A 112,072-nucleotide genomic window follows, 5' to 3' on the forward strand; every position below is an offset into this window, starting at 1 on the left:
ATGGCCGAAGGATCGCCAGCGCGCGACGCGTGGAACGCTGCAACCGAGCTTTTGCTCGCAGATTCACGTCTTTCGAGCTCCCAAGAGGCCTTTGTCCGCATGGCCCACCCACTCGCCGTCGTCGACGACATCTTCATGATTGCCGTCGGATCCGAATTCGTCCGCAACTGGATTACCGAGCACGTCTCGGCAGTGATGTCGCAGCAACTGTCGGAAATTTTTGGGCGCGAACTCAAGCTCATGATTTCTGTCGATCCGTCTGTCAACGAGGAGCCGGCCGCCGCGCCACCGCAACCGGTGGCACCAACCACCCAGCCGGCGTCGGAAACCGAACGCAATTTGCGCGTCGCCGGAGGCGTTCCAGCAGGTGAGCCGCTCGAGCCGTCCTACGACGTGTACGGGTACACCCCTGAAGCGGAACTCGACGACAACGATCCCTCGGTGCTCGCGCAACAAAGTGCCCTTGTCGAGCAGCAAGAGCGGGCAGGCCTGAACCCGCGCTACACGTTCGACAACTTCGTCATCGGCGAGTCGAATAAGTTTGCGGCCGCTACGGCGCTCGCCGTCTCCGAAGCGCCAGGGACCTCCTACAACCCGCTGTTCCTCTACTCCGATTCGGGAATGGGGAAAACCCACCTCCTTCACGCGATCGGGAACTACACCCTGCAGCTCTCCCCAGATCGCAAGGTGCTCTACGTTTCGGCCGAGCAGTTCACCAACCTCTTTATTAATGCCCTTCGCGACGGTAAACAATCCGCGTTCAAGGACGAGTTCCGTACCGTGGACGTCCTCCTCATCGACGACATCCAGTTCATGAACACGAAAGATCGCACCATTGAGGAGTTCTTCCACACGTTCAACGCGCTGTCGACGGCGAACAAGCAGATCGTCATCACCTCCGACGTCGCCCCCAAGCTCTTGTCCGGTTTCGAGGAGCGAATGATTTCGCGTTTTGCCTCCGGAATCACCACGAATATCGACCTTCCGAACCTCGAGACGCGTATCGCGATCCTGGATAAAAAGGCAGCGAGCGACAACTTGAAGGTTCCGCGCGATGTCATCGAGTTCATCGCCTCCCGGATGACCACCAACGTGCGAGAAATGGAGGGCGCGCTTCGCCGAGTGACGGCGTTTGCCGATCTTTCGCGCGAGCCTGTCTCGCTCGAAATGGCCGAGACCGTACTCAAAGACATGATCTCCGATCCGGGGAACGTCACGATTTCCGCAGCGATGATCATGGCCCAGGTTGCGGGATATTTCGGGATCGCGGCTGCGGACCTCAAATCGCCGGCGCGCACGCGATCGCTGACCATGCCTCGTCACATCGCCATGTATCTGTGCCGCGAGATGACCGATCTTTCGCTGCCGAAGATCGCCGAGGTGTTCAACCGCCGCGATCACACCACGGTACTCAACGCGCTGCGCAAGGTGGAGGCCCTGATGGCCGAACGGCAGGCGGTGTTTAACCAGGTCTCAGAGCTGACTGCGCTGATTAAAAACATGGCGAAGGAACAAAATTCGTAGCTTTCCACAACCCGTGTGAGTAATGCGTCGATAAGTCAGAATTTGCTGTGGAAAACTTCTGTGAATGTGTGGATAAATCGCACTCGAAAGTGTCCCATCCACAGGGGTAGCGAATTTTCCACAGATTTTTCCTCCACATATCCACAGGGTTTTTCCCCAGATCGGCGCCGAAAAATCTATTTTTCCGCATTTTCCACATCCCCTACTACTACTTCTACCTTTGTTAAAGCCGAGTGAAAAATGTGCGGCCACCGACTGATCGGGGGCGGCACCAAGCGCGGCTTTGGCGTAAAGTGTTGGTAGTTATACCTGCACTGTGTGTGCACCGAGCGAAGCGAAAGTAGGTCAGGCGTGAAGATCTCAGTGGATCACGGCATCTTTGCCGAGGCAGTCACTTGGGCTAGCCGTACCATTCCGAACCGTCCGGCAGTGCCGGTCCTCGCTGGAATGAAGCTGGTCGCTAAAGAAGACGGCACAGTCTCGCTGGGCTCACGTGATTCAGACATCACCTCACACGTCGATATTGAGGCAGACGTTCAAGAAGCCGGCGAAGTCCTCGTTCGTGGCCGCCTCTTAGCAGATATCGTTCGCGCTCTGCCCGCTACTAAGCCGATTGAGCTCACGCTGGACGGCACCACGCTGGAAATCGAGTGCGGATCCTCGCGCTTCTCGATGAAGACCATGGCTACTGAGGATTACACCGAGCTTCCTGAGCTGCCTCCGGTGATCGGCAAGGTTGACGGCTCGCTGTGGCAGGAAGCCGTGAGCCAGGTGACCATCGCCGCCTCGAACGACGACACCCTCCCCATGCTCGTGTCCGTGTGTATTGAGATCGAGGGTAACTCGATGTCGCTCATGGCAACGGATCGTTACCGTTTGGCCGTCCGCGATCTTAAGTGGGATGCTACGGATGCCAACCTCTCCACCCGCATCCTCGTTCGCGCATCGCGCCTACTCGATGTGGCGAAGGCGCTCGATTCGGCAGGCCCGATCGAAGTGTCGTTGCGCGAGGAAGCCGGAGTCAGCCTGATCGGCTTCTCGGCCGGCGGCCGCCAGAACACGATCCAGCTCATCGACGGCGAATACCCGCAGGTGCGTTCGCTGTTCCCGTCTGAGGTTTCTGGCCACGCACTGATCAACCGGGTGGAACTGCTTGATGCAATTAAGCGCTCGAAGCTCGTGGTGGAAAAGAATTCGGCCGTGCGCCTCACGCTCACCGATGGCCAGCTCACGCTGGAAGCCGGCGCTGGTGATAAGGCGCAGTTCGCGGACGCGATCGAAGCCACCCTGGTGGGCGAAGAAATCAAGATGGCCTTTAACCCCACTCTGCTCCAGGACGGCGTGAACGTGATGACCGAAGAGCAGGTCCGCCTGAGCTTCACCCAGCCCACGAAGCCCGCGGTTCTCACAGGCGAGAGCGAGAAGGACGGCCCGAACGAGGATTTCCGCCTGCTCTTGATGCCGATCCGCACGTTCGGAACGAACTGAGTGTACGTTTCCAATCTTGCGCTGAACGACTTCCGGTCTTACCGAGAGGTCGTTCTCGCTTTTGAGCCCGGAATCACCGTATTCGTGGGCGAAAACGGGCAGGGCAAGACGAACCTCGTGGAGGCGATCGGCTACCTGTCAACGTTTTCCTCTCATCGGGTTGCTGCGGACGCGGCGCTGGTGCGCCAAGGCGCCTCCGCCGGCGTGGTCCGCGCGAAGGTCGTTCGCGGGGTTTCGCCGGTTACGCTCGAGCTCGAAATCATTGCGGGCAAAGCGAACCGCGCGCGGATCAACAGGGGAAACGCCCGCCCGCGCGATCTGCTCGGGTTGGTACGAACGGTGATGTTCGCACCGGAGGATCTGGAGCTGGTCAAGGGCGATCCGGGCGATCGCCGTGCATTCCTCGACGATTTGATGGTGCAGTTCCGTCCGCGACTCGCAGCCGTGAAAGCCGAGTACGAGAAAGTGCTGCGCCAGCGCGGTGCACTACTCAAGCACCTGCAAAAAGCGAAGCGACGCGGAACCGAACCAGATACGTCCACGCTTTCCGTCTGGGATGCGCAGTTGGTGAAATTCGGTGCCCAGATCGTGGCGGCCCGCGCCGAGATTGTGGCGGGTTTGCGCCCGTTTGTGGCCGATTACTACGAGTTGGTATCGGGTGGGAAGGGCCACGCACGCATCGACTACGAGGCGAATGTGGACAAGCGCACGGGGTATACGCTGCCCGAGCCGCTTCAGCTTGCGGATCCAGCGGTGGCGAACGCCGTCGCCGAGCACGAGGGCGCCCTCGCCGACGTCGGAGCCGTGAGTGAGCTGCTCACCCAGGCGCTCGCCGAGCATCGGAGTGCGGAAATCGAGCGCGGCGTGAATCTGGTGGGTCCCCACCGCGACGATCTGCGCCTCACGCTCGGCACGCTACCCGCGAAAGGTTATGCTTCGCACGGCGAGAGCTGGTCGTACGCGCTCGCGCTCAAGCTCGGCATGTGGCGGCTGCTCCGCACCCACGAGAGCGGCGAGTGGGCGGATTCCGCCGAGCCGATCCTCATCCTCGACGACGTCTTCGCCGAACTCGATTCGCGCCGCCGCGAGCGGCTTGCCGCGATCGTCGCGCACGCGGAGCAGGTTTTCGTCACAGCCGCAGTTGGCGACGACCTCCCGCCCTCGCTCGCAGGCGCGCGCTTCGTCGTCGCCGGAGGAACTGTTACTTCTGCCGACGCCGGTGCGCGAGTTGCGAGCATGCCCGCCGACGTCGCGGGCGCGGCTGGCACCGACGGCGTCGTTTCAGCCGGTGGAAACTTCACTCGCGGGCAAGCCGAGCCTAAGGTCGAAGGTGCTTCCGAATCGGCCGAGGAAGGCGATGGCGATGAGTGACGCTCGGAGTTCGGCGCGTAAAGCCGCGGTGGAAAAATATGGCGACGCGTTGCCTCTGCAGCTTCTTGCCCGCGCTAAGAAAATGATGGCCGAGCGCGGGTATCGCCCCAAGGGGCGCCCCGCGGCGGAAACCGTCAAAGAGCGGCCCGGGCAGCTCGGCGACGACGTTTTCGTGCCGCACCCGGGCCAGGATGTGGGCTCGGGCGCTCACAAATCTTGGCGCGATCCGCACACGCTTGGCGAACTTGCGGCGGCTCTCGTGCGCGAGCGCGGCTGGGGAACGCGGCTCGAGGTCGCCGACGTCGGGGCGAGGTGGCCGCAGATTGTGGGCGAAACTGTGGCGGCAAACGCGATTTTTGAGAGCTTCGAGGGTGGGGTTTTGACGATCCGCGCGCGAACCGTCGGTTGGGAAACTCAGTTGCGGGCGTTGCTTGGGCATCTGGACGCGCGCTTGGCGAAAGAGCTCGGTGAAGGCGTTGTGAAGGAAATCGTGATCGGCTCGCCGCTGGGGCGCCCAAATTGGAATACGGGCGGCTGGAGCGTGAAGGGCCGGGGTGTGCGCGACACGTACGACTAAACCCGCACGTCCCCGACGACGTCAGGGCGCAGGTAACGTGCCGAATCGGGCGCGAGTTGAGCACCGGCGTCGTCGGGAAGGCGCTGGAGCCAGGAAGTGCACATCGCCGCCCAGAAAACGGCTCCAGAATCTCGAAAAGTGCCAAAAAATAGGCTAGAATAAAGTGTCAATTGTGTGTGTAGGGGGGTAGCGCAACGGCCCCCACGGCTCTCACAGGGCGCTTTTCGGCGCTGATGAGAGCTATGACACATCGTCAAGGCTCCGTTGTGCGAGGAGAAATTCGTTCGTGGCAGAGGAAAAGAAGCATCGTCCTGGCGAGGTATCGCCGGAGCATTCGTACGACGCCGGGGATATTACGGTTCTGGAGGGTCTCGAGGCCGTCCGCAAGCGCCCAGGTATGTACATCGGCTCCACCGGTGAGCGCGGCCTGCACCACCTGGTGTACGAGGTCGTGGACAACTCGGTAGACGAGGCGATGGCCGGCTACGCGTCCAACATTGTGGTGACTTTGCTGGAAAATGGCGGTGTGCGCGTGAGCGACGACGGCCGTGGCATCCCGGTGAGCATCCACCCCACCCAGGGCGTTTCCGCAGTTCAGGTTGTGATGACTGTGCTGCACGCCGGCGGTAAGTTCGGCGACGGCGGCTACGCGGTCTCCGGCGGCCTGCACGGCGTGGGTATTTCAGTGGTGAACGCGCTATCCACTCGTATGGATACTGAAGTCCGCCGCGACGGTTACGTGTGGCGCATCAGCTACGAAAACGGCGTGCCGCTCGGCCCTCTCGAGCAGGGCGAAGCGACAGAAGAAACTGGCACAACTCAGACTTTCTGGCCCAACCCGGAGATCTTCGAAACTACCGAATTCGATTTCGAAACCCTACGCCGTCGCTTCCACCAGATGTGTTTCCTCAACAAGGGGCTGCGCATCACCCTCATCGAGGAGCGAACCGGAGCGGTTGCGGAAGGCGACGAAGTAGCTGGCGAAGAGGCCCCGACGTCGGGCCACCGTGAAGTGACCTACCGCTACGACAATGGCCTCCACGACTACGTGAAGTACCTGGTGGAAACCAAAAAATCCACCCCGGTGCACCCGGAGCCGATCTACTACGAAGCTGAAGACAAAGAGCTCAAGATCGCCGTTGAGGTGGCAATGCAGTGGACCGAATCGTATTCGGAAACTCTGCACACGTTCGCGAACACGATCAACACCACCGAGGGCGGTACACACGAGGAAGGTTTCCGCAGCGCGCTCACCTCGGTGATGAACAAGTTTGCCCGCGACAAGGGCCTGCTCAAGGAAAAGGATTCCAACCTCTCTGGTGACGACATCCGCGAAGGCCTCACCGCCGTCATCTCCGTTAAGCTCGGCGAGCCGCAGTTCGAAGGCCAAACGAAGACGAAACTGGGCAACACCGAGGCACGTACGTTCGTGCAGCAGCAAACATACGCCCAGCTCACGGACTGGCTCGATTCTCATCCGAGCGAAGGCAAGGAAATCATCCGCAAGGCAACTCAAGCCTATGCCGCTCGCCAGGCGGCGCGCAAGGCCCGTGAGGCCACGCGCCGTAAGTCGGTGCTCGAGTCTGTGTCCATGCCGGGCAAGCTCAAGGACTGCACCTCACGCAACCCGGAGGATTCCGAGATCTTCATCGTCGAGGGCGATTCGGCAGGCGGCTCGGCCGTGAACGGCCGTGATCCGCAGCACCAGGCGATCATGCCGATCCGCGGCAAGATCCTCAACGTCGAAAAGGCGCGCCTGGATCGTGCGCTGTCCTCGGAGTCGATCCAGTCGCTGATCACCGCGTTCGGCACCGGAGTGGGCGAAGAGTTCGATATCGAGAAGTTGCGCTACCACAAGATCGTGTTCATGGCGGACGCGGACGTGGACGGCGCGCACATCGCCACCCTGCTTCTGACGCTTGTCTACCGCTACATGAAGCCGCTGATCGAACACGGCTACGTGTACCTGGCGATGCCGCCGCTCTACCGCATCAAGTGGTCGAACGCGCCGCACGAGTACGTGTTCTCCGACAAGGAGCGCGACGCCGTGCTGAAGGCCGGTTTGGAAGAGGGGAAGAAGCTCCCCAAGGCTGAGGGCCAGGGCATCCAGCGCTATAAGGGCTTGGGTGAAATGAACGATTCCGAGCTGTGGGACACCACGATGAATCCGGAAACCCGTACGCTCAAGCGCGTCTCGATCGGCGAGGCCGCGGCAACCGACGAGGCGTTCTCGATCCTCATGGGCGAGGACGTGCTCTCGCGGCGCGGGTTCATTCAGCGCAACGCACACGACGTTCGATTCCTGGATATCTGAGGGTAGAAGATAATGAGCGAAACAACTGAGTACAACCACGGACATATCCTGGATGTTGATCTCCAAAAGGAGATGGAGACCTCCTACCTCGACTACGCGATGAGCGTGATCGTGGGCCGCGCGCTACCTGATGTACGCGACGGCATGAAGCCCGTTCATCGCCGCGTGATCTACGCGATGTGGGACGGCGGCTACCGCCCCGATTCGTCGTTCTCGAAGTCGGTGAAGATCGTCGGCGACGTGATGGGTAACTACCACCCCCACGGCGACGCCGCCATTTACGACACCATGGTTCGCCTCGTGCAGCCGTGGGCGATGCGTTACCCGCTGGTGGCCGGCCAGGGTAACTTCGGCACCGCCGGCGATCTCGGCGCGGCAGCTCCTCGATACACCGAGGCCCGCATGGCCCCGCTCGCGGTGGAGATGGTGCGCGACATCAACGAAAACACCGTCGATTTTGAGCCGAACTTCGACGGCTCGGTTCAAGAGCCCGTCGTCCTTCCCTCGCGTTTCCCGAACCTGCTGGTCAACGGTTCCGAGGGCATCGCCGTCGGCATGGCAACCCGTATTCCGCCACACAACCTGCGCGAAGTGGCCGCGGGCGTGCAGTGGTACCTGGAGAACCCAGATGTCACCCGCGAGGAGTTGCTCGCCGCGCTTCTGCTTCGTGTGAAGGGCCCGGATTTCCCCACTGGTGCAACGATTCTCGGCACCAAGGGAATCGAGGAGATGTACCGCACCGGCCACGGCTCGATTACGCAGCGCGCAGTGGTCAAGGTCGAGGAAATCAACAACCGCCAGTGCCTCGTGGTCACCGATCTGCCGTTCCAGGTGAACCCGGATCGCCTGCTGGACAAGATCGTTGAGGGTATCAAGGATGGCCGCCTCGCCGGCATCGCCGATATCCGCGACGAAACCTCCGGCCGCGCCGGCCAGCGCATTGTGATCGTTTTGAAGAAGGATGCCGTGCCGAAGGTGGTGATGAACAACCTCTTCAAGCACACGCAACTCCAGAACAACTTCCCGGCGAATATGCTGGCGCTGGTGGACGGCGTGCCGCGAACGCTCTCGCTCGATGGTTTCGTTCACCACTGGACCATGCACCAGGTGGACGTGATCCGCAGGCGTACCGAGTACCGTCTGAACAAGACCCTCGAGCGTTTGATGATCTTGGAGGGCCTGGTGAAAGCCCTCGATATGCTCGACGAAGTGATCGCGTTGATCCGTCGCTCGCCCACTGTGGATCAGGCGCGTGAGGGTTTGATGGACCTGCTGGGCATCAACGAGATCCAGGCCGATCACATTCTCGCGATGCAGCTTCGCCGCCTGGCCGCCCTCGAGCGCCAGAAGATCATCGACGAGCGCGACGAAAAGCTCGCGTTGGTTGAAGATTACCGCGATATTCTCGCCAAGCCGGAGCGCCAGCGCTCGATCATTTCTGAAGAGCTCGCCGAGATCGTCAACAAGTACGGCGACGATCGCCGCACGGTGATCCTCCCATACGACGGCGAAGTAAGCGTTGAAGATCTGATCACGGAAGAAGACGTGGTCATTACGATCACCCGCTCGGGCTATATCAAGCGCACGAAGGTGAGTGAGTACCGTGCTCAGCACCGCGGCGGCAAGGGCATTAAGGGTGCCACGCTCCGCGAGGACGATGTGGTGACCAACTTCGGCATTGCCTCCACCCATGATTGGCACCTGTTCTTTACGAACATGGGCCGCGTGTACCGCGCGAAGGGCTACGAGATTCCTGAGGGTTCGCGCGAATCGAAGGGCCAGCACATTGCGAATGTGCTGGAGTTCCAGCCGGGTGAAACGATCGCTTCCGCGATTTCGTTGCGTTCGTACGATCAGGCGGAGTATCTGGTGCTCGCGACGAAGTCCGGCATGATTAAGAAGACGAAGCTGTCGGATTACGATTCGCCGCGTTCGGCCGGCCTGATCGCGATCAAGTTGCGCGAGGACGCCGAGGGTAACGTGGATCAGGTGGTCTCGGCGAAGCTTGCGAACGAGGGCGACGATCTGCTCCTCGTTTCGAAGAAGGGGCAGTCGCTGCGTTTCAAGGCGACGAACGAGGCGCTGCGCCCGATGGGTCGCGGCACCTCCGGCGTCACCGGAATGAAGTTCCGCGACGGCGATGAGCTGCTCACGATGGAAGTGGTTCGCGACGATTCTGAGGTGTTCGTTGTGACTGAAGGCGGTTTCGCGAAGCGCACACAGGTGGAGCAGTACCGCCTGCAGGGCCGCGGCGGCCTGGGCATCAAGGTGGCGAACCTGGTGGAGGCTCGCGGCGATCTGGTGGGTGCGCTCATCACACAGCCGGGCGACGAAGTACTCGTGATCATGGAGTCTGGCAAGGTGGTTCGCTCCTCGGTTGACGAAGTGAACCTCACCGGCCGCAACACCCAGGGTGTCACGTTCGCCCGCCCGGACAAGAAAGACCGCGTCATGGCGATTGCGTTGAACCTGGAGGCGGAGGAGGAAACCGACGACGCCGATGACCTTACCGGCGTTGAAGGTGCCGTTACCGATGGCGCAGCTGGCGCACCGGCGTCGGGAGAAAACTCGGAAACGATTACCGACTCGGCCGCGGACATGGCAGAATCTAACGACGAGGCCAAGTAAGGCCAGCGCAAACACGAAGGGTAAAAAATGAGCGAGCAAACCACTCAAACCGCACCCGTGGCGAAGAAGCCCACCACGGTCAATGTGGGCATTCGCCGCGTGAAGATGACGGTGACGAAAGTCGATCCGTGGTCGGCGCTGAAGCTGTCGTTCCTGCTGTCCGTGGCGCTTGGCATCATGATCGTGGTGGCAGCAACTGTATTGTGGCTGGTTCTGGATTCGATGCACGTGTGGAGCCAGGTGACGGACCTGATCGTTACTCTCGGCGAGCCGCGGCTGATTGAGCTGGCGCAATACATGCAGTTCGGGCGCTTTATCCCGTTCGCTGTGGTGGTGGCCGTGATTGAGATCGTGTTGTTCACGGCGCTTGGCGCGGTGATGGCGTTAATCTACAACCTGGTGGCGTCGCTGGTGGGCGGCGTGACTCTCACGGTTTCCGACGAGTAATGTGATTTGTAACGCGCACCCGGTTCTCCGATTTGATTGTGGGGAGCCGGGTGCGCTATTCTTTACGGGTGCCCTTCTTGAGGGGCGCGGTTTTGGGCCTATAGCTCAGTTGGTTAGAGCGCTACACTGATAATGTAGAGGTCGATGGTTCGAGTCCATCTAGGCCCACAGTCCACTGAAGGGGATGCCATGAAGAAAGTTCTCTCAGCTGTTGTTCTAGCGGCGGTAGGATATGGCGTTTTCGTGAAGTGGCTCGAGGTCCGCGAACGCGAGGCCGCGTGGGTGAAGGTGACTGATCCCGAATAATTCAATATGGGGCTATGGCGCAATTGGTAGCGCACCTGCTTTGCAAGCAGGGGGTTAGGGGTTCGAGTCCCCTTAGCTCCACAATGAGAAGCCCGAACGGCGTAGCCGTCCGGGCTTCGCTGTATTTCCGCAGCGCGAGCTTGCTCGCAGCGGAGGATAATGCGGCGAAGCCCGTGCTGATGTGAAACGTCAGTGAGGGCGCCGAAATTGTGTCGGTTGCTTCGCTCCCTCAACCTCTTCCTCTTCGCATGCCTCAAGCGTAAACGCTTGGGCTTGCTCATCGTCGAGGTGCGGAAAACCGCGCAGCGGTTTTCCTAGCACGAGACGAACGCCTGCGCGTGCGCAGAGCGAAGGTAAGTGCGGCCTATTGGACCTGTCGTGTTGTTTTTCTTCGGGTTTTTCGTTGGTGTGCCGGGGTTTCGGGGCTGAAAAGTCGTTTTGACTCGAGTTTTTGGTTGGACATTTCGTGTTGTTTTTACTGGGGGTTTGGCCTGGTATCGCGCGGGAAAGTCGGGCTTTGACTGGGTTGAATTGAGGGATGGGTAATCCTTCATGCAACATCTGTGGACTGGCGATGATCAAGCACGGCACGACAGCGGCCGGACGCCGGCGTTTCCGTTGCACGAATTGCGGGGCGATAGCCTCCAGGGCCAATAATGTCCGCGCCCGATATTTCGCTACTTTCCTCGCGTTTATTGTGGGAAAGGTGGTCTACCGTGACCTGTCTGGATACGGACGTACTGCCAGGCGACGGTTTGAAGAGTTTTGGCGTTTATGGCCAACAGCTCCACTCGTTGACGAGGTCCATCCTGTTGTTTTTGTTGACGGGATTTACCTCGCCCGTAACGTGGTGATGCTGATCGCGTGTACGAAAACCCATGTGATCGGCTGGCATATGGCTCGTAGTGAGCATGCGGGAGCTTGGTCAGCATTGTTTTCACGGATCGCGGCCTCGTGCGTGGTGGTGTGTGATGGCGGGAGCGGGATCATGAAAGCCCTGCGTCAAGAATGGCCAACTACCCGCGTCCAGCGGTGTGTGTTTCACGCGTTTAACGCAGTTAAACGCAAAACCACGACCAGGCCTAGGACGAATGCGGGAGTGGAGTTGTATGCGATCGCGAAAGCCTTACTGAAAGTCAAAACACCCCAGGAAGCTCACGCATGGAGAAGCGAGTTGACCGCGTGGAATGCGTCGTGGGCTGAGTTTCTTACTCAAAAGACCAAGCTTGCGGACGGGAGGATCGTCAATACTCATCGACACCTTGTTGATGCGAAGAACTCGTTAAACGCGTTGATGAAGAGCGGGTTACTGTTTACGTTCCTTGACCCCGATCTGATTGCGAGAGCGGGTGTGGTGATCCCCGCGACGTCGAACCAGATCGAGGGAGGAAGCAATACCCTGTTACGGACTATGCTCCGGACTCATCGAGGAATGTGTCTGCAGCGGCGGATTAAAGCGGTTGCGTGGTGGTGTTACCTCCACACTCCTGACCCTCTACCACCTGCCCAGCTCTTGGCACACACGGTCACGGACGAGCAGATCGTTGCCATGTATCAGCTCGCCCATGATCGCCGCGCCGCGCAAGAAGAACTCAACATGTGGGGAACAGGAGCGGAGTAGAACGAATTCCACACCGCAGTCAAATGGCAATCCAACGACTAAACCAAAACAACACGTTTTGTCCTATAGGCATCAGTTTCCTTGAAATCGTGAAGAAAATATGCAACCGCGGCTTCTTCAGTATCAAACCATTTTTCAGAACTTCGTGATCCACGCTCGTAGTAATAGATGACGAACCGGCCGTGGACTTGTTCGATAATGAGAGCGTCGTTCTTTAGTCCTTCGTCTATGGAATAGGAATCGCGGTATTTCGCGTTCGCGTTGACATATTCTTTCAATTCGTCAATCGTCATAGTTCACCTTTCCTTAGAATTCTGAATTCTGTGCATTCCCGCCCCGCACGGTTAGGGTGTCACACGTTTGTAGTGAATCGGACCTGTCAAGCTGAGATTCCAGCCTTGGCCGACATCAAAGCAACCAATATTGAATTCATTCAATCCTTCAAAGGTTGGATGTTTTGTATGAGATGGATTAGCTTACACATGTGAGACGATTCTATATTCATTATCAGTGCATATAGTAGTTAATCGTTGCACCTACTAATCTTAGTTTGTGTCAATTGCAGGTTTTCACTTTTAATGAAAGATCTTAAAAATCGTTCTACTGCTTCTGACTCGTTGTTATACCAATGTTCGAATGATCGAGATCCTCGTTCGTAGTGATATACGACGAACCGGCCGTGGACTTGTTCGATAATGAGAGCGTCGTTCTTTAGTCCTTCGTCTATGGAATAGGAATCGCGGTATTTCGCGTTCGCGTCGACATATTCCTTCAATTCGTCAATCGTCATGGTGTAACCTCTTTTATGATTCCTCTTTCGATTAGTGTTTCTAGTTTTACAGGAGTTCGATATTGTACTCCGCCGCCTGGTTGATCGAAACATGGGGCGATAGTTGACATCTCGACTTCGAATGGTTTAACGACTTCATAAACGTGATAGTCACTCGTATTTACTCCGTGTGGGAGAGCGCGTTGCCAGTCAGGGGTGCCGACATCAGCCAAATATTTGCCAGTTGGTTTTCCGTAGCGATCGAATTTCTCTCCGGCATATAGGAATACACGTTCCCAGTCTCCTGAGGCTCCATCATTTGGTGGGTAGTAGGGAACGAGTTCAGTCGATGTTGATTGGGGGATGTCTTTGGTTGCTGCGAGCGGGGCGTCGTCCGTGGCTGACATCGAGTGTGCGGCTTGAACGTCGGGTGAGGTGTCGGGTTGGGTGTGTGCGATGTCCATTCGATGGCTGATCTCGCCGCCGATCGTGGAAAAGGCAAGGCCGGTTTCTGCGTTAATCAGGAAGTCGTGGCCAAAGTCTGAGGCGCCGTAGCCGGGGGTTGTCAGTGCTGTGGCAGTGGTATCGATTACCGATCCTGTAAACGCATCAGCAACGTACCCCAGAGCACGGCTCGCGAAGGTTGCTCCGAGCCGGTTTGTCGCCATTGCAGTGACAGCGCGTCCTGCGGCACTGCCGGCGAGGCCGGAGACCGCGCCGATGGCGCCATCAAATAACACTTGTGTTGGGTCAACGGTGCCAGTGGAATATTTTTGGGTGATGGTTGACATTCCGGCAGAGATAAGGAATCCACCCACGATCGCCCCGCCTACCGGGCCCATCAGGACTGTTGCTGCGATGCCACCAACAATGGCTGCTGTGCCAAGGACGTATTCCCATTTCGAGCCGGGAAGCTCGGCTTTGTAAGCGTCAAGATCGGCGTCTGTTGCTGGGCGCATTCCCCACGGGTCAACATAGGCAAGAGGATTGTTATTGGCATACGCGTAGGTGTTTGCTCCCGCCACTTGGTCGCATACCCTGGCGAGTGTATCCATGGACAAGAAGGAGCGGGTGCGGGCGGTGCGCCACGAGATGGTGTCCCCGTCGTGGAAAAGTGCCCCACCGGGTAAAGGAAGCACGGATGCTGTGCCTTCTTGGATTGGCTGGGCGATTGGGGAGGTGGGATCCCACACGATATTCGTCTCATCGATGCGTACCGGATTCCCCACAGCGTCCGTGAGAACACGGTGGGTGACACCATCGGTGCTGGTCACTGCGTGAAGGTATCCTCGTCCGTCCCACTCGTATGTCACCTCACGCCCGGCTGGGCCATGCTCGCTCACGCGATGTCCGGCAGCGTCATAGGTGAAGGAAACAACCGTGTCCCCGTCGGTGATCGACGCGAGTTGACCAAAAGTGTTATACGAATACTCACGGTGGCCGGTGGGGCCAGTTTCGGCCTTTAGTCGGCCTGAATCGTCGTAGGTGAAGTGGGTGGCGCCCTGCCTGCTCGTGATCGATGTTAGCTGGCCGGCGACGTCGTAGCCGTAACTCACTGTGCCCGTTGGAGTAGCGATCGTGCTGATACGGCGAGAGGGGTCGCGCAGGATCGACGTGACCGCGCCTGCCTGACCGTTGATACGGGTATGTCTGGTCACTAGTCCGCGTTCGTAAGACCACTCATGGCGCCCGGAAGGTGTTGTCATCGCTGTCAGTTGGTTCGCAGCATCATAGGTGAAATCCACGTGGCCCAGAGCGCTATGGTCGATCGCGATAAGGTGGCCGACGGCGTCATACACGTAACGCGTGACGTCCCCGTTCGGGGAGATCTGGCGGGCCCGGCGCCCTGAAGGGGTGTACTCCCAGGTTGTTGTTCGCCCATCCACCGAATGCTCGATCAGGCGGCCGCGTCGATCGTAAAGCATCGACTGTGTGATGCCTCGCACATGATCGATCACAGTCCGGTGCCGTCCGTCGCTCGTGACCCGCGTAGTGTAAGCCGGCTCAGAATCCACGCTCGTCACTACCGCGCCGTCAGTCTCACGGAACGACGTGGTGTGCCCAAGCGGATCTGTAGAGCTCACAAGACGGCCAACACCATGACTCGTGATCCCCGACCGAGTTATACATGCGGGTGAATACCACATCACCAATCGCGAGATCTGTTTCAGCCTCCACGAAGTTCCCCGTCGCGGCATTCACCGGATCCGTCACGTAGCCCGTGGTTGGCTCAATACCCGAGATCGAGGCCGGTTGCACGGCAAGATCAGTACGCGAAGACCGCACCCCTGCTGCTGCCAGCGACGCCGTCAACGCAGAATTCGGTGCACTGACCACACCCTCACTACCGAAATGTTCAAAAGCCTGCGCTACCGTGCGAAGCCATGCCACGTCCTCGTCGTTGTCCTTGAGCCACGCCCGCAATGCGCTGACAACACTGCTCGCATCCAACGAGCCAAACTGTCACGACGCGGCAAAATCCTCAAGGGCCCTCTCAAGTTGCGCGGGCTTGCCAGCCACGCTCTCATCCAGGCTAGCTAAACCCTGTGCCGCCGACTTCAGATCCGCCGGGCTCGCCGACGATACGCCCATGTTCGGGCCACCCGATGCTCCAGGAGCCGGCGTTTCGCGTGGCTCGGGCGGAGGGGCCGAGGTGTGAATCGTCGGAGCAGGATTCACTTCGAGCCGCGGCGGGGGTTCTTGCCCGAACAAGTAATCCCACGTTTTCTCCCACCAGTTGTCGTGCTTGGTGACGTACTCGTGTGCGACACGGCGGCGCTCGTTTTCCTCGCGGGCGGCTTGGGCGATATCTTGCGCGCCCTGAGCTACGTCACGCAACGCCGAGGCGATCTCATCCCGATCTGCTTGAGCGCTGGCCATATTCGAGGTGAATAGTTGCGAAAAATATCCACGAAACTGGCCCGACGCCGTCGACTCACACGACGCTCGGCTCGCCGCCTGGCTCTCCAAGGTGGAAGCAACCGCAGTGAAAGTTGAGGCCACGCTCCGCGCTACCGAGAAATCAAAATCCAGATCGTGTGCGTTGGCTCCTAAGCTAACCATGAAACCTCGTATTCGTTGGTGAGTGATGCTTATCGTGTGGTGAAATCACATCGGAATATTCGAATTGTTGAGTTAATCCGCGGGTATCTATGCGGTGGAGAGACGGTCACAGCCCGTGGTGGTGAGAGGTCATCCGCGTGAACCGAAGAAAGCTGTCATATCAAAGCGAGCCCGATCGAATCGGATTTTTCGAACCCGGTCATGATCGCGGTACGTCACTTCTAGGAGCCTCACGCCCTTAAAATAACTATCACCAACGCTGATGATGTTGTGACGGGTCAGTATTTGTGTTCCGCGGAATGGATGAGAAATTGTGATGGAATCGTGGGTGACAGTGAGCGAATACGTTGCATAGAAGTACCCGCCAATTATTGCCCCGACGCCGAGGACGAAGGTGACAACAACCGTTACCCAATGCTTAAGCGCGCCGGCATTGCCGGATCCTTTCAGGGCAAGGAAGACACTTGATGCTAAAACAACGATTCCAAACAATAACATCAAGGCTGTTGTGGTCTTTGAGTAAGTCTGGATACTTCCCGGTGCCTTCGGCTTACGGATTGCGACGGCGACCGCCGCACCAATCGGCACAAGAAGCGACGCCGATATCTAACCGATCGTTGAGGGATTCAGCATAGGACCAACTCATTTCGCTCGAGAATGCAACACTGACGAGGGGAATTCCCTAATCGTCGCTATTTTGTAGGGGAAACGTCAATGATTGTTCATTCTAACCTATCTAGTGATATCTGTGGAGTTCCAATATTCGAAACGTGAAGGTTAGGTAAGACGTGCGTTGGCGATGAGCCAGATGACGAGGGGTGACGTCACGTTTTCAAGGATTGAAGTTTTACCGGCGTCGCTGTTGCCGGCTTAGTCGTGCCCGGTATGGAGTGGAGTCAGCCCGCGTATTCCAATCTTGTGCCAACTCATATTGTGAGAAGCGTTTTTGTCATTTCTGGGAGCGCTGTACGATGTGCTGAAAATCGAATCTATTCGTGATCACTCATCGATATTCATTTTTCACGCGGAGGAAACCATGAAACGCAAGCTCAGCGCTCTCGTTGCTCTGGTCGGCACGCTGATGCTGGCCCTGGCAGCATGTTCAAGCCCGGCCACTACGGGCGGCGCAGCGTCAGGCGGTAGCGCATCGGCAAAGGATTCGTACACGATCGGCGTCGCACAGTATGTTTCGCATCCGTCTCTCGACGCCGCAGTGAAGGGCTTTAAGAAGGCAATCACCGACGCCGGGCTCAACGTCACCTACGATGAGCAGAACGCTCAAGCGGATCAGGGGACGTCGACGTCGATCGCGTCGAAGTTCGCCTCCTCAAAACCGGATCTGATCCTGGCCGTGGCTACCCCGATCGCGCAGGCGGTGGCGCAGAGCGTTACCGATGCGCCAGTGTTGTTCACCGCCGTCACCGATCCGAAATCGGCGCAGCTGGTAGCCTCGAACGATGCGCCGGGAGCAAACGTTACTGGTACCACCGATCTGAATCCGGTGGCCGAGCAGATCGGCCTGGTGAAGAAGGTGCTCCCGAATGCGAAGAGGATCGGCGTGATCTATTCTTCGGGCGAAGTGAACTCTGAGGTTCAGGTGGCTCTTGCCCGCGAAGAGGCGAAGAAGCTCGGCATGGAACTTGTGGAGAAGACGATCACGAACTCGTCGGAGGTTGTGCAGGCCGCTCAAACCCTCGGCGATGTGGACGCGATCTACGTGCCGACCGATAACGCGGTGGTTTCCGCGCTCGAATCCGTGCTGCAGGTTGCGGAGCAGGGGAAGAAACTCGTGGTCTCGGGAGAGGCTGATTCAGTGCAGAAGGGGGCGGCGCTCACCTACGGCCTGGATTACGAGAAGCTCGGTGAGCAGACCGGCAAGATGGCGGTCAAGATCCTCACTGAGGGCGGCGACCCCGCAACAATGCCCGTTGAAGCGCAGGAAAAGCCGCAGCTCGTGGTGAACCCGGCGGCGGCCGAGCGCATGGGCGTGCCGTTGCCGAAGGATCTCGTTGATCAAGCGGACCGAGTGATTAAATGATTGCCGCACTCGACCTCGGTCTGATCTACGCTCTGATGGCCCTGGGCGTGTACCTCACGTTCAGGATCCTTGATTTCGCAGATCTCACGATCGATTCAAGCTTCACGACCGGCGCCGGTACCACCGCTATCGCGCTACTCTCCGGGTGGAACCCGTGGGCGGCGACGGTGGCCGGCGCCCTCGTCGGAATCATCGCCGGACTGATTACCGGTTTGCTCAACACGGTCGGCAAGATTCACCCACTCCTTGCGGGTATCCTCACGCAGATCGGGCTCTACTCGATTAACTTGCGCATCATGGGAAAGGCGAATGTGCCGCTACTGCGTTCGGAAACAGTGTTCACGCCGCTGCGGAACAATCATCTGCTCGGAACGATCACGTCTGTGGGGATCCTGCTCTTCGTCGTCGCCGTTTTTTGTACTGTCCTCATCTGGTTCCTGAACACGCACCTTGGTCTTGCACTTCGGGCCACGGGCGACAACGAGGAGATGGCTCGCGCGCAGGGTATTAACACCGACATGACGAAGCTCGTGGGCCTGGCGCTATCGAACGCGCTGGTGGCGCTCTCGGGTTCGCTGTTCGCGCAGTACCAGGGCTTTGCTGATATCTCGATGGGTATCGGCTTGATCGTTGCCGGGCTCGCGTCGGTGATTATCGGCACCGCAGTGGTTCCGACGTCGCGCGTGTGGGTTGCCGTGATCGCCGTGGTGGGCGGTTCGATCGCGTACCGCCTGATTATTCAGGCTGCGCTGATGATCCCGTGGTTCGATCCGAACGACATGAAGCTCCTCTCGGCGCTGATCGTGGTGGTGGCACTGCTCGCTCCGCGTTCGAAAGCCTTCATGTCGGTGAGGAAGTCCAACCAGCCGAAATCGGAGTTTTCTAGCGTGCAGCCGTGGGATACGGCCGACGCCGAAGAGCTCGACTCTGGTGATACCCGCCCGGCGTCGAAGCAAGTAACGAGCCCCCAGCGGAAGGGAGGGAAGTGATGGCGACACAGCAGGAGAGCGCGAGTAACCCGATGCTCGATATCGTGAGCGTGTCGAAGGCCTTTTTCCCGGGGACGATCAACGAGAAAATCGCGTTACGCGATGTTTCACTTTCCCTGGAGAAGGGGGACTTCGTCACCATCATCGGCTCGAACGGTGCCGGTAAATCTACGCTGCTCAATATTGTCTCTGGCCGCTACCGTGCCGATCTGGGCTCGGTGACGATCGACGGAACACTCACGACTCGGCTCTCGGATTACAAAGTGTCGAAGTATGTGGGCCGGGTGTTCCAAGATCCGATGGCTGGCACGTGCCCGCACATGACGATCGAGGAGAATCTGGCGATCGCGTGGGGCCGAACCCACGGCCACGGCCTCGGGTTGGGAGTGACGAAGGCTCGCAAGGCGCAGTTCCGCCAGGAGCTCAAGGTGCTCGAGCAAGGGCTGGAGGATCGTCTGACGGCGCGAGTGGGGTTGCTTTCCGGTGGGCAACGCCAGGCGTTGAGCCTGGTGATGGCGGTGTTTAACCAGCCGAAGATCCTGCTTCTGGACGAGCACACCGCGGCCTTGGATCCGTCGCGTGCCGAGTTGATTACGCGGCTCACCAAGGAGCTCGTGGCCAAGCATCAGCACACCACGATGATGGTGACACACAATATGGAGCAGGCTCTCTCGCTCGGGAACCGGCTGATCATGATGCACGAGGGCCGCATTTTGTTCGAGCTTTCGGGCGCCGACAAAGAAAACGCGACGGTTGACGATCTGCTTGCCGAGTTCGCAAAGTTCAAGGATCTACAGATGAGCGACCGTTCGATGCTCGCTTAAGAGCAGCTTCGGGCTTCCTTTCACACACAGTGAGGCGTGGTGGCGATTTCGCCACCACGCCTCACTTTTTGCTTACTTCCTCTGTGCGAGGAACGCTGGTACACCAGGGCTGTGCTGGGTTCCGTTGATCGCTGAGGCGATCAGTTCCATTGTGGTTCCGATTCCGACGCCGATTCCGATCAGCGTGAGAACGATGTATTTCCTGGCGTTCATTGTGGTCTCCTTGTGGGCAAAAGTTGGGTAGGTCGAGGCCGCCGATGACGGTGCGATCTTTCGTTGAGAAGGCAAGGATTTCTGCTAAGTCGAGCGCGACGGCGTCGGTGCCGCGCGAACGGCGCTGCGCATGCGGCCAGAAACCCCGCCTAAGCGGTGAGGTGTTTGTCATGAGATACGGGATTGCTGAAAGTCTGATTGATATGAAGGGCGCTCAATCATGAACTAGAGCTGATACCACCAGATCGGTATCATGAAGATATGGACGCTTCTTTGGTTCCGTTTTCGGAGATCGATGGGCCTGAGTTTTTGCGACGTCGACGTCGGGCGCTTGGGTTGACTCAGCGTGAGCTTTCGCGTCGAACGAACGTTCCTCAATCGCATATTAGTGCGTTCGAAAATCGGCGTCGTCCATTGTCCCCGAATGAACGCGATCGCTTGGAAAGCGATGTGATGGTGAAGCCGAGTGTGCTCCTTGATTTGCATCGAGAGGAGTTGCGTCGGGTTTTCAAGGATTCAGGGTTTACTGACGTTGCGGTTTTTGGTTCGGTTGCGCGCGGTATGGACACCTCTGAATCGGATATCGATTTCTTGATCAGCCACGATCGTGCAGTCGGGTTGTTTGCTATTGGGAACCTCAGTCGGAAAATCGAAAATATCCTTGCAGCACCGGTTGACATTGTTGTTAACACTGGCCGCCAAGGGCCGCGACTTGCAAAGGCTCAAGCGGAAGCAGTCGCGCTATGAGTGACGACGACGGAAAGTTTAGCTTTGGCTTCGCACCAGGTTCCGGGCGTTCGACCGAGTCTGAGGCTTATTTCGCGCGACATGGGTTTCGTCGTTCGAGTGTTCCGTTCGATTTACACGTGGCGCTTCGTCGCCTCAGCGAGATGCTTGATGGCTTGGAAGTAGCTCGGGCCATTGTCCATGCTGGCGGTGATTCCTTTTTTATCGACAACATGGATGGGGAGAAGACTCGATACGCCGCGTATTACGCGATTACCCGCGTTGTGGAGGCTAGCCAGCGTTTGCATTCCGATGTGAAGGAGGCACATCCTGAGGTGCCGTGGTCAATCATTCGTCAGATGCGAAACAAGATTGTGCATTTCTATGATGAGATCGACGATCAGGTTGTGTGGGAAACTTTGGCAAGTGATTTCCCGGATCTTGAATTAGCTGTGCGTCAGATTCGTGCGAAGCTCGAATCTGAGCTGTAATAATCAGCGTGAGGCGTGGTGGCGATTTCGCCATCACGCCTCACTTTTTGCTTACTTCCTCTGTGCGAGTTTGGCGTTCATTTCCTTCACTTTGGCGCGATCGAGCAGGTAGGCGACGAGCCAGATCGCGAGGTAGATCCCGATAAAGAACACGGCGAATCCGACGAACTCCCAGCCGAAGGTGAACCATTTAAGGTAGGCACCTATCGCGAGCCCGAACGCGGCGATGATCCCGAAGTGGAGGGTTGAGGTGAGCGCGATCGGGCGGCGCTCGTTTTCGTAGAGCAGCCCGGCGAGCGCACATACCGCTCCGTACAGCCCGTACAGTACGCGTTCCACTGCTACGCCGGCGTTTTCGCTACCGAACTGGGCGAGGAATGCGGGCACACCCGGGCTGTACTCGGTGCCGTTGATCGCTGAGGTGATGAGTTCCATTGTGGTTCCGATTCCGATTCCGACGCCGATTCCGATCAGCGTGAGAACGATGTATTTCCTGGCGTTCATTGTGGTCTCCTTGTGGGCAAAAGTGGGGTAGTTAGGGGCCGGCGACGCCGGTGCGACAAGTTGCGTTCAGGGCGCGAGGTGCGCACCAGCGTCGGGCTAGAGGCCGAGGGCGGCACGGAAGCTTTTCAGGGCGCGGCGGGCCACGAAGTAGCGGCTGCCGTCGCGAAGTTGCACGCTGATGGTGCCGGTTGCGGAAAGGTCGAGGTGCGAGATGGCTCGCAGGCTGACGATCTCGGACTGGGAGATTTGGACGAACTCGGCGGTGGGCAGTTGCTCAGCGAGTTCGCCGATGCGCGTTTTCACGCGCCATTCGCCGCGGCTCGTGTGTGCGACGACGGTGCGATCTTTCGTTGAGAAGGCAAGGATTTCTGCTAAGTCGAGTACGACGGCGTCGGTGCCTCGCGTGCCGACGATCCGGCGTAGCTGGCCTTTGCCGGCGAGCGTCTGGATCGCTCGCACCTCGGCCGTGAGCTCGGGTGCCCGGACGGAAACTTCGGTCTCCGGCGTCGTCGGGTCGATCGTGACTGTGAGCTTCATGCGTCCCTCCTTGTTGATGTCTCTATTACATCGCGCCGGGAGCCAGCCGCGCGAACGGCCCTGCGCATGCGGCCAGAAAACGCGCCGATGCGGCATTAAGATGGGAGCGACAGCCGCCAAGCGATTGCCGAACAGGGAGCCGTCATGACTCGCACCGCATACGCCTTCGTACCTGCCTCCGCGCCCACGAGCACTTTCGCTGGCGGTATGCTGTACCTGCGGCCGGGTGAGAGCGTTCCCACGGACGACGCTGGTGCGCCGCTTGCGCTTTTGATCCAGATCGACCTTGAGGCGATCGAGCCTCGCATCCTCACTTCCGGCGAGCTCGGCACGGTACTTCCGACGTCGGGTTTCCTGCAGGTCTTTCACGCAACGGACGCGTTGATGGGGATGAAGCTGGCCGACGAAAATCCGAATCCGTACGACGGAACTGGCTGTGTCCTGGTTCGCCACGTCACCGACGTCGTTGATACGGGTGAGCCGAGCCCGCTTGCCGCTCCTGGGGAAGCCGAGGTGTACGCACCGGTCGACACGCAAACCCGGCTCTATCTGCAAGGCAACGTGGTGCAGATGCGCCCGTTCCTCGGCACGCTTGAGTTTGATGAGGCGCAACCGGATTTTTGGGATCGCGTGGAGCGCGGGGAAATTGACGAAGAATCCGAACCGACGTTTCCCGAATACCCGTTTTACCTGGGGGATACCCGGCCTTCGTCCAGGGCGATTTCCGCGAGTACGACGTCGATCAGCGCAGCTCGGTTTTGCTCCTCGGGTCTTCCAGCGTTGGCGGAGCCGAGTGGGGCGATATGGGAGTGGCTGGAGTGTGGCTGTCAGATCCCCAGAGTTTCACCGGAGCTTTCCTCTACTGGGATTCGTGATGTGCGCCCCTCCTGTATCGCGGTCCTTATTCCCGACGAAGTCGGTCGATAAAGCCACCAATTTCGTCCACTAGCCCTGGATATGCCTCCGGCAACGTGATCGCCATTGTTAAAGAATCGAGCATCTCCTCGACTAGTGAAGCCGCATGAGGGATCCCCCACCGCTCACCCTCGATCACCAGATCTGCGCCAGACACCAAGGAATGTGGAGTCGAGGCCAAAGTGGTATGCGCCAGCTGGGTCTGGAATCAGGTCAAAGGAACGCCAGTCGCCGCGGAGCGCACCGATCCTGTGACCATACAGTTCGACAACGAGATCACCCACGGTCAGCCTCATCCCGCTCGGCACCGTCGTCGGGAACAGTAATGGTCGCACTCAATTCCATGCCGGTGGCCTGCATTGCGGCAAAAAGCCGGTTCATCATAATCGACGGTTTACCAGCCTCTAACTCCCAAATGTATTTCTGTGTGGTTCCCAGTTGTTTCGCCAAATCACGTTGCGTTAATCCAGCGACAAGACGTGCCTGTTGTAACATCCGGCCGAGCGACTCTGGCCCGGAAACCCTGCCGTGATACTGCATCTCACATCCTTCCTCAGTTCACTCGATAGGCAATATGACTCCAATATGGGAGTCACAGTAGATGACTTCATTATTAACGTCAATAACTGTGACGTCAATATCCACGTACTCTGTAAACTCGCGACTTATCATGAAGTCTTCATTCAAGCGTTTGGGTGAGTTTTCTGCAGATCCTCTACACAACAGATGTGTTGATGGGAATGTGAGCGTTCATGCCGAGCGACACTCGTAACAGAATGCTGAGACACTGAAACTTAGGCAACCCTCATTTGGTAGGTTGGGAGCGTCAGATTTTACACTCTGCGATTTTGGAGATCCCCTATGAAACTCTTCGCTCGCACAGCGGCAACGGTTGCCGCTTGTGCCCTCATCACCACCCCACTCACCGCGTTCGCTGCAGATGCGAACGGAACTCCCGCACCGGCGTCGGCGGGTGGCAACGTTGTCACCCTCGATCTTTACACGCTGACGGATGTTCACGGGCACATCGAACTCGTGGAAAAGAAGGACAAGAAAACCGGCAAGTCGCGCGTGACTGAAGCTGGTTTGGAAAAGATGGGGTGCTTCCTCGACGCTGCTCGAGGTAAGCACCCTGATTCGTCGTTTACCCTACTGGGCGACAACATCGGTGCCTCGCCCTTCACCTCCGGCTCGCTCCTCGATAATCCCACGATTGCTGGCCTGAACGAGCTCAAGCCGGTGGGTTCGACGATCGGTAACCACGAGCTCGATCTCGGCCAGGAAGCGTTCAAGGCGCGCGTGGACGGCTCCCAGCCCGAAAAGTTCCACCAGACCGCCTTCCCCTACCTCGGCTCGAACGTGACCGGCCTGGGTAACTGGACCAACACAGAGGGCAAAACCGTCCCTTACCTCGGCGAATACGCCGTGTGGGAAGCCCCGGAATCGCAAGTGAAGGTGGCGTTCATCGGCGCGATTGCGGAAGATGTTCCCTACAAGCTCAGCCCCGGCACAACTAAGGGCATGACTTTCGGCGACCCCGTGAAGAAGATCAACACGCTCGCTGAGAAGCTCAAGAAGGACGGCACGGCCGACGTCGTTGTGGCGATGCTCGACGACGACGTGAAGAACAACTTCCCGAAGATGGGTGCGCACGTGGACGGCATCATGGGCGGCGACACCCACGTCCCGTACGAGTTCGACGCCGTGAACTCCACAGAAAAGCTCAAGTCAGCGAATCCGCATCTCGCGGGCGTTGCCTCCGGTTCTTACACCGATAACATGGGCCTGATTTCGATCTCGTTCGATACGGCCGCCAAGAAGGTGGTCTCGGCGGATGCGAAGCTGATCCCGGCGTCGGAAGTCGCCAAGTGCGATACTTCCGCTTCGCAGTCGGCTCCGAAAATCAAGGCGATCGTTGACAAAGCCGTTGCTGATTCGAAGGCAAAGGGTGCCGAGCCGATCGTGAAAAACGTGAAGGGCGAGTTCCGCCGTGGCGTGTTCACGACGGCGTCGGGTGCAACCGACCCGGGCTCGAACCGCGGAATCGAATCCTCGCTTGGCGATCTCGTGGCGGATTCGCTTCGCGATCGCGTGATTACGAAGAGCGGCGCAAAAGCCGATATTGGCATCATCAACGCCGGCGGCCTGCGCGCCGACCTCGTCCCCACGAACGGCGTGATCACCTACGCCGATACCTTCGCCGTGATGCCTTTCTCGAACGCGATCGGATACGTGACGATCACGGGCGCTGATTTCGTCAAGGCGCTCGAACAGCAGTGGAAGACGAACCTCAACTCGCAAAACTCACGTCCGATGCTCAAGCTCGGTATTTCCTCGAACGTTTCCTACACGTACGACGTCACCAAGCCGTACGGCAAGCGCATCACCTCGGTGACGGTGAATGGTAAGCCGATCGACCTGAAGAAGAAATACACCGTCGGCTCGGTGACCTTCCTCCTCGCCGGCGGCGACACCTTCGACGCGCTCACGGCCGGTGGTGACTTCGTGACCACCGCGAACCTCGATCGCGACGAGTTCAACACCTACCTCAAGGGGCTCGAGGCGGCGAAGAAACCGATCGTCGAGCGCATGGCGAAAGCGGCGATCGGCGTGAGCCTGGATCGCACCGCAGTGAAGAACGGCGAGAAGGTGAAAGTTGCACTGCGTGGCCTGTCCTTCTCCGAGGGTCCTGCGATCACGAAGGGCGTCAAGGTTTCCCTTGGTGGCGCACCGGTTTCGGCGAAGGTGAACAATTCGCTCGTGGATGCGGATGCCAACTCCGAGAAGGCTGTGATCTCTACCGACGGCGCCGGCCAAGCGACCCTCGAGGTTCCGGTTTCGGCCAAGTGCACGGCCAAGGGTGGCGAGGTGAAGGTGCCGCTCACGGTGGCCACTGACTTTGCCACCGTCGTCGCGCCCGAGGCGGGCCTGTCAGTGAGCGTCGATTGCGGCGCACCTGCCACAGGCGGTCAGGGCGACGCCGGTTCGGCCGGCAAGTCCGGAAAGAACGGCAAGTCGGGCCACGTTGGCAACGCCGACGCCGGTGCTCAGGCGACTCCCAAGGGCAACGGCCCGCTGGCCTACACTGGCGCCAATGTTATCGGCCTGGCGCTCGGCGCACTTGCACTCGCCGCGGTCGGCGCAGGTGCTGTGCGCGCAGCCACGCGCAAGCGCTGATCGAGCATCGCGAATACATGAATGTGCCCCAGGAGGGAGTTCCTCCTGGGGCACATTCATGTGACTTCCAGTATCAGGCCTGGCCGTTTTCCTTCAGATCATCGGCGCGCTCCTGGGCCTTCTCGGCCACGCGGGCAACGCGATCACCGGCGGTCTCAACGCCGTCCTTCACGGCGTCGGCGGCAGCCTGCGCCGTTTCCTTCGCGGTCTCAGTCTCTTCCTCAAGATGATCCTTCAGCGCCTCAGCGCCGTCGTGATCTTCCTTGGTGAGATCCTCCCAGTACGACTCCGCCCACGGATCGTTCACTGGCTTCGAACGTTGAACCAGCACGTACACTGCGCCGGCGGCTGCGCCGAGCAGAGCAACGAAACCGAGCTTCTTGAGAACTCCGCGCTTCTTCTTCGCTGGCTTGGCCAGTTCCTTCTTGGAAACGGCCACAACATCCTTCGCGCGCGAAGCAAGATCGCCCTTGCCGTTGCGTGCCTCCTCGAGGGCGGCCTCTGCCGCACGCTGGGCACGCGGGTAGTAATCCTCGCGAACCTTCGTTGCCGCGACGGCGGCGCGGGCCTGCGCGTCCTCCACGTACGGCTGCGCGGCGGCGCGGGCATCCTTGGCGGCTGCCTGAACCTTGGCCGTGGCATCATCGACGTAAGGCTTGGCATTCTTGGCCGCTTCCTTTGCGGCCGCCTGCACCTTCGCAGCCGCATCATCAACGTACGGCTTAGCGTTCTTCGCGGCGGTCTTCGCCGCTTCCTGGACGCGGGCGGTGGCATCCTCAACGTACGGCTTGGCGGTGTGGACGGCGTCCTTTGCTACCTCCGACACCTTCACCGCCGCCTCCGCGGCCACCGGGACGATCTTTTCGCTGGCGGCCTCGGCCCATGCACGCGCCTTCGTGGCGAGATCGTTCAGGTTGTCGGCGGCGCTGTTCGCTGCGGCAGCGGCCGTATCCTTTGCCTTGTCCTTCGCGGACTTCTTGAAAAGACCCATGATTTTCCCTCCGTTGTGGATCTGGATATGATCCTGCTTCACACCATCTTTCCATCTTGGAGCGCATTCCGCATCAAACTACGCCCGCAACCGCCCCAAATTTCGCCAACAGCAAGCGCCGCGCGCCGGCGTCGTGGAAAATACCGCCCGCGATGTGCGAAAATAGCGGCCATGGAAGCAATTATGCATACGACGAAGGGCGATATTCGCCTCGAGCTGTTCCCGGCCCAGGCGCCGGAAACGGTTGCGAACTTTACTGAACTGGCCACCGGCAAGCGCGAGTGGACCGATCCTGCCACCGGCGAGCGCACCTCGCGTCCGCTGTACGACGGCGTGGTGTTCCACCGCGTGATCGACGGCTTCATGATCCAGGGCGGCGATCCGCTCGGTACCGGCACCGGCGGCCCGGGCTACACGTTCGACGACGAGATCGCTCCCGAGCTCACGTTCAACGAGCCATACGTTCTTGCGATGGCGAACGCCGGCACCCGCATGGGCCACGGCACCAACGGCTCGCAGTTCTTCATCACGGTTGCGCCCACCACCTGGCTTCACGGCAAGCACACGATCTTCGGCACAGTTGTGGATGAGGAGTCGAAGGCCGTTGTGAACGCGATCGCCACCACCCCGGTGGATGGCCGCGATCGCCCGCTGGAGGATGTTGTGATTACCTCCGTTGAGGTTTCCGAGTAATCGTGTCTGATTCGTTCGATGCCGCTCCCCGCTCCGGGGAGCGGCACTTTCATCTCGACGTTCCGCCGGTCACGGGCGCGCTGGCTGCCGCCTGCGTAGTGCTGGCCGGCGTGGATTTCCTGGTGCCGTCTATTGGCTACGAGCTCCTGTTCTATCCGCCGCTTGCACACCTTCAGCCGTACCGTTACGTGACGAGCGCATTCCTGCACGCGGGTTTCGTGCACCTGCTGTTCAACATGTACGCGCTGGTGTTGATGGGGCGGATGCTCGAGCCGCTACTCGGCAAGGTGCGTTTTGGCGTGCTCTATCTGCTCTCGGCGCTCGCGGGTAACGTGGCTGTGGCCGTGTGGGTTGGCACGTACGGCAACCCCGACGTCATCACCGTAGGCGCTTCGGGCGCCGTGTTCGGACTGTTCGGCGCGTACGCGGTGCTGGCTCGCGGTTTCGGCGCGAAGGATAGCGGAATTCTTGGTTTGATTGCGATTAACCTGGTGCTCGGTTTCGTGATCCCTGGGATTTCGTGGGAGTCGCATGTGGGCGGGCTTGTGATCGGCGCGCTGCTTGCGTGGTTGTGGCTCGTTGCCCGACGTCGGAGTGCTTCTGCGACCCGCGTGTGGCATGTTGCGATCGGCGTGGGCGTGTTCGCGGCGCTCGTAGGATTGGCGGCAGTTTTCTGACGACGTCGGGCGTGAGTTGTGTGGAGATATTTCCCTGGCCTTCGGGCTGGGGAAATTTTTTTATCCACATCCTGTGGATAAGTTGTGGATAAAACACAGGTGCGTAATTACATCGATGTAACTCTCGGTGTGATCAGGGAAAACTCGCAGTTCTTCGCCCATGGAAAAGCCCATTATCCACAGTCTGTGGGTAACTTGTGGAAAATGACATGCGTGTAATTCGCAGGAAGGTGGAAATCTCCGCCCTCACAGATACCGGCCTGCTGAATGCCGGGAATGAGGCACAGCCAGTTAACGGACATAAAAAGTGAGGACAGCCGAAGCCGTCCTCACTGAGATTGAAATGGGCGAGCGGTTACTCTCACGATTACGGGGCTGCAGCCAGGTGCCTGTGACCTTGCAGGGAAAGCAACCCAGCTCCTCACGACGCGGGAAATCGCTCGCGGAGGCGCTTACTTCCAGCCCATCGTCATCAAGAAGCCCACCATCATCGCGCCGATGCCGATGAACAAGTTAATGTTGCCGTTCGACAGGCCCGGGATCGGGTACTGGCCTTGGGTCACGTAAGCCGTCACAACAAAAATCAGGCCGACAAACGCGAACACCAGCATTGTGGGAACCCACCAGCGCGGGGAGACGTCCTTCATCTTCGGTTCCTTGTTCGAGCGGCGCGCAGCGGCCTTCTCGTGCTCGATCGTTTCCTTGCGCTTCTTCGACTCCGGCATGGACCGTACCTTTCAGACAAACGTGGATGTGTGGCGCGGGGCGCCGTTACTGCCATCTAGACTACCGGGACGCCCGCCTAAATGCGAAAAGACCGGCGATTTGGCACGAGTTTCGCCAGCGAACGTGTGTGTTGAGCGCGAACCTCACCTCCGACGTCGCCGACGGGAGGCGACCGTCGGCGGAACCCACCGGCGTCGTCTGCGACTCGCGCCGTACGCTCCTAGCGGAGGGCGAGAGCTGGGTCTCTGGAAAATGCGCGCAAGGCGCGACTAATATCAACACATAACGTAAAACAAATGGAGGAAATTCGTGGCACAACGAAAGCATTCCGTGTTCTCCGTGGTGCTCGGCGTCATCGGTGAACTACTCATCACGGCGGGCGTCCTCATCGGCCTGTTCATCGTGTGGCAGGTGTGGTACACCGACATCGCCGCAAACAAGCTCCAAGCCGAAACGGTAGAGAAAACCGTGAAGGAATGGGGAGAACCGCCGGCGTTGAAGATTGGTAAACCGCAATACACGGATCCGCACATCAAGGACGCCAAACCAAAGAAAGGCGAGATCCTCGGAATCATGCGCATCCCCGCCTTTGGTTACGGCTTCGAATACACGATCCGCGAAGGCGTGGACATGGAGTCGATCCTGGATAAGGGTAACTTCGGAAAGTATGCGAACACTGCCATGCCCGGCCAAGTCGGAAACTTCTCCACTGCCGCGCACCGCCAAACGTTCGGTGCGCCCATGCGCAACGTCGCCGAACTGAAAGACGGCGATCCGATCGTGGTAGAAACGAAGGATAAGTACCTCGTTTACCGCGTGACCACTGCGGATCTGATCGTGGATCCGTCGAAGGTGGAAGTGGTGGCACCCGATCCCTACAAGGCGATAGCCGACCACAACCCGAACTCGGAAGGCGCGCTGAACCCCACGCGTCGCCTGCTGACTATCACCACGTGTCATCCGCCGTTCGTCTCCAATGAGCGCTGGATCATTCACGCCGAACTCGACCACTGGGTCGATCGCGCAGACGGCCGTCCTATCGAAATCGTCGACCCGCAAGAAGTGCCGAAGGACTACAAGGGCCCCAAGCCGCTCTCGCCGTCGAACCTCTCCACCCGAACCATCGACGCGCAAGGCGCGCCGCAAAGCAAGGAGTCCTAATGTACGGAGCACTCTGGCGTGCACTGCCCGGCCCGAAGTGGCTAAAAGCAATCGAAATGCTTATCCTCTTCGCAGCGGTCGTCTATCTGCTGTTCGAATTCGTGTTCCCCTGGCTACAAGAGAACTACCTGATCATCGACAACACGGTGGGCTGACATTCAATCAGCGGTGAATGTCTCGCAGGCTCGCCGCAAAATGTCTCGCAGGCTCGCCGCAAAATGTCTCGCAGGCTCGCCGCAAAATGTCTCGCAAGCTCGCCGCTACGAGTGGTGAAAGCACCCTGCGAATAATGGGGGAGGGGCCGGCAGGAATTTTTTCCTGCCGGCCCCTCCCCCATGTATCCCCGCGGGATTACTTCGTTGAGCTCGGTGAAGGCTGCGGCGCCGGCGCATCCGGCGTGCTCGCCTGCGGATCTGGTTCCGGCGTGGACTGCTGCTCAGGCGCCACGGCCACGATCAGCTCCACCGAAACATCGTACGGTTGCTGGCCAGGGCCAGGCGTCATCCCAATCACGGTACCCGGTTCCACCGTCGGATTCGTCTCCTCAACCACCGTGATCTGGCGGATCTTCAGCTCATCACGGAGCACCGCCATCGCCTTATCCTTTGGCAGGTTACGCACATCCGACAGATCCACCTGCCCCGAGGCCACCACGAGATTCACTTCGCTGCCGCGCTTGACCGACGAACCCGCCGCCGGATCGGTTTCCACAACAAGATCACGCGCAACGCCTGGCGTGTTGCGAGCATCGACGCGGTTCACCTTCAGTCCTGCTGCCTCGAGGGTTGCACGGGCTTCGTCCTGAGGCATTGTGCCGCTCGTAACGTCCGGCACCTTCACATCGCCGACGCCGAGCGAGAAAATCACCTCGACTGTGGAGCCCTTTGCCACGTTCTCGCCGATCGCCGGCGACGACGAGACAAACTTTCCAGCCTCCACTTTCTGATCCTCGACAGCCTTGCCGATCGTCATCTTCAGACCCACAGCCTCAAGCGCACGCCGTGCCTCGGTTTGGTCCATATTCGACAGATCCGGGACCGCTACCTGCTGGGCGACCGAGGCCGTCGGCGTCGGCGCGGGATCAGAACCCGATCTCGACACGGCCCACACGATTCCCCCGATCGCCAAAGCAAGCAGAACGACGCCGAGCACGATATATGCAACGGATCGCTTTGAATTGTTTGCCGGTGCAGCAGCGACCGGGGTCGCGGACGTCGTCGTATTCGTCAGCTCCGCCGCCGCCATGGTTTGAGTCGGCGCCGACGTCGGGGCAGGAACCGGAGGCGTACGCTGAGCCCAGGTAGTCACGGCCGGAGCGCCAACCCCCTGGCCGCGGATCGCGGCCAGAAGCTCGGAACGCATCTCGGCCGCGCTCTGGTAACGATCCTCGCGCTTCTTCGCCAAAGACTTCATCACCACGCGATCAAGCACATCCGGAATATCCGGAGCGATCGAGCTCGCTGGCTTCGGCGGCTCCGACACGTGCTGATAGGCCACCGCAACCGCGGAATCGCCCTGGAACGGCGGCTTGCCCGTGAGGAGCTCGTAGAGCACACAGCCTGTGGAATACAGATCCGAGCGGGCATCGACAACCTCGCCGCGCGCCTGCTCCGGGGAAAGATACTGGGCCGTGCCCACCACCGAATTCGTGGAGGTCATTGTGGCCGAGGAATCCGCAACCGCCCGGGCGATCCCGAAGTCCATCACCTTCACCTTGCCCTCCGGCGTGAGCATAATGTTGCCCGGCTTGATATCGCGGTGAATGATACCCTCGCGGTGAGAATACTCGAGCGCGGAAAGCACGCCCACCACGATCTGCACGGCCTCATTGATCGGCAGGGCATCCCCGCCACCCACAAGCTTGGAGACCGTGCGCCCACGCACATACTCCATCACGATGTACGGCAGTGAATACGTGTTGCCGTTCGGGGAAAGGGTCTCTTCCTCGCCGGTGTCGTACACGGCCACGATCGCCGGATGATTCAAGGCAGCAGCACTTTGAGCCTCGCGCCGGAAACGCGCGAGGAACGTGGGATCCGTGGCTAAGTCCGAACGGAGCACCTTGATGGCAACCGTGCGCGAAAGCCGGCGATCCCGCCCGAGATGCACTTCGGCCATGCCGCCACGGCCGATCAACTCACCGACCTCGTAGCGTCCGCCGAGTATCTGAGGAATATCCGTCATAACTCTTTCTCTCCCACTTTGCACAGTCTGCTACTGACCTTATTAGGAAACGCGCGTGCGCACCTAACTTTGCACGTTGCAGTTCGGTTACAAATCATTTCGTCACCGCCCCGATCACAGCCGCGGCGATCGGGCCGGCATTGTATCCGCCGTCGCCGCCGTTCTCGACGAAGGCAGCAACCGCAACCTTCGGGTGATCGGTTGCGTCAAACCCAACGAACCACGAGTGTGGCTCGACGCCCGCCTTGATTTCGGCGGTTCCGGTTTTTCCTGCCACCTGCACCGATTTCAGTGCAGCTCGGCCGCCAGTTCCCTTATTGACGACGTCGATCATCATCTCGCGTAGCGCGCTCGCGGTTTGCGCGGAGAACGGCCGCGAATACTCACTTGGCGAGGTGGTCGAGATTGTTGCCAGGTCGGATGTCATCGTGGATTCCACGAGGTACGGCTTCATCAGCACGCCCTTATTGGCCACAGCCGCCGCCACCATCGCCATCTGGAGTGGGGAAACCTGGATATCGCGCTGGCCGATTGAATCCTGTGCGAGAGCGGCGAGATCCTGCGGCTGCGGGAAGCGGCTCGGGCGCACCTGCAACGGTATGGACAGGCTTTTTCCGAAGCCGAGAGCGTCGGCGATCGTGTTCATTTTTTCGTAGCCGAGATCGTGGCCGGCCTTGGCAAACGTCGTATTACACGACTGCAAGAACGCTTGACGCAACGGAACTTGCCCGGAGCCGTCGCCACAGCGTTCCTCACCTGGATTCGAGATCGCCACCGACGTGCCGTTCGGCGTGTAGTGATCTGGCGCTGCAACTTTACCGTCCGGCGTCGCGCCGTTCTCAAGCATCGCGGCTGCCGTGATGATCTTGAAGCTGGAGCCGGGCGCGTAGAGATCCCCGCCGATCGCTCGGTTGAGGAGCGGTTTGCGTTCGTCTGCGTTCAGTTCCTTCCACGCGTCCTGCGCAGTGGCCTTCTTGTGGGATGCGAGGAGGTTCGGGTCGAAGCTCGGGCGCGAGACGAGTGCGAGGATACGGCCCGTTTCCGGCTCAATCGCGACGACGGCGCCGCGGCGGTTGCCGAGCGTGTCCCAGGCCGCCTTCTGTGCGGCCGGGTTGATTGTGAGTTCGACTCCTCCTCCGGAGGGTTGCTTGCCGGTGATGAGATCCGAAATGCGCTGTGACAGGAGTGAATCGTCAGAACCGCCGAGTACCGAGTTTTGTTGGCGTTCGAGGGCGGTCATCGCATTGAACACTACCGAGAAATAGCCGGTGATTGGCGCGTATAGCGGGCCGTCGGCGTAGGTGCGCAGGAACTTATACGGATCGTCCACACTTTCGGAGCCGGCGATGGGCTTTCCGGCCACGACGATTGGGCCACGATCGGTGCCGTATTCGCGGTAGAGCGTGCGCACGTTACGGGAGTCGGCATTCAGCTCAGGGGCCCGGAAGAATTGGATGTAGCTCGCTGCTGCCATGAGGGTCAGGAACATGAGCAGCACGACCGCTGTGAGTTTGCGAAGCGGCGGGTTCACAGGCGAACCACCTCCGTGAGTTGAGTATTTTGATCGTCGTCGTCGCTAGTGCCTGGCTCGGTTGCGCGGGCCGCGGAATCGGCGGTGTCGTCTTCGCGAAGCTCGGACGGAAGCTGGCCGGTAGAAATCGATGAGAGCGGGGTCGACGACGGGGTGAACGGCCGGCGTGCGGCGTCGGACATGCGCAACAGGAGGCCGGCGATCATCCAGTTTGTGAGGAGCGAGGAGCCGCCGAGCGCGAGGAACGGCAGGGCGAGGCCGGTCAGCGGGATCACGCGGGTGACGCCGCCGACCACCACGAACACCTGCAGAGCGATCACGAAGCCGAGGCCGGTGGCCAGGAGCTTGCCGAAACCGTCGTTGAGGTGGAGGCCCGCATTAAAAGCGCGCGCAACGAACAACAGGTACAGGCACAAGATCACGAGCAGACCCGTGAGACCGAGTTCCTCACCGAACGAGGAGATAATGAAATCGGAGTTCGAGGCGTACACGAGCGTGGGGTAGCCGCGCCCCCAGCCAGTGCCAAACAGACCGCCGCTTGCCATGCCGAACCAGCCGTTAACGATCTGGAATGAGCCGCCTTGGGCATCGTAGAGAGCCGGATCCATTGCGTGGAGCCACACGTTGAAGCGGGCTCGCACGTGCGAGGCGAGCTGCACAATCACCCAGATTCCCCCCGCGGTGAGCAGACCGCCGATCGCCAGCCAGCTCACGCGTTCGGTGGCCACGTACAGCATTGCCACGAACAGGCCGAAGAACAACAGCGCCATGCCGAAGTCTTTTTCCATCGCAAGGAATCCCATGCAGGCGAGCCATCCGATCATGAGCGGAAGGATGTGGCGAAGGCGGGGGAGCTGTAGGCCGAGGAACTTCTTCCCGGCCAGCGAAAGATTATCGCGTTGTGCCACGAGGTAGCCGGCGAAGAATACGGCGAGGAAGATTTTTGCGAGCTCGGCAGGCTGGAAGGAGAAACCGGCGACGCGGATCCAGAGATTTGCGCCGTTGATGGTCACGCCGATCCCGGGCACCATCGGCAACAGCAGGAGAATCATACCGGCGATCAGGGAAAGATACGTGTATCGGCGTAGTTTGCGATGGTCGCGAAGGAGCGCGAGTGTTGCGAGCATGAGTACGGCGCCGACGGCAGTGAGGAGCATCTGCCCTGTGAGCTCGGCTTTCCCTCCGCGGGCAACGAGCGCGAAATCGATTCGGTGGATCATCACGAGGCCGAGTCCGTTGAGGAGCACTGCGATGGGCAGAATCAGCGGATCTGCCCAGGGTGCGAGGAAACGTACCCCGAAATGGAGAACGAGAACTACGACGGCTGCCGCGCCGCTCACGAGTGCGAAGTTGTTGGGCAGGATATGGGAGGCTCCTGCTCCGCCGTTCACTCCCACGTGAACGAGAACCCACGCCATCAGCACTGCGAACAGCGCGAGGATGAGGAGGAAAAGTTCAGTTCCGCGGCCTTTGCGGGTGGTTTTCGCGGTGACGACGCTCATTCTCCGCCTCCGTTCGTTGTGGGTGTGAGGGAAGCCGACGGTGAAGAGCTTGGCGACGCCGGTGTGCCAGCTGGCGACGGCGTCGAGCTGGGTGCCGGGGAAGGGGCGACTTTTTGTTTCTCAAGGTCCTTCACGGCTTGCAGAGCATCTGGGAGAGAAGAGCGAGTGATGGGGCTCTCGAGGAGACGCTGGCGGGCAACTTCAGACAGGTCGCTCATCGACAGTTCGGTGTCCATCTTGAGTGAGGAAAAATCAATCGGTCCCAGATGTTGCGGAATTCCCTGGTAAATCGCCACTTTTCCGTTGTGTTCGGCAACGAAGTACTGCGATTGCGTCCATTTGTAGCCTGCCAGAGCACCCGTGATGACGAGTGCGATAATTCCCAAAGACGCGGACAAGCGAGCCACCCACCGCCGGCGCGGGGGAGCTTGTTCTTCGACGTCGTCGGCGAGTTCTTCGCGCTTCGTGAGTGCTGCGGCTCTGCCAGCGGCGCCACGCCCGAGCCGCGACGGCTTGCGTTTTGCGGCCGCGGAGCCAACGACGACGGGGCCGCGATCGTAGGACTGCCCCGACGACGGCAGCACCTCCGCGATCACGACTGTGACGTTATCCGGTGCCCCGGCAGCCAGCGCCAGGTCGATGAGCTTCGCACCGGCGTCGGCGATTTCTGGGGCACTGAGCACTTCAGCGATTGTTTCATTGGAGACGACGCCGAACAGGCCATCGGAACAGAGCAACCAGCGATCGCCGACCACAGCTTCGCGGATCGATTCGTCGAGCTCAAGAGGCTCCGGAGAATCGCCAATATTACGCATGATGACGTTGCGTTTGGGGTGATGGGCGGCCTCTTCAGGCGTGAGTTCACCGTGATCGACCAGGTATTGCACCAGCGTGTGATCGCGGGTGACTTGTGTGAGTTTGCCGTCGCGAAGAAGGTAGGCACGCGAATCGCCGATATGGACCATCGCGAGCTTATTCGAGGTTCGAAGAACCGCAATGCAGGTGGTTCCCAGGCCGGCGAGTTCTTTCTTTTCCCGCGCCCGCTCGATCAGTTCCTCGTGGGCCTCCGCAAGGGTGCGGCGTAGTAACGGGAGGAGATCGTCAGCCTGATGTGTATCGTCGATAGTAGCCAGGTGTGCGATCGTCACCGATGAAGCGATATCGCCGCCCGCAGCGCCGCCCATACCGTCGGCCAACACCAGAAGGTTCGTCGAAGCGTAACCGGCGTCCTGGTTCGATTTACGAACCAGCCCGACGTCGGAAAACGCAACGTATTTGAACTGAACGCTCATTGAGCCAGCTCCATCGTGGTCTTCCCGATCGTCACTCGCGAACCCGGGTGCAACGGAACTGGCGCGTAGATACGCTCCGAACCGAGCCACGTGCCGTTCGTTGAGTTCAGATCCTCAATCCACCACTGGCCGCCCTCGTTGTAGAAGCGGGCGTGGCGAGAAGATGCGAAACCGTCGTCGAGAACGAGGGCCGAATCGGGCGAACGGCCAACCGTGATCGACGCCGTGCCGAGCGGAAGCGTGGTGCCCGTGAGCGGGCCAGCCACAACAACGAGCCGTGGCCGCGCGGGGGTGTGGCCGGCCGGCGTCGTTGGCGTTTCTCGGCGCTGTGCGCGCCGCGCCAACGCCGCCGCCTTCCGCTCGGAGGCCGAGCCGCGCTGGCCGCGATCGGCGACGCGCGTGCCGAAAACATCGCCTCGGATCGTTTGTAGCACGAGCAAAACGAACAGCCACAGCAGTGCGAGGAAGCCGAAGCGTAAAACAGTAAACAGGATCGCGCTCATAGGGCCTCCGGGGAGGTCCAGAACATGATTTTCGTGCGGCCGATCGTGATCGTGTTGCCGTCCACCAGTGTTGCGGCCGTGATTCGGTGGCCTTCGACGAACGAGCCGTTCGTCGTGTTCAAATCTGTGGCGATTACGCCGCCCGGGGTGATTTTGAGCTCGAGGTGACGGCGAGAGACCCCCGAATCGTTCACGACGATATCTGCGCTCGAGCCGCGCCCGAGTACCGTGACCTGGCCCGTGAGGACGTAACGCTCGCCGGCGACGTCGATCACTGGGTTTTCAGGGGAGGCGTCCGTCGTCGTCGCGGGGGCGGCCGCGCCACGACGTGACGAGCCGTGTACGGAAATCTTGCCTTTAACCAACTCCGCAGAGGACGCGAACTTTACGCGAACCGGGCCGAGGAACGTGTAGCGCTGGTCGCGCGCGTAGGCGACGGCGGCGCTCGCGAGCTCGGCTCGCAGTGAATCTTCGCCCCAATCCGCGAGTTTTTCCGAATCCTCCGAGGAGAGGGTCACGATGAAATCGTTCGGGGCGATCACACGATCGCGGCTCATTGCGGCGGCGCGATCATCCATGCACTTCTTAATGCCGCTGACCAGTTCCACCGGCTTGAGCTCAGTGTGGAACGCGCGCGAAAAAACGTTGTCGACAGCGCTTTCAACTTTGCGCTCGAGCCTTTCAAATGCGCCCATGAACCGCTCCTCTATGTCCTGAAAACAAAAATTGTCCACTACAACAGTACTTGTTTCCAGGCCCGGGGTCACTCACCTCACGGGCGGAAAGCGCGGTTTTTCGCTCTCGGCCGCGGGTCGGGTGCTGGGAGAAGGTCAGCGCCGGAGGCGTGTTCGTGTGTGACAGCTCACCGGTACCGGCGAAGTGTGTGGTTTGCGCCGGTGGCCGGTGCGTGGGTAATATGTGTGTTTGTTGCTCATGCTCGAGTGGCGGAATTGGTAGACGCGCACGGTTCAGGTCCGTGTGGTGGCAACACTGTGGGGGTTCAAGTCCCCCCTCGAGCACCAGATAAGATCCCCAGTCGTTTGGCTGGGGATCTTTTTGTTCCAATTTTTTCTGACACTTGTGACGTGATCGGGGTGGTGTGTGGTGTGAATGGGTATAAAGTCGTGGAATATATGCGCGGGGCTGTACATTTAAAACGGTGCAATGTGGCGCGTGTCATCCTGTAGTAGGACGCAGGTCCTAGCCAAAGGTCCTGGAAGCGATTTTTGTGACGACACATGCTTCGAAACTAGTCGCCAACTGTTTCCTTCCCCCGGACGCTCGGTGTACCGTCTACGTGAAAGCGCGCACCGGCGTCGTCGGAGCGCAACGGAACCGCCAACGCGGATCCGCACAAACATTCAAGAAAGGGGCTACGTTTCGTGGCTACTCAGGTTTACAAGACCCTGTCGAAGATCGTCGGCATCGTGCTGCTGCTCGTCGGCATCGGCGCACTCATCGGCGGAATGTTCGCCAACTCGTTCATCAAGTCGCAGCTCGAGGACCAGCACATCATGTTCCCGCCGGCTGAGGCGATCAATGCCCAGGTTGAGAAGGGTGCCATCTCCAAGGAAGACGGCGAAGCAATGATGCAGTACGCTGGCGAGACCCTCGTGACCGGTGACCAGGCCAAGGTCTGGGCCGACAACTTCGTTGGCGCTCACATGCGTGGCGCCGCTAAGCGCGCCGGCCTCGAAGGCGACAAGGCCAACTACTCCGCCATCGGCCAGGCTGCCGACAAGGCAAAGGAAGAGCTCACGGCTGCGATCAAGGCTGCCAACCCGAACGATGACGAGAAGGTTCTCGCCGCCAAGACCAAGGCTGAGATGATGAATCCGCTCTCGAAGTACCCGGAGGCTCAGAAGGCGTCGCAGCTTCAGTCGCTGCGCATCGACACCTTCCTCAACGGCAACACCATCCGCGGCATGCTACTCAATGCTTATGGCTGGGGTCTCGTTGGAAAGATCGCCAACATCGCGGGCATCGGCCTGATCATCGTGGGTATTCTCCTTGCTGCGTGGGGCTTCGTCCCGTCCAAGAAGAAGAACGCCTGAATGCAGCGTTAGCGCTCGCGCGAGCGCGAAAAGTGCCGGGGTTGCGGCGAAGCAACCCCGGCACTTTTTGCATGCGCGGTTTCCCGACGCCGGGTTACGGCCAGCGGACCGGCATGCGCCGGACAATCGCCCACGAGGCAGCGACAGCACTAGCCGATCCTGCGAGGAGCACGAGCGTCCACGGACCTGGTCCGGTCAGCCCAGCGGCTGTGAAGGTTGCACTGATATCCCACATCGCCTCGCCGGTGGCGAGGTATCGAACGAGGATCATGACGGCGATCGCCAGGGTAGTTGCGAGCGTAGCGACCACGAGCCCCGCCGTCGTCCGCAGCCACCCCCAGCGCAGGAACGCGTAGCCGAGGGTGATACCAACCAGCCACAAGAACGCGACCAAGGCGACGTTGAACGCGAGCGTTGAAGGGCTCACGCCGTCAAGCCGCAGATGATCAAAGTGCGCTGCTGCGGCCCACAGTGCCCCGACGGCGGCGGTCACAATAGCAAGCGTCAGGGCGGCAATGGTGACCACGCAACGGAAGCTCTCCTTACGTGTGGCGCCGGCGGCGAAGTGCGCGCGGGTCATGTACGTATACTGGCCGGCCCAGATCGCCCCCATATATCCGCCGATAATAATCAGGCGTGTCGATCCGAAAAAGAGCAGTGAGGGCGCCGGGCTTTCTTGTGTGATCCACGGGATGGAGTCCGGCGAGTAATCATCGAGTGACCACATGAGGAGGACCGCGAGCACGAAACCGACTATGAGGGCAACGATCCAAAGTAGCCACTTTTTCGTGTGGAGTCGGATGAGTTTCATGACGTTACTTCCTTCCTGTGGGCATCCGGCGAATGATGAACCAGGCGATCGCGGCCGGCACGAGCACCCAGAACGCGGCGGTTTGGTTCATGGCGATGGCGGGGTCGGCGGAGAAGGCTACGCGCCACAGCCGCGCGCCGACGTCGAAGAGCTTCCTACCCCACTCGTACTCGACAACACTGAATCCGAATGAGTACCTAGCGACGGAGACGGACCATAGGCCGAAGAGAGTCCACAGCAGCTTGCCGAGCCCGTAGCGTTCGTAGAACACTCCCAGCGCGAAGGTGACGGCGAAGAACGCCAAGTTCACGAGTGGCACGTAGATGTACATCCACGGCGTAGCACCGAGGACGGCGCGAGGATCGAGCGCGTTTCCTGCCTGCAGGAACGCAAACGTGAGCACCGTGTTGATCGCGGCAAGCGCGACGGCGACGGTGGCGGCTGCCTTCGCGATCTCGCGGCGCGGCACACCGGCGCCGAGGCGCGGATTGACGCGGTCGGCCACCATCGCAGCGAAGGCCAGCGAGACAATGAAGAGGATGTAGCCCATCCCCGCGGCGAGGTTCCACGGCCCTCCAATGTTGACCAGGGGGATCGCAAGCGTTGGGTCGGAGAGGTCTGCCCCGGGCGGGAAGAGGCTCGGATCCGGCATTTCATTTGGATAAGCGTTCAAGGTGCCGAACGTTTCGGAGCCGACCACGATGGACACGGACTGCCCGAACGACCCGTTGAGCAGGCGATACAGCCCGAGCCCGAGCACAAAGAGAGCGATCACTGCGGGCGCGACCCAGCGCAGCGGGCGCAGGTCGCGTTTGGCAAGAGTGGCGAGCATGTCACGCCTCCTCGCCGGTGTTAGTTGGAGTTCCATCGACGCCGGTGGCGCCGTTTGCGTCGATACGCTTGAGTACATTCGTTCCCGAGATTCGCTGGGTGATGTGGGCAAGGATCGAGGTGAGATCAGGAACCCCGGCTTCGCGAGACACCGCAACGCCAGCGAAAGACGCGCGAACGTCGTCGGCGGTGCCGGAGGCCGCAAGCTGGCCGTTCTCGATGATCCACACGTCCTCGATGAGATGCTCAATCTCCTCGACGTTATGCGAGGAAATAACAATCGCGCGCGGGTGAGCGATGAAATCCTGCAGGAGCACGTCGTAGAAATCGCGGCGGAGCACGGCGTCCATGCCGAGGTGGACCTCGTCGAAGATCGTCAGCGGCGCGCGCGAGGCGATGCCGAGAGCTGCCGATACCGCCGACTGCTGGCCGCGCGAAAGCTGATTCGGCCGCTTGTCTGTGGGGATTTCCCACGCCTCGAGCAGGCCGTCGGCGAGCTGGCGGTTAAACGTAGGGCGCACATCCTCCCACAGATCCAGGGAGGTGGAGACTTTCGCGCTCGAGAAGAGCGGAGTAGCGTCCGAAACCAGCGCGACCTGCGGCATGACTTGCGGGTTCTCCCAGATCTGCTCAGCGCCGAGCGTGATCTCGCCCGTGAACGGATGCTGCGCGGCGATTGCGCGCGCCAGCGTTGACTTACCCGAGCCGTTGCGGCCGAGCAGGCCCGTGATCACGCCCGGGCGCAGGTTTGCGCTGATACCGCGGATTGCCTCGAACCTCCCGTAGCGCACGTGGACGTCCCTGAGTGCGACGCCAGCCGATCGGTTCGCGCTCGGGGCCGGCGCCGACGTCGTCGGGCTGGAAAGTGCGGAATCGTTGCCGGAGTTGGGGGTGAGCCCGTCAAAGTTGCTGTTCATTGTTCCTCCAGGATTTTCTGGGTGAGGGTGACGATTTCTTTTGGCGTGAAGCCGTAGGCGAGGCCGGCGCGGACAGCCGGTGCGAGGAGCTCGGCCCGGTAGGTTTCGCGGCCGGCCGCTCGCAAGATGGTGGGTGCTTCGTCGGTCACAAACATGCCGATCCCGCGCTGCTTGTACACCAGGCCCTCGGCAGTGAGGGCCGCGAATGCCTTGTTCGCGGTTGCCGGGTTGATCCGGTACGTGGTGGCGTATTGGGTGGTGGACATGAGCTGATCGCCGGGTTTGAGCTCACCGGAAACGATGCGGCGGCGGATGTCGTCTGCGATCTGCACGTAGATCGGCGACGACGAATCGAAGGTCAGCATGCGCACCTCCTTCCCTTATGGGTTAGTTACATAACTAATTAACCCACAAACGTGCCGAGCCGTCAAGTGCACTGGTTGTGGCGTGTGCACAACTCTGTCAATCGGGCCAGGCATGGAAATAATTACCATGCCTGGCCCGATTGACAGAGTTGTGCACATGTTTTGTGCACTGGGTGGGCGGGTTGCGGCCGGAGCTGATGGGCTGGAGGGGGTGCCGCTTCAGAGCGTAAAGGGGGAGGCTCCGCGCCGAAAGGCGTGGAGTGGCCCTCCCAGGAGCTCAGAAGTGGCACCCCCGGAAGCGCACGTCTTACGAGTCTTTGTCGCGCAGGATGCGGTCCGCATCCGGATTTGCCGCGGTGCCACGGTGCCGCCTGATCCGGCGCGCCCGCTCCATCGACTTCACGCGCAAAGCTTTGAGCTTCTCTGAGCGCAATCGAGCACTGAGGTCCATCGCCTTAATCGGTAGCATCCAATGGAAGCGCCGCGCGAGCAACCCAAATACAACGCAAATGGCGATCGCGAGGCCCATGCCCAGCTCGTACATTCCGTGGCTCTGGAACACCACCATCAGCCCCGCCGCGATCACAGAAAACGTGGCATAAAGCGGGTTAGAACCGAAAACAGCGGGCCGTCGGCCAATCATCACGTCGCGGTAGATTCCGCCCATCACGGCCGTGATCGTGCCCAGGAAGATCGACGGCACCGGGTTCAGCCCCGCCATCATGCCCTTCGCGGCACCGGTAGCAGACCAGCAGCCCAGCGCCCCGACGTCGGCCATCGCGAGCAGCCGGCGCGCCCAGCGCCCATCGAGCGGCACGAGATACGCGAACACGGCCGCGCCGATCGCGCCCCACAGGTACCACGGGTCCGTGAGCGCCACCGGGAAACCGATGCCGAGCAGTGCGTCGCGGGTCATTCCGCCGCCGAGCGCGGTGACGATCCCCAGCGCGAGGAAGCCAAACATGTCGAATGCGAGCGAGCGCGCGAGGGTCGCGCCGATCAAGCCGTTTGCGATCACACCCGCCACATCCACGATCCTGAACAGGGTCTCCGGATCCACGCTCGCCTCCTTCGGATAGTTCTTTCCCGACGCCGGTGTGCCCGGCTCGCGCACAAACCGGGCTGAGTTGCGTGGCCAGGAGCCCCGACGTCGGCGCCGGAGTACAGCCTAGTAGATAAAGAAAATGGCCGGCAACGAGCCGGCCACTTTCGAAAAGCTGAATGCTTAAGGATCAGTCCTCAACCCAGCGATCCAGGGCGTACTGGTAGGCCTCCGAATCGTGATCGCCGCGGACGATCAGGGCCACGAGCTCGACCTTGCCGTTGTGCTCGTCGAACCAGTCGTCAACAGCCTTGAGCGCGATCTGAGCCGACTCCTCGAGCGAGAAGCCGCCGATGCCAGTGCCGATCGCAGGGAACGCGACCGACTTCACGTCGGCAACCTGGGCTGCGAGGTTCAGGCACGCAATGTACGTATCGTAAAGCTCCTTGAGGCGATCCTCGTGGTTGCCGCCGGAAGCCTTGGGCGACACGGCGTGGATCACGTACTTCGCCGGGAGACGGTAGCCACGCGTGATCACGGCCTCGCCGAGCGGAAGCTCCTCGATGCCTTCAATTTCCTTGATTTTCTTCAGATCCGACTTGATCCACGGACCACCCTGGGTGTGGATCTCGGAATCGATGCAGTGATCGAAGGGCATCGGGCAACCGGACAGATCCGGCATCGCGGAAGTCACCATGGCGTCCACCACGAGCTGCTCGGAATCGCCGCGGTAGAGCACCACGGAGCCGGCGTGCGTGTAATCGGATCCCGGATCGAGATCGATCACGCGGCGCAGGCTGTTGACCTCGATGCGGCCATGGCGGCCCATGCGGCGCCACAGGAGCGTGTCGATTGCGCGGGAGGTGATCGGGTCGAGATCGCCTGCCGGGCGCTCCGCCAGTTCCGTCTTGAGCCACAGATCAAGGCCCGCATCGGTGGAGAGGTTCGCCGACATTCCGCCGGTGTGCTTCTTGTCCTTCAGGCCGGCGAGGGCCGTGAGGAGAAGATCGTGGGTGGCGCGGTCGTCGTTTTCGGCCGCAGGTACCGGCGTATCGAGCTTGATCGCTTCGCGGTAATCGTTCAGTTTCAGCATTCTTTCCCTTTCACAGAGCTACACCTAGATTACCCAACTGGTGCCGTAGTCTAAAGCCATGGCACCTGGTTTTGACATTGATGAGTTTCTCTTCGGCACGCCTTCCGCAAAGAACGGCACCGAAGTTCCGACTAACGTCCCCTCTTCAGCAGTTTCCGACGACGCCGGTTCAGCAGTTTCCGACGACGCCGGCGCGCCGCCCGCAAGCGCAGCGCGGCTCGACGTTCCGGTCACGTCGCGTCTGGACCGGCCGTTCGACGTCGGCGAGGATGAGAAAGCTGGTGGTTCGGGCGCGGCTGGCGCACCGGCGTCGGGAACGGTGGTCCCCGCGGAAACTGGGCGCGCGGGCGCGCCGGTGGGCAAGCCGAAGCCCGGGTTTGACCTGGTGATCGCCACGGACGGTTCCTGCTCGGGGAATCCTGGGCCGGGCGGCTGGGCGTTCGCCGAGCAGAAAACTGGGCAGTGGGCGAGCGGCGGCTCCCGCAAAACCACGAACAACGTGATGGAGCTGACGGCGCTCGTCGCCGCGCTCGAGTTCGCTGGGCCGGAGTCGAGTCTGCTGTTGCGTATCGACTCGCAGTACGTGATCAACTCGGTCACCAAATGGGCGAAAGGCTGGCGCAAAAAAGGCTGGAAGAAAGCCGACGGAAAGCCCGTAGCTAACCGCGAACTTATCGAACGCGCCCTCGAACTCTACGAGGCGCGCACCGGAAAAACCGAGGTGGAGTGGGTGCGCGGGCACGCCGGCGACGCCGGTAACGAGCTCGTCGATTCGCTTGCGGTTGCGCAAACCGAGGCGCATTCGCGCTAGGACACCCCCAAGGAGGATAGTTCTTCCGTACGCAGTGCAATACGCTTAGGGAAGCGAAAAACGTATTGAGAGGAATGCGAATGAAGAAGATCTCTGCGGCGATCGCCGCGCTGATGGTTGCCGGGTCGCTCGCGGCCTGCGGTTCGTCGAATCCGGCGTCGAGCGCAAGCCCAAGTGTGAGCGCGACTTCCACTCCGGCGTCGGCGCCGAGCGTGAAGCCCGAAAAGATGCCGGACGAAAAGGCGTACGTGGAGGGGCTGACGGCGCTTGTGGAGGCGCAGTCGAAGAAGAAGATCGCGGATCTGACCGCGCAAGAGCGCGATGCGTTCGACAAACTCGCCGCCTGCACGTACAAGGCGATGGCCGATAAGCAGGACGGCGCTTTGGCGAACGTGATCGCGAAGAAGGATGCCAAGGCCGCGCTTACCGCTGATTTCAACAAGAAATTCCAGGCCTACGGCAAACCGTGCGTGGAGCAGGTGGCAAAGACGCTGGCCACGCCGTCGGCGCCGGCCACGCCGGAAGCCAGCCCGAGCCAAGGGAACTGAGCCGGATATAGATGAGCCTGGTTCTCACGTCGTTTACACTGGGGGAATGACTAATTCAGCACCACGGGCCGAAAAGCGCCCGATTGAACGGACCTTCCACGGCGATACGGTTGTGGACAACTACGAGTGGCTCCGCGGCGACGAAACCGCAGCGCGCGAGCTGGTCGACGCCGAGAATGCGTGGTTTGCGCAGCGCACCTCGCACCTGGGCGATCTTGAGAAGAAAATCGTGGGCGAGATCGCGGCTCGCACGAAGGAAGCCGACGTCACTGTTCCCGTGCGCAAGGGCGGTTACTGGTACTGGACCCGCACCTTCGAGGGGAAGTCGTACCCGGCGTTCTCCCGCACGCGCGATACGGGCGTGCGCCCGGATCCGGAAACCATTGGCGACGCCGAGCAGGTGATTTACGACGCGAACGAGCTCGCCGAGGGAAAGGAATTCTTCTCTATCGGCGGCCAGGCTGTTTCCCCGAACGGCGAACTGATTGCGCTCGCGGTGGACAACGCCGGCAACGAGGAATTCGACCTCACGATCACCCGCATCGACACGGGCGAAGTGGTGGATTCCGCGCTTTCGAAGATCGTGTACGGCCTCGTGTTTTCGCCTGATTCGCAGCGCATCTACTACACGCGCGCGGACGCCGCGTGGCGCTCCTACCAGATCTGGGAGCATGTGATCGGCTCCGATCCGGCCACCGACCGCCTCCTCTACCAGGAAGACGACGAAAAGTTCTCCGCCTGGATGTGGGGATCGCGCGACGGCCAGTGGCTCATCATCCACTCCGCTTCCACGATGACCTCCGAGGTGCGCCTGCTCAACCTCGCCGACGCCGGAGCGGAACCTTTCGTGGTCTGCGAGCGTCGCGCTGGGCTCGATTACACGGTTGAGGTTGCCGGCGATCAGCTCCTGCTGTGGCACAACCTCACGAATGTTGGTTTCGAGGTGGCCAGCGCGCCGATCGGCGCATCCGCCCCCGAAAGCTGGACCTCCGTGATGCCGGCCGCCACAGGCGAGCGCATTATGGAAGTGGCCGCATTCGCCGATTTTGCTGTGGTTCTCCTGCGCGCGGAAGGCTCCACCACCCTGCGCGTTCTGCGCCGTGAGGAAGCCGCGGGTGCGGGCGAAAACGGCGCACCGGCGTCGGGCTGGAGCGCTCCGGAAGCGATCGACGCTCCCGAGCTTTCCTCGATCGAGCTGGGGGAAAACCCGCAGTGGGACGCGGAGTCGGTACTGTTCGTCACCGAGTCGCTGCTCGATCCGGTCACCACGAACGAGTGGACCGCAGCCACCGGCGAGGTGCGCGCGCTCAAGGTGCTCGACGTGCCCGGCTACGATCGCTCCAAGTACGTGCAGGTTCGCGAGTGGGCCACCGCCGAGGATGGCACCCAAATCCCGATGACGGTGGTCTACCGCGCCGATCTTGAGCGCGACGGCTCCAACCCGGGCTTCCTCTACGGCTACGGCTCGTACGAGATTTCGATCGATCCGTTCTTCGCGGCGAACCGCCTGCCGATCTTCGACCGCGGCATCGTCTACGCCATCGCGCACATCCGCGGCGGCGGCGAAATGGGCCGCGAATGGTACGAGGATGGCAAGTTCGACAAGAAGAAGTACACGTTCAGCGATTTTGTTGCGGCCGCACACCACCTGTTTGATACCGGCCTCGTCGATCCCGCGCGGCTCGCGGCCGAGGGCCGCAGCGCCGGCGGCTTGCTCATGGGTGCAATCACGAATCTCGCACCTGAAACGTTCCGCGTGGTTCATGCCGGTGTGCCATTCGTGGACGCCCTCAACACGATCCTCAAGCCCGAGCTTCCGCTCACCGTTGGCGAGTGGGAAGAGTGGGGTAACCCGATCGAATCCGAGCACATCTACCGCTACATGAAGGAATACTCGCCGTACGAGAACGTCCGTGAGGGCGCGCTCTACCCGGCGATCCTCGCAACGACGTCGCTCAACGACGTGCGCGTTTCGTACCTCGAGCCCACCAAGTGGGTACAGGTGCTTCGCGACAACGTGGTTAACGACGAGGTTGAGCGGCCAATCGTGCAGCTCACCGAGACGGTTGCCGGGCATGGCGGCGGCTCGGGGCGCTACAAGAAGTGGGAGGATCGCGCCCGCGAACTGGCGTTCATCTTCGACCAGCTCGGGATTACCGAGTAGGCGCTGGAGAGCGTGAGGCCGGGGAGCAGTTGGGCTGCTCCCCGTCTTTTTCTCTCGATAGAAGTTTCATAGATATCGATAGAACCGTTTATAGACAGAGATAGACGGTTCTATCGATAAAAATCCGCATTCTATCGTGCTCTATCGATGAATTGATGAGATAGAAGAGTTGTGACAGGCCATCTCTGCGGTTTTTTGACTGAATAATCCCTCAGCGAGCTGGGTATCTGGGCAAAAATAACGGTTTGACAAAAACCATTGACACGTTTTGTTGAAAGTTTTACTATCTAAAACATGAAGAACGAAACTTTCACCGTGGCCGATGCGGCCCAGCTTGCCGACGCTATCGCGGCAGGCGCCCAGAATATTGTTATTGAAGGAACGATCGCCGGCTCGCCGTCGATCACGCTGCCGGAAGGCGCCACCCTCAGCGGTGGTGAGCTGAAGTTTACCGGCAAGGGCGTGCGCCTGACGAAGGACAACACGCTGCGCGACATCACGATCTCCACCGTCGATTACGAGGTGGCCGTGTACAACTCGAGCGAAGTTGCCGACGCCGGCACCCTCCGCCTCGAAAACGTCACCACCGACGGCCAGGTATACATCGCTGCCGAAGGTGCCACCAAGAAGATCCGCCTCGAAACCGACGGCGTGTTCGTGCGCACCGCGGACGTTCGCAGCCGTATCGATCAGCCGCACGGCTACGGTGTGGACGTACTCCAGGGCGCGTTTACCGCGTGGAACCGGCAGGCGGATTCCGACTCCGAGTTCACCGCAACCCTGAAGGGTATTTCTGCTGGCACAAAGGACGCTCCGGTGCGCGGCTCCGGTGTCTTCGTCGCTGGCTACGCAGACCGTGAGGGCAAGCTGACCGGTGGCGCCTTCCGCGCCGATCTCCTCGAGACCGGCGATGTGTACTCCGACGGCGGTATCGCACCTGGTACTCCGGACAAGATCACGGGCGGCGTGTTCGTGGTTTCCGGCGCGATCGTTGACCGCGTGGAAAACAACGGTGCCGTCACCACCTACGGTCAGAACGACATGGTGCTCGATCTGTGGGGCGACACCCCCGAGTGGATCGCTAACGCACCCATCACTTCGTACGGCGCTTCGGGCATTGGCTTCGTGAACTTCGGAAACATGGGTCACCTCGAAGTGAACGCCCCGATCGTGACGAACGGCGGCGGCGCTCGCGGCTTCAACGTCTACGACGGCACGATGGAATCGGCAGTGTTCGATTCGATCACCACCACCGGCGACGGCGCGATCGGCATCCAGGTCTCCAAGCCGATGGGAACAATCACTGTAAAGGGTGATGTCGCCACGACGGGCGGCGAGGGTACCTCGCTGGTCAAGGGCGTTCAGATGACACTGAAGGCGATCGGCGTCTCGATCAAGCCGGGCGCCGACGTCGCTGGTATCGACATCGCTGGAACCGTGCGTACCAAGGGCGCAAACCTCAACTCCTTCGAGATCCTCGAGGGCGCGAAGGTGGGTACGCTCAAGGTCGGTGCAGTTGAAGCCGACGGCGAAGGCTCGAAGCGCGTGGAGATCACCGGCGAAGTTGCCGAAGGTGGAATTGAGTAGATTCGGCCGCTGCTCGCAGTGACGCTTACATAACTCCGGAGGTGGTGGAGGTTTCCTTGGGAAACCTCCACCACCTCCGCCATTGCGCGATCAAATTTCCCTGGAAGATCCAGCTCGAATATTCGAGTGAAAAGTGGGAATAGAACGCCTGTGCTTGAAGTTTCAACGACATACCGTCGTCGTGCGGCTCTCAACGGAGAGGCTCCGCACCCCGGCACCAACGAAAGGGCAATGATTATGGATTCCCTCGAGATTCGCGACCAGAAGGCAGACCACCTGCTCACGCCCGAAAACGCGGCGTTCATCGCAATCGACTACCAGCCGCTGCAGGTTTCGACCATTAAGTCGACCGAGCCGGCCACCATTGAGCGCAACATCGTCAAGACTGGCCGCGTGGCCAAGCTCTTCAACCTGCCGACCGTGCTGACCACCGTCCGCGTGGCACAGGGCCAGGACCCGACGATCCCGGCGCTGCGCGACCTGTTCCCCGACGTCGAAGAGATCGACCGAACCACGATCAACTCGTGGGAAGACAAGGACTTCCGTGCAGCCGTTGAAGCAACCGGCCGCAAGAAGCTCGTCATGACCGCTCTGTGGACCGAAGCCTGCCTGAGCTTCCCAGCCCTCGACGCCGCCAAGGAAGGCTACGACGTGTACGCCGTCGTCGACGCCGTCGGCGGTACATCGAAGGAAGCCCACGAAACCGCTCTGCGCCGCCTTGAGCAGGCCGGCGTGAAGCTGGTCACGTGGGTCCAGCTCGCATGCGAACTCCAGCGCGACTGGAACCGCGAAGAAACCGCCGGCGAATTCGCAAACATCCTGTTCAAGGACTGAATTCGTTACCGGGCACATGCCCGGCCGTGGTGAATCGTTCAAGAGGGGAGACGAACCAACAATGTCGGTTCGTCTCCCCTCCTTCTTGTGTGATTTGTACGCAAACGTAAGTAGTGCGCTTTTGAACCACGCGACACGCAAATTCAGGAGAATGCAACAATGACTGAGCAGAACATCCCTCAGCAAAACCCAACCCAGCAGCCCGCTTACGGGCAGCCCATGTACGGTCAGCAGTACGATCCACGTTACAAGGTGATTAACAAGCACCTGTTTGTATGGCTGGGCGCGTTCTTCTTTGGCGGCCTGGGCGTGGACCGCTTCATGCGAGGCCAGGTTGGCCTCGGCATTTTCAAGCTCCTGATTGGCTGGTGGGCAACCCTCGGTATTTGGCCTCTGGTCGATTGGATTATTGCAGTGGTGAAGGCCTACGGTTCGGCATACTCGGCCGGCGAGGAAATCGTCTTCGACGCTTCCGGCCACTACATCCGCTGAGTCATTCATCAAGCGGTCTAATCACCGAAAATGGCGGTTTTTCACGAAAAACTTTCGTGAAAAACCGCCATTTTCTTCTGTTGGCCACGATGATCGTGTGCCTCTCGCTGGGCTCGCCTTCGATCGCTTACAGCTCCACGGATTCGCCGTCGTGGAGGGGGATCGCTGTTGCGCCCACGCGTGTGGCGAGCTTTTCGGCTGTGTGCATCTCGAACTCCACGCCCAGATCGCCCAGCGGAGCATCGTGAATCGGAATCACGTACTTCGGCGGGTTGGCTTCGAGGGCGCGCTCGCGATCGACGTTCTTCGCCCACGGGGTCTCCATTGGCAACAACAGGATTTCCGCCGCAACAGGCTGCAACGCATCGCCCGGGTGGAGCAGGCGACCATCGATCAGGAAGCCAACATTCAAAATCTCCGGATCGTCGAGCGACGTCGTATCCTGCAAGTGCCCAACTACGTCGATGCGCACGCCACCGACGTCGAACGAGTCGCCGTCGTCGACGCTCCGAACCGCAAACTCGGCCGTTTCCGCAAGCGACGCCGGCCCGTAAACCGGCAACTCCGGCTTCGCCGCAACTGCCTTCGCCACGGCCTCGTGGGAAATATGGTCGAAGTGATCGTGCGTGATTAGCACAGCATCAACGCTGGTCAGATCCGGAATCGTGCCGAACTCGCCCGGATCAATCGCCAGGCGCACGTTCTTCGTCTCCACCAAAACCGCCGCATGAGTAAAACGTGTAATCTTCATTTCTGCTCCTTGATTCTGTGAATGAAACGCCGCGAGCCGCGGATTTATGCCAGGAGGTAGCCGACGCCGGCACCCCAACTGGAGCACCGGCGTCGGGGGCGCATCAGCCGAGGATGAGCTTCTGGTTACCAAACGTCGCGACGACTTCGACAGCTCCACCGAGAGCGGTGACGTAAGCGCGCAGGGTATCGAGCCCTGAGCGCCCGAGTTCACCTTTTTCAAGCGCGGAGATCGTGGGCTGGGTAAGGTTCATACGCTGCGCAACTTCGGATTGTGTCACACCAAGTGATTCGCGGATTTGGCGAAGCGAATATGCGCGCTCTTCCGCCTCCATCTGCTGTACGAGTTCAGCGACTCGTTCTGGGCGTGGCTGACGCTGGGCCTTCATGTCCTTCCAGGATGTCGTTTCCATGGTGCGTTCCCCTCTATTCTTCGTAGGTTTTGAGTTGGAGGAGCCATTCGTCGAACAGTGCGTCAGCTCGAGGAATGTTGGTTTTGTACCACTCGCTCCATTTGTCGGCTTTATCTCCCGCAATGAGGAGGACTGCTTGGCGGTGAGGGTCGAAGGCGAAGAGGATGCGGATCTTGCTTCGTCCACGAGAACCCGGCCTTAGCTCTTTCATGTTGTGATGACGTGATGCTTTGATGTGGTCTGCAGTGGGACGACCAAGCGCTGGCCCGGCGGTTTCGAGGCGCGTGATCGCGGCGGCAACGAGATCATAATCGTCGTCGGTGAGGTTGAGGAGCCAGTCCTCAACTTGTTTCATCAGGATAATCTCCCACATAAAATTAGAATATAGATTCAAATCTATATTATCAATATGGCTCCTCCGAGGAGTTTGAGTGCAGCGCACTCGGGTGTCAGCCGACGCCGGCACCCCAACTGGAGTACCGGCGTCGGCATGAGGACGGAAAATAAAAATCCGTCATTTAATTGTTCGTCGCCAAAAATCGGCGAATCAGTAGCCCAGACGCTGGGCGAAATCGACGAGGCGGAGCGAGAACGCCCACTCGTTGTCGTACCAGCCGTGAACCTTCACCGTGCGGCCGCCGATCACCTCGGTGAGCGGGGCGTCGTAGATCGAGGAATGATCGTTACGCACGATGTCCGACGAAACGATCGGTGCCTCGGAGTACTGGAGGATGCCCTTGAAGTTCTCCTGCTCGGAGGCCTTCTTGAACGCGGCGTTCACTTCGTTCACGGTGACGTCCTTATCGAGGACAACCGTCAGATCCGTGATCGACCCAACCGGAACCGGCACGCGAAGCGCTGCGCCGGTCAGCTTGCCGTCGAGCTCCGGGATCACCTTGCCGATTGCCTTCGCGGCCCCCGACGACGTCGGGATGATCGACATGGCCGCAGCGCGGGCGCGGCGAGCGTCCTTGTGCGGGGCGTCGTGAAGACGCTGATCGGAGGTGTAGGCGTGAACCGTTGTCATCAGGCCGTTGACGATACCGAAGTTATCGTTGAGGACCTTCGCCAGCGGGGCCAGCGAGTTCGTGGTGCAGGAGCCGTTGGAGAAAACGTCGAACTTTTCCGGGTCGAGCGTATCGTCGTTGACGCCCAGAACAATCGTCTGAACGTCCGAATCGGAACCCTTTGCCGGAGCGGAAATGATGACCTTCTTCGCGCCACCAGCAAGGTGGGCCTTTGCCTTCTCGGCGTCCACGAAGCGGCCGGTCGATTCAATCACCACATCTACGCCGAGCTCGCCCCACGGGATCTTTGCCGGATCTGGCTCGGAAAGAACCTTGAACGAATCGTTGCCCACGGAGATCACGTCGCCGTCAACCGAGACGCCTTCGAGGTGGCCGTCGAGCGTATCCCACTCGAGCAGGTCAGCGAGCATTTCCGGCGAGGTGAGATCGTTGACCGCCACGATATCGACATCCGCGCCCGTCTTCAGAGCGGCGCGCACAAACGTACGACCAATTCGACCGAATCCGTTGATACCAATCTTTGTGGTCATATGCCCTTCTTTCTGTGGGCGGCTCGCGGGGCTTTTCCCTGCGCCGTACCGCTCCATCTGAAGGTGTTAACGGCCGGCCGGCGAGTTTATTCCGAACGGGCGGTACTAGATATGCTCAGGGTGAAACACCGACGCCGGGGCGTGGCCTGCGTCCGAAAAACGCCGACGCCGGCACCCCAACTGGAGCACCGGCGTCGGCTGGCGATAAAACAGCGAGTTTACAGGCGGATCAAGCGATCCCATGCGGAGAGGGCTGCGGTGGCGCCCGAACCGGAGGCGATCACGATCTGCTTGAACGCTGTGTCTGAGCAGTCACCAGCGGCATAAATGCCGGGCACGTTCGTGGCGCCTTTACCGTCGGTAGCGATCTCGTGCTTCGCGTTGAGCTCCACGGCATCGCCAAGCCACTCCGTATTCGGCAGTAGGCCGATCTGCACGAAAATGCCGGAGAGCTCGAGCTGCTTCTCCTCGCCGGACGCGCGATCCGTGTACGCCAGGCCCGTGACCTGCGAGCCGTCGCCCAGAACGGCCGTCGTTGCGGCGTTCGTGATCACGTCCGCGTTCGGCAGTGCGGCGAGCGAATCCATGAGGACATCGTCCGCGCGGCACTTGTCCGCAAACTCGAGCACGGTGACGTGCGAGGCGTGCACTGCCACGTCGATCGCGGCCTCGATTCCCGAATTTCCGCCGCCAATCACGGCCACCTTCTTGCCCTTGAACAGCGGGCCGTCGCAGTGCGGGCAGAACGTGACGCCCTTGTTGCGGTATTCCTCCTCGCCCGGCACGCCCATGAGGCGCCAGCGAGCGCCCGTGGCGACGACGACGGTGCGAGCCTTGAGCGCACCCTCACCGAAGTGGACGGTGTGCAGCTCACCCTCTGCCGACGCCGGTGTGAGGCTGGTTGCGGTGGACGCCGGGTAGACATCGATCTCGTAGTGCTTGACGTGCTCCTCGAGCTGTGCTGAGAGCTTCGGGCCCTCCGTGTAGGTCTGCGAAATGAAGTTCTCGATCGCGAGGGTGTCGTTCATCTGGCCGCCGAAACGCTCGCCGGTGATCGCGGTGCGCAGGCCCTTGCGGGCAAAGTAGATTGCGGCTGCCGCGCCGGCGGGACCCTGGCCCACAACGAGCGCATCGTACGGCTCGGCTGCGTTCATCTTGCTGGCCGCACGATCGGCCGCGCCGGCATCCAGACGTGCCACGAACTCTTCGATCGTGGTGCGGCCCTGGCCGAACTCTTCACCGTTCAGGTAAATCGTGGGCACGGAGAGAATGTTCTTCGCGTTCACCTCATCCTGGAACAAGGAACCTTCGACGGCGGTGTGCCGGATGCGCGGGTTGATCACACTCATCGTGTTGAGCGCCTGAACCACGGTGGGGCAGTTTTGGCAGGTGAGCGACATGTAGGTGACGAACTCGAAATCGCCCTCGAGTGCCGCCACTGCATCAATGAGTTCGGGCTCTTCCTTAATCGGGTTGCCGCCCACCTGCAGCAATGCGAGTACCAGCGAGGAGAACTCGTGGCCCATCGGGATACCAGCGAAAGACACGGCAATATCGGTGCCGACTCGCCGGATCGTGAACCCAGGTTTACGCTCGTTCGCCGAATCGTCGCGAACGTACTCAACATTCGAGCTGAGCGCGGCAATATCCTGCAGTAGCAACTCGAGATCCGCCGACGCCGGGCGCTCATCCAGCGAAGCCACCAGCTCCACCTTCTCGGTGATGCGCGGCATGAGGGGAGCGAGCGACGCGCTCAAATTTTCGTCCAAAAGTTTCTTAGCCATCCTGGCCTCCAAGTAGTAAAAACGACGGCGGCGGGTGATCCCACCGCCGTCGTTAGCGACGCGAAATCAGATCTTGCCAACCAGATCGATGCCCGGGGTGAGGGTGGCTTCGCCCTCTTCCCACTTGGCGGGGCACACCTCGCCCGGGTGGGCGGCGACGTACTGGGCAGCCTTGATCTTGCGCAGGAGCTCCTCGGCGGAACGGCCGATACCTTCGGCGGTCTGCTCGATGTACTGGATCACGCCCTGCGGATCAATGAGGTAGGTGGCGCGATCGGCCTGGGCGCCGTTCTCGCGGAGCGTCTCGAAGTTGCGGGCGAGCTGAGTGTTGGCATCGCCGAGCATGTAGTACTGAACCTTGCCGACCTCTTCCGAATCGTCGTGCCAGGCCTTGTGGACGAAGTGGGAATCGGTGGAAACCGAGAACACTTCTACGCCCATCTCCTGGAGCTGGGCGTAGTGATCAGCGAGATCGCCGAGCTCGGTGGGGCAGACGAAGGTGAAATCGCCCGGGTAGAAGAAGAAAACGGCCCACTTGCCGAGAACGTCCTTCTCGGTGACCTCAACAAATTCGCCATTGTGGTACGCCTGCGCGGTGAACGGCAGGATTTCGGTGTTAATCAGCGACATGATCGCCCTTTCGCGGTAACCTCGGCGCGAAACGCCAAGACTTGAATCGTTCAAGAAAAGTCTACCGGCACCGACGTCGAACCACCAAAACGCCTCGCTAAGGTGTCGCTAACCTAACCACGCATCGCGGCCGACAATGCAGCCTTCCACGAGCCGAACCGCTGACGAATCGCCGCGCCCGACGGCAACTCGCCCTTCTTCTCCTTGCGCTCCAGCCACGTCTTGTACCCCGCGAACGACGCCGAAGCGCCCGTATGAGCAGCATCGATCATGTACGCGCGAATCGCATAAATATAATCATCCTGGCTGAACTTCAGGCCGCCGCGGGCTCGCCCGCGGCGGGGTTCAAGCCCGATCGCTGCAAGAGCATCGTTCCAATAACCGTTGAAACGCTTGATAATCGTCTGCGAGGTAGGCGGCCACAGGAAGCCATTCTCCGCATCCGGCTGCATCGCAATAAACTGCGCGCGGCGCTGATCGTACTCCTTCGCTGTGAGCGTGGCCTGCGGATCCTCGCGCGTGAGTGCATCCCCAGCCGCGATCAGCCCGAGTGCGCGGGAGATCTCCGCCTCGCTCATCCCCTCCAGATGTGCAGAAATCTCCTCGCGCACCGCCTGCGAAATCTCACTCGCCTCCATCGGCTCCAGATCGTTCGCCGAGGCCAACATCAAATACATCGCCGCCATCAACGACCGCTGCCCGAAATGCTTCGCCGGTCCGTGGCTCGAACGTGCCGTCTCCAACACGCCCCCACGGTACAAAACCTCCATCGCCACGATCGCGGCCGACGTCGCCACGTCCGAAAGCTCCGCATGGAAACTCACCGACTGATCGTCCGGCTTCCCACACAAATCCGAAATCCCGCGCACCGACACGAACGGCACACCAAACCGCGCGGCAGTCTGCGCTGCCGCATGGCTCTCCATATCCGCGCTCAGCGCGGCCGGGAACACCTCGCGCTTGTCCTCAACATTGCGCTCAGTGACAAACGCATCCGACGACAGCATCTGCCCAATTCGCACCGACCCAGCAGTGACCTCGTGCGCCAATCCCGCCGCCTGCGAACTTGTGAACGAGGAAACCGCCTCCGACCAGTGAACGCGCCCGCCCGACGTCGCCAACTCATTGACGAGAGCCTGCGCGCCGTCGAGCAGATCCGGATCGCCGTCGAATACCGGCGGCTGCCCCGGCACCTGCCCCGGCGCGTAGCCGAACGCCGTGCCATCCGCGCCACCATTAATATACGTCGCCCCCACAACCACTTGGCCCACACGCGAATCCGCCGCAAGCCCGCCCGTCGAACCAATCGAGACGATCGCGCGCGGCTGATACTTCGCCAGTGCCCACCCCAGGGCGGAGGCACACGCCGCCATGCCGATGCCCGTCACCATCGTGACAATATCGCTCCGCCCGCGATGGAACGCCACCACCTTTGCCACCGAATTCTCCACCTCGGTGCGCTTCGCCCCCGCAAGGAGCTCATGCATCGGTGCCATCTCCTGTGGCATCGCAGAAATAATCAGTGCATTCACTGGAATCATGAGGCGGCTCCTTCGCCGACGCCGGACGCTCCCGTTGCGTTCTCGCTCGCGGCTGTTTCGGGCGCAAGGCGCGCACCGGCGTCGTCAGCCGACGGCGCACCCGGAGCCATCACCTGTTCCCACGCCGAGCGCTTCGCGAGCATCGCCGTAACCGCATCCTGGGCACCCTTGAGTGAATGGTGCGCGCCCCAACCGCACTGCACCTCGTTGGCGGCGGGAACAGCCGTGGCGGCGAGAATATCACGGAAAGTGGTCTCAACCAGGGCCGCGGTTGCCGGCACATCCGGCTCGCCCGCGAGCATCAGATAGAAGCCCGTCTGGCAACCCATCGGCGAAAAATCCACCACATTCGGCGCATGATTGCGCGAAAACTCCGCGAACATGTGCTCGATCGAATGCACCGCGTCCATCTCCAGATGCTCGCGGTTCGGCTGGCAAAAACGCACATCATATTTCGTGAGTACTGCGCCCTCACCCAGACGCTTCACATCCGCCACGCGGATATATGGTGCGGAAACGTCACGATGATCGAGGTTAAACGACTCCACATTGAGTTTCATGATGTGCTCCCGAAACGCTCTCATTAAACAGTTATGGCTTTAGGTTACACTCACGGCCGCGCGGGCGGGGGCTGGGTGGCGTTCCCCTGGAATTATCCAGGATTTTTTCGAGAGCGGACCCACGTGGACACCGTGCGTGCACGTCAAGGATAATGTGCGCTATGAACGCAATTGTGACAGTGACAGGGCTCGATGCTACTGGGATCGTGGCGGCGGTGGCCGGCCACCTGGCCGAAAAGAACGTCAATATTCTCGATATCTCGCAGCAGACGATGGGCGAGTATTTCGCGATGATCCTCGAGATTGAGGTGGGTGAACAGTCGAACATGCTGCAACTGCAGGAATCCTTGCGCGCCCTCGGTGAGGAGCGCGGGCTCGTGATCACGCTGCAGTCGCACGCGATCTTCGACGCGATGCACGATCTGTAAGGGGCGCCCATGCTGCACAACGTCAATGAGATCCTCGATACGGTCAACATGATCGCCCAGGATAAGCTCGATATTCGTACCGTGACGATGGGTATTTCCCTCCTTGATTGCGCCGATTCGGACGATGCGAAGGCGCGGGCGCGCGCGTATGAGAAGATCACGCGCCTGGCTGCGAACCTTGTGGAGACGGCGCAGTCGATTGAGGCAGAACTCGGTATCCCGATTATTAACAAGCGCATTTCAGTGACCCCGATCGCACTGGTTGCGGGCGCCTCCGAGAAGGCGGATTACGTGGAGTGGGCGCGCATGCTCGATTCCGCGGCGAAGGCCGTGGGTGTGGATTTCGTGGGCGGCTTCTCGGCTCTTGTGGAAAAGGGTGCGACGACGTCGGACCAGCGCCTGATCGACGCGATCCCCGAGGCTTTGACCAGCACGGACGTTGTGTGTTCGTCGGTGAATATTGGGTCCTCGCGCGCGGGTATCAACATGGATGCTGTCAAGCGCATGGGTGAGGTGATTGCTGAGACGGCGCACCGCCCCGGCGGCCTGCTCGGCGCGGCGAAGCTTGTGGTGTTCGCGAACTCGGTGGGCGACAACCCGTTCATGGCTGGCGCCTTCCACGGCGTGGAGATGCCCGAGTGCGTGGTGAGCGTGGGCGTTTCGGGCCCGGGCGTGATCAAACGCGCGATCGATTCGGTGCCGGAGGCGTCGTTTAATGAGCTCGCGGAGATCGTGAAGAAGGCTGCGTTCAAGGTGACACGCACGGGCGAGATCGTGGGCCGGATGGCCGCGAAGCGCCTCGGTGTGCAGTTTGGCATCGTGGATCTTTCGCTGGCGCCGACGGCGGAGGTGGGCGATTCGGTCGCCCGCGCGCTCGAGGCGATGGGCTTGGAGCGCATCGGCGCTCACGGCACCACAGCAGCACTCGCACTGCTCAACGACGCCGTGAAGAAGGGCGGCCTGATGGCCTGCTCGCAGGTGGGTGGCCTTTCCGGCTCGTTCATCCCGGTTTCTGAGGATGAGGGCATGATCGAGGCGGCGCGCTTGGGTGCGATCACTGTGTCCAAGCTTGAGGCGATGACGGCGATCTGCTCGGTTGGCCTGGACATGATTGCGATCCCGGGGGAGACGCCGGCGGCGTCGATCGCGGGCATGATCGCGGACGAGGCTGCGATCGGCGTGATGAATTCGAAGACCACCGCTGTGCGTGTGATTCCAGCTGTGGGCGTGCCCAAGGGTGAGATGGTGGAGTTCGGTGGGCTGCTCGGCCAGGCTCCAGTGATGGATGTGAGCCCATATTCGTCTGAGGCTTTCATCGCGAGGGGCGGCGCGATCCCCGCGCCGCTACACCAGTTTAAGAACTGACACGCTTGGCGTAAGGGTTGGGGGCTCGCCGTTTTTCGGCGAGCCCCCCAACCCGTGATTATTCGCGGCGCGAGTTATGCCCGCTCGGCCTGGCAATCCGGGCAGTAGCCCCAGAAAGTCACTTCGGCCTCGTCGAGCACGAATCCGTGATCGTCCGAGGGCGTCAGGCACGGCGCATATCCCACCGCGCAGTCAATATCGATCACCGTGGCGCAGCCGCGGCACACCAGGTGATGGTGGTTGTCGTGGTTCGACACCTCGTAGAGCGGCACCGAGCCCGCCGGCTCGATCCGGCGCAGGATTCCCTTTTCGGTGAGCGCGTGGAGCACATCGTAAATCGCTTGGGTGGACACCCGGCCGAGCCGTGCAGTGACTCCGCGCCGAACGTCGTCGGCAGTAGAGTGAGGGTGCTCGGTGAGTTCGTGGAGCACCGACAGGCGCGGCTTGGTGACCCGCAGGCCTGCTTCATGCAGTGCATCTGAGAAAAGTGTGTCCATGCCCCCATATTCGCGGGTTTTGTCGAACGGTTCAAGTTTCTTGTGGCAAATTGCACGGCTTCCCGACGTCGGTGGCCCTAATTTTGGCAAGTTTCAGGGGCAAAAGTCCCGGCAGGCGAGGGGTCTGTGAGGTGTGGTCCGCTGTCAACCTGGTGGGCTGGCGTTCAGCTGGCATCCCACATTGTGGGGAAATATGCACGCCCAACTCGCCAATAAACGGGTAAACTAGTTTGCCTTCCTCCGATTTTTTCGCGTGATCGCGCGCCTTTGGTTGTCAAGAGGGAAAATCCCACACACCCGAACATCTTGTGATGCGTGATTTTCTCACACACTAGATGTAGTGTTAGTGGACGTCGCCGATCGCACCGGCGTCGGAAACTATCCCGCAACGAAACCCACCCGTCGGGGCCAACGCAATATAAGGAGAGACCGATGATCACCGTTTACAGCAAGCCGGCATGCGTGCAGTGCAACGCCACGAAGCGCCAGCTGATCAAGCTCGGTCTCGACTTCGCCGAAGTGGATCTCACCCAGGATGCCCAGGCCCTCGAGTCCGTCAAGGCGCTCGGCTACGCGGCCGCGCCCGTCGTCGTTGCCAATGGCGACCACTGGAGCGGCTACCGTCCCGACAAGCTCAAGGCCCTCGCCACCCCAGCCGCCGCTTCCGTCGCAGCCTGAACATGGTTCACGTGGTCTACTTTTCGTCGGTCACGAACAACACGGCGCGTTTCGTTGAAAAACTCGGGGTGGAGGCCGAGCGCATCCCACTCCGCGCTGGCGACCCATTCCTCCACGTCACCGAGCCCTACGTGCTGATCGTCCCCACATACGGCGGCGGAAACCACGGCGGCGCGGTGCCCAAACAGGTCATCAAATTCCTCAACGACGAAAGCAACCGCTCCCTGATCCGCGGGGTCATCTCCGCGGGCAACACAAACTTCGGGAAAGCCTATTGCATTGCGGGGGATATCATCTCCCGCAAAACCCACGTACCCCACATGTATCGGTTCGAACTTCTCGGCACGCAACAAGACGTGGCGAAAGTCAAAGAAGGATTGGAAAAGTTTTGGACTACCATTCACTGAACGCCCAGCTCAACCTGTATGCGCCGGACGGCTCGATCCAGTTCGGCGCCGATCTTCAGGCCACGGAAGCCTACATGGCCGAGCATGTTGAGCCCCGACGTCGCCACTTCGCCTCGGTGGCCGAGCGCCTCGCGTACCTCGTTGCGGAAGGCTACTACGAGGAGGAAGTGCTCGCTCAGTACAGCCCCGAGTTCCTCGAGCAGATCTACGCCGAGGCCGCCGCGATGGACTTCCACTTTTCCTCATTCCTGGGCGCGTTCAAGTTCCACACCTCCTACGCGCTCAAGAGTTTCGACGGCGCCGAGTACCTGGAGAACTTCGAGGAGCGCACGGTGATGGTTGCGCTCGCGCTCGCGGCCGGCGACGCCGATGGGGCGCTTACGCTCATGCGCGAGATCGTTTCGGGCCGGTTCCAGCCGGCTACGCCCACATTCCTCAACGCGGGCAAGGTGGCGCGCGGCGAACTGGTTTCCTGCTTCCTGCTGCGCATCGAAGACAACATGGAATCGATCGCGCGCGGTATTAATTCGGCTCTGCAGCTTTCTAAGCGTGGCGGCGGTGTGGCGCTGAACCTGACGAACCTGCGCGAGCAGGGCGCACCGATCAAGCGCATCCAGAACCAATCCTCGGGTGTGAACCCCGTGATGAAGCTGCTGGAGGATTCGTTCTCTTACGCTAATCAGCTCGGCGCCCGGCAGGGCGCGGGAGCCGTCTACCTCCACGCCCACCACCCCGATATCCTGCGCTTCCTCGATACGAAGCGCGAGAACGCAGACGAAAAGATCCGCATCAAGACTCTCTCCCTCGGCGTGGTGATCCCGGACATCACCTTCGAGCTGGCCAAGGCGAACGAGCCGATGTACCTGTTCTCCCCGTACGACGTGGAGCGCGTGTACGGCGTTCCAATGACGGAAATCTCGGTGTCCGAGAAATACCGCGAGATGGTGGCCGACGATCGCATCCGTAAGTACACAATCGATGCGCGCCACTTCTTCCAGACCCTCGCCGAGATCCAGTTCGAATCCGGCTACCCGTACATTGTGTTCGAAGATACGGTCAACCGCGCGAACCCGATCGACGGGCGCATCTCGATGTCCAACCTGTGCTCGGAAATCCTGCAGGTCTCGGAGGCCTCCGAGCTGAATGCCGATCTTTCCTACGAGCACGTGGGCAAGGATATTTCGTGCAATCTCGGCTCGCTCAACATTGCCAAGGCGATGGATGCGAAGGATCTCGGCCGCACGGTGGAAACCGCGATCCGCGCGCTCACCGCAGTCTCGGATCAGACCTCCATCGATTCGGTGCCGTCGATCAAGCGTGGCAATGCTGGTTCGCATGCGATCGGCCTGGGGCAGATGAACCTCCACGGGTATCTTGGCCGCGAGCGGATTTTCTACGGCTCGCCCGAGGCGCTCGATTTCACGAACATCTACTTCTACACCGTGGCCTACCATGCGATCCGCGCCTCCATGCTGATTGCGAAGGAGCGCGGCGAAACGTTCGAGGGTTTCGAGCGCTCGGATTACGCCAACGGCTCTTTCTTCGATAAGTACATCGAGCGCGAGTGGGTCCCGGAAACGCAGCGCGTGTGCGAGCTGTTTGCCGGCCACCACATCCCAACGCAAGACGATTGGCGTCAGCTGCGCTCCGACGTCGCCGAGCACGGCATGTATAACCAGAACCTGCAGGCCGTGCCGCCCACAGGCTCGATCTCGTACATCAACCACTCCACCTCCTCGATCCACCCGATCGCTTCGAAGATCGAGATCCGCAAGGAAGGCAAGCTCGGGCGAGTGTACTACCCGGCCGCCTACATGACCAACGAGAACCTTGAATACTTCCAGGACGCGTACGAGATCGGCCCGCGCGCCATCATCGACACGTACGCGGTGGCGACCCAGCATGTGGATCAGGGCCTGAGCCTGACGCTGTTCTACCCGGACACGGTTTCCACGCGCGACGTCAACAAGAACTACATTTACGCGTGGCGCAAGGGCATCAAGAGCCTGTACTACATGCGCATCCGCCAGGCTGCCCTCGAGGGCACCGAGGTGGAGGGCTGCGTGAGCTGCATGCTCTAGGCGAAGTCGGCCAACTCCACCTTCACGCCAGTGAAGAACGGCGTGTCTTGCCGCACGTGCATGCGCGCTTCGGTCTTGCGGAAGTCGTACATGAGGTCCACGAGGCGTTCGGGCGAATCGGCCTCCACGCTCACCACCCACTCGTAGTCGGAGAGCGCAAACGTGGCCATCGTGGACGACACCACGTCCAGGTATCCCTTGCCCGCCGCCGCATGGTTGCGCATGATCGCGGCGCGCTTCCAATCCGGCAGCAGGTACCAATCGTAGGAACGGATGAACGGGTACACGGCCGCGTACTTCGGCGTACGCGAGGACACGAGGAACCCGGGCAAGTGCGAACGGTTGAACTCGGCAGGGCGGTGCACCGCGATCGTTGACCACACGGGCTCGAAGTGCTCGCACTCCTGGAATACGCGGTAGGCGGCCTGAAGGGCTTCGGGGTTGTCGGCGCGAAGCCACATCATGAGGTCGGCGTCGGCGCGGTAGCCGCGCAGATCGTAGAAGCCGCGCACGCTCACGCTGTCAAGTTTCGCCTCGAGCTCAGCGAGGGCTTCGCGGCTCGGCGCCATGCCGTTCACCAGACGAAACACTGACCACATCGTGAAGTTGCGGCCGTTGTTAATCGCCTCGACTTCCTCGTCGGTGGGCATGTGATCGAATGCGGGCATTCCTGGGTGGGTCATTTTTTCTCCTAAGGTGTGGTTTGTCGGTTCGTTGAGTCTGGGCCGTTTCCGCCGGCCCTGGCGGTGTTTAGGGGTGGTCGGGTTTGCCGACGTCGGGGGTGGGGATTGTGTTTTCGGTCCGTTTTTCCTCCGACGCCGGTATCGGACTTTTCGCCGATGCGTGACCGGAGCGGTGCCCGCGGGGTGCGCCGGAGGGGCAACACTCTTGTGGAGCGAGGGGAGCGTTGGGCTCAAGGAAGAGCCTGGCGAGCTCGTCCACGAACTCGGGCGCTGTACCGAGCGTTGGAGCGCGGTGGTAGTCCATGCCGAGCTCGGCGGCGGTTTCGCGGGCTTGAGTGTCGAGGTCGTAGACCACTTCCATGTGGTCGGAAATAAACCCGAAGGGCACCACAGTGACGGCATCGATCCCGCGTTCGTGCAGGTCGGCGAGGTGATCGCAGATGTCGGGTTCGAGCCACGGCGTGTGTGGTGAGCCGGAGCGCGAGCAGTACACGAGGTCCCATTCGTCGATCCCGAGCTCGGCCGCGAGGGACCGCGCAAGAATCTTGTGTTGTTCAACGTAGGACGGGTAGGTGTCGGTGCTACCGTCAAACGTCACCGTTTCACGTGAAACGGTGACGTTTAGCTGTGAAACGGAAGCTTCGTCAGGAGCGGTGGGGTTCGGCGCAAGCTGCGCACCGGCGTCGGGAGCGACGCTCGCCTCGAGCACGTGCCCGAGGCCGGACACCGCCTCCATCGCGGACGGGATCGAGTGCGTGACGAAGACGATCCGCGCGTGCGGGCGGGCGGCGAGCGCCTCGGCCACGATGCGCCGGGTGGCGGCGTAGAACCCGGGCGTGTCCCAGAACGGCGCGACGCGCTCGATCTCGATCGGCGCGCCGGATTCGGCGAGCCAGCGAGCGATGTCTTCCGAGTACTGCCGGCACGAGGAGTAGCACACATAGGCGGCGGTGGGGATCGCGCGTACGCGCGTCACGCCGGCGGCCGCGAGCTCGCGCAACACGTCGGCGCCGAACGGGTGCCAGTTGCGGTTCGCCACCAGGACGGGTCCTGCGGCGCCCGCTGCGCGCAGGCGTGCCTCGACGGCGGCGCGCAACTCCTCGTTTCGCTCGTTAATCGGCGATTTTCCGCCGAAAAGTGAATAATGCTTGCCGACCACTGCGAGGCGCTCGTCGGGAATTCCCCGCCCGCGCGTCGCATTGCGCAGGAACGGCACCACGTCCTCGGGCTTGTACGGGCCGCCGTAGGACAGCAGGAGATAGGCCTGGCTCATTGCGGGCTCCTTTCCGTGTGGTTCAGTTTGTCGGCCGGCGTCGGCAGCGCCGCCGACGCCGGCGCGCTGTTTGTACCGACGAAGCTCGGCTGACGGTTCTCGCTCGCCGTGTCAAGCGCATCGGTGAGGGCGCGCGGCCGGGGGAGCGGAGCGCCGAAAACGAGTTCGGCAACCGCGTGGAATTCGGCTGCACGGCCGGCACGCGCGGCGCGCCGCGCCGCGCTCGCGTAACGGTGCGCGAGGACCGATGCAAAGTGGGCGGCTGGCGCCGCGTTTGCTCCCGGCTCGGCGGCCGCGAGCTCAGAGATTGTGGTGCGGATCGCGGTGATGAGCGGGTCCATGGCACGGCCCTCGAGCTCGGCGCGGAGATCGTCGAGCCCGTCGGCCACCACCCGCTTTGCCGCAGTGACCTGCTCTTTCGTCAGCGTAGGCACGGCCGCGCGGATGGTATCGAGCGTGATGAGTCGAACTCCGGCAATCTCGGCGGATGCTGGTTCGACGTCGTGAGAACGCGCCAGGTCGATGATCGTCAGTGGCCCGCGCCCGGGCATCGCCTCGGCAAGTGCGGTCGCCGTAATCACCGGCTGGCCAGTTCCGCGGCACGTGATCATCACGCGCGGCGAGACCAGATCCAGCGCGCTCGCGGCCGCGATCCCGTGCCGGCGCGCGAAGGCCTCGGCCCTCCCCGACGCCGACCACACCTCCACGTTCTTCACCCCGAGCCGCCGCATCGCGGCGAGAGTTGCGCCCGCGTAGGAGCCTGTTCCCACCAGAAGCACATTCGCGCTCGGCCAGTGGATTTCCGACGCCGGGGTTCTCGCCAGCTCAAGTGCTGTGGCGGCGATCGAGCGTCCGCCGGCTGCGAGATCCGTTTCGGCACAGACTCGCCGCGCGGTGGCGAGCGCTCCCCGGCTCACGGTCTCGAGAAGTTTTGTTGTGGTACCGGCCGCGCGGGCGGCCGCCAGGGCGCGACGCAGTTGGCCCACGATCTCGCGCTCGCCCACCACCAGCGAATCGAGCCCGGCTGCGACCTCGTAGAGGTGGCGGGCCGCCTGCGGGCCGGACAGGAGTGTGATCGGATGCGGGGCTGCCTGCGAAAACGTGGCGGCGAGCCGCTGTGCCACGGCCTGTTCACACTCGAGGTAAATCTCAAATCGGTTACACGTGGAAAGCGTGATGTAACCTAAGATGGCGCCATTAATTTTTAAAGTGTCGCTAAATACTTCGATATGTGTTGCGATGACGTCGATTTCTGACGCTGTAAAATCGCTATGGTTTGCGGTGAGAACGTGCAATCGCATGGTATGATTATGACCTCATCACGGAATAACTCCAAATTAGAGATTCGGGAGTGTTATGCAAAGCCTTCTCGAGGCGGCGCGCGGTGTCGCGCAAAATCCCCCTCCGATCTGGTTCATGCGCCAGGCTGGCCGTTCACTGCCTGAATACCGGCGAGTGCGCGCAGACATCCCGATGCTCGAGGCCTGTCTGCGCCCCGAACTCGCTGCCGAAATCACGATGCAGCCCGTGTGGCGGCACGGTGTGGACGGCGCTGTGTTCTTCTCGGACATCGTTATCCCCCTCAAGCTCGCCGGCGTGGACGTCGAGATCGCGCCCGGCGTCGGGCCCGTGTTCGCCGAGCCGATCCGCACCCGCGCCGACGTCGATCGGCTGGTTTCTCGCGAAGTCACCGATTGGAGCGCGATCGAGGACGGCGTGAGGATCGTTGCGCATGAGCTCACGGTTCCCGTGATCGCCTTTGGCGGCGCACCCTTCACGCTCGCCGCCTACCTCGTGGAAGGCCGGCCCTCGCGCGATCACCTCGCCGCCCGCACGCTCATGCACTCCGATCTCGCCGCCTGGAACGATCTGCTGGCATGGTGTGCGCGCCTCACGCGCGGCTTCATCCAGGCACAAATCCGCGCAGGCGCACGCATCGCGCAACTGTTCGATTCGTGGGCCGGTTCGCTCTCGCTTGCCAACTACGAGCAACACGTCTTTCCGCATTCGTCTGCGGCGCTCGCTGATCTCGGCGTGCCCACGATCCACTTCGGCGTTGGAACAGCGCACCTGCTACAGGCCATGGCTCGCGCCACCGACGTCGTCGGGGTAGACGAGCGAACGCCACTCGAGCTCGCGGCGCGGCTCGCGCCCGGGAAACCCCTCCAAGGCAACATCGATCCGGCGATGCTCGCCGCGCCGTGGGAGGTGCTCGCCGCGCACGTCGATGCTGTGATTGCCGCCGGGCGCGCCGCCCCCGCACACATTCTCAACCTCGGGCACGGCGTGCCACCCACCACCGATCCCGAGGTCCTCACCCGCCTGGTGGCCTACGTGAAGGAGCACGAATGATCGGAATTGTGGGAGGCGGCCTGGCCGGCCTCGTCATGGCGAAAGAGCTGGCCGAGGCAGGTAAACGCGTGGTGCTTTTCGAAGAGCGGCCCAACCTCGGAGGGCTGATCCCGGCCGGGCGGCTCGCGGGCGTGAGCGTAGATTTCGGCGCAGACGCCTACACACGACGGAACCCGGACGTCACCGAGTACATCCGCTCGCTCGGCCTGCGCCCGATCCTGCCGAACGGCCGCTCCTGGATTTACGACGGCGACGCCTTCCCCATCCCTGCCAACGCCACCTGCGGGATCCCGGCCGACGTGGCAAACCCCGACGTCGTCGGGCTGCTTGCCGATCCGGCGCGTGTTGCGCGCGATCTCGAGCTTGGGCCGGAAGTGGGCGCGGGCGCGACCACGATGGGCGAGCTCGTACGCGCACGCATGGGCGAGGAGCTGATGGAGAAGATCGTGGCGCCGATTGTCTCGGCCGTGTATTCGATCCATCCGGATCGGCTCGCGCTCGATCCGGTGCTGGGGGCGAACTTCGCGCGGCTCGGCACACTGAGCGCGGCCGTGGCTGCCGGGCTGGACGGCCCGGCGATTGGCTCGATCGAGGGCGGCATGAGCCGGCTACCGTTGCGGCTCGCGCAGCTCGCGCGCGCTGCCGGGGCTGAAATCCGCACGGGCGCGAAGGTTGTGGGCCTGGAGCCGGGTGCGATCCTGGTTCGCGACGCCGGCGCTACCGGTGGTGCTGCGGGCGCGGCTGGCGTTTCGGGCGTAGGGGAGGAGGCCGGCGTCGAGCGTGTGGAGGTGGAACACATCATCGTCGCCACCGGAATCGCGCGGGCAGTGGGGCTGTTGCCGGGTGTGATGGAGTGCGAGCCGATCGAGATCCCGGCCGGGCGGCTCACCACGCACGTCAACCTGGCGTTGAATGCTCCCGAGCTTCGCGAGGGGCCCCGCGGGAGCGGGATTTTGACTAAAGCGGGCACGTGCCGCGCCAAGGCGATCTCGCACATGAGTCACAAGTGGCCGTGGCTGCGCGAGGCGAGCGAGTGCGAGTTTTTGCGAGTCTCGTACGCGGTGAACGAGCAAGTACCGATTGCGCATGCGCTTGAGGATGCGTCGTTGCTTCTCGGTGTGCAGTTGCGCGAGGAGCAGGTGCGCGATTCGTACGTGTTGCGCTGGGGTGGCGCGCTCACGCCTTCTACGCCGGCGCTTCGGGAATGGGCCGCGGGTTTGCGCGTGCCGAGCGGAGTGTCCGTGGTTGGGGTGTGGCGTGCCGGTTCTGGAATCTCGGCGGTGTTGCCGCACGCACTCGCCGAAGCGGATCGGATTCTTGGACGTGAGCCGGGCGCCGGCGTCGGCGGAGCGGACGCGATGCCGACCGGGTCGGGCGTGAACCGAGCTGACGGCGTCGGCGCGAGCGAAGCTGGTGTGGACCGCGCGAGCGAAACTGCTCTGGATGGCGCGAGCGGAACGGCTGGCGTCGCTGGCGGCGCAGGAGAAGTGGGTGAGCGGCGATGATGTTGCGGGTCGGAACGCGAACCTCCGCGCTTGCGCTCGCGCAGGCGGAAGCTGCGGCCGCGCAGATCGTCGAGATCGCAGGGCTAGACGGCTACGAAATCATTGGCATCACAACGAAAGGCGACGTCAGCAGGAAACCGCTGCACACAGTTGGCGGGTCGGGGCTGTTCACGGGCGCGGTGCGCGAGGCGCTCGCAGCCGGTAAGTGCGACGTCGTCGTTCACTCGTCGAAAGATCTGCCAGCCGCGCTCGACCCGCGCTTCGCCGTGATCTATCCCCCGCGCGAGAACCCCGCTGACGTGCTGTGCTCGCGCATGCCGTTAGCCGAGCTACCAGCGGGTTCACGGGTGGGAACCGGTTCGCCGCGGCGCGCGGCTCAACTCTTGGCAATGCGGCCAGACCTCGTGGCTGTGCCGATTCGCGGCAATGTGCCCACGCGGCTCGCCGCCGTGGGCGAGGGATGCGACGCCGTGATCCTCGCGCGCGCGGGGTTGAACCGGCTCGGGATTTTTGGCGATGACGGCGTGGTTTTTGAGGAGCTGCCAGTGGAAACATTCGTGCCGGCCGCGGGGCAGGGCGCGCTCGGGATCGAGGCCGCTGCGGGAAGCTGGGCCGCGCAGGCGGCGCGCGTGATCAACGATCCGCGCACTGAGATGGAGGTGAGTGCCGAGCGTGCCTTCATGGCGGCGATCGGGGCTGGATGCACTACGCCCGTCGGCGTGCTCGGGCGTGCGCAGATGCGGGACGTGCCCAACGTGGAGGCTGCGCCTGATGTTGCTAAAGCCGAGAACAGTGGTCCATTCCATGTGTGCGTCGGTGCAAGCGTAGACGTTTCGGTGGGTGCGATTGAGTTACATGCGCGCTACTGCGGGGCCGCGAACTTCTCTCTCGAGTGCGGTGTAGGTGCTACGCCGGAAGCGGAGATCAACGAGCGTGTTCGCACAGGTAGTGCGGCCGAAGCGGCGCAAATGCTGGCCGCGAGGTTCCGTGCGGCGGGCATCGAGTGAGCTGATGCGGGTAGCGATCACGCGCCGAGGTGGCGCGCTAGCGAGCGGGTATGCGCAGTTTCCGCTCACTCGCAGGCGAGCGTGGCCAGACGGAGTGGTCGCGCTCCGCCAGGAACTAGCCATTGCTCAGGAAGGAACCTGGCTGGCGGTGACATCTGGTTTTACCTTCCAGGTGATGCGTGAGGCCGGGATCGAGATTCCCGCAGGGATTCGCCTCGCGTGCGTCGGCCGGGCAACGGCCGCGCATGCACCGTTCATGCCACAGGTGATTGGCGGTGGGGCGGCGAGCGCGGCCGCGCTCGCCGCCCAATTCCCGCAGCCCGGCGAAAATAATCGCGTGATCTACCCCTGCTCGGCCCTCGCTTCACACGTGCTCGAGGAATCCCTCACGCAGCGCGGCTACCAGGTGAAACGCCTCGAGATCTACACTTCGGATCCGGAGCCGGAAGCGGTTCGAGCCCTTGCGAACTACGCGCCGAACGCCATCGTGGTCACCTCGGGAAGTGCGGCCCGTGCGCTCGCGGCATACTACCCCCAGCCCTTGCCGGCCCTCGTGGCCATAGGCGAACCCACCGCTAGCGCGATCCACGAATGCGGGTTCACGCCCGCGGCGATCGCGCACGAACCAACCCCCGCCGGCATCGCCGCCGCCGTCACGAGCGCCTCCCGCGAGCCAGCATGCAACGCGCCGCCGTCGCCCGCGTGAACCACACACCGGCGTCGTCCACAATCTCCCCACAAGAAAGGCCAACCATGATCCACCGTCCCCGCCGCCTGCGCACCACACCCGCAATGCGCGCCCTCGTACGCGAAGGCGCACTCACACCAGCGAACCTCATCTACCCGATGTTCGTGCGCGAAGGAATCAGCGAACCCACGCCGATTTCCGCGATGCCCGGCCAATACCAGCACACGCTCGAATCCCTCGCCGACGCCGCCCGCGAAGCGGTCGAGGCCGGCGTGGGTGGACTCATGCTTTTCGGCATCCCCGCACACACCGACCCCACCGGCTCACAAGCCACCTCGCCAGACGGCATCCTTAACCGCGGCCTGCGCGTACTGCGCGAAGCGGTCGGCGATCGTGCCGTAATCATCGCCGATCTGTGTCTCGACGAATTCACCAGTCACGGCCACTGCGGCGTGCTCGATTCTGAGGGCCGAGTGGACAACGACGCCACCCTCCCCATCTACGCCGAAATGGCGGTCCAACAGGCCAAAGCCGGCGCCCATATGCTCGGCCTGTCCGGCATGATGGACGGCCAGGTGGCCGCCTGCCGCGCCGCCCTCGACGCCGCCGGCCACACCGACGTCGCCATCCTCTCCTACGCCGCCAAATATGCCTCCGGCTTCTACGGTCCCTTCCGCGAGGCCGTAGATTCCCAGCTTAAAGGCGACCGCCGCGCCTACCAGATGGACCCCGCAAACCGCGCCGAAGCCATGATCGAAGTGGAACTCGACCTCGCCGAAGGCGCCGACGTCGTCATGGTCAAACCCGCCTCCCACTACCTCGACGTGGTGGCCGACGTCTCCGCCCAGATCGCCGCCCCCGTGGCCGCCTACCAGGTCTCCGGCGAATACTCGATGCTCGAAGCCGCCGCCGCAAACGGGTGGATCCAGCGCGAACGCCTCATCGCCGAATCGCTCACCTCCATCCACCGCGCCGGTGCGCGCATGATCGCCACCTACTGGGCGGTCGAAGCCGCACGCATGCTCCGAAACAGCCTGTGATCGGCGCTCCTTGCTTCGGTGCAACGATCGTGTACTGAAAACTCCCCACAACCGAACCCAACTCAGCCCGCACACCCTACACCGGCGTCGGGAGAACGAAAGAAGGACAACATGACCAGCATCTTTGAGCGCGCCAAGCGCGTGATCCCCGGCGGCGTGGATTCGCCCGTTCGAGCGTTCGGCTCGGTAGGTGGCGCGCCCGTCTTCATTGAGCGCGCGGCCGGCCCGTACGTGTACTCGGCGCAGCGCGAGTTCGTGGACCTCGTCGGCTCGTGGGGCCCGGCGCTCCTCGGGCACGCCCACCCGGAAGTTGTCGAGGTGGTGCGCGAGGCGGCGGCCAAGGGGCTGAGCTTCGGCGCGCCGACGGCGGCGGAGGTAGAACTCGCGGAAGTGGTGGCGGCGCGAGTGGCACCGGTGGAGAAGGTTCGCTTCGTTTCCACCGGCACCGAGGCCACGATGACGGCGATCCGTCTCGCACGTGGCTTCACCGGCCGCGACCTGATCGTGAAGTTCGCCGGCTGCTACCACGGGCACGAAGACGCGATGCTCGTGGCCGCAGGCTCGGGCGTGGCAACCTTCGGAATGAGCTCCTCGGCCGGCGTTCCCGCAGGTACCGCGGCTGACACGGTGGTGCTCCCATATAACGATCGCGACGCCGTCCGCGCGTTGTTCGCTGAGCATGGCGAGCGGATCGCTGGCATCATCACCGAGAGCGCGGCCGCCAACATGGGCGTAGTGGCGCCGCTACCCGGGTTCAATGCGTTCCTCAAGGAGCAGTGCGCGGCGGCGGGCGCGCTACTGATCGTGGACGAAGTGCTCACCGGTTTCCGCGTGAGCCCGGCCGGGTATTGGGGCCTCGAGCAGGCAGAACACCCGTACGAGCCCGACCTGTTTACCTTCGGCAAGGTGATTGGCGGCGGCATGCCGATCGCTGCGCTCGGCGGCCGCGCCGACGTCATGGACTATCTCGCGCCGCTCGGACCGGTGTACCAGGCGGGCACGCTTTCCGGGAACCCGCTCGCGACGGCGGCCGGGCTCGCAACCCTGCATCTCGCCGACGCCGGTGTGTACGAGCGGATCAATGCGGCCTCGGCTGCGATCTCGGACGGGATCTCGGCCGCGCTCGCAGCCGAGGGCGTGACACACCATATTCAGCGCGCCGGCTCACTATTCTCCGTGCTCTTCGCCGAGGGCGAGGCGCACAACTACGAGGAAGTGGCCGCCCAGGAGCAGTTCCGCTACCCGCCGTTCTTCCACGCCTTCCTGGAGAATGGGGTGCACCTGCCGCCGTCGATCTTCGAGGCGTATTTCGTGTCGGCCACGCACTCGGACGAGATCGTCAACCGGATCCTCGAGGTAGCGCCGATCGCCGCGAAGGCCGCGGCCCAAGCCGCGGCGTGATGGCACGGCATGTGAGAAACTGGGGAGAGCACTGATTGAAAGGACACTCTCATGGCACGCGAGCGAAGCGAACGCACCCAAAACTTTTTCTCCACGAAGAACAAGTGGACCTGGCATCCCATCTCGATCCTTGTGGGTTTGGCGATGGCAGCGCTCGGCGTCGTCGTGATCGTCAAGCCCAACGCCACCCTCGACCTGGTGGCGATCATCGTGGGCGTTGTCCTGCTCGTTCGCGCGGTGCTCGAGGCTTTTACGTCGACGAAGGAGCTTGGCGCCGGCGATAAGTCCAGCGCAACCGTGGGCTACGTGATCGCCGGCGTGCTCGCGATCGTCGGCGTGGTGATGCTGGCGCGTCCAGCGTTTGCCGTGAACGGCCTGTTTTACGTGATCTCCGTGCTCTTGATCCTCGATGCGCTGACGAACTTCATTCGCCTGCGCCAGCTGTGGGTACACAACCCAGTGATGGCGGGCATCGCAGGACTGGCCGGAGTTGGCGCCGTCGCCGCATCCGTTCTGGTGCTCACGGACTACCAGGCCAGCTGGTTCAGCCAGATCGTTGGCGTGGGCGTGGGCCTGTTCGCCCTCGGGCTCACCTACCTGATGTATGGGATCGCAGCCACTGGCATGGCTGGCCGGCGCACTTCGCCGCTGGAAGGAGAGGCCGCCGCCCGCACACTCGAGCAGCGGTCACGTGAAGAAGGTGGACACCCAACGCACTGACACGTCGGCGTCCAAACGCTGACATCCCAACGCTGAACGTGATGGCGGGGACGTCCCCGCCATCACGTAACACAGCAAAATACTGTCTTTAACGTAACTCGAGGACCATCACATTCGAGATGATGCCATCGTCGTAATCGACCTTCTCGCCCGTGGGGACGTAGCCGAACCCACGGTAAAAATCGACCAGCCAATCCATACAGTCGATCCGGATCTGCTCCGCGCCGCGCTCGCGGGCGATACGTTCCACCTCGCGCACAATCCCCGCGCCGATCCCGTTTCCGGACAGGCGTGGGTCGCTCATCAGCGAGTGTGGATAGATCGCGTACACGCTCGGATCCCCGATCAGCTCGTCGCTCTCCTCGATCCGCACCGCGCCCACCGCTGTTTCGGGGCAAATTTCCGACGACGCCGGTGCGCCGATGTTCGCTGGTTGCGGGCCCGCGTTGGTGAAGGCGGGGGAGCCAGGTAAGCCGGTGCGAGCCGAACCTCCGGCGCCAGCCGAGCCACCGGCGTCGGGAAGTAGGCCCTCCACGCTCCCCGCACGCACTACCCACCACAAGCCGGCCGCAACCTGCTCCTCGATCTCCTCGGCGGGCAGGTGCTTCGCCAGCCACTGGTGGACGCCGCGCTCGCGCATCCACGCCTCGCGCGAGCGGCGGAGCGCAACGATAGCGGCGGTGTCGGACGGCAAAGCAGGGGAGATCTGAATCATGGGGAAATCATAGGTGAGAAAGCGCTCCGGCGGAATGGCTACAAAGCGGCTCGTCACTCCGCGGACTTGAGCAGAATTAATTCTGCAAGCCTTTCCCTGAAGATCTTGCGTGCTTCTGCAAGCTCTTCCGGTGAAAGACGGCGTTTCTCAAACTTGCCGAGGGCACCGATGAAAGGTCGATCGTACTCCGCTGGGATACCTCCGGACGATTCGATGAGGGCCACAATCCCGGTCAATTCGGCGCGATCACGGTTTGCTAGCAAATTATCGACGATGGATTTCCATGGATCGGGGACACTCTCAGCCGGCACCTCAATGTATTGGTTCTCAGTATTTTCCAAACGGGTGAATACATGCTCAAACCACTGAGCGTTAAGCTCGGCAACAGTGTCTGCCTCCTGTCTCAATCCGTTGCTCATGTTCTTTTGGGTATCGCCGATGCCAAGAACATGAACACGAACGCCATAAGACTGGGCGATCGCCACACCCACACGGATATCCTCATCGCCAGAAATAACAATTGCGTCAGAAATCGCGCGTTGACGCGCTAATTCGACAAGATCCGTGACAATGAGGGAATCTACACCCTTCTGTTGTCCGTGTCCGTTCATTACGCCGAGTCGCAGTTTTAGTGACGGGAGCTGCGATAACTCCGCTTGATCCGGAGTCATCCCTCCAGAAATAGGTGCGTCGTACCAGTAGACGCGAAGCAAATTGTTGGCGTCCGCCAGATCCTCCGCTTTCTGTTTCAGGTTCTCGAGCAATTTGCGTGGGTCTGTCAATCGGACGTTCGCACGATGTAAATTGGGGGACTCTATTGCTGTGAATCCTGCAGCGTAAAAATAGCCAGCATCGACAATGATTGCGTAGCGATCCATATCTTTCCTTGGTGAGTATTGTGTGAAAAAGATATAAATAAGCGGACCCGATATGTAATAAGGATCCGCTACATGAGAGCGTAGCATCGTTGCGGAGTGTTTGACAAACTCCCTGGTATAGCCCTTGAAATGCGTGAAACCCGCGCTGGTTCTCAATCCCACAGTGACCTTTCGCAATGAGAAAATGCTCGCACGGGAGCCTCTCACGGATCGTGGGCTCGGGGTGAGACGATTGACGTAGCGCGGACCTCGGCCCCCACCGAAGGCACCGCGACCACACAACACCCGCAACCTGCAGGAACGCGCACCGGCGTCGTCGGAAAGCGCGTGTGTGCAGGGAAAACCCGGAAGGAATCGCATGACGCCCCCAGAGTTTCGCCTTCGCGAAGGCATCGTCAAAGCCATCAACTGGAACAAGATCGAGGACGAAAAAGACCTCGAAGTATGGGATCGCCTCACCGGCAACTTCTGGTTGCCGGAAAAGGTGCCCGTCTCCAACGACATCCCCTCGTGGAACACACTCGCGCCCCACGAGCAGCTCATGACCACGCGCGTGTTCACCGGGCTCACGCTACTCGACACCGTGCAGGGAACCGTCGGCGCGGTCTCGCTCATCCCGGACGCTGTGACCCCGCACGAGGAAGCGGTTTATACGAACATCGCGTTCATGGAATCCGTGCACGCGAAGTCGTACTCGTCGATCTTCTCCACCCTGCTCTCCACCGACGAAATCAACGAAACGTTCGCATGGTCGGAAAAGAACGAACACCTGCAGAAGAAGGAAAAGATCGTCCTCGACTACTACCGCGGCGATGATCCAGAAAAGCGCAAAGTGGCCTCCACGATGCTTGAATCCTTCCTGTTCTACTCGGGGTTCTACGCGCCCATGTACTGGTCCAGCCACGGCAAGCTCACCAACACCGCCGACATTATTCGCCTCATTATTCGCGACGAAGCCGTACACGGCTACTACATCGGCTACAAGTACCAGGTGGCGGTGGCGAAGGCATCGAAGGAGCGCCAAGCTGAGCTCAAGGACTACACGTTCGAACTGCTCGAGGAACTCTACGACAACGAAGTGGAATACACCGCTTCGCTGTACGACGAGATGGGCCTCACCGAAGATGTCAAGATGTTCCTGCGGTACAACGCCAACAAGGCGCTCATGAACCTCGGCTACGAGGCGCTGTTCACGCCGGAAGACACGGCCGTGAACCCCGCGATCCTCGCTGCGCTCTCGCCGGGGGCCGACGAAAACCACGATTTCTTCTCGGGTTCTGGATCCTCCTACGTGATCGGAGCGGTGGAAGACACCGAAGATGAGGACTGGGATTTCTGATCTGAACTGATGCTCAGCGTGGGGCTGAGCAATGCTCGGGAGGCGGGGCGCTCACTTGCTGAGCGCCCCGCCATTTCTCTGAAGTGGCTCCTGGGGTGGGGCGGGTGCGGGCACACCCGCCGACGCCGATCCTCTGCGATGGACCAAAAGACCTACAGCTGAGTGTTAGCGCTAACATATCCTAGTTTTGTCCACAAAGACGTGGTTGGCCGAAAACTGAGGAGTAAAAATGGTCTACCGGATGATTTTCAATCAGACAGGTTACTTTGGTCGCGGCGCGGTGAAGTCGATCCCCGTAGAGGCAAAGGCGCACGGTTTTACGAAGGCATTCGTCGTCACCGATCCCGTGCTGATCGAGGCTGGCGTGGTGAAGAAAATTACCGACGTGCTCGACGAAGGCGGAATCTCATACGAGATTTTCGATAACGTGCAGCCGAACCCGCCGGTCGAGGCGATCCAGGACGGCGTGACGAAGTTCCGCGCGTCCGGCGCGGATTTCTTAATTGGCTTGGGTGGCGGTAGCCCGCAGGATACCTGCAAGGGTATCGGCATTGTGGTGGCAAACCCGGAGTTTGAGGACGTTCTCTCGCTTGAGGGTCTTTCGCCGACGAAGAACCCATCGGTTCCGATTTTTGGCGTGCCGACGACGGCGGGCACGGCTTCCGAGACGACGATCAATTACGTTGTGACCGACACGGAGAACAAGCGCAAGTTTGTGGCAGTGGACCCGCACGATATCCCGATCGTGGCATTCGTCGATCCGGACCTGACCGATTCGCAGCCGCGTAGCTTGAAGGTTGCCACCGGCCTCGACGCCCTCACCCACGCCGTCGAAAGCTACATCACGCCCGGCGCGTGGATCCTTTCGGATACCCTCTCGCTCCAGACAATCCGCATGATCGCGGCGAACCTGCGCAAGAGCGCCGACGGCGATGTGGAGGCTGGCGAGCAGATGGCCTACGCTTCGTACATCACGGGCATGGCGTACTCGAATGTGGGGCTCGGCCTGGTTCATGGCATGGCGCACCCGCTCGGTGGCCGCCTCGGGGTACCGCACGGCGTTGCGAACGGCATCCTGCTTGCGCCGGTGATGGACTACAACAAGGAGTTCTCGGGCGAAAAGTACCGCGATATTGCGGCCGCGTTCGGCGTGGAGAACGCCTACACTGGCGATCTTGAGGAGGTTCGCGACGCAGCAGTTCAGGCTGTTCGAGATCTGACGAAAGATCTGGGTAACCCCACCACGATTTCGGAGGTTGGCGCGACGGAAGCGGATATTGAGGCTTTGACGGCGGACGCCATCGCCGACGTCTGTACCCCTGGCAACCCGCGCAAGGCAACCGAAGAAGAGGTACGAGCGATCTACACCTCGCTTCTCTGATCGGCGCAAAATCTGGCGGATGTGCGCGCCTGTGTTAGCTCATCTCTTCGTTGAGAAAGTAGACTAACGAAAAGGCGCGCACATCCGTTGCGTGTTTTCAGGGCGGTGGCCCTGGTAATAATTTCGCGACGCAAGGTAAAAGGGGAGTCGGCGGTGGCTGGGCACGTTGTAATGGCGGATGTTGCGCGTTTGGCGGGTGTTTCGTCGCAAACCGTTTCGCGCGTGCTTTCGGGGAAGGCAACAGTTTCGCCTGGGACTCGCCAGAAGGTTGAGCGGGCGATCGAGGCACTGAACTACCGGCCCAACTTTGCTGCGAGCGCCCTTGCTTCTGGTTCGTCTGCGATGGTTGGCGTGTTGATGTTGGGGAAGCTTTCCTTCGGCCGAGCTGATTCATATCTGCAGCTCGTGCAGCTGCAGAGCGATTTGGGGAGCTTTGTGACAGCGCTGTCGGTGGATCCGACGGATTCGACGGCGCTTCGGCGTGCGGTGGATTTTTTTGTTGCCGCGAAGGCTCGTGCGATTGTTGTGATGGGGCAAAGTGTGCGTGCCGTTCGTGAGCTCAGCACCTATATCCAGATCCCGTGGGTTGCGGTGGTGAATGGCGAACTCCCGGAGGGACGTTTTGCGGCGGTTCAGTTGGAGCAGCGTGAGGCAACGACGGCGCTGCTCGGCCATCTCCGCTCGGTGAGTGGTGGCCCGATCGTCCATATTTCGCCTGGTGTTGAGGATATTGATGCGCATCTGAGGCGTGAAACCTATGTTGAGTTTTGTACCGCTCATGGCGTGGATCCCTTGGTGATCCGCGTGCCTGATTGGAGTGCAGATTCTGGTGAAGTGGGGGCATGTTCTCTTTCTGGCGTGAGTTTTGGCGCCGTTTTTGCGGCGAACGATTACCTTGCGTTGGGGGTGGCTCGAGGGCTTCGCAAGCGCGGCCTCGAACCTGGCCGCGATTATGCGCTCGCTGGGTTTGATGATACGCAGCTTGCTCAGCTTTCTTCCCCGGCCCTGACCACGGTTCGCCAGAATTATGATGTGTTAGCTCATGCTATTTCAAGCCAGATTGAGCGTGTGGTGCAGGGCGAAGAGGCGCCAACTGTGGTGCTGGAGAACAGCCTGGTGGTTCGAGAGTCCTCCGCTGGAAGCGCAAAGTAACGCATAAAACTACAAGTTCAGGAAATTCCCAGAATGTTAGCGCTAACATTTGGGAGAGTTTCGGCGTAGCATGGATCACAAGCAAGGGCGAACCCCCTTGAAACCGGCATGAGAAAGGCAACGACGCCATGACTCGAATTACGGCTGTCAAAACTTATGATCTGCGCTTCCCAACCTCGAATACGCTCTCGGGTTCGGATGCGATGAACAAGGACCCGGACTACTCATCCGCATACGTCGAAGTGAGTACCGACGCGGATGACGGCATCACCGGTGTCGGCTTCGTGTTCACTATCGGACGCGGAAACGACATCGTGTGTGCAGCAATCGACACAATGGCACACGCGCTTGTGGGGCGAAACGTGGAGGAGCTCCTGGACAACATGCGCATCGCCTGGGATCTGCTTGTCCATGATTCGCAACTCCGTTGGCTTGGCCCGGAAAAGGGCGTGGCACACATGGCGATCGGCGCGCTCCTTTCCGCTCTCTGGGACATCAAGGCGAAGCGTGCCGGCAAGCCCCTGTGGAGGTTGCTCGGCGAGATGGAACCCGAGGAACTCGTTTCCACACTCGATTTCCGTTACCTTACCGACGCGCTCCGGCCCGAAGAAGCCATTGACATCCTCCGCGATGGTCAGCGTGGAAAGCAGGAGCGTATCGCGAACCTGCTTGAGGTGGGCTACCCGGGTTACTCGACAGCGGCCGGCTGGCTCGGCTACTCGGATGAAAAGATGATCCGGATCGCCAAGGAAGAAACCCAGGGCAAAGGCTTCACACTGATCAAGCTGAAGGTGGGCCAGAATATCGACGATGATCTTCGCCGTCTCGCCCTTGCCCGCGAAGCGATTGGCCCAGATGTACGCCTCGCGGTCGATGCGAACCAAGTGTGGGACGTTCCGCAGGCAATCGAGTGGATTAACGCATTCCACGAGTATGACCTCGCCTGGGTGGAAGAGCCCACCTCTCCCGACGACGTCCTCGGGCACGCAACAATCGCCCGCGCAATCGATCCGATCCCAGTGGCAACCGGCGAGCAGATGCAAAACCGTGTGCTGTACAAGCAGTACCTGCAGGCCAACGCGTTCGGGATCATGCAGATTGATGCTACGCGAGTGGCCGGCCCGCAAGAGCTTGTGCTCGAATACCTCCTCGCCGCGAAGTTCGGCAAGCCAGTGTGCCCCCACGCCGGCGGTGTGGGCCTGTGCGAGGCTGTCGCCCATTTCGCCATGTTCGATTACGTTGCGGTCTCCGGCACCACCGAGGGTCGAGTGATCGAGTACGTGGACAACCAGCACGAACATTTCGTTCACCCCACCGAGATTCGAAACGGCAACTATGTTGCCCCGACGGCGCCCGGCAACGGCACCGACATGACTCTCGAAACCGCTCGAAAGTACGTGTACCAAGGAAACTGACACTCTCGCCGACGCCGGTGTGTGGCCGGCGTCGGCACCTCAACAAAATTTTCCAACAAGAAAAACAAAGGAGTTTTTCATGGACCTGCATCTGACCGACAAAGTTTTTATCGTCACCGGCGCTTTCAAGGGTATCGGTAAGGGAATCGCACTGCAGCTAGCACGCGAGGGCGCGGTGGTTGTGGCGATTTCGCGCGATTCAAAGGGCACCTCGCTTCCGGCTTATGTGGAAGAAATCTCTGCCATCACGGACCGCCACGCAGAGTACGTTTTCGATCTGGGTGAGACCGAAAAGATCGGGCCGACCATCGACGAAGTGTACGCCACATACGGGCGAATCGATGGAATCGTGAACAACGCTGGTGTGAACGATAACAAGGATCTTGAGAGTACGTCGTGGCAGGATTTTGAGGCGTCGCTCCACTACAACCTCACCCACTACTACGAAACCGTGCACGCCGCCGTCGGGTATCTGAAAGAATCCAAGGGCGCCGTGCTCAATATCGGATCGAAGACTGCCCTCACCGGCCAGGGCAAGACCAGCGCATACGCGGCAGCAAAGGGAGCCATCCTCGGCCTCACTCGCGAATGGGCTGCGGCGCTGGTAAAAGACGAAGTGCGTGTGAACGCCATCGTCGTGGCAGAATCGTGGACCCCGCTTTACGCCGACTGGATCAAAACTTTCGGAGATAAGGAAGCGCAGGATGCGCGCCTGAAGGTCATCACCGACAAGATCCCGCTCGGCCACCGCATGACCTCCACCGAAGAAATCGCCGATACCGCGGTGTTCCTGCTCTCTGATCGTTCCTCGCACACCACGGGCCAGTGGGTGAATGTGGACGGCGGCTACATCAACCTCGATCGCGCGCTGGACTAGGCCGTGCCATGCTAAAACTGATCGATGCTCACTTCCACCTGTGGGATCCCGCGCGCCAAGAGCTCCCGTGGCTCGCAGGCGTACCCTCGCTGAACAGGGCATATGTGATTGAGCAGTTGGAAAGCGAATACGACGCACTGGGAGTGGAGTTTCTCGGCGGTGTTTATGTGGAAGTTGATGCTCCCGATGAGCTCCTCGAAGATCGGCTCGTGGGCGCGAACCCGTCGCCGAAGATCCTCGGTAAAGTACTCCACTCAATGCCCGGACCGTACATGCGTGTTCCGCTCCAAGCCGTGGGCATTCGCTACCCGCTACACACGCCGTCGGCGGCGAGCGGAACTGTGCTCATGCCTGACTTCCAGGCAGGCCTAGCGCTCCTGGAGAAAGCGGGCCTGACCTTCGACCTTGTCAATCGCGGCGATGATATCGAGGAAATGAGCGAAGCGTTCTCGAGGTATCCGAAGCTGAGGCTGATCATCGACCACCTCGGCAACATCCGCACGCTGGACCGCAAAACCCGGGCCGCCATCGAAAAGCTGGCGCAACTGCCGCATGTCTACGTGAAGGTCTCGGGTGACGATCCGGTTTCGTCCGAAGTCGTGAAATTTGTGCTCGATACCTTCGGGCGCGAGCGGATGCTGTGGGCATCAAACTGGCCGGTGGTCACGCTGAACTCCTCGCTGCGCGAGCACTTTGAACTCGCCTACTCGATCTTCGGCGACGATCCGGACTTTTTCGAAAACAATGCGCGAGCCGCATACGGGCTCGACCAACAGAAAGGACGCGAATAATGCCTATGCGCTCCGGAGTATACTGTCCCACCATCACGATCACCGACGACTCGGGCCGGATCGACCGCGAAAAATGGGGACAACACCTCGACCACCTGATCGACGCCGGAATCACCGGAATTCTTGTTTTCGGCTCGATCGGTGAGTTCTACTCCTTCAGCATGGAGGAGAAAAAGGACGCCGTGGCATTCGCGGCCGAGCACGTGGCAGGCAGAGTACCGCTCTACGTGGGTGTGGGCGCCACGCGGGTTGCCGACGTCGTCGAACTCGCCAACTACTGCGAAGGGTACGAGGTTGCTGGACTGTTCCTGATCAGCCCCTACTATTTCGGGCCCTCGCACGCCACCGCCAAGGAATTCTTCACCACGGTTGCCAACGCCACAACGTTGCCGATCGTGTTGTACAACTTCCCTGCTCGCACCGGAACCGATCTCAGCCCAGCGCTCGTGGCGGAACTCGCGTCGAGTTGCCCGAACATCGTCGGACTCAAAGACACCGTCGATAACATCTCGCACACGCGCGCCGTGATCGAGGCCGTCGCGAAAGTCGCGCCGGAGTTCCGTGTGTTCTCCGGATTCGACGAGTACTACACCGTGAACCGGATCGCCGGAGGAGCCGGCGTCGTCTCCGGACTAACCAACGTGGAACCCGAAACCTTCGTTGCGCTCCACAAAGCATACGAAGCGGCTAACTTCGCCGGTGTTGTTGGAGCAGCATCGCGCATCTCCCACCTCATGGCCCTCTACGGAACCACAGACCTCTTTATCTCCGCGATCAAAGGTGCAGTCAAAGCCGCCGGGCTCGAGATTGCCACCCAGATCAACGCCCCGGCTACCCAGCTCAACGAGGAGCAGGAGCGGACAATCACACGCATCATCGGCTGATATAGCCAAACAACTCAATACGACACCACGGATACTCAGGCAACGATGCCCGAGTACCCGTCGGGGTCCCCTACACGAAGGTGAAAACATGGAAAACAACGACGTTGCCATGCATGAACATGGAAACAAAAAGAAGCGGTTCGTCTATCCGGGGCTTATGCTCCCGTTCATCCTGATCGTCTCGTGCTTTGCCGCATGGGGCATCTCGACCGACCTTACTGCGCCCATGGTGAACGTGTTTAGCTCGGTGTTCGAGATGAGTGCCTTCCAATCGGCGCTCGTACAGTTCGCCTACTTCGGCGCCTACTTCCTCCTGGCAATCCCCGCCGCAATGATCAACTCCCGCATCGGATACAAAGGCGGCGTTGTGATCGGGATGAGCATGGCTGCACTCGGCGCGTGGATGTTCTATCCAGCCTCGCAAATCATGACCTACGGAACCTTCTTGCTGGCGCTCTTTGTGCTCGCCGGTGGCCTGTCCATCGTGGAGACATCGGCCAACCCGTTCGTGATGTCGCTCGGGCCGCAATCCACAGCCACACGGCGGTTGAATTTTGCGCAGGCGTTTAATCCGATCGGTTCAAATATCGGCGTGCTCATGGCAACGCTCCTCGTGGCGCCACACATTGTGGAAAGTGTGCACAAGGCCGGAATGAGTGAAGCTGAGCTCCTGAACCAAACCTCCAAGGAACTCTCCTCCGTGATGGTTCCCTACATTCTGCTCGGAATCCTGTACGCCGCACTGGCAATCTCGATCTTCTTGGTGAAGATCCCGAAGAACGATCAGATGCAGAAGACCGATTATGTTGGTATCCGCAAAGGCGTATTTGGGCGCCTGTGGAATAACCACACCTACCGATTCGGCGTGATCGCGCAGTTCTTCAACATCGCCGCCCAGACCTGCATCTGGACCTACCTGCCGTTCTATGTGCAAGAAACACTCGGCGCATCCAAATCGGCTGCCGGTTGGTGGCTACAGATTTCACTGATCTTCTTCCTCGTGATGCGCTTCGTTATGGTGTGGCTCATGGGAATGTTCGACGGGCGGCGCCTCATGGTGGTGATGTGTGGTCTCGGCGTGGTGCTGACCCTGATCGGCGTGGTGTCCGGCAACGTGCTGGGTGCGCTCTCTATCGCTGCGCTTTCTGCGTGCATCTCCTTGCTGTTCCCCACTATCTACGGCGTGGCTCTGACCGGCGTTGGTGAAGATACCAAGTTCGGTTCGTCCGGGCTTGTGATGGCCATCATTGGCGGCGCAATTGCTCCTCTTCTTCAGGGTAAGCTCACGGATCACTTTGGTGCGCAGTTTGGTTTCCTCTTCGTGGCGCTGTGCTTCGCGGTAGTGGGAGCATTCGGAATATACGCCATCAAGAACCAGATCATTCCAGAAACCGAGGACTGAGCATGTTGAAGAAAATTTCTCCCGTTCTTTCGCCGGAGCTACTGAAGGCGATTGCTGAAATGGGGCACGGTGACGAGCTCACCTTGGCGGACGCGCATTACCCGCAATCCGGGAGCGCAGATGTGGTGATCCGAGCTGATGGTGTGGGGATCCCGGAGTTACTTGCGGGGATCTTGGAGCTGATCCCGCTCGATCAGTACAACGATTGGCAGTACGGGTTGATGGCCACTGTGGGTGACGATCCCGAGCCTGATATTTGGGAAACCTATGCCGATATTGTGAGGCGTGAAGAGTCAGAGGCAACGCCGAAATTCTTTGAGCGGTTTGAGTTTTATGAGGTCGCTCGGCGTTCCCATGTGACTGTTTTGACTGGTGAGACCTCGCAATACGGGAACATTATTCTGAAGAAAGGCGTGGTGTTGCCGCAGAAGTAAATCGCGCAAGCTATTTCCTCCCGGCGGGGGCGGGTGTGTTCACACCCGCCCCCGCGTTTTGCCGTGTTGCGGCCAAATATCCCCGTTACGCGTCCGCCTCTGCGAGGTCGGAGAGGATCTGATACAGGTCCGCATCCGTCATCGCCGCACGCTCGGCACCCGCAATATCGCGCACGATCCGCCCATGATGCATCACGATCGTCCGATTGCCATACGCCAGCGCATCCTTGAGATTATGCGTGATCATGATCGCCGTGAGGCGCTCACGCTCCACCACCTCGGCAGTAAACTCCAACACCGCCTTGGCGGTTTTCGGATCCAGCGCGGCCGTGTGCTCGTCGAGCAGGAGAAGGCGAGGGGTCTTCAGCGTGGCCATAATCAGCGCCACCGACTGCCGCTGCCCGCCCGACAGCACACCAATCTCCGTATCCAGGCGCTCCTCGAGCCCCAGCCCAAGCGGAGCCAGCGCCTGCGCGAACTCCCGCCGGCGCTCCTCATTCATCGACACGCGCATCCCGCGCTTCCCGCCACGCTTCGCCGCCAGCATCATGTTCTCCGCAACCGTCATACGAGGTGCCGTTCCCCGCATCGGATCCTGGAACACGCGCGCCACCAATGCTGCTCGCTCCTCCTCCACAAGGCCAGTCACATCCTCGCCATCGATCCGAACCACGCCCGCATCCGGCAAAATCGCGCCCGACACCATGTTCAGCAACGTCGATTTACCGGCACCATTCCCGCCAACGATCGTGATGAAATCGCCGTCGGCAACGCCCAGATCCACGCGATCCAGCGCCAGGAACGCGTCCGCCGTGCGCTGATGAAACGCCTTCGAAATTCCCTCAAGTTCCAACACGCTCATCGTGCGCCCTCCGATCCGTCCTCGCCAACACCCGTATCAGCCGCACGCTCCGCAGCCCCAGCAGCCACCGACGCTCCGCCGGCAACAGGCGCAACTCGTGCCCCCGGCGTCGCCGGAACCGCCGACGCCGGCAGCCCCGCCGCGCGCTTGCCCGCGAAAAACTTCTGCAACGCAGGAATCGACAGGCACAGTGCCAAAATCACGGCCGAGAGCAGCTTGAAGTTATCCGTGTTGATCTTCAACTGCAACACCAGTGCCAGGAGCAAGCGGTAGATCACCGAACCCACGAAAATCGCGAGCAAACGCACCGGCAAACTCACGTTACGAACCACGACCTCGCCGATAATGATCGCTGCCAGCCCGATCACGATCGAGCCGATACCCATCGAAATATCCGCGTACCCCGAATCTGTGGCCACCAAATACCCCGACAGTGCGATCAGCCCATTGCCCAGCATGTAGCCCAGCAGCATCATCTCGCCCGTCGGAATACCCAGCGACTTCGCCATGAACGGGTTGTCGCCCGTCGCGATCAGCGCCTGGCCCATGTCCGTGCGGAAAAAGTAGCTCAGCGCCGCCACCGCGATCAGGATCATCACCACGCCGAGGATCAGCGTGTCCACATTGCGCGGCAGACCAAACACGCCCATCTGGGTTTTCAGCGTGGTCGCGCCAGAAAGGGAGAGGTTCGCGCTACCCATAAACGCCAAATTGATCGAATACAAGCCAGTGAGCGTGATGATGCCCGCGAGCAGTGAATTGATCTTCAGCTTCGTGATCAGCAGGGCCGTCACTGCGCCCGCCGCCGCGCCCATCAGGAACGCCACTGCCATCGACAGCAACGGATTCATCCCGAGCACCAGCAGCTGCGCGCCGATCGCCGCCCCCAGCGTGAACGACGCCTCCGTCGTCAAATCCGCCTCGTTCAGGATGCGGAACGTGATATACACGCCGATCCCCATCAAAGTCCAAATCGCGCCCTGCGAGAGCGCGCTCAGCACAATCTCCATCACTTTCCGCCCTTCTCGCCACCGGACTTCTCGCCACCGGACTTGCTGGCGCCAGCCGCGCCACCGGCGTCGGCAGTATCACGTGCACCCTTCACGACGTCGGCCGGGAGAGTCAGCCCGAGCGTGCGGGCCGCGTCCGAATTCACGATCACGTCCACCGCCGTCACGATCTTCACCGGAACATCCGCCGGCTTCTTCCCCTCAAGAACCTGCACCAAAACCTCGGCCGTATCCACGCCAATCTGATGCTGGTTCGTGCCAACCGTGGCGAGGCCGCCCTCGGCGACCATCGCGTCTACCACCGGGAAAACCGGGGTCTTATGGGCGTTCGTCGCCGCAATCAGCGTCGGCATCGCTGAGGCGATCGTGTTGTCGTTCGGAACGAAAATGAAATCGGTTTCGCTCGCCAACTGCTCCGCCGTCTGTGCCAACTCATTCGAATTCGTGATCGTGCGCTCCACAACCGTCAGCCCCATCTGCGCCGCCAGCTCCTTCGCATCCTTCACCGCTGGCGCCACATTCGTCGACGAGCTCGAATACAAAATGCCCATCCGCTTCGCATCCGGCAGGATCGCCTTCGCCAAATCCAGCTGCTCCTTCACCGGCGTCGCATCCACTGTCCCCGTCGCGTTCGTGCCCGGCTTATCCAACGACTTCGACAAACCCGCCGCCACCGGATCCGAAATACCCGAGAACACCACCGGCGTCTCGCCCGCAACATTCTTCAACGCCTGCGCCGCCGGCGTCGCAATACCCACCAGCACCTCGTCGCGATCTGCCACGAAACCATCCGAAATGGTCTTCAGGAGGGTCTGATCGCCCTGGCCATTCTTGAAATCGATCGCGATATTCTCGCCATCGACGTAGCCGTGCTTCGCCAGACCGTCGTAAATGCCCTGGCGGATCTGATCCAGCGATGGGTGGCTGACCAGCTGCAGCAAGCCAATCTTGATCTGGTGGTCCGTCTTCTTCAGCTCGGCTGCTTGCGAACTCGGCGCCGCCGCGCCCGCCGCGGGTGCCTGCTGTTGAGCCGTGCGAATAAACGGGAGACAAATGAAAAGCGTCAACAGGCACCCCATCAGGAAGGAGCCAATCGCCGTGAACTTCTTCATCGCTAAAGCCTTTCGGGAGAAATTTTCGTTTCGTACCGGCCGGGGTTCCCGCCGGTTCGTTCCCGAACATCAGGCCATAAAAAATCGGCTCTCGATCGGAAACGATCGACGAGCCGGAAAATCGCAGGAGAAACGGCTCGCCGTCAAGCGAGCCACCACCACTGTCGATTCGAGTACGTCATGTGTGTAAGCGTAGGCGCGGGTGCGGAGGCTGTCAAAGCGTGGCCGCGATGTGGACGGCGGTGGTGTCGGGGGCGCGTGCGTTTTTAGTGCGGATTTCGGGACCGGATGCGCAAACTTCGACGGATGGTTGTTACGTCACTAAAAGTGGGCGGCGGCGGGCTAGTTATACGAGAGCGGCGACTGCGTGCAGAACTCAATCAGTTTGGTGAGGCGTGGTAATAATTTCCATGACTGGCGGATGTGACAGAGTTGTGCACGGGAACGGCGACGGTCGGCGGCGGCGGGGCGGGACGGGGCGCGATAGGGTTGGGGCATGAAGATTTTGGTTGTGTGTACGGGAAACATTTGTCGCTCGCCGATGGGTGAGGTGGTGTTGCGCGAGCGGCTTGCGGAGGCTGGCGTTGAGGCTGAGGTGGCGAGCGCGGGAGTCTCAACGGAGGAGACCGGCAACCCGATCGACCCGCGCGCACGGCGTGTCCTCGCAGCTCACGGCTACCCGGTGCCCTCGCGCAGCGCCCACCAGGCCACGGCCGCCGAGCTCCAGGCGGATGTTGTGCTCGCGATGACCGCCGGCCACGCAAAATCGTTGCGACGCATGATGGAGCGAGCCGGCGCGGACATTTCGTGCCTGCACCTGTGGCGCGAGTTCGACGGCTCCACGCCGATCGCGCCCGATGGCGTGTTCGGCGACGGCGGTGCGCTCGGCCCGGGCGGTGCCCTGACCACGGAAAAGAGGGGTGGGTCTGACTTCTACTACTCGGCCGGCGCCCTCGACGTCCCTGACCCGTGGTATGGAGGCGAAGAAGGCTTCGAGGAAACCCTCGCCACCGTCGAAGCCGGCGCGGACGGAATCGTCGCCTGGCTGGCCCGCGCCAAGCCATCCGGCTGCTGAGATCTGTTGCGTGCGTAAGTCTGTCAATCGCGTGAGGCGTTGCGTATATGGCAACGCCAAGCCGAACTGACAGAGTTATGCACGGGTGTGGTTGCGTTGTGTGCGCAAAAGCCAGCTTAAAGACCAAAAGCCGACGCCGGTGCGCGCCTTGGGCTGGTAGCCCACCTTGCACACCGGCGTCGGCGAAGAAGCCTTACTTCATTGCGGCGTTGCCGGCCTCTTGGGCGGCCTTGACGCCGTCGGCAACAGGGCGGTTGCCAAGGAACGTATCCAGCAGGGTGGGTGTGAACGCCACCTGGCCGGCGTTCACCTTCGGACCGCGCGGGGCCGGTGCGGTCGCGCCGTTCGCCGCCTCGATGAACACCGAAACGTCAACGCCTTTCTTCGCCCAAAAATCAACGAAAGCCTGCTGAGCCTGCGTGGCGCCCGGGAACGCGATGCCCTGCTCCGCCAGCGGCATCTGGCCCTTCGCTGAGCCGAGCCACTTGAGAACCTCGGTGGTAGCTTCGCGGTGTTTCGTCTGCTCGTTGCCCACGGCCACCACGCCGTGTACCACCGACACGCGGCCCTTCGGCCCCGCGATCATCGGCGCGAGCCCCCACTCGATCGACGCCGTGTCCGCGATCGTCTTGAGGTTATACGGCCCCGACTGGAACAGCGCCATGTTGCCCTTGACGAACTGATCGCGTGAAAAATCGCCATTCGTGTTCGTCTCCGACGCCGGCGGCGCCACATGATGCTTATTGATCAGGTCGATAATGTACTGGAACGCGGCGATCCCTTCCGGCGAGGCGAACGCGAACTGATCCTTCTCGTCTTGGAAATCTGCCCCATTCTGCGCCAGGAAATCGCGGTAAATCGCCTGAAGATCCGCCTGCGCATTCATGCCGTACGTGGCGATTGTCTCCGGATCGAAACCGGCCTCGCCCGCGTGCTTGCCAGCCTCGTCCATGGTGAGCTTCTTCAGTGCGGGCAAGAGGGTGTCGGCGCTAGCCGAGCCTGAGGCGCTACCGGACGCACCGGCGTCGGGAACCCACGTGAGGTTCGCCGGATCCACGCCCGCCTTCGCCAGCAAATCCTTGTTGTAGAACAGCGCGATCGAATCCCAAATCTGCGGCACGCCCCACAGTTTGCCGCCGCGCGTGTAGAGATCGACGATCGACTTTTGCCACTCGTCGTGGTCCGTGCCGAGGGTGGTGGAGATGTCCATGAGGTTGCCGGCGTCGGCGTACTGCGCGAAATTCGAGGAGTTCACCCAGTAAATATCCGCCATCTGACCTGCGGAAATATCGAGCGGGAGCTGGGTCCAGTACTTGTCCCACGGCACAACCTCAACCTTGACGTTGATCGACGGGTTTTCCTTTGTGAACTGCGCGAACGACGCCTCGTACGCAGGCTTCGCACCCTCATCCCACAGGCGGAAGGTGACGGTTTGCTGGGAGCCGCTGGCGCCGGCAGCGTTTCCCGACGACGCCGGGGTGCCCGGCGAGCAGGCCGCCAGGCCGGTTGCAGTGGCGGCAAGAGTGATCAAGGTTTTGAGGCTGCGACGCATGTTTCTCCCGGTTCTGGGGGTGACAATTTCGTTAAAAATTCTACCAGCTGGGGTGTTGGTGCGAAATGTCGGATGCGCCGCATCGTCGGGGTCAGTGCTGTGGCTCGCCCGGCGTCGGGGGCGTGGCTGGGGTTGCGGGGCCGGGTGTCTGCGGGCCAGTGCAGGAGGGGGCGGTGCTGGCGGCACGCCGCTACCGCACTGCGGAGATCCCGATCGACCGCACGATCTGCTTGTTGAACAGCAAAAACAGCGCGATCAGCGGCAGGATCGAAAGGGTGGTGGCGGCCATCACCAGCGTCCAGTTCGACGAGTACTGCTGCTGCAACCCCATCGTGGCCACGGTCATCACGTTCCATTCGCGCGCCGGCGCGATCACCGACGGCCACATGAAATTGTTCCACTGGCTCACCACAGTAATCAGGAACAAAGTGGCGAGAATTGGCCGATTCATCTGCAAAACGATGGACCACAGCGTGCGCAGCGGGCCGGCACCGTCGAGTTTCGCGGCGTCGAGCACTTCGGCGGGCACGCGCCGGAAGTTTTCTCGGAGCAGGAAGATCGCGTACGGCGAGCCGAGGACGAGCGGCGCCACCAGTCCCGCGAACGTGTTTCGCCAGCCCAGCGCCGAGAGTCCCGAAAACAGCGGGATCATCGTGACCACCGCCGGAATCATCATTGTGGCGATATACAGCCAAAACAGCGCCTCGCGCCCGGGGAAGCGCAGCCACGCAAACGCGTACGCGGCCAGCACCGAGGCGACCATCTGCCCGAGCGTCACCACCGCCACGACCTGCGCGGTCACCGCGATCGGCACGATGAACTGGTGGTCGGTGAACAGCGTGGCATAGTTAGACAAGTCCGCCGACGCCGGTAGCGCGGCTGGCCCAGAGAGCGCCAGTTCGCGTTCGGTTTTCAGTGACGTCAACAGGGAAAATATGAGCGGTGCGAGCGTGAGCGCCGCGCCGGCGATCAGCACAAGGTAGGTGAGTAATGCGGACCAGAATTGCCCGTGGGCACCGCGAACGCGCGCCCGCCCGCGCCCGCCCACGCCACGAACCGAGCCCGCCGCGGACGCACGCAGTCCTCGGTTCGCAACTCCGGAACCCAAACCGCTCGGCGTGCCAGCCGAACCCTCCGGCGCCACCTCGCGCCCGCGCCCTAACGTTGAAGAAAAATCAGCCACTTCACACCTCCAGTTCGTACGTGAGCCGGCTGCGGAAATACCGCTGCTGCGCCGCCGTGACCAGCACGATCAGCAGCGTCAGCACTACGGCCATAGCGCTGGCGCGCCCAATATTGAGCCCCACGAACGCCTCGGAGTAGATGCGTGCGGTGACCACGTCGGTGGTGCCGCCGGGGTAGCCCGGGTGGCCGCCGGTCAGGCCGTAGACGAGGTCGAACACTTGCAGGCTCGCGATCAGGGAGGTCACCGACACGAAGAACATCGTGGGGCGGATCAGCGGCAGGGTGATGGAGAAGAAGGTGCGGATCGGGCCGGCGCCGTCGAGGGCTGCGGCCTCGAGGACCGAGCGCGGCACGGCCCGCAGCGCGGCCAGGAAAAACAGCGAAATATAGCCGACGTTTTGCCACACGTACACGAACGCGATCACCGGCAGGGCGGTCCATTCGCTCGCGAGCCAGGGGTAGGAGGCGCCGGTCGCCTGGTTGAGCAGGCCGGATGGCGCGAGCACCCATTGCCACACCACGCCCAGCGCGAGCGGCGCCGCGATCCATGGCAGGACGTAGAAAAGTTGGAGTAGCCGCGAGCCGGGCAGGCCGCGCTTGAGCAACAGTGCGATTCCGAGCCCTGCCGCGATCGCCAACGGGATCGCGATCGCGGAGAACGCGAGCGTGACGAGGAGCGAGCGGCCGAAGCCGGCGCTCGCGAGGGAGGCGTAGTTCGCCAGGCCCGCCCACGTGGGCGGGGTGAGGAGGTTCCAGTTCGTGAAAGAAAGCGCGGCGACGGCAAGGAGCGGGGCCAGCATGAACGCGACGACGCCGATCGCGCTCGGCGCGAGCATCGCGGCGGCCGCGAGGCGCTCACGGGTGTGGCGGGTGTGCCCGGTTCGCTCGGTGTGGCGGTTTGCCCGGTTGTTACTGGTGTGCGGCATGCGTTCCTCCTTCCGCAGGCCATTGTTTCATGCCGGAGCGGTGCGCTCGCCGGTTTCCCGGTTGACCCACACGAAAAGATGCTCGGGCGAGAAGCTGCGCGAACACCGTCGGCACGAAAGTTGCCGCGTTGGGCGGCGGTAACGCTGGGCGGTGTGTCCAGCCGGGCACCGCCCGACCCACGGCGCTTCCGGCTCGGGCGAATCCATCGGGAGCCGCGCCCGCCCGTCCCCGCCGATAGCCACGCACATCCGCTTCCACTCCGCGTCGTGACCATGCCGCGGCCCGACCAGCGCGTGCGCGATCTCGTGCAGCATCACGGCGCGCACCTGCTCGGGCGCGTACAGCTGCACCAGCGCCTTCGATAAGGTGATTTTCCGGGCCGTGAAATTCGTGGCGCCCGCACGGCGTTTTGCCCGGTCAAAGGCGAATTCCCAGTCGCCAACCCCGTGCTCGTCCATCAGCTCGCGCGCCAGCTCCAACGCATCCGAAATATCCACGCGGCTATCCTAGCCTGCATGCATTGTGCTTCCACTCCTGTAGGATCAGGTCAAAGGAAGGACACCATTATGGGTTTTGCAAAGAAGCTACTTCTCACCACGCTTGTGACGGGTGCGGCTGCCGCCGTCGGAGCCGCTACCACTGATCCAGATACTCGCTGGTACCGCCGTCAGGATTTGCCATCGTGGCAGCCGCCGGAGGAACTGTTTCCCGTGGCCTGGACTGGGCTGTATGCGTTGATTGCGACGTCGTCGGCGGCCACGCTGAACACTCTTGACGAGAGGGTCGCGCATGGCGAGGCTGAAGCCGAAGCCGAGCGCCGCTCGTTCCGCCGCGCTTTGGGCGTCAATCTGGTTCTTAATGCGGCCTGGCCTGCGCTTTTTTGGAAGGTTCAGAAGAACGAAGTGTCGGCGGTGGGCGCGGTGGCCTTGGCGGTGTCGTCGGCGGATTTGATGCGCCGGGCCTGGAAGGTGCGTCGCGGAGCGGGCGTGGGATTGTTGCCGTATGCTGCGTGGACCACGTTCGCTGCGGTGCTGAACTCTGATATCGCGCGCCGAAATTCGTAAACGGCGGGCGCGGCGGGCGCGGAATTTTGGCGCGGCGGTGCGCTACCTTTAGTACATGGCCCAAACACCCGCGTCCGTGATTCCCGACCCGCCCCGCCTCGTCGACGTCGTCGTCATCGGCGGCGGCCAGGCCGGCATCGCGGCCGCGCGCGAACTGCAGCGCCGCGGCTTCGTGGGGTACGCCTCCGCCGACGCCGGTGCGCGAGGGGCGCACAGGCTCGGCTCGCGCTCGGGCCAGTACGCGGATCCGAGTTTCGTTGTGCTCGACGCAAACCCGACCCCGGGCGGCGCGTGGAGCCATCGCTGGGATTCGCTCACGATGGCCACGATCAACCACATTGCGGATTTGCCGGGCCTCCACGCCCCCGAATATGAGCCAACGACCAGGGCAAATATCTACGTTCCGGCCTATTTTGCCGAGTTTGAGGATAAGTACGACCTGCCGATTTTCCGGCCTGTGCGCGTGTTGCGGGTGGAGGAGGAGTCGGGGCGGCCGGTGGCGCGTCCGGGCGCTCGCACGGCGGGTTCGGTTGCGGATGCCCAACTCGCCCAGAACCGAGCCGCTCACGCCGCCGCTGTTGCGACAGCCGCTGACGGCCAGCCGCCGCGGGAGTGGAACGCCGCCCCGGCGTCGTCGGTGCGTGGACGCTTGCGGGTCGAAACTACCGCGGGCACGTGGCTTGCGCGGTACGTCATCAACGCGACCGGCACCTGGACGCGCCCGTTTATTCCGTACTATCCGGGTGTGGAGCTGTTCGCCGGCAAGCAATACCACACCGCGAATTATCGCGACAAAGAAGACTTTTGGCGGCTGCGTGTGCTCGTTGTAGGCGGCGGAATTTCGGCGCTCGAGCACATTGCGGAGGTGGCGACGGTAGCGAAGAAGGTGCGGTGGGTGACCCGCCATGAGCCGCGGTTTGTGGAGGATGACACGCGCGTTGGGCGCAGTCTGACCGCGGCGGAGGGACACGCGATCGAGGAGCGTGTGGGCGCGCGGGTCGCGGCCGGGTATCTTCCGGAGTCGGTGGTGGCGGCCACGGGTATTCCGCGTGTTGGCTGGGTTCGCGACATGGAGGCGGCTGGGCTCTTGAAGCGTAAGCCGATGTTCACGCGGTTGGATGTGGACGGCGCCTGGTGGGAGCCGGCGCGCGGCGGCGCTGGCGGTGGTGCAGGTGGCGACGCGGGCGCGGCTGGCGACGCCGGTGCCACGGCTGGTGCTACGGCGGCGAGCGACGCCGTCGCCGAGACGGCGAATAATTCCTCCACTACACCTGCTGGAAAGTTTGAGCGCTTCGATGCGATTATTTGGGCCACGGGCTTCCGCTCGGAGCTGCGCCATCTTGCGCCGCTGAAGCTGCGCACGGTTCATGGTGGCGTGGCGATGGAGGGCACGCATGTGCTCGGTGACCTGCGGATTCATCTGGTGGGGCACGGGCCGAGCCAGTCGACGATCGGCGCACGGCACTGGAGCCGCGTGGCGGTGCGCGCGATCGTGGAGGATCTGGAGCGCCGCGGCTAAGCCCAGCCCTGACATTTTCAAGTAACGGCCATCATGCGCTCTGAGCTGGCGCGGACGCCGGGCAATCTGCGCCGTGACCTGCGTAAAATCGAGGAAAGTCAATGTTCGCGCGGTTGAAAGGGGAAAGATGGCGTCGCATACTGCGCTGGTTCGGAAAATGTCGGAGGGCGGGATCGACGCGAATCGCCCGGTGGAAATCGCGCGCCGCGTGGTGACGATGCTGCTGGTCGGCGCGGTTGCGGGCACGCTCTTCGGCTTCATCCTGTTTTCGGCCGAGCTCACGCTCACGGAGATGTTGCTCGCGATGATTCCTGTGGTGGCGTTGCTTGCGGTGATGGGCCTGGTGTGGTTGCTATGGAAGGATGATCGCGCTCGCGACAACATCCCCGTGGTCGCCCGCACGCTCGCCACGTCCGAATCGCGCGAGTTGCGTTACGTGACGAGCGGCGGGAATCGTGGGCTGCTTGTTCCAGTGGTGGCCGTTCCCGCCGACGGCGGGGCCGCGTTCCGTTCGATCATCTTGTTGCGTCAGACCGGCAAGGGCCGTGTGGTCGAGCCCGAGGTGGGCACACTGTTGGCCTTGAAGCAGGATTTTGCAGGGCAGGGTGCGCTGTCGGATATTGATGAGGTGACTCCCGAGCAAGCCGCGCTGATGGAGCAGTTGCGCAAGCATCCGAGGAAGCTCTCAAATAATGCTCCGGTTGCGCCGATGCGCAGGACGATTCTCGATCGCGCCACGAAGGGTGCGAACCTGCAGTTCTGGGGGAGTTTCGGGGTTGGCCTGGTGGCCTGCCTGTTCATTACCGCGGCGATCGCCCGCGCGGCGCTGTAAAAAGCGGTGGAGTTTCCCCAGAAACTCCACCGCTTTTGTGTCGAGTGCGCTTGTTTGCGCGCTTCGCGCCTACTTCTCCGACTTCGCCTTGCGCGTGTACTGCGAGGCGAGGATGAGCGCGCCGCCGATCATGGCGATGTTTTTGAGGAAGTGAATGCGCTGGTTGCCGCGCTGTGCCGGATCTTCGACGTTCCAGTAGTCGTGGCCGGCGACCGTCGTTGGCGCGGTTGCGGCGACGAGTCCGAGGGCTGCGGCGTGCGGGAGTACGCCCGATGCGACGCCGAGTCCGCCGGCCACCATCGCGGCGCCATTGAAACGAACGAGTTCGTCGGCGTGGTCCTGTGCGAACTTGATCGGCGCTTTCTTGACAGCGTTGACGCGGGCGCCGGGCTCGCGCGCGGCTTCCGATCCGAGAATGATGAACGGGAGCGCGAGCGCGACGCGGCCCGCGAAGTTAACGATCGACGAAACCTTCATGTTGTCCTCTCTTTGCGGCCGCGCTGGCTTCTTGCCTGGCGCCTGACCTGCGGTTTTGTTGTGGTCAGCTGGCATCGTCTCCGCCGACGCCGGTGTGTTCACCCACAACTATACTTCAAGATTCAACAATCGTGAAGTCTGAAAGGTTTTCCTGTTAGGAACTCAATCATTCGGTTGCGTGCACAACTCAATCAATTGGTTGTGTGCACAACTCAATCATTCGGTTGTGTGCACAACTCAATCAATCGGGCTGGGCGTTGCGTACATAGCAACGCCCAGCCAAACTGACAGAGTTGCGCACGGGCGTGGCGGTTACGCAGCTTCCATCATCAGGACCTTGGCGTGAATCTGGAGAACGATCTGCGCGAGGGCTTCGAAGTTCACTCCGCGCGAGCGGCGAGTGAGATCGTGGCTGAAAGTCTCGAATCGTGCCAGCGATGCGCCCGCATGCTCGACAGCCGATTCCACAACATCCGCGAGATCGCGTCCCTCGGCGCCCATGCCCGCCCGGCGCGCCGAGAGCTGCCACAGCTGCAGGAGCTGACGCGGCACTGAAACGGCGGCGCGCACTTCTTCCAGGTAGGCGGCCACGGAATCAGCGAGCTCGTGGTACTGCTCGGAATCACGGCGCAATACCTCAACATCCTCAGTGAGGACCTGCGAAAGCATCTCGAGCGATTCGAGCCGTTCGCGCACGGCCTTCTCGTCCGCGCTCTCGGCCACCTCACCGGCGGCCTCAGCGAACGTGCGAGTCGCGAAACCGGCGGCCTCGCCGGGGATCCCGATCTTGGCGTCGTACCCGGTGTCGATCAGCTCGGACACGAAGAATCCTGCGGTATTCGAGTGCATACGCGCCATCGCGATGTGGAAACGCGCCTGTGCGATCTGCGCATCGAGTTGCTCGAAGCGCTCGATCAGCCCGGTGAGGTAGCGGCCCGTCACGCCCTGCATCTGGTTCCATACGAGGAGCGTGTCGGTGGCTGCAGCCGCCGAATCAGCCGCCGCCGACGCCGGGGCCCCAGTCGCCTCCGAACCGCCAGTCGCATCCGAACCCAGGCCAGCCGGCCTGCCAGCCAAGCCTTCCGGTACGGACTCGCTCACCGCCGTCGGGCCAGCTTCGCCAGTATCAGCCGCGTCCGCAGTGCCAGCCGCGGCCGTGAACGTGCCGGCCACACGCCGCACCTGCGCCAAGTCCGCCGTCACTTCGCCCACGACCTCGCCGAGCCGCGTCGACATGCGCGCCAGATCGTCCTGCTGCGCCATCCAGGCGTCGAGCACGGCGTACTCCTCGCGAATCTGGCCCAGCATCTCGTGGAGCTGGGAGGTGCCTTCGCGGGCCGGGAAAGTCTCGGTTGCGGCTTCGCGCGCCGCCACCTCTGCCGGCAGCAGCTCGTTCTGCAACTCCGCGTACGAGCCGTAGCCGAGCTCGCGGACCAGCTCCTCAACCAGCCCGACCCCGCGCTCGGCGGCCTCGCGCCGGTTCGTGCCGGCCGCGATCCACTCGCGCTCCGCGGCGCGGACCTTCGAATACAGCTCGATCACGGTGGCGTAGAGGTCGTCGCGCTCGGGCTTGGAGCGCACGGAGAGGTAGCCGGAGCCGTCGGGCAGAGGGGTAATGGTGGCGAAGACGTCGTACTCGGAGCCGTCGGCCGCGAGGTTGAGGACGTAGCCGGCGAACGGGCGGCCGGCCTCGATGGAATCCCACATCATGCGGAAGATTGCGCCCGGCATGTCTGGGTGGCGGATAATGTTGTGCGGCGCACCCTCGAGCGCCTCGGCGGGGTAGCGCGAGAGGCGGCGGAAGACGTCGTTCGCGAGCTGGATCACGCCTTTCGTGTCGGTTGCTGAGAAGAACAGCTCCTCGGGCGCGAATTCCTGGATTTCGCCTGTTGGTTCGACTGCCACGTGGCCTCCTTAAATATCCCGTTACGTTGCCGGCGGTTGCGGCGCGCCCGACGCCGGTGCGCGGCGTGCGCCCGACGCCGGTGCGCCCGTACACGACGTGAGTGGGCGGCGTGCGCTCGCGCCTGCCGGCGCTTGCTCCGACCATCCGCCGGCGAGTTTCCGGCTGACTTTTCCGTTCGTGCCTGAGCAGTTTGCGCTGCGCATGCCTGAGCGGTTTTTACTTTGGAATTCTACCAATTTTGGGGCACGCGCGGCCGGAGCTTTGGTCCTAGAGGCCGCGCTGACCTGCGGCGATGCCGCGCGCCGAAAGTCCCAGGGTGGGGGTGCGCCTCCGATTCCTGCACCACTACGCAACTTCGCCCCGGCTCACTGTAGAAAATCGGCTGCTCACTCGATAAAGTGACGTCCTCACTGTAGAAAGTGAGCCCATCACTGTAGATAGTGACGCCCTCACTCTATAAAGTGAGCTCCTCACTGTAGTACACTGAGTGCATGAACACTGATGAGCTCACTCGCATGGTTGCTGACCTTCGCAGGCGTGGCAAGGATTCTGCGACTGTCGAGGCGAAGGCGGCTGGCCGAAAACTGAATCGCGATGTGTGGGAGTCGATTTCTGCTTTTGCGAACACCGACGGCGGCACAGTGATCCTCGGGCTCGATGAGTCACGCGGTTTTGCCTTAACTGAGGGGTTCAATCCGGAGAAAATCAAAGGTGCGCTGCGTGCTGGGTTGAGTACCTCCGAAAAAGCAGACCCGAAGGTCGCGCCGATTCCTGAATTTGTGCTGGAGGATCATCCTTTTGAGGATGGCTACCTGGTCACTTTGACGGTTGCGAAGTTGATGGGTCGAATTGATGCGCCAGGTCCGTGCTACGTCAAGTCTCAGGGGATGACCACGGGCTCCTACAAGCGCGTGGATAACGGCGATGAGCACCTCAACGAGTACGAGATTTTTCAGATTCGCACTCGCGGAGAGGCGCCGGGTTTCGATCGTGAGCCGGTGAGTGGTTCTTCGGTATTTGATCTTTCTCGTGATCAGGTGGAGCGTTTCCTTGCTTCCGTCCGTCGTTCGGGTTCTCGCGCGCTCCGTGGTTTGGAAGAAACTGACGTCGAGGGTGCGCTTCGTCGCTTGAATGTGATGCCAAAAGCGCCAGCTGGGGAAGTGACTCTCGCGGGTTTGCTTACGCTTGGTGACTATCCTCAGCAAGAGTTTCCCCAGCTCACGATCGACGTGGCCGTTCATCCTGGTGTAGAGAAATCGACGGACCCGCGAGTGCGTTTCGTGGATCGTCAGAATTGCGATGGCCCGATTCCTCAGGCGGTACAGGATGCAATTAACGCTGTGTTGCGTAATCTGCGCACGCATCGTGAGGTGGTTGATGGGCGCGGCCGTGATGTTCCAGAGATCCCGCCGGCGACGATTCGTGAGGCGATTACGAACGCGGTGCTCCACCGGGATTATTCTCCGTATGTTCGCGGCCAGCAGGTGGCGGTGGATGTGTACAGCGATCGTGTAGAGGTGACGAGCCCGGGTGGCTTTTGGGGGCATCGCACGAAGGATAACGTGGATGATGGTGTTTCTGAATCGCGCAACGAGGCGTTGGCGCGTTTGTTGAATCTGGTTCCGATGCCCGACGGCGAATCACGAGTTGCGGAGAATCAAGGCTCTGGTGTGCAGCGCATGTTTAGCGAGATGCGTGAACAGGGTCTGCCTGCTCCCGATTATTCTGCGTCGACTCTGACGAAGGTTGTGGTGAAGCTTTACCGTTTTGGGTTGCTTGATCCGCAGGTGAGTGGCTGGCTTGATGGTGTGGCAGGTGCGTCAACATTTTCGACTCGCGAGCGGATTGCGTTGGCGATTGTTCGTCGGAGTGGGGAGGTGAGTGTGAGCCAGTTGCGTGCCCAGATAGGTGTGGATTCAGACGAGGCAAGGGTGGCGCTCGCGAATCTTTCGAAGTCTGGTGTGCTCAGTGGTGCCGGTGATGGTCCGTATGTCATGGCTTCATCTGCCGACGCTGTTGCTGGGTTGACGTCATCGCAGACTGATGTGCTGAAGGTGTTGGATGTGAGTGTACCGCTTGCGATCCGTGAGATTGCGGAGCGAACGGGAAAGTCTCCGAATGCGTTGCGTCCTGTGTTGCGTGAGCTGGTGGAACGCGGCTTGGTGCATGCGACGGCTCCGGCGCAGAGCCGAAAGCGTGCGTATCTGTTGGCCGAGTAGGTGGTACTCACTGTAGAAAATCGGCGGCTCACTCTATAAAGTGATGCCCTCACTCTATACAGTGAGCCCCTCACTGATGTTCAGTGAAGGGCTCACGATGTGGTGGCGTTCATTTCGTGGGCGTTTTTGAGCCTTCCTGCCATATATGGCACGAGGGCGCGCAGATCCCCCGAAATGAACGGACACAGTCTGAACTGCGTGGCGCGGGACGCTACCGGGCGCGGGGCTGCGGTATCGATCGCACCGTCACGCTACCGGAACGCGCCGCTCCGCCACGCTACCGCGCGGCGCCGAGCGCGACTTCCGGGTCGGGCTCGCCGGTGATGCGGTTGCGCAGGTCGCGGCGGATGATTTCGATGACCCACAGCCAGATCGCGTGGCCGGGGATTTCGGAGAAGTGCTCCTGCCACGGCTGGTTCCACGGCGCGGGCACAACGCCCATCGCCGGCATAAGCACCACGTGGAACACGATCCACACGATGATGCCGAACGCGACGCCTTGCCAGAGTTTCACGCCGGGGTAGACTTCCGCGATCAGGCAGTAGAGCACTGCGAAGAAGATCGCGAAGCCGAAGTGGATGAGGAACGAGACCCACGGCAGGCCGTCGTTGCCGTTGAAGGTATAGGAGGCGTGGGTGGTTTGGTCGGAGAAGCCGAGGAGTTCGAGGAACGCTTGCGGCGGGTTGGTTGCGTTGCGTTCGGGGGTGCGTGGCGGGAGGGGTACTTCCCAGCCGAATTTGACGATCGCGGAGACGATTCCGCCGATCAGGCCGACAATCGCGGCTACCTTGTAGTTGCGTCGTGTGATATCAGTTTTTGAAAACATGAGAACCATTATTAAACGGCGTGGGTTCCCGACGCCGGGGCAGAAGTCCCGAAGTGACGAACGAGACGCCGGTGCGCGGCATGCGCCCTACGCTGAAGCTTTGAGTTATCCATTTTCCAAGGTTTTTCCATTTATTCACATTTTATCTAAAACAGAAAAACCTCAAATAAATCAAAAAACCTGATAAACTTGTCGCATGAAGCGCATTGATGATCCGTACACGCCTAATGCTGGCGCTAAGCCGCCAGTCCTCGCTGGTCGTGAGGCTGAGATGGATGAATTTGAGATCCTTTTGGCGAGAAGCATGAAGGGCCGTCCGGCTAGGTCGATGATTGTCACCGGCCTTCGTGGGGTGGGGAAGACGGCCTTGCTCAACGAGTTTCGTGAGCGGGCTGAGCATGCGAATTGGGTGACGATTGAGCTAGAGGCATCGAAGCATGATGATAGCCTTTTCCGTCGCCAGATTTCTTTAGGGTTACGCACGGCTTTGTTGCGCATTTCTCCGCGTGCGAAGTGGGATGAGTGGCTTGAAAAAGCTGGGCGGGTGCTGAGTTCGTTCTCGCTGACTTTTGATCCGGACGGCACTATCAGTGCAGGTCTTGATGTTTCTGATTTCCATGGTCTGGCTGATTCTCAGATTCTCAGTCACGATCTGACTGAGCTTTTTGTGAGTGTTGGTGAGGCGGCGCGTGCACATAAGCGTGGCGTGGTTTTGCTGATTGATGAGATTCAGTTTCTTGAGCAAACGCAGCTCGAGTCGCTGATTATGGCGATCCACAAAACGGTGCAGCGCGCACTCCCGATTACGCTTGTTGGTGCGGGTTTGCCTCAGATTGCTGAGTTGGCTGGCGATGCGAAGTCGTATTCTGAACGCCTTTTTACTTTTCCGAAGATTGGCTCACTTGGGGAGGCGGATGCGCGCAAAGCGTTCGCGGATCCGGCGCTGAGTGAAGGAGTCGGGTGGAATGAAGATGCGTTGTCGCGAGCAATCGAAGTGACTGAAGGTTACCCGTATTTTATTCAGGAGCTTGGCTCGGCGGTGTGGGGTGGCGCTGAGAAATCCCCGATTCGGCGCGAGGATGTTGAGCAGTCGATCGAGCTTTTTGAGTTCGGTTTGGACGAGTCGTTTTTCCGTGTGCGGTTGGATCGGGCGACCCCGCTGCAGGCCGCGTATTTGCGTGCGATGGCTGAGCTTGGCCCGGGTCCGCAGAAGGCGAATGCTGTTGCGGAGGTGCTGCAACGTAGTTCCCGTAGCCTTGGCCCGACCCGCTCTGAGTTGATCAACATGGGGTTGCTGTACACGCCGGCGCATGGTTATGCCGAATTCACGGTGCCACATTTTGATCGGTTCATGATTCGCGAGATGCCCCATGTTTTGGTGCCGGAAAAGCGCACCAGAAAGAAGGAGAAGCGAGCAGATTAAAGGGCTGTTTTCGTACAGCTCCGCCGAGCAGTTCTGAAATTAGGGATTTATTTGCGTTTTATCTGCAACAGATAAAACGCAAATAAATCCCTAATAGTTTGAGAAGACTGCCTGCTCGGTGTGGGTTTGCGCCATACTTCTGCCGGGGCGATGGTACTGCCATTCGCCCGACGCCGGTGCCCGGCTAGCATTGTGTGTTGAAGTTCCGTTGTGCGTTCTTCGGCGAACAGAGATCCAGCCCACTCTCGGTCCGTGAGGGGGTCGAGGCGGGCTGAACTGTTGTCTCGAGTGTAATTGAGTGCGCATGGCACAATCAAAATTTGCGCATCTGCCAGAGAATGTCCATCGCCGAAGGCGTGGCCACAGTATTGATCATTTCGTGTGACGAAACGAAAATAGGGCCATGGCGAAGCGAATTATCCAAGGCAAAGAAATCAGCGACGAGCAGGTCGAGGCCTGGGTGGATGAAGCCGAGGCGGGGTACGACGTTACCCAACTAGGTCTGTGGACAGGCGTCAGTGAGCCCGATGACCCAGTCCCCGAACCGGTCGAATCCTGGTGATCTCCTTCCTTGACTCCCGGCACTTGCGTTCCTATTCCCCGAGCTCCGTGTACTTTTTCGCGTTTCCGCGCGCCGCGTCCACGGGATACTTCTCGGCGTTTTTCGCGAGTTTGGCGAGGATGATGTCGCCGGGGTGTACGCAGAGGTCTGACGCAAGCTCGAGGGAGTAGATGAGCACGTCGGCGAGTTCCTCAAGAAGCTCGGCGTGATGCTCTGCCACGGCTGCCTCGGCCGTTTTCCACTGGAAGACTTCGAGTAGCTCCGCGGCCTCGAGCGAGATCGAGAGCGCCATGTCTTTAGCGTTGTTGAACTGGTGCCAGTCGCGTTCGTCCCGAAAACCGTCGACGGCGGACGTGAGCGCGACCAAAGAGTCACGGTTCGTGGTGGGCTGGTGATCGCTCATGGGTATGCCTTTCGTTCGAAGTTCTGCAACTTGTACGTAGGGCGATGCTGCATTTTGGCGTGGTCGAAAATGTTTTGCCCGGCCCTCGTTGTATAGAATCGGCCCAGTACCTTTCACGCACAGGAGGATTTTGGTGGGCAACGAAGCCGTCGCGATCACGAACGATTACCAGGCGAAGTATTTTGCAAATCAGCTTGAGCGCTCGTATGCGAATGATCATGTGGGCAAGCTAGCTGGACTTCTTTTCGATGCGCAGGTTGAGCCGAAGCCTCATCAGATCGACGCAGCGCTTTTTGCTCTTCAAACCCCATATATGAAGGGCATTATTCTCGCCGACGAAGTTGGCCTGGGTAAGACGATCGAAGCTGGAATTGTCATCAGCCAGTACTGGGCTGAGCGCAAGCGTCAGATTTTGATTATTGCACCAGCCTCGCTCCGACAGCAGTGGAAGCAGGAGCTATGGGAGAAGTTCATGCTCCCAGCAGATCTCCTTGACGCGAAGTCTCGCGATGATCTTTTAAGCCAGAGGCAATCCGCTTAACCTCCTGTTCTGATCGTGTCCTATGAGTTCGTAAAGAAGAATCAGCGTTTTCTTGAGCGACACTGGGATCTGATTGTCGCGGATGAAGCCCATCGGCTCAGGAACTATTGGAATGGACGAGCGAAAACCCCTAACGCGATCGCGAAGATTTTCGCGCATGCCACCAAGGTAGTGCTCTTGACAGGCTCCCAACGGTGGGCGCAACCTCAGCTACGCCCACCGTTGCTACTCGCTCGCGCTCTCTTTTACGCCCATTTCGAGGAGGTCCTGCTCCGTCAGATCAGTGAGATTGAAGTGGCCGGCAATTTTCGCCACCCGGCGGCCGAGTTCACGAAACACAAGCCGGTCATGCCACCCGGCTGTCGAACCGCCCTCAGCCATGAGCTCGTCCCACACCTTTTCCTTTTGCTTTTTCCGTGTGCCCTTCGGAGGGCGGCCTGTCACCGATACCCAGTCGAACGTGCATTCGGTGGAACGAATGTATTTTGCGCGCTGCTCGTCATATTTTCGCATCGGTTTCAGCTCCTCGTAATCGCTAATCTCAATCATGAGTTCACGGCGGAGGTCGGCAACCCCGCGATCAGGAAGCGTCACGAAGAACTCCCAGCCATAGAGGGCCTTCACAACAAGATAGGTGGGGCCATCGGTGCCTCCACGAGGGCGATAAAGGACTGCGGTACCTTCGTCGCCTACCTTTAGAGCATCCTTCATTGCGGATTGGAGGAGCTCCCAATGAGTCGCAAGCTGGGCGCCGGTAGTGAACTGCTCCCGCGCCAGCAGGCCGTCCGCCGTCGAAAGTTTCGCGAACGACGTCGTCGGGAAAACCTCCCTAATCTTGTGCTCAAGCTGCTCCAATAGCTCAACATCGCCATCCCGAGCACCGAATTCGAGCCGTTTCGTCACAGCGAAACGCGCCTGAAGATAGTACCGGTATGCGCGCTCCGCAGATGGCCACGGAAACACCGGATCAAGTGCCAAGTCGCCCATTCTCAATGCCACATCAGCAAAATCAGACCGAAAATCGTGCTTTCGTATATTACTGAGCAGTAAGTCATACAAATCAGTGATGATCCGCTTTGCTAACTGTGGATTCTTCGCCGTTCCATGCCCGCGAAGCAGCATGTCGACCCACTTGTATCGGGCCTCGGAAATCTCAGCAGCAGCTGCGTACATGAAGTAATGCAATGCCTTTTCGTGTTCGGGAACGCCGCCATTCGTCCGACCATCGTAGTAAATGTTCCCCAGCGCATTCGCATACTCTGGCTCCGGAGCTATCTTCATGAGATGCTCAAACGCGTCGCGTGCAGTTGTCCAGTCTTGGGAAACGCCGGCGCTCCCGGTCCGATATGTTGCGAAGGCCAATTCTTCGAGCGCGCGCGGACTACCTTCGGCGGCGAGCTCCCGCACAAAAAGCACGTACACTGCGGTGGGATGTGGGTCGCCAACTTCCTCGGCAATGCGCGCATTGCCGAAACGATCCACGAACGACTCCTTCGCTCGCTTCGAAAAACGACGAGCCAGAAGAGGTTTGTGGCGATCCTCAATACATTCTTCGATTTCCTCCAGGAGTGCATCTAATTTTTCGTTCAGAGGCTTGGAAGCGTTGTTGATTCGTAGCGTGCGTGTGAGCTCGGTCCATACGTCGTATACGATGCCTTCCGGCGACAGTTGCGAAAGTGGCTGTTGATAACGGGTGAGGATGTAGCTCCCTGAGGCGCGGGAATCGTCGGAAGTGCCCGGGCGAATCGGCGAACCACCGAAAGCAACGAGTCTGCTCCATGCGCGAAGCGTCGTGAACTCATTTTGCGCAACGAGCTCCTTGACGTGCATGATCGCCGCGCGGGCCTCTTCAAGTGTCGGAGCGTGGAAAGGCGTGGTCATCGTGCGGCATGGGTGGTCGAACTGCTCAAGGAATGCATCCGGCCCGAGCTCAAGACGAAGCAGGGCACGGTACGCTTCCGGAGGCACTGGTGTCGTGAGGCGTGTCTCTTCCGACGACGACGGGGTGGCTTGCGGTGCGGAATCGAGGCGAGGTTCGTTAGAGGTCACTAGTTTGTGGCTTCGTTTGGTTCTTGCGTTGTCGCCTCGGGCGACGCCGGCTGGGAGGCGCCGTCGTGAGTCGCCGGACCGTCCGACGTCGGGGCTGAACCGGCGTCGTGGGTGGTGGATACGCTTGTGGAAGCAGACCCGCTGCCCTGGTCGGACGGTGCGCCGCTCGCCGGAGCCTGCGACGGCATGCTCTGCGCCTTCTCGGCAACGTCCTCCGGATGCTTCACCTCAACCGTCCACGGCGCCTCAGGGGTGGAAACCCCGGAAAGCACAGCCTGAGTCTGCGCGGTCAGCAACTCAGCCAGGCGCTTATCGGCACGCACAAGCAGCCCGCCGTCAACCGCCGTCTTCTTCGCCTTCTCCGTCTCGGTAGCCAAGAAATCCGCAATATCCTGCACCGACACCTGGTTAATCGGATTGAACGTCTGGTCGTACTGCTCCAGCGACGCCGGATCCACCTTCGCATCCAACACGTCCGCGCGCGGAACAACAAGCGTCACCACGCGCTTGGCCGAATCAATCCGCGGATCCACCGCCTCGAGGTTTTTCAGCCCGCCCGTCACGCGTCCAGAAAAAGTCACCAGAAAGGATTTTCCGGTAAACGGAACGCGCAACCCAAGCAGTTTGTAGCCGTCGTCGGAAAACTTCCCCACGCCCGTGAAGTTGTACTCCTCCGTGGCAAGCTCGGCGATGTCAGCGAACGAATTCTTGATCGTCGTCGATGTAATCACCGGCTCGCTCTTGCTCCACGGATTCAGCCCCTTGGGAAGCAACGAACCAACAACCAGCCCGATAGCCAGCACGAACACGATCACACCTGTCCAGCTCGCAACCTTCCGTGCCACCCGAAATGCCATCAATCCTCCTCAAGTCCAATATGTGAATTCATTGTAGAGTGCGCGGTGACGTGCGGAGGCTACTTTAGCCGCTAGCCTGTGCGACGCCGGCTAGGAAACGGGATCGGCGATGCCGGGGTTCATCTCACCCCGGCATCGCCGATCTTACATCTGCAGAAAGCTTCACTCCCCGCTGGAAGCGTGCCTTACTTCTTATCCGCCGGCTTCGATTCAGCCGGAGCGGCGCTCTTCTGGCCCGGCTTCGCCGATTCCTTCGACGCCGGCGCGCCCGACTTCTCAGCCGGCTTCGCGCTCGGATCAGCCTTCTTCGCGGGCGCGAACTTCGTAAAGCAATCCTGCGCCGCCTTCATCATCACCTTCATGTCCTCGGGTGTGTTCGGCACATTGCCTTTGGTTTTCGTGAGGGTTTTGAGCGTTTCCGCCGAGACTTTGTCGTACGCCTGATCCATCACGCACTGCGCAAGTTCACGTGCCTTGCCCTGGCCGATCGCCGCCTCGATCTTTTTCACCTGATCCTTGGAGGCCACCATCGCATCCACGACCTTATCCTTCGCAGGCTTCCCGTCCGCGCCCGTGCTCGAACCACACGCGGCCAGCGAGAACGCCAACATGGTAGCGGCACCAGCCGCAATCAGCTTCGACATTGCCATTAAAATTCCTCCGGTGAGTTGGAAACCGTTCTAAATAAATGGTGGCACAGTGGCGCACGCCCGAGCGAATCATCGCCAGGTGGTGCCGCCCACGCCCGCTCGCGTCGAGAGCGGGTGGTACCTAGCCTGTGCGTAACTCTGTCAGTTCGCGTGGGCGTTGCGGCGGGTTCAGGCGGTCAATGCATCATTTAGTTGTTGGGCTAGTGTCTCATGTGGGGTGGCGCCTTTGAGGACGACGCGGGCGCGGTTGTTGAGTTCGTCTTGGGCTTCTTGGACTTGGGCATCGGTGATGGTGGCGAAGTTCGTTCCTTTGGGGAAGTACTCGCGGATGTCACGGTTGAGTCGCTCGTTCGAGGGCCGCTGCCAGGGAGAGTGGGGGTCAGCGAAAAACACTTTCACTCCCGTCGCGATCGTGAAGGACTGGGTTTGAGCCATTTCCGAGCCCTGGTCCCACGTGATCGTTTCAAACTTCCCGGGTAAAGACTTCACCATCGTGACCAACTCATCGACCACAGTCTTCGAGTCACGTCCCGCTCCGAGCCGGTGCATCAACACAAACCGTGAACGCCGCTCAACGAGCGTGATCAACGCTGTCCCATGCCCATCCTTACCACCACCAACAACCAGATCGCCTTCCCAATGCCCAGGAACAGCCCGATCACTGGCCTGGGGAGGGCGCATCGAGATCTGGGCACCTTCGACCCATGTTTTCCTCCCACGCCCCGGAAGCCCTGCAAGACGCGACCGAGGAATACGATTCTTCCGTCCCGAACGCAACGCTTTTTCACGTTTCAGTTCCTGCGCGAGTGAACCTACCCCTTGAACATATAAGGCTTGATAAATCGCTTCGACACTCACGTGCATCTCCCTATCATCTGGATACAAGTGTCGTAACCGTACCGCGACTTGCTGGGGTGAATACCGTTGATTGAGCAACCCCACCACAACCTCCCGAAGACGCGTGTTGGCCTGGAGTTTCAATGGTTTAGGACGTGCCCTACGCTCGAATGCTTTGCGTGAAGCCACACCCGCATCATAGGACCCATCCACGCGTTGGGAACGGTTAATCTCACGCGTGATCGTTGACGGGGAGCGTTTGAGGCGGATCGCGATCTGCCGGCCAGAGTATCCTTGGTCTAACAGCAACGCGATCGCGACACGTTCTTTACTCGTGATACGACGCCCGCGCCCAACGTTGCCGCTACCAACCTGGTCCACACTTGCAAGATGACGAGTCCCGCCACGGCGGCCTCGTCGTAACGCATTTTCCATGTCGCCTAACGCTACCCTGCATTGACGGACCCATTCACGGCAATACCCAAGCTCATGCGCAATATCAGTATTCGTCCATCCCTGGCCAATCAACTCGACCGCACGTTGACGATCACGCCCACGAACCTAGGCAAGAGACCCATGCGGGCCCGTCGCGAGGACTAGACCCGCCTCACGACACCACCTGCGGATCGTTTCCCGTGACATTCCCAACCGGCGAGAAAGACTCGACGCGCTCTCCCCACCCCGAATACACTCCAACACCACAGGCTTCACACAAAGCCACTTCCCGGCCATACCAACACACCCCAATCAGATAGTGCATTGACCCCAAGAACCTACCTGCTATATACGCAACGCCCAGCCCGATTGATTGAGTTGTGCACACAACCCCTGTGCAATCGCGCACCAACGCGACCCGCGCCAACACGACCCGAGCCAACACGCCCCGAGCCAACACGCCCCGAGCCAACGCGACCCGAGCCAACACGCCCCGAGCCAACACGCCCCGAGCCAACACGCCCCGCGCCTAAAACTTGGGCAGCGCCTCGGCGTCGGCCTTCGTGAGCTGAATGCCGGGCATGTTCATCCAGCTTTTCTTGCCGGTCAGTGGCCGATCCACGAGCACAAGGAACCGCCCGCCGAATTGCTCGCCGAGCGCCGGAAGCTCCACGGTCCGCTCGTTAGGCAGCACCCCGGCGTCGACCCGCACGATCGGCAGCCCACAAATCCACTTTCCGTCACGGCTGAGGGCCACGAAGTTCGGCTCGGTCTTGCGCTTGCGTTTGTCGTCCTTCGACGTCGGCGCGCTCACCGACACTGATGCCACGAGTTTGCCCAGGTCCTTGGGGAGTTTCGTGCGCGCGAGTGCGCCGCGAATCTGGGTGTCACCTCGTGAAAGGTCGCTGGCTTGTGCAACGCGCAGCCGCCTGAGAAACGAGTTCGGCAGCATCGCGTCGATGACCGCGCCGACAATCTCAATAAGCGCCTCGTAGATCATGCAACCACCACCGCGGTCCCGGAGGCCGTCACCATAATCATCGAGCCGTTCGCGCCGAGTGTTTCGTAGTCGATATCCACGCCGACCACCGCGTTCGCTCCGAGCGCCTGCGCCCGCTGCTCCATCTCGGCCAGCGCCTCCTCGCGCGCCCGCAGCAGCTCACCCTCATACGAGTTGGAGCGCCCGCCGAAAAAGTTCGTCAACCCGGCCGCGAAATCCTTGATCGCGTCCACGCCCTGAATAACCTCGCCAAACACAATCCCGCGATACTCGCGGATCGTGTGGCCTTCAAAAGTGGGAGTAGTAACGGAGATCATCGGTGATCCTTTCGGTTCGTTTCCCGACGCCGGTGCGTGGCGTGCGTGCCGGCCCGGCCTGTTGCGGCAAGTCTACCGGCGCGGCGCCCGGCCCGTGTTGGCCCACGGGCGGACTTTGCGCTCCTGTCGGCCAGGCCGCGACCGCGGGGTGCGTGCGTAGCTCTGTCAGTTTGGCGAGGCGTTGCTCTATGCGCAACGCCTCGCGCGATTGATTGAGTTGTGCACGTGCTTGTTGCGCACGGGCTTGCTGCGGCTAGGTACTTGCTCAAATTTTGGGGACGCGCGCCAGATCGGCTTTGGCTAGCTGCCCGCCGCTTGGGTTCGCTGCGCCAGCAGCGTGTGCTGCGCCAGCAGCGTGTGTTGCGCCACCGACGTCGGGCAGAGCTGTTGCCGGGAAGTTCGCGAAGGCGAGCTGGCCGCGGATGTGTGGGTCGACGTAGCGGTAGTTGTGCCGGCGAGCCACGCGCAGCGC

Annotated in this window: 113 protein-coding genes, 3 tRNA genes and 1 pseudogene (1 of these 117 cut by a window edge); 59 read left to right on the forward strand and 58 right to left on the reverse strand. The window is 61.1% G+C overall.

The window, feature by feature from the left end:
* The 10 genes from dnaA to P8A24_RS00050 all read left to right on the forward strand — a co-directional run bounded on the left by dnaA (position 1) and on the right by P8A24_RS00050 (position 12,276).
* Entirely contained in the window at positions 1 to 1,524 is a 1,524-nt protein-coding gene (gene dnaA, locus P8A24_RS00005) for a chromosomal replication initiator protein DnaA (RefSeq protein WP_278058447.1), read from the forward strand.
* Between the two features lie 351 nt (positions 1,525 to 1,875).
* Positions 1,876 to 3,012: a DNA polymerase III subunit beta gene (gene dnaN, locus P8A24_RS00010; RefSeq protein ID WP_278058448.1), complete on the forward strand. Its 1,137-nt coding sequence runs from the start codon at positions 1,876 to 1,878 to the stop codon at positions 3,010 to 3,012.
* The gene (gene recF / locus P8A24_RS00015) at positions 3,013 to 4,383 is read left to right on the forward strand and encodes a DNA replication/repair protein RecF (protein WP_278058450.1); all 1,371 of its coding nucleotides are present in this window, start codon (positions 3,013 to 3,015) and stop codon (positions 4,381 to 4,383) included.
* A complete protein-coding gene (locus P8A24_RS00020) occupies positions 4,376 to 4,960 on the forward strand; it encodes a DciA family protein (protein WP_278058452.1) in 585 nt (194 codons plus the stop codon). The genes recF and P8A24_RS00020 overlap by 8 nt, the downstream gene beginning before the upstream one ends.
* Positions 4,961 to 5,246: 286 nt before the next feature.
* The gene (gyrB, locus tag P8A24_RS00025; protein WP_278058454.1) at positions 5,247 to 7,274 is read left to right on the forward strand and encodes a DNA topoisomerase (ATP-hydrolyzing) subunit B; all 2,028 of its coding nucleotides are present in this window, start codon (positions 5,247 to 5,249) and stop codon (positions 7,272 to 7,274) included.
* Positions 7,275 to 7,286: 12 nt separating this feature from the next.
* Positions 7,287 to 9,902 carry a DNA gyrase subunit A gene (gene gyrA / locus P8A24_RS00030; protein WP_278058456.1) on the forward strand — a complete coding sequence of 872 codons (2,616 nt, stop codon included), beginning with the start codon at positions 7,287 to 7,289 and terminating at the stop codon, positions 9,900 to 9,902.
* Between the two features lie 27 nt (positions 9,903 to 9,929).
* Complete coding sequence (locus P8A24_RS00035; RefSeq protein WP_278058458.1) at positions 9,930 to 10,349, forward strand: DUF3566 domain-containing protein; 420 nt, start codon at positions 9,930 to 9,932, stop codon at positions 10,347 to 10,349.
* 94 nt (positions 10,350 to 10,443) lie between these two features.
* Positions 10,444 to 10,517 (forward strand) — tRNA-Ile (locus P8A24_RS00040).
* Between the two features lie 146 nt (positions 10,518 to 10,663).
* Positions 10,664 to 10,736: transfer RNA gene (locus P8A24_RS00045), tRNA-Ala, on the forward strand.
* A gap of 457 nt (positions 10,737 to 11,193) precedes the next feature.
* Positions 11,194 to 12,276 (forward strand): IS1249 family transposase, encoded by a 1,083-nt coding sequence (locus P8A24_RS00050; RefSeq protein ID WP_278058460.1) that lies wholly within the window; start codon positions 11,194 to 11,196, stop codon positions 12,274 to 12,276.
* A gap of 38 nt (positions 12,277 to 12,314) precedes the next feature.
* Here P8A24_RS00050 and P8A24_RS00055 read toward each other — a convergent pair whose 3' ends face one another.
* From P8A24_RS00055 to P8A24_RS00075, 5 genes are all read right to left on the reverse strand, one after another.
* Positions 12,315 to 12,569: a hypothetical protein gene (locus P8A24_RS00055; protein WP_278058463.1), complete on the reverse strand. Its 255-nt coding sequence runs from the start codon at positions 12,567 to 12,569 to the stop codon at positions 12,315 to 12,317.
* A gap of 493 nt (positions 12,570 to 13,062) precedes the next feature.
* Positions 13,063 to 15,129 (reverse strand): glycohydrolase toxin TNT-related protein, encoded by a 2,067-nt coding sequence (locus P8A24_RS00060; RefSeq protein WP_278058465.1) that lies wholly within the window; start codon positions 15,127 to 15,129, stop codon positions 13,063 to 13,065.
* A complete protein-coding gene (locus P8A24_RS00065; RefSeq protein WP_278058467.1) occupies positions 15,086 to 15,496 on the reverse strand; it encodes a DUF6531 domain-containing protein in 411 nt (136 codons plus the stop codon). The genes P8A24_RS00060 and P8A24_RS00065 overlap by 44 nt, the downstream gene beginning before the upstream one ends.
* Before the next feature lie 12 nt (positions 15,497 to 15,508).
* Entirely contained in the window at positions 15,509 to 16,108 is a 600-nt protein-coding gene (locus tag P8A24_RS00070) for a hypothetical protein (RefSeq protein ID WP_278058469.1), read from the reverse strand.
* Between the two features lie 129 nt (positions 16,109 to 16,237).
* Positions 16,238 to 16,696 (reverse strand): hypothetical protein, encoded by a 459-nt coding sequence (locus P8A24_RS00075; protein ID WP_278058471.1) that lies wholly within the window; start codon positions 16,694 to 16,696, stop codon positions 16,238 to 16,240.
* Positions 16,697 to 17,144: 448 nt separating this feature from the next.
* Between P8A24_RS00075 and P8A24_RS00080 the strand changes: the two genes are divergently transcribed.
* Genes P8A24_RS00080 through P8A24_RS00090 form a run of 3 tightly spaced genes read left to right on the forward strand, consistent with a single transcriptional unit; the run spans position 17,145 to position 19,959 of the window.
* Entirely contained in the window at positions 17,145 to 18,146 is a 1,002-nt protein-coding gene (locus P8A24_RS00080) for an ABC transporter substrate-binding protein (protein WP_278058473.1), read from the forward strand.
* Positions 18,143 to 19,135, forward strand: a complete 993-nt coding sequence (locus P8A24_RS00085; protein WP_278058475.1) for an ABC transporter permease — start codon at positions 18,143 to 18,145, stop codon at positions 19,133 to 19,135. Before P8A24_RS00080 ends, P8A24_RS00085 begins: the two co-directional genes overlap by 4 nt.
* Positions 19,135 to 19,959, forward strand: a complete 825-nt coding sequence (locus P8A24_RS00090; protein ID WP_278058477.1) for an ABC transporter ATP-binding protein — start codon at positions 19,135 to 19,137, stop codon at positions 19,957 to 19,959. The genes P8A24_RS00085 and P8A24_RS00090 overlap by 1 nt, the downstream gene beginning before the upstream one ends.
* A gap of 72 nt (positions 19,960 to 20,031) precedes the next feature.
* On the opposite strand, the gene P8A24_RS00095 is transcribed toward P8A24_RS00090, so the two are convergent.
* Positions 20,032 to 20,172: a hypothetical protein gene (locus P8A24_RS00095; RefSeq protein WP_278058479.1), complete on the reverse strand. Its 141-nt coding sequence runs from the start codon at positions 20,170 to 20,172 to the stop codon at positions 20,032 to 20,034.
* 261 nt (positions 20,173 to 20,433) lie between these two features.
* On the opposite strand from P8A24_RS00095, the pseudogene P8A24_RS08890 reads away from it, so the two are divergent.
* From P8A24_RS08890 to P8A24_RS00105, 3 genes and pseudogenes are all read left to right on the forward strand, one after another.
* Positions 20,434 to 20,589, forward strand: a pseudogene (locus P8A24_RS08890) (helix-turn-helix domain-containing protein); the annotation flags it as partial.
* Positions 20,590 to 20,625: 36 nt separating this feature from the next.
* On the forward strand, positions 20,626 to 20,919 hold the full coding sequence (locus tag P8A24_RS00100; protein WP_278058481.1) for a nucleotidyltransferase family protein: 294 nt from the start codon (positions 20,626 to 20,628) through the stop codon (positions 20,917 to 20,919).
* A complete protein-coding gene (locus P8A24_RS00105) occupies positions 20,916 to 21,389 on the forward strand; it encodes a HepT-like ribonuclease domain-containing protein (protein ID WP_278058483.1) in 474 nt (157 codons plus the stop codon). Before P8A24_RS00100 ends, P8A24_RS00105 begins: the two co-directional genes overlap by 4 nt.
* A 51-nt stretch (positions 21,390 to 21,440) precedes the next feature.
* Here P8A24_RS00105 and P8A24_RS00110 read toward each other — a convergent pair whose 3' ends face one another.
* Together P8A24_RS00110 and P8A24_RS00115 are read right to left on the reverse strand one after the other, a co-directional pair.
* Positions 21,441 to 21,893: a DUF3021 domain-containing protein gene (locus tag P8A24_RS00110; RefSeq protein ID WP_278058485.1), complete on the reverse strand. Its 453-nt coding sequence runs from the start codon at positions 21,891 to 21,893 to the stop codon at positions 21,441 to 21,443.
* Positions 21,894 to 21,989: 96 nt separating this feature from the next.
* A complete protein-coding gene (locus P8A24_RS00115) occupies positions 21,990 to 22,430 on the reverse strand; it encodes a LytTR family DNA-binding domain-containing protein (RefSeq protein ID WP_278058487.1) in 441 nt (146 codons plus the stop codon).
* A 144-nt stretch (positions 22,431 to 22,574) separates the two neighbouring features.
* Between P8A24_RS00115 and P8A24_RS00120 the strand changes: the two genes are divergently transcribed.
* Positions 22,575 to 23,357, forward strand: a complete 783-nt coding sequence (locus P8A24_RS00120; protein ID WP_278058489.1) for a DUF1963 domain-containing protein — start codon at positions 22,575 to 22,577, stop codon at positions 23,355 to 23,357.
* On the opposite strand, the gene P8A24_RS00125 is transcribed toward P8A24_RS00120, so the two are convergent.
* Both P8A24_RS00125 and P8A24_RS00130 read right to left on the reverse strand, forming a co-directional pair.
* Positions 23,332 to 23,502: a hypothetical protein gene (locus P8A24_RS00125; RefSeq protein ID WP_278058492.1), complete on the reverse strand. Its 171-nt coding sequence runs from the start codon at positions 23,500 to 23,502 to the stop codon at positions 23,332 to 23,334. The two genes, P8A24_RS00120 and P8A24_RS00125, sit on opposite strands and share 26 nt — an antisense overlap.
* Before the next feature lie 119 nt (positions 23,503 to 23,621).
* Entirely contained in the window at positions 23,622 to 23,885 is a 264-nt protein-coding gene (locus tag P8A24_RS00130; protein WP_278058494.1) for a helix-turn-helix domain-containing protein, read from the reverse strand.
* A gap of 321 nt (positions 23,886 to 24,206) precedes the next feature.
* Here P8A24_RS00130 and P8A24_RS00135 point away from each other — a divergent pair, with 321 nt between their 5' ends.
* Positions 24,207 to 26,522 (forward strand): bifunctional metallophosphatase/5'-nucleotidase, encoded by a 2,316-nt coding sequence (locus tag P8A24_RS00135; RefSeq protein WP_278058497.1) that lies wholly within the window; start codon positions 24,207 to 24,209, stop codon positions 26,520 to 26,522.
* Between the two features lie 73 nt (positions 26,523 to 26,595).
* Here P8A24_RS00135 and P8A24_RS00140 read toward each other — a convergent pair whose 3' ends face one another.
* A complete protein-coding gene (locus P8A24_RS00140; RefSeq protein ID WP_278058499.1) occupies positions 26,596 to 27,555 on the reverse strand; it encodes a hypothetical protein in 960 nt (319 codons plus the stop codon).
* Positions 27,556 to 27,684: 129 nt separating this feature from the next.
* Here P8A24_RS00140 and P8A24_RS00145 point away from each other — a divergent pair, with 129 nt between their 5' ends.
* Positions 27,685 to 28,206: a peptidylprolyl isomerase gene (locus P8A24_RS00145; RefSeq protein WP_278058501.1), complete on the forward strand. Its 522-nt coding sequence runs from the start codon at positions 27,685 to 27,687 to the stop codon at positions 28,204 to 28,206.
* Positions 28,207 to 28,208: 2 nt separating this feature from the next.
* On the forward strand, positions 28,209 to 28,883 hold the full coding sequence (locus tag P8A24_RS00150; RefSeq protein ID WP_278058503.1) for a rhomboid family intramembrane serine protease: 675 nt from the start codon (positions 28,209 to 28,211) through the stop codon (positions 28,881 to 28,883).
* Positions 28,884 to 29,335: 452 nt separating this feature from the next.
* On the opposite strand, the gene P8A24_RS00155 is transcribed toward P8A24_RS00150, so the two are convergent.
* Entirely contained in the window at positions 29,336 to 29,608 is a 273-nt protein-coding gene (locus P8A24_RS00155; protein WP_278058505.1) for a cell division protein CrgA, read from the reverse strand.
* A gap of 310 nt (positions 29,609 to 29,918) precedes the next feature.
* Here P8A24_RS00155 and P8A24_RS00160 point away from each other — a divergent pair, with 310 nt between their 5' ends.
* Both P8A24_RS00160 and P8A24_RS00165 read left to right on the forward strand, forming a co-directional pair.
* Entirely contained in the window at positions 29,919 to 30,770 is an 852-nt protein-coding gene (locus tag P8A24_RS00160) for a class E sortase (protein WP_278058507.1), read from the forward strand.
* Positions 30,770 to 30,925 (forward strand): hypothetical protein, encoded by a 156-nt coding sequence (locus P8A24_RS00165; protein ID WP_278058509.1) that lies wholly within the window; start codon positions 30,770 to 30,772, stop codon positions 30,923 to 30,925. The genes P8A24_RS00160 and P8A24_RS00165 overlap by 1 nt, the downstream gene beginning before the upstream one ends.
* A gap of 196 nt (positions 30,926 to 31,121) precedes the next feature.
* Here the strand turns inward: P8A24_RS00165 and pknB are convergent, their stop codons facing one another.
* The 6 genes from pknB to P8A24_RS00195 all read right to left on the reverse strand — a co-directional run bounded on the left by pknB (position 31,122) and on the right by P8A24_RS00195 (position 38,477).
* A complete protein-coding gene (gene pknB / locus P8A24_RS00170) occupies positions 31,122 to 32,954 on the reverse strand; it encodes a Stk1 family PASTA domain-containing Ser/Thr kinase (RefSeq protein ID WP_278058511.1) in 1,833 nt (610 codons plus the stop codon).
* 94 nt (positions 32,955 to 33,048) lie between these two features.
* The gene (locus tag P8A24_RS00175; RefSeq protein ID WP_278058513.1) at positions 33,049 to 34,485 is read right to left on the reverse strand and encodes a peptidoglycan D,D-transpeptidase FtsI family protein; all 1,437 of its coding nucleotides are present in this window, start codon (positions 34,483 to 34,485) and stop codon (positions 33,049 to 33,051) included.
* Positions 34,482 to 35,987: an FtsW/RodA/SpoVE family cell cycle protein gene (locus P8A24_RS00180; RefSeq protein WP_278058516.1), complete on the reverse strand. Its 1,506-nt coding sequence runs from the start codon at positions 35,985 to 35,987 to the stop codon at positions 34,482 to 34,484. The genes P8A24_RS00175 and P8A24_RS00180 overlap by 4 nt, the downstream gene beginning before the upstream one ends.
* On the reverse strand, positions 35,984 to 37,279 hold the full coding sequence (locus P8A24_RS00185) for a PP2C family protein-serine/threonine phosphatase (protein ID WP_278058518.1): 1,296 nt from the start codon (positions 37,277 to 37,279) through the stop codon (positions 35,984 to 35,986). The genes P8A24_RS00180 and P8A24_RS00185 overlap by 4 nt, the downstream gene beginning before the upstream one ends.
* Complete coding sequence (locus P8A24_RS00190) at positions 37,276 to 37,782, reverse strand: FHA domain-containing protein FhaB/FipA (protein ID WP_278058520.1); 507 nt, start codon at positions 37,780 to 37,782, stop codon at positions 37,276 to 37,278. The genes P8A24_RS00185 and P8A24_RS00190 overlap by 4 nt, the downstream gene beginning before the upstream one ends.
* On the reverse strand, positions 37,779 to 38,477 hold the full coding sequence (locus P8A24_RS00195; RefSeq protein WP_278058522.1) for an FhaA domain-containing protein: 699 nt from the start codon (positions 38,475 to 38,477) through the stop codon (positions 37,779 to 37,781). The genes P8A24_RS00190 and P8A24_RS00195 overlap by 4 nt, the downstream gene beginning before the upstream one ends.
* Before the next feature lie 240 nt (positions 38,478 to 38,717).
* Between P8A24_RS00195 and P8A24_RS00200 the strand changes: the two genes are divergently transcribed.
* Together P8A24_RS00200 and P8A24_RS00205 are read left to right on the forward strand one after the other, a co-directional pair.
* Positions 38,718 to 38,804, forward strand: a tRNA-Leu gene (locus P8A24_RS00200).
* A 360-nt stretch (positions 38,805 to 39,164) separates the two neighbouring features.
* Positions 39,165 to 39,836 (forward strand): hypothetical protein, encoded by a 672-nt coding sequence (locus P8A24_RS00205; protein WP_278058523.1) that lies wholly within the window; start codon positions 39,165 to 39,167, stop codon positions 39,834 to 39,836.
* A gap of 94 nt (positions 39,837 to 39,930) precedes the next feature.
* On the opposite strand, the gene P8A24_RS00210 is transcribed toward P8A24_RS00205, so the two are convergent.
* From P8A24_RS00210 to P8A24_RS00235, 6 genes are all read right to left on the reverse strand, one after another.
* Positions 39,931 to 40,647, reverse strand: coding sequence for a hypothetical protein (locus P8A24_RS00210; RefSeq protein ID WP_278058524.1), 717 nt, complete (start codon positions 40,645 to 40,647; stop codon positions 39,931 to 39,933).
* 4 nt (positions 40,648 to 40,651) lie between these two features.
* Positions 40,652 to 41,479, reverse strand: coding sequence for a hypothetical protein (locus tag P8A24_RS00215; protein WP_278058525.1), 828 nt, complete (start codon positions 41,477 to 41,479; stop codon positions 40,652 to 40,654).
* A 1-nt stretch (position 41,480) separates the two neighbouring features.
* Complete coding sequence (locus tag P8A24_RS00220) at positions 41,481 to 42,395, reverse strand: ATP-binding cassette domain-containing protein (protein ID WP_278058527.1); 915 nt, start codon at positions 42,393 to 42,395, stop codon at positions 41,481 to 41,483.
* On the reverse strand, positions 42,392 to 42,760 hold the full coding sequence (locus tag P8A24_RS00225) for a GntR family transcriptional regulator (protein ID WP_278058528.1): 369 nt from the start codon (positions 42,758 to 42,760) through the stop codon (positions 42,392 to 42,394). The genes P8A24_RS00220 and P8A24_RS00225 overlap by 4 nt, the downstream gene beginning before the upstream one ends.
* A gap of 307 nt (positions 42,761 to 43,067) precedes the next feature.
* Complete coding sequence (locus P8A24_RS00230) at positions 43,068 to 43,820, reverse strand: trimeric intracellular cation channel family protein (RefSeq protein ID WP_278058530.1); 753 nt, start codon at positions 43,818 to 43,820, stop codon at positions 43,068 to 43,070.
* Positions 43,821 to 43,992: 172 nt separating this feature from the next.
* Positions 43,993 to 44,895, reverse strand: coding sequence for a macro domain-containing protein (locus P8A24_RS00235; RefSeq protein ID WP_278058532.1), 903 nt, complete (start codon positions 44,893 to 44,895; stop codon positions 43,993 to 43,995).
* A gap of 58 nt (positions 44,896 to 44,953) precedes the next feature.
* Between P8A24_RS00235 and P8A24_RS00240 the strand changes: the two genes are divergently transcribed.
* From P8A24_RS00240 to P8A24_RS00265, 6 genes are all read left to right on the forward strand, one after another.
* Entirely contained in the window at positions 44,954 to 45,706 is a 753-nt protein-coding gene (locus tag P8A24_RS00240) for a ribonuclease H family protein (protein WP_278058534.1), read from the forward strand.
* A gap of 80 nt (positions 45,707 to 45,786) precedes the next feature.
* The gene (locus tag P8A24_RS00245) at positions 45,787 to 46,254 is read left to right on the forward strand and encodes a hypothetical protein (protein ID WP_278058537.1); all 468 of its coding nucleotides are present in this window, start codon (positions 45,787 to 45,789) and stop codon (positions 46,252 to 46,254) included.
* A 46-nt stretch (positions 46,255 to 46,300) separates the two neighbouring features.
* On the forward strand, positions 46,301 to 48,418 hold the full coding sequence (locus tag P8A24_RS00250; protein ID WP_278058539.1) for a S9 family peptidase: 2,118 nt from the start codon (positions 46,301 to 46,303) through the stop codon (positions 48,416 to 48,418).
* A 294-nt stretch (positions 48,419 to 48,712) separates the two neighbouring features.
* A complete protein-coding gene (locus tag P8A24_RS00255) occupies positions 48,713 to 50,005 on the forward strand; it encodes a hypothetical protein (RefSeq protein WP_278058541.1) in 1,293 nt (430 codons plus the stop codon).
* A 150-nt stretch (positions 50,006 to 50,155) separates the two neighbouring features.
* Positions 50,156 to 50,839 (forward strand): hydrolase, encoded by a 684-nt coding sequence (locus P8A24_RS00260; RefSeq protein WP_278058543.1) that lies wholly within the window; start codon positions 50,156 to 50,158, stop codon positions 50,837 to 50,839.
* 159 nt (positions 50,840 to 50,998) lie between these two features.
* A complete protein-coding gene (locus tag P8A24_RS00265) occupies positions 50,999 to 51,331 on the forward strand; it encodes a TM2 domain-containing protein (RefSeq protein WP_278058545.1) in 333 nt (110 codons plus the stop codon).
* A 127-nt stretch (positions 51,332 to 51,458) separates the two neighbouring features.
* Here the strand turns inward: P8A24_RS00265 and P8A24_RS00270 are convergent, their stop codons facing one another.
* The 8 genes from P8A24_RS00270 to P8A24_RS00305 form a co-directional block, all read right to left on the reverse strand.
* The gene (locus P8A24_RS00270; protein WP_278058547.1) at positions 51,459 to 52,082 is read right to left on the reverse strand and encodes an MBL fold metallo-hydrolase; all 624 of its coding nucleotides are present in this window, start codon (positions 52,080 to 52,082) and stop codon (positions 51,459 to 51,461) included.
* 103 nt (positions 52,083 to 52,185) lie between these two features.
* Complete coding sequence (locus tag P8A24_RS00275; protein WP_278058549.1) at positions 52,186 to 52,494, reverse strand: helix-turn-helix domain-containing protein; 309 nt, start codon at positions 52,492 to 52,494, stop codon at positions 52,186 to 52,188.
* Positions 52,495 to 52,507: 13 nt separating this feature from the next.
* Positions 52,508 to 52,867 (reverse strand): type II toxin-antitoxin system RelE/ParE family toxin, encoded by a 360-nt coding sequence (locus tag P8A24_RS00280; RefSeq protein ID WP_278058550.1) that lies wholly within the window; start codon positions 52,865 to 52,867, stop codon positions 52,508 to 52,510.
* Between the two features lie 174 nt (positions 52,868 to 53,041).
* Entirely contained in the window at positions 53,042 to 54,052 is a 1,011-nt protein-coding gene (gene gap, locus P8A24_RS00285; RefSeq protein WP_278058551.1) for a type I glyceraldehyde-3-phosphate dehydrogenase, read from the reverse strand.
* Positions 54,053 to 54,270: 218 nt separating this feature from the next.
* The gene (ahpF, locus tag P8A24_RS00290; protein ID WP_278058553.1) at positions 54,271 to 55,836 is read right to left on the reverse strand and encodes an alkyl hydroperoxide reductase subunit F; all 1,566 of its coding nucleotides are present in this window, start codon (positions 55,834 to 55,836) and stop codon (positions 54,271 to 54,273) included.
* Between the two features lie 66 nt (positions 55,837 to 55,902).
* On the reverse strand, positions 55,903 to 56,466 hold the full coding sequence (ahpC, locus tag P8A24_RS00295; protein WP_278058555.1) for an alkyl hydroperoxide reductase subunit C: 564 nt from the start codon (positions 56,464 to 56,466) through the stop codon (positions 55,903 to 55,905).
* Positions 56,467 to 56,579: 113 nt separating this feature from the next.
* Positions 56,580 to 58,007, reverse strand: coding sequence for a 5'-methylthioadenosine/S-adenosylhomocysteine nucleosidase (locus P8A24_RS00300; RefSeq protein ID WP_278058557.1), 1,428 nt, complete (start codon positions 58,005 to 58,007; stop codon positions 56,580 to 56,582).
* Positions 58,004 to 58,591: an S-ribosylhomocysteine lyase gene (locus P8A24_RS00305; RefSeq protein ID WP_442319920.1), complete on the reverse strand. Its 588-nt coding sequence runs from the start codon at positions 58,589 to 58,591 to the stop codon at positions 58,004 to 58,006. Before P8A24_RS00305 ends, P8A24_RS00300 begins: the two co-directional genes overlap by 4 nt.
* A 137-nt stretch (positions 58,592 to 58,728) precedes the next feature.
* On the opposite strand from P8A24_RS00305, the gene P8A24_RS00310 reads away from it, so the two are divergent.
* Together P8A24_RS00310 and P8A24_RS00315 are read left to right on the forward strand one after the other, a co-directional pair.
* Positions 58,729 to 58,995, forward strand: a complete 267-nt coding sequence (locus P8A24_RS00310) for an ACT domain-containing protein (protein WP_278058561.1) — start codon at positions 58,729 to 58,731, stop codon at positions 58,993 to 58,995.
* A gap of 9 nt (positions 58,996 to 59,004) precedes the next feature.
* Positions 59,005 to 60,360: a PFL family protein gene (locus P8A24_RS00315; protein ID WP_278058563.1), complete on the forward strand. Its 1,356-nt coding sequence runs from the start codon at positions 59,005 to 59,007 to the stop codon at positions 60,358 to 60,360.
* A 74-nt stretch (positions 60,361 to 60,434) separates the two neighbouring features.
* Here P8A24_RS00315 and P8A24_RS00320 read toward each other — a convergent pair whose 3' ends face one another.
* Complete coding sequence (locus P8A24_RS00320) at positions 60,435 to 60,857, reverse strand: Fur family transcriptional regulator (protein WP_278058565.1); 423 nt, start codon at positions 60,855 to 60,857, stop codon at positions 60,435 to 60,437.
* Positions 60,858 to 61,289: 432 nt separating this feature from the next.
* On the opposite strand from P8A24_RS00320, the gene nrdH reads away from it, so the two are divergent.
* From nrdH to nrdE, 3 genes are read left to right on the forward strand one after another with little or no spacing between them, the layout of a single operon-like run.
* Complete coding sequence (gene nrdH / locus P8A24_RS00325; RefSeq protein ID WP_278058567.1) at positions 61,290 to 61,535, forward strand: glutaredoxin-like protein NrdH; 246 nt, start codon at positions 61,290 to 61,292, stop codon at positions 61,533 to 61,535.
* 2 nt (positions 61,536 to 61,537) lie between these two features.
* Positions 61,538 to 61,942 carry a class Ib ribonucleoside-diphosphate reductase assembly flavoprotein NrdI gene (gene nrdI, locus P8A24_RS00330; protein WP_278058569.1) on the forward strand — a complete coding sequence of 135 codons (405 nt, stop codon included), beginning with the start codon at positions 61,538 to 61,540 and terminating at the stop codon, positions 61,940 to 61,942.
* Positions 61,924 to 64,023, forward strand: coding sequence for a class 1b ribonucleoside-diphosphate reductase subunit alpha (gene nrdE / locus P8A24_RS00335; protein ID WP_278058571.1), 2,100 nt, complete (start codon positions 61,924 to 61,926; stop codon positions 64,021 to 64,023). Before nrdI ends, nrdE begins: the two co-directional genes overlap by 19 nt.
* On the opposite strand, the gene hemQ is transcribed toward nrdE, so the two are convergent.
* From hemQ to P8A24_RS00350, 3 genes are all read right to left on the reverse strand, one after another.
* The gene (gene hemQ, locus P8A24_RS00340) at positions 64,020 to 64,706 is read right to left on the reverse strand and encodes a hydrogen peroxide-dependent heme synthase (RefSeq protein ID WP_278058573.1); all 687 of its coding nucleotides are present in this window, start codon (positions 64,704 to 64,706) and stop codon (positions 64,020 to 64,022) included. The genes nrdE and hemQ overlap by 4 nt on opposite strands.
* 67 nt (positions 64,707 to 64,773) lie before the next feature.
* Positions 64,774 to 65,979, reverse strand: a complete 1,206-nt coding sequence (locus P8A24_RS00345) for a ferrochelatase (protein WP_278058575.1) — start codon at positions 65,977 to 65,979, stop codon at positions 64,774 to 64,776.
* Positions 65,976 to 67,280 (reverse strand): glutamyl-tRNA reductase, encoded by a 1,305-nt coding sequence (locus tag P8A24_RS00350; RefSeq protein ID WP_278058577.1) that lies wholly within the window; start codon positions 67,278 to 67,280, stop codon positions 65,976 to 65,978. The genes P8A24_RS00345 and P8A24_RS00350 overlap by 4 nt, the downstream gene beginning before the upstream one ends.
* Positions 67,281 to 67,335: 55 nt before the next feature.
* Between P8A24_RS00350 and hemE the strand changes: the two genes are divergently transcribed.
* The 7 genes from hemE to P8A24_RS00385 all read left to right on the forward strand — a co-directional run bounded on the left by hemE (position 67,336) and on the right by P8A24_RS00385 (position 74,692).
* Positions 67,336 to 68,331 carry a uroporphyrinogen decarboxylase gene (hemE, locus tag P8A24_RS00355; RefSeq protein ID WP_278058579.1) on the forward strand — a complete coding sequence of 332 codons (996 nt, stop codon included), beginning with the start codon at positions 67,336 to 67,338 and terminating at the stop codon, positions 68,329 to 68,331.
* Positions 68,328 to 69,836: a protoporphyrinogen/coproporphyrinogen oxidase gene (locus tag P8A24_RS00360; RefSeq protein ID WP_278058581.1), complete on the forward strand. Its 1,509-nt coding sequence runs from the start codon at positions 68,328 to 68,330 to the stop codon at positions 69,834 to 69,836. Before hemE ends, P8A24_RS00360 begins: the two co-directional genes overlap by 4 nt.
* Complete coding sequence (gene hemC, locus P8A24_RS00365) at positions 69,833 to 70,843, forward strand: hydroxymethylbilane synthase (RefSeq protein WP_278058583.1); 1,011 nt, start codon at positions 69,833 to 69,835, stop codon at positions 70,841 to 70,843. Before P8A24_RS00360 ends, hemC begins: the two co-directional genes overlap by 4 nt.
* Before the next feature lie 4 nt (positions 70,844 to 70,847).
* Positions 70,848 to 71,549 (forward strand): uroporphyrinogen-III synthase, encoded by a 702-nt coding sequence (locus tag P8A24_RS00370; RefSeq protein ID WP_278058585.1) that lies wholly within the window; start codon positions 70,848 to 70,850, stop codon positions 71,547 to 71,549.
* Between the two features lie 47 nt (positions 71,550 to 71,596).
* Entirely contained in the window at positions 71,597 to 72,571 is a 975-nt protein-coding gene (hemB, locus tag P8A24_RS00375) for a porphobilinogen synthase (RefSeq protein ID WP_278058587.1), read from the forward strand.
* Positions 72,572 to 72,682: 111 nt separating this feature from the next.
* Positions 72,683 to 73,972 carry a glutamate-1-semialdehyde 2,1-aminomutase gene (gene hemL / locus P8A24_RS00380; RefSeq protein ID WP_278058589.1) on the forward strand — a complete coding sequence of 430 codons (1,290 nt, stop codon included), beginning with the start codon at positions 72,683 to 72,685 and terminating at the stop codon, positions 73,970 to 73,972.
* 51 nt (positions 73,973 to 74,023) lie between these two features.
* The gene (locus P8A24_RS00385) at positions 74,024 to 74,692 is read left to right on the forward strand and encodes an HdeD family acid-resistance protein (protein ID WP_278058591.1); all 669 of its coding nucleotides are present in this window, start codon (positions 74,024 to 74,026) and stop codon (positions 74,690 to 74,692) included.
* An 88-nt stretch (positions 74,693 to 74,780) separates the two neighbouring features.
* Here the strand turns inward: P8A24_RS00385 and P8A24_RS00390 are convergent, their stop codons facing one another.
* Together P8A24_RS00390 and P8A24_RS00395 are read right to left on the reverse strand one after the other, a co-directional pair.
* Positions 74,781 to 75,407, reverse strand: coding sequence for a GNAT family N-acetyltransferase (locus P8A24_RS00390; RefSeq protein ID WP_278058593.1), 627 nt, complete (start codon positions 75,405 to 75,407; stop codon positions 74,781 to 74,783).
* Between the two features lie 53 nt (positions 75,408 to 75,460).
* Positions 75,461 to 76,285, reverse strand: coding sequence for an NYN domain-containing protein (locus P8A24_RS00395; RefSeq protein WP_278058595.1), 825 nt, complete (start codon positions 76,283 to 76,285; stop codon positions 75,461 to 75,463).
* 358 nt (positions 76,286 to 76,643) lie between these two features.
* On the opposite strand from P8A24_RS00395, the gene nrdF reads away from it, so the two are divergent.
* The 9 genes from nrdF (at position 76,644) to P8A24_RS00440 (ending at position 85,960) form a co-directional block, all read left to right on the forward strand.
* A complete protein-coding gene (gene nrdF, locus P8A24_RS00400) occupies positions 76,644 to 77,624 on the forward strand; it encodes a class 1b ribonucleoside-diphosphate reductase subunit beta (RefSeq protein ID WP_278058597.1) in 981 nt (326 codons plus the stop codon).
* A 229-nt stretch (positions 77,625 to 77,853) separates the two neighbouring features.
* The gene (gene fucO / locus P8A24_RS00405) at positions 77,854 to 79,005 is read left to right on the forward strand and encodes a lactaldehyde reductase (protein ID WP_278058599.1); all 1,152 of its coding nucleotides are present in this window, start codon (positions 77,854 to 77,856) and stop codon (positions 79,003 to 79,005) included.
* A gap of 153 nt (positions 79,006 to 79,158) precedes the next feature.
* Positions 79,159 to 80,157, forward strand: coding sequence for a LacI family DNA-binding transcriptional regulator (locus P8A24_RS00410; RefSeq protein WP_278058601.1), 999 nt, complete (start codon positions 79,159 to 79,161; stop codon positions 80,155 to 80,157).
* Between the two features lie 128 nt (positions 80,158 to 80,285).
* Complete coding sequence (locus P8A24_RS00415; protein WP_278058603.1) at positions 80,286 to 81,572, forward strand: enolase C-terminal domain-like protein; 1,287 nt, start codon at positions 80,286 to 80,288, stop codon at positions 81,570 to 81,572.
* A gap of 79 nt (positions 81,573 to 81,651) precedes the next feature.
* On the forward strand, positions 81,652 to 82,449 hold the full coding sequence (locus P8A24_RS00420) for an SDR family oxidoreductase (protein WP_278058604.1): 798 nt from the start codon (positions 81,652 to 81,654) through the stop codon (positions 82,447 to 82,449).
* Between the two features lie 8 nt (positions 82,450 to 82,457).
* On the forward strand, positions 82,458 to 83,240 hold the full coding sequence (locus P8A24_RS00425; protein ID WP_278058606.1) for an amidohydrolase family protein: 783 nt from the start codon (positions 82,458 to 82,460) through the stop codon (positions 83,238 to 83,240).
* Complete coding sequence (locus P8A24_RS00430) at positions 83,240 to 84,124, forward strand: dihydrodipicolinate synthase family protein (RefSeq protein WP_278058608.1); 885 nt, start codon at positions 83,240 to 83,242, stop codon at positions 84,122 to 84,124. Before P8A24_RS00425 ends, P8A24_RS00430 begins: the two co-directional genes overlap by 1 nt.
* An 88-nt stretch (positions 84,125 to 84,212) precedes the next feature.
* Positions 84,213 to 85,526 carry an L-fucose:H+ symporter permease gene (gene fucP / locus P8A24_RS00435; protein WP_278058610.1) on the forward strand — a complete coding sequence of 438 codons (1,314 nt, stop codon included), beginning with the start codon at positions 84,213 to 84,215 and terminating at the stop codon, positions 85,524 to 85,526.
* A gap of 2 nt (positions 85,527 to 85,528) precedes the next feature.
* Positions 85,529 to 85,960, forward strand: coding sequence for an RbsD/FucU family protein (locus tag P8A24_RS00440; protein WP_278058612.1), 432 nt, complete (start codon positions 85,529 to 85,531; stop codon positions 85,958 to 85,960).
* Between the two features lie 85 nt (positions 85,961 to 86,045).
* Here P8A24_RS00440 and P8A24_RS00445 read toward each other — a convergent pair whose 3' ends face one another.
* The 3 genes from P8A24_RS00445 to trpX are packed head-to-tail and all read right to left on the reverse strand — an operon-like array spanning position 86,046 to position 88,944.
* Positions 86,046 to 86,822, reverse strand: a complete 777-nt coding sequence (locus P8A24_RS00445; RefSeq protein ID WP_278058614.1) for an ABC transporter ATP-binding protein — start codon at positions 86,820 to 86,822, stop codon at positions 86,046 to 86,048.
* Complete coding sequence (locus P8A24_RS00450; RefSeq protein ID WP_278058616.1) at positions 86,819 to 87,832, reverse strand: ABC transporter permease; 1,014 nt, start codon at positions 87,830 to 87,832, stop codon at positions 86,819 to 86,821. Before P8A24_RS00450 ends, P8A24_RS00445 begins: the two co-directional genes overlap by 4 nt.
* Entirely contained in the window at positions 87,832 to 88,944 is a 1,113-nt protein-coding gene (gene trpX / locus P8A24_RS00455) for a tryptophan ABC transporter substrate-binding protein (RefSeq protein ID WP_278058618.1), read from the reverse strand. Before trpX ends, P8A24_RS00450 begins: the two co-directional genes overlap by 1 nt.
* 496 nt (positions 88,945 to 89,440) lie before the next feature.
* On the opposite strand from trpX, the gene P8A24_RS00460 reads away from it, so the two are divergent.
* On the forward strand, positions 89,441 to 90,019 hold the full coding sequence (locus P8A24_RS00460; RefSeq protein WP_278058620.1) for a low molecular weight protein-tyrosine-phosphatase: 579 nt from the start codon (positions 89,441 to 89,443) through the stop codon (positions 90,017 to 90,019).
* Positions 90,020 to 90,212: 193 nt separating this feature from the next.
* On the opposite strand, the gene P8A24_RS00465 is transcribed toward P8A24_RS00460, so the two are convergent.
* The 4 genes from P8A24_RS00465 to P8A24_RS00480 all read right to left on the reverse strand — a co-directional run bounded on the left by P8A24_RS00465 (position 90,213) and on the right by P8A24_RS00480 (position 94,180).
* Positions 90,213 to 91,571 (reverse strand): ABC transporter substrate-binding protein, encoded by a 1,359-nt coding sequence (locus P8A24_RS00465; protein WP_278058622.1) that lies wholly within the window; start codon positions 91,569 to 91,571, stop codon positions 90,213 to 90,215.
* A 190-nt stretch (positions 91,572 to 91,761) separates the two neighbouring features.
* Entirely contained in the window at positions 91,762 to 92,754 is a 993-nt protein-coding gene (locus P8A24_RS00470) for a carbohydrate ABC transporter permease (RefSeq protein WP_278058624.1), read from the reverse strand.
* Position 92,755: 1 nt separating this feature from the next.
* The gene (locus P8A24_RS00475) at positions 92,756 to 93,682 is read right to left on the reverse strand and encodes a carbohydrate ABC transporter permease (RefSeq protein WP_278058626.1); all 927 of its coding nucleotides are present in this window, start codon (positions 93,680 to 93,682) and stop codon (positions 92,756 to 92,758) included.
* A gap of 27 nt (positions 93,683 to 93,709) precedes the next feature.
* Positions 93,710 to 94,180: a SprT-like domain-containing protein gene (locus tag P8A24_RS00480; protein WP_278058628.1), complete on the reverse strand. Its 471-nt coding sequence runs from the start codon at positions 94,178 to 94,180 to the stop codon at positions 93,710 to 93,712.
* Positions 94,181 to 94,249: 69 nt separating this feature from the next.
* Between P8A24_RS00480 and P8A24_RS00485 the strand changes: the two genes are divergently transcribed.
* The 3 genes from P8A24_RS00485 to P8A24_RS00495 all read left to right on the forward strand — a co-directional run bounded on the left by P8A24_RS00485 (position 94,250) and on the right by P8A24_RS00495 (position 97,098).
* Complete coding sequence (locus P8A24_RS00485; RefSeq protein WP_278058630.1) at positions 94,250 to 94,747, forward strand: TspO/MBR family protein; 498 nt, start codon at positions 94,250 to 94,252, stop codon at positions 94,745 to 94,747.
* A 55-nt stretch (positions 94,748 to 94,802) separates the two neighbouring features.
* Entirely contained in the window at positions 94,803 to 96,266 is a 1,464-nt protein-coding gene (locus P8A24_RS00490) for an FAD-dependent oxidoreductase (RefSeq protein ID WP_278058632.1), read from the forward strand.
* Positions 96,267 to 96,393: 127 nt separating this feature from the next.
* Complete coding sequence (locus tag P8A24_RS00495; protein WP_278058634.1) at positions 96,394 to 97,098, forward strand: hypothetical protein; 705 nt, start codon at positions 96,394 to 96,396, stop codon at positions 97,096 to 97,098.
* A 69-nt stretch (positions 97,099 to 97,167) separates the two neighbouring features.
* Here P8A24_RS00495 and P8A24_RS00500 read toward each other — a convergent pair whose 3' ends face one another.
* The 3 genes from P8A24_RS00500 to P8A24_RS00510 all read right to left on the reverse strand — a co-directional run bounded on the left by P8A24_RS00500 (position 97,168) and on the right by P8A24_RS00510 (position 99,684).
* Positions 97,168 to 97,677, reverse strand: coding sequence for a DoxX family protein (locus tag P8A24_RS00500; RefSeq protein WP_278060250.1), 510 nt, complete (start codon positions 97,675 to 97,677; stop codon positions 97,168 to 97,170).
* 210 nt (positions 97,678 to 97,887) lie between these two features.
* Positions 97,888 to 99,480 carry a PAS domain-containing protein gene (locus tag P8A24_RS00505; protein WP_278058636.1) on the reverse strand — a complete coding sequence of 531 codons (1,593 nt, stop codon included), beginning with the start codon at positions 99,478 to 99,480 and terminating at the stop codon, positions 97,888 to 97,890.
* A gap of 21 nt (positions 99,481 to 99,501) precedes the next feature.
* Positions 99,502 to 99,684, reverse strand: coding sequence for a hypothetical protein (locus tag P8A24_RS00510; protein WP_278058638.1), 183 nt, complete (start codon positions 99,682 to 99,684; stop codon positions 99,502 to 99,504).
* Positions 99,685 to 99,972: 288 nt separating this feature from the next.
* Between P8A24_RS00510 and P8A24_RS00515 the strand changes: the two genes are divergently transcribed.
* Positions 99,973 to 101,700 (forward strand): ATP-binding protein, encoded by a 1,728-nt coding sequence (locus P8A24_RS00515; protein WP_278058640.1) that lies wholly within the window; start codon positions 99,973 to 99,975, stop codon positions 101,698 to 101,700.
* 277 nt (positions 101,701 to 101,977) lie between these two features.
* Here P8A24_RS00515 and P8A24_RS00520 read toward each other — a convergent pair whose 3' ends face one another.
* Positions 101,978 to 102,526: a YagU family protein gene (locus tag P8A24_RS00520; RefSeq protein ID WP_370870590.1), complete on the reverse strand. Its 549-nt coding sequence runs from the start codon at positions 102,524 to 102,526 to the stop codon at positions 101,978 to 101,980.
* Between the two features lie 196 nt (positions 102,527 to 102,722).
* On the opposite strand from P8A24_RS00520, the gene P8A24_RS00525 reads away from it, so the two are divergent.
* Both P8A24_RS00525 and P8A24_RS00530 read left to right on the forward strand, forming a co-directional pair.
* A complete protein-coding gene (locus P8A24_RS00525) occupies positions 102,723 to 103,949 on the forward strand; it encodes an AAA family ATPase (protein ID WP_278058644.1) in 1,227 nt (408 codons plus the stop codon).
* 403 nt (positions 103,950 to 104,352) lie between these two features.
* Entirely contained in the window at positions 104,353 to 104,511 is a 159-nt protein-coding gene (locus P8A24_RS00530; protein WP_278058646.1) for a hypothetical protein, read from the forward strand.
* Between the two features lie 31 nt (positions 104,512 to 104,542).
* Here P8A24_RS00530 and P8A24_RS00535 read toward each other — a convergent pair whose 3' ends face one another.
* Positions 104,543 to 104,914: a nucleotide pyrophosphohydrolase gene (locus tag P8A24_RS00535; protein ID WP_278058648.1), complete on the reverse strand. Its 372-nt coding sequence runs from the start codon at positions 104,912 to 104,914 to the stop codon at positions 104,543 to 104,545.
* A 133-nt stretch (positions 104,915 to 105,047) separates the two neighbouring features.
* On the opposite strand from P8A24_RS00535, the gene P8A24_RS00540 reads away from it, so the two are divergent.
* The gene (locus P8A24_RS00540) at positions 105,048 to 105,455 is read left to right on the forward strand and encodes an SNF2-related protein (RefSeq protein WP_278058650.1); all 408 of its coding nucleotides are present in this window, start codon (positions 105,048 to 105,050) and stop codon (positions 105,453 to 105,455) included.
* Between the two features lie 225 nt (positions 105,456 to 105,680).
* Here the strand turns inward: P8A24_RS00540 and P8A24_RS00545 are convergent, their stop codons facing one another.
* From P8A24_RS00545 to P8A24_RS00575, 8 genes are all read right to left on the reverse strand, one after another.
* Positions 105,681 to 107,504 carry a tetratricopeptide repeat protein gene (locus P8A24_RS00545; protein WP_278058652.1) on the reverse strand — a complete coding sequence of 608 codons (1,824 nt, stop codon included), beginning with the start codon at positions 107,502 to 107,504 and terminating at the stop codon, positions 105,681 to 105,683.
* A complete protein-coding gene (locus tag P8A24_RS00550) occupies positions 107,504 to 108,361 on the reverse strand; it encodes a DUF4230 domain-containing protein (RefSeq protein ID WP_278058654.1) in 858 nt (285 codons plus the stop codon). Before P8A24_RS00550 ends, P8A24_RS00545 begins: the two co-directional genes overlap by 1 nt.
* A 185-nt stretch (positions 108,362 to 108,546) precedes the next feature.
* Complete coding sequence (locus P8A24_RS00555) at positions 108,547 to 109,005, reverse strand: hypothetical protein (protein ID WP_278058656.1); 459 nt, start codon at positions 109,003 to 109,005, stop codon at positions 108,547 to 108,549.
* A gap of 174 nt (positions 109,006 to 109,179) precedes the next feature.
* On the reverse strand, positions 109,180 to 110,283 hold the full coding sequence (locus P8A24_RS00560; protein ID WP_278058658.1) for an IS30 family transposase: 1,104 nt from the start codon (positions 110,281 to 110,283) through the stop codon (positions 109,180 to 109,182).
* A gap of 126 nt (positions 110,284 to 110,409) precedes the next feature.
* Complete coding sequence (locus P8A24_RS08895) at positions 110,410 to 110,580, reverse strand: helix-turn-helix domain-containing protein (RefSeq protein ID WP_370870582.1); 171 nt, start codon at positions 110,578 to 110,580, stop codon at positions 110,410 to 110,412.
* A gap of 232 nt (positions 110,581 to 110,812) precedes the next feature.
* Positions 110,813 to 111,283, reverse strand: a complete 471-nt coding sequence (locus P8A24_RS00565; protein WP_278058660.1) for a hypothetical protein — start codon at positions 111,281 to 111,283, stop codon at positions 110,813 to 110,815.
* A complete protein-coding gene (locus P8A24_RS00570; protein ID WP_278058662.1) occupies positions 111,280 to 111,600 on the reverse strand; it encodes a heavy metal-binding domain-containing protein in 321 nt (106 codons plus the stop codon). Before P8A24_RS00570 ends, P8A24_RS00565 begins: the two co-directional genes overlap by 4 nt.
* A gap of 265 nt (positions 111,601 to 111,865) precedes the next feature.
* A protein-coding gene (locus tag P8A24_RS00575) for a hypothetical protein (protein ID WP_278058665.1) crosses the window boundary here: on the reverse strand, positions 111,866 to 112,072 show its 3' portion. It continues 87 nt past the right edge of the window; 207 of the gene's 294 nt are visible here — the last part of the coding sequence; its start codon lies off the right edge, out of view; its stop codon occupies positions 111,866 to 111,868.

The sequence above is a fragment of the Arcanobacterium wilhelmae genome (assembly GCF_029632765.1).
Lineage (GTDB): Bacteria > Actinomycetota > Actinomycetes > Actinomycetales > Actinomycetaceae > Arcanobacterium > Arcanobacterium wilhelmae.

Bases quoted from the DNA above. Each gene is read 5' to 3' on its own strand.
- P8A24_RS00250 (WP_278058539.1), top strand. From the start codon at position 46,301: ATGACTAATTCAGCACCACGGGCCGAAAAGCGCCCGATTGAACGGACC.
- P8A24_RS00460 (WP_278058620.1), top strand. From the start codon at position 89,441: ATGAAGATTTTGGTTGTGTGTACGGGAAACATTTGTCGCTCGCCGATG.
- P8A24_RS00310 (WP_278058561.1), top strand. From the start codon at position 58,729: ATGAACGCAATTGTGACAGTGACAGGGCTCGATGCTACTGGGATCGTG.
- P8A24_RS00510 (WP_278058638.1), bottom strand. From the start codon at position 99,684: ATGCGCAGCGCAAACTGCTCAGGCACGAACGGAAAAGTCAGCCGGAAA.
- P8A24_RS00085 (WP_278058475.1), top strand. From the start codon at position 18,143: ATGATTGCCGCACTCGACCTCGGTCTGATCTACGCTCTGATGGCCCTG.
- P8A24_RS00190 (WP_278058520.1), bottom strand. From the start codon at position 37,782: ATGAGCGCGATCCTGTTTACTGTTTTACGCTTCGGCTTCCTCGCACTG.
- P8A24_RS00520 (WP_370870590.1), bottom strand. From the start codon at position 102,526: ATGTTTTCAAAAACTGATATCACACGACGCAACTACAAGGTAGCCGCG.
- P8A24_RS00240 (WP_278058534.1), top strand. From the start codon at position 44,954: ATGGCACCTGGTTTTGACATTGATGAGTTTCTCTTCGGCACGCCTTCC.
- P8A24_RS00210 (WP_278058524.1), bottom strand. From the start codon at position 40,647: ATGAAACTCATCCGACTCCACACGAAAAAGTGGCTACTTTGGATCGTT.
- P8A24_RS00530 (WP_278058646.1), top strand. From the start codon at position 104,353: ATGGCGAAGCGAATTATCCAAGGCAAAGAAATCAGCGACGAGCAGGTC.
- P8A24_RS00395 (WP_278058595.1), bottom strand. From the start codon at position 76,285: ATGGATCGCTACGCAATCATTGTCGATGCTGGCTATTTTTACGCTGCA.
- P8A24_RS00430 (WP_278058608.1), top strand. From the start codon at position 83,240: ATGCCTATGCGCTCCGGAGTATACTGTCCCACCATCACGATCACCGAC.
- P8A24_RS00525 (WP_278058644.1), top strand. From the start codon at position 102,723: ATGAAGCGCATTGATGATCCGTACACGCCTAATGCTGGCGCTAAGCCG.
- P8A24_RS00195 (WP_278058522.1), bottom strand. From the start codon at position 38,477: ATGGGCGCATTTGAAAGGCTCGAGCGCAAAGTTGAAAGCGCTGTCGAC.
- P8A24_RS08895 (WP_370870582.1), bottom strand. From the start codon at position 110,580: ATGGCCGGGAAGTGGCTTTGTGTGAAGCCTGTGGTGTTGGAGTGTATT.
- fucO (WP_278058599.1), top strand. From the start codon at position 77,854: ATGGTCTACCGGATGATTTTCAATCAGACAGGTTACTTTGGTCGCGGC.
- P8A24_RS00105 (WP_278058483.1), top strand. From the start codon at position 20,916: ATGAGTGACGACGACGGAAAGTTTAGCTTTGGCTTCGCACCAGGTTCC.
- P8A24_RS00035 (WP_278058458.1), top strand. From the start codon at position 9,930: ATGAGCGAGCAAACCACTCAAACCGCACCCGTGGCGAAGAAGCCCACC.
- P8A24_RS00535 (WP_278058648.1), bottom strand. From the start codon at position 104,914: ATGAGCGATCACCAGCCCACCACGAACCGTGACTCTTTGGTCGCGCTC.
- P8A24_RS00235 (WP_278058532.1), bottom strand. From the start codon at position 44,895: ATGCTGAAACTGAACGATTACCGCGAAGCGATCAAGCTCGATACGCCG.
- hemE (WP_278058579.1), top strand. From the start codon at position 67,336: ATGCAAAGCCTTCTCGAGGCGGCGCGCGGTGTCGCGCAAAATCCCCCT.
- nrdF (WP_278058597.1), top strand. From the start codon at position 76,644: ATGACGCCCCCAGAGTTTCGCCTTCGCGAAGGCATCGTCAAAGCCATC.
- P8A24_RS00475 (WP_278058626.1), bottom strand. From the start codon at position 93,682: ATGCCGCACACCAGTAACAACCGGGCAAACCGCCACACCGAGCGAACC.
- P8A24_RS00095 (WP_278058479.1), bottom strand. From the start codon at position 20,172: ATGAACGCCAGGAAATACATCGTTCTCACGCTGATCGGAATCGGCGTC.
- P8A24_RS00185 (WP_278058518.1), bottom strand. From the start codon at position 37,279: ATGAGCGTTCAGTTCAAATACGTTGCGTTTTCCGACGTCGGGCTGGTT.
- P8A24_RS00220 (WP_278058527.1), bottom strand. From the start codon at position 42,395: ATGAACAGCAACTTTGACGGGCTCACCCCCAACTCCGGCAACGATTCC.
- P8A24_RS00120 (WP_278058489.1), top strand. From the start codon at position 22,575: ATGACTCGCACCGCATACGCCTTCGTACCTGCCTCCGCGCCCACGAGC.
- P8A24_RS00135 (WP_278058497.1), top strand. From the start codon at position 24,207: ATGAAACTCTTCGCTCGCACAGCGGCAACGGTTGCCGCTTGTGCCCTC.
- P8A24_RS00440 (WP_278058612.1), top strand. From the start codon at position 85,529: ATGTTGAAGAAAATTTCTCCCGTTCTTTCGCCGGAGCTACTGAAGGCG.
- P8A24_RS00390 (WP_278058593.1), bottom strand. From the start codon at position 75,407: ATGATTCAGATCTCCCCTGCTTTGCCGTCCGACACCGCCGCTATCGTT.
- P8A24_RS00115 (WP_278058487.1), bottom strand. From the start codon at position 22,430: ATGAAGCTCACAGTCACGATCGACCCGACGACGCCGGAGACCGAAGTT.
- P8A24_RS00485 (WP_278058630.1), top strand. From the start codon at position 94,250: ATGGGTTTTGCAAAGAAGCTACTTCTCACCACGCTTGTGACGGGTGCG.
- P8A24_RS00305 (WP_442319920.1), bottom strand. From the start codon at position 58,591: ATGAGAGCGTTTCGGGAGCACATCATGAAACTCAATGTGGAGTCGTTT.
- P8A24_RS00050 (WP_278058460.1), top strand. From the start codon at position 11,194: ATGGGTAATCCTTCATGCAACATCTGTGGACTGGCGATGATCAAGCAC.
- P8A24_RS00165 (WP_278058509.1), top strand. From the start codon at position 30,770: ATGTACGGAGCACTCTGGCGTGCACTGCCCGGCCCGAAGTGGCTAAAA.
- P8A24_RS00415 (WP_278058603.1), top strand. From the start codon at position 80,286: ATGACTCGAATTACGGCTGTCAAAACTTATGATCTGCGCTTCCCAACC.
- P8A24_RS00555 (WP_278058656.1), bottom strand. From the start codon at position 109,005: ATGTCGAAGCTGATTGCGGCTGGTGCCGCTACCATGTTGGCGTTCTCG.
- P8A24_RS00280 (WP_278058550.1), bottom strand. From the start codon at position 52,867: ATGTGGGAGATTATCCTGATGAAACAAGTTGAGGACTGGCTCCTCAAC.
- dnaA (WP_278058447.1), top strand. From the start codon at position 1: ATGGCCGAAGGATCGCCAGCGCGCGACGCGTGGAACGCTGCAACCGAG.
- P8A24_RS00465 (WP_278058622.1), bottom strand. From the start codon at position 91,571: ATGCGTCGCAGCCTCAAAACCTTGATCACTCTTGCCGCCACTGCAACC.
- P8A24_RS00270 (WP_278058547.1), bottom strand. From the start codon at position 52,082: ATGAAGATTACACGTTTTACTCATGCGGCGGTTTTGGTGGAGACGAAG.
- P8A24_RS00450 (WP_278058616.1), bottom strand. From the start codon at position 87,832: ATGGAGATTGTGCTGAGCGCGCTCTCGCAGGGCGCGATTTGGACTTTG.
- P8A24_RS00570 (WP_278058662.1), bottom strand. From the start codon at position 111,600: ATGATCTCCGTTACTACTCCCACTTTTGAAGGCCACACGATCCGCGAG.
- P8A24_RS00345 (WP_278058575.1), bottom strand. From the start codon at position 65,979: ATGAGCCAGGCCTATCTCCTGCTGTCCTACGGCGGCCCGTACAAGCCC.
- ahpC (WP_278058555.1), bottom strand. From the start codon at position 56,466: ATGTCGCTGATTAACACCGAAATCCTGCCGTTCACCGCGCAGGCGTAC.
- P8A24_RS00070 (WP_278058469.1), bottom strand. From the start codon at position 16,108: ATGGTTAGCTTAGGAGCCAACGCACACGATCTGGATTTTGATTTCTCG.
- gyrA (WP_278058456.1), top strand. From the start codon at position 7,287: ATGAGCGAAACAACTGAGTACAACCACGGACATATCCTGGATGTTGAT.
- P8A24_RS00320 (WP_278058565.1), bottom strand. From the start codon at position 60,857: ATGGACACACTTTTCTCAGATGCACTGCATGAAGCAGGCCTGCGGGTC.
- P8A24_RS00275 (WP_278058549.1), bottom strand. From the start codon at position 52,494: ATGGAAACGACATCCTGGAAGGACATGAAGGCCCAGCGTCAGCCACGC.
- P8A24_RS00370 (WP_278058585.1), top strand. From the start codon at position 70,848: ATGCGGGTAGCGATCACGCGCCGAGGTGGCGCGCTAGCGAGCGGGTAT.
- trpX (WP_278058618.1), bottom strand. From the start codon at position 88,944: ATGAAGAAGTTCACGGCGATTGGCTCCTTCCTGATGGGGTGCCTGTTG.
- P8A24_RS00145 (WP_278058501.1), top strand. From the start codon at position 27,685: ATGGAAGCAATTATGCATACGACGAAGGGCGATATTCGCCTCGAGCTG.
- P8A24_RS00255 (WP_278058541.1), top strand. From the start codon at position 48,713: ATGAAGAACGAAACTTTCACCGTGGCCGATGCGGCCCAGCTTGCCGAC.
- P8A24_RS00550 (WP_278058654.1), bottom strand. From the start codon at position 108,361: ATGGCATTTCGGGTGGCACGGAAGGTTGCGAGCTGGACAGGTGTGATC.
- P8A24_RS00490 (WP_278058632.1), top strand. From the start codon at position 94,803: ATGGCCCAAACACCCGCGTCCGTGATTCCCGACCCGCCCCGCCTCGTC.
- nrdH (WP_278058567.1), top strand. From the start codon at position 61,290: ATGATCACCGTTTACAGCAAGCCGGCATGCGTGCAGTGCAACGCCACG.
- P8A24_RS00090 (WP_278058477.1), top strand. From the start codon at position 19,135: ATGGCGACACAGCAGGAGAGCGCGAGTAACCCGATGCTCGATATCGTG.
- P8A24_RS00130 (WP_278058494.1), bottom strand. From the start codon at position 23,885: ATGCAGTATCACGGCAGGGTTTCCGGGCCAGAGTCGCTCGGCCGGATG.
- P8A24_RS00445 (WP_278058614.1), bottom strand. From the start codon at position 86,822: ATGAGCGTGTTGGAACTTGAGGGAATTTCGAAGGCGTTTCATCAGCGC.
- P8A24_RS00265 (WP_278058545.1), top strand. From the start codon at position 50,999: ATGACTGAGCAGAACATCCCTCAGCAAAACCCAACCCAGCAGCCCGCT.
- P8A24_RS00110 (WP_278058485.1), bottom strand. From the start codon at position 21,893: ATGAACGCCAGGAAATACATCGTTCTCACGCTGATCGGAATCGGCGTC.
- P8A24_RS00245 (WP_278058537.1), top strand. From the start codon at position 45,787: ATGAAGAAGATCTCTGCGGCGATCGCCGCGCTGATGGTTGCCGGGTCG.
- P8A24_RS00515 (WP_278058640.1), top strand. From the start codon at position 99,973: ATGAACACTGATGAGCTCACTCGCATGGTTGCTGACCTTCGCAGGCGT.
- ahpF (WP_278058553.1), bottom strand. From the start codon at position 55,836: ATGGCTAAGAAACTTTTGGACGAAAATTTGAGCGCGTCGCTCGCTCCC.
- P8A24_RS00300 (WP_278058557.1), bottom strand. From the start codon at position 58,007: ATGATTCCAGTGAATGCACTGATTATTTCTGCGATGCCACAGGAGATG.
- P8A24_RS00055 (WP_278058463.1), bottom strand. From the start codon at position 12,569: ATGACGATTGACGAATTGAAAGAATATGTCAACGCGAACGCGAAATAC.
- P8A24_RS00565 (WP_278058660.1), bottom strand. From the start codon at position 111,283: ATGATCTACGAGGCGCTTATTGAGATTGTCGGCGCGGTCATCGACGCG.
- pknB (WP_278058511.1), bottom strand. From the start codon at position 32,954: ATGACGGATATTCCTCAGATACTCGGCGGACGCTACGAGGTCGGTGAG.
- hemC (WP_278058583.1), top strand. From the start codon at position 69,833: ATGATGTTGCGGGTCGGAACGCGAACCTCCGCGCTTGCGCTCGCGCAG.
- P8A24_RS00215 (WP_278058525.1), bottom strand. From the start codon at position 41,479: ATGCTCGCCACTCTTGCCAAACGCGACCTGCGCCCGCTGCGCTGGGTC.
- P8A24_RS00560 (WP_278058658.1), bottom strand. From the start codon at position 110,283: ATGGAAAATGCGTTACGACGAGGCCGCCGTGGCGGGACTCGTCATCTT.
- P8A24_RS00425 (WP_278058606.1), top strand. From the start codon at position 82,458: ATGCTAAAACTGATCGATGCTCACTTCCACCTGTGGGATCCCGCGCGC.
- P8A24_RS00020 (WP_278058452.1), top strand. From the start codon at position 4,376: ATGAGTGACGCTCGGAGTTCGGCGCGTAAAGCCGCGGTGGAAAAATAT.
- P8A24_RS00385 (WP_278058591.1), top strand. From the start codon at position 74,024: ATGGCACGCGAGCGAAGCGAACGCACCCAAAACTTTTTCTCCACGAAG.
- nrdI (WP_278058569.1), top strand. From the start codon at position 61,538: ATGGTTCACGTGGTCTACTTTTCGTCGGTCACGAACAACACGGCGCGT.
- P8A24_RS00315 (WP_278058563.1), top strand. From the start codon at position 59,005: ATGCTGCACAACGTCAATGAGATCCTCGATACGGTCAACATGATCGCC.
- P8A24_RS00360 (WP_278058581.1), top strand. From the start codon at position 68,328: ATGATCGGAATTGTGGGAGGCGGCCTGGCCGGCCTCGTCATGGCGAAA.
- P8A24_RS00350 (WP_278058577.1), bottom strand. From the start codon at position 67,280: ATGCGATTGCACGTTCTCACCGCAAACCATAGCGATTTTACAGCGTCA.
- gap (WP_278058551.1), bottom strand. From the start codon at position 54,052: ATGACCACAAAGATTGGTATCAACGGATTCGGTCGAATTGGTCGTACG.
- P8A24_RS00100 (WP_278058481.1), top strand. From the start codon at position 20,626: ATGGTGAAGCCGAGTGTGCTCCTTGATTTGCATCGAGAGGAGTTGCGT.
- P8A24_RS00180 (WP_278058516.1), bottom strand. From the start codon at position 35,987: ATGAGCGTCGTCACCGCGAAAACCACCCGCAAAGGCCGCGGAACTGAA.
- P8A24_RS00495 (WP_278058634.1), top strand. From the start codon at position 96,394: ATGGCGTCGCATACTGCGCTGGTTCGGAAAATGTCGGAGGGCGGGATC.
- P8A24_RS00080 (WP_278058473.1), top strand. From the start codon at position 17,145: ATGAAACGCAAGCTCAGCGCTCTCGTTGCTCTGGTCGGCACGCTGATG.
- hemL (WP_278058589.1), top strand. From the start codon at position 72,683: ATGACCAGCATCTTTGAGCGCGCCAAGCGCGTGATCCCCGGCGGCGTG.
- P8A24_RS00225 (WP_278058528.1), bottom strand. From the start codon at position 42,760: ATGCTGACCTTCGATTCGTCGTCGCCGATCTACGTGCAGATCGCAGAC.
- hemQ (WP_278058573.1), bottom strand. From the start codon at position 64,706: ATGACCCACCCAGGAATGCCCGCATTCGATCACATGCCCACCGACGAG.
- P8A24_RS00420 (WP_278058604.1), top strand. From the start codon at position 81,652: ATGGACCTGCATCTGACCGACAAAGTTTTTATCGTCACCGGCGCTTTC.
- hemB (WP_278058587.1), top strand. From the start codon at position 71,597: ATGATCCACCGTCCCCGCCGCCTGCGCACCACACCCGCAATGCGCGCC.
- fucP (WP_278058610.1), top strand. From the start codon at position 84,213: ATGGAAAACAACGACGTTGCCATGCATGAACATGGAAACAAAAAGAAG.
- P8A24_RS00155 (WP_278058505.1), bottom strand. From the start codon at position 29,608: ATGCCGGAGTCGAAGAAGCGCAAGGAAACGATCGAGCACGAGAAGGCC.